We start from the raw sequence: 115343 nt of genomic DNA on the forward strand, positions 1-115343 counted from the left end.
ACAGCCTCCATATAAACTTGCGAAACTTAAATAAGAAATTAATCATATCAATATTAATCATATTAATTAAAACAAACGTAAAAATGAAAACAAGAATTGGTTTAGCAGTTCTGGCGCTTCTGGCAGCCGGATGCAGTGAAAGTGAAAACATGGGTACACCGGAAGTACCGGTTAACGCAAAAGCAATCCGGATAGGACACAGCGTGCAGGGAACAACACGTGCGGCAGTAATAGAAGGAAGCGACGTGACAGCCACAGTACTGATGTGCGACGGAAATACAGCCGACTGGACGGGCTTCACTCCCACGTACAAAAATGACATCCAAAGCGGAACATTGAACGACCGTGCCAATGTATCCACAGCCTCCTTCAAGGCAGGAACAGATGCTACGGTGGCCTTGAACCCGACACTTTATTATGCACACGCTGACCCAGCTTCCAGCACCAAGTCTCATCTGGTAGCCGTAGCTCCCGACGGTAATCTGGCAGCCAGCGGTACAATCGTAACCATGAAAACGATAGACGGACAACAGGACGTGATGTATGCCGAAGCCGTGGATGCGGGCAGCGAAAACTCTCCGGCAAACTCCATCAACCTGGCATTCAACCACCTCACCACGCAGTTGAACTTCGCGGTGAAATACACCTCGTCCGCCGGTACCGGTGAATGGAAGGGAAAGAGCGTATCCCTGAAGAGCATTTCCATCCAGAATGCCCAACTTCCCCAAACCGTAGATGCAGCAGACGGTACTGTCTCCTGGACCGACGCGGCGGCTGCGTTAAGCGTTCCGGGCATTGCGAACCCGGCTCTGAATGAATCTGCCACCGCCGTAGGAACACCGGTAATGATTAAAGGCGGCAGCACTGTAAAGGTAGATGTAACAGTGACCGTAGGCGATGCGGACCTGCCCTTTACCAATGTAACCATTAAGAACGGTGACGGAGATTTGATTACCGAAACAGCCAAAGCGCACCTAATTACCCTGGACGTGAAGGAACCGGAAACAGCTTCGGATGCAACAAGCGTTACAGCTACGGCTACTGTAACCCCGTGGGAGCAAGGAGCCCCAGGTTCTGCCGATTTAGACTAACCCGCCTGAATTTGCATCATGATGATGAGACGGAAACTAAAGACGCTTTTGCAGGTTTACCGGTTACTGGCCTTTGCAGGGATTGCGGGGATTGCAGCGGGGTGCACGGACAGCGACAGCGACAGCGGCGAGGTGTATCCGGTGGAGGAAGCCGTACCCGTGCAGCTTTTCGCCCGGGGAGGTGCACTCGAAGGCACCGCCGCCCTGACCCGCACCGAGCCGAAAGAAGCATTTAAGGCTTCCGTTGCCTTTGCCTCCGAAAGCGGGCAGTACGCCTCGCTGACCGGAGAAAAGGAAGGAATCTGGACGGCAGATGTGGATCAATCGGGAACTATTACATGGAATACGGAGGGCGGCAAAGCCGCTCCCGTTTATCCCCTTTATGGCGATTATCTATATCTGGTAGCCTGGGCTCCGGTGACTGTGCCTGCGGACGGTGCCGCGACTTACGACCTGACCGGGCAGGAAGACCTGCTATATGTAAGCGAGTTACGAGGGTGCAAATGGGACGGAGAACGCTTTTACGGCAATACACTGTCGCAGAAAGACAAGCCGCTCACATTCAACCACTTGCTGACCCGAATACGCTTCAAGGCATGCAAGAAGAAAAGCGAAGGTTTGCCGGTGACAATCCGAAAAGTAACTGTAAACGAGGCCAAGACGCAAGCAATAATTCCATTGGCAACGGGCGAACCGTCGTTCAATACGCCTTCCAGCGGTACAGCCGGTTTGTCGCTGACGCCTGCGGAGAGTAGCAATGAAGTTGCGAGCACTACCCCCGTAGAGTTGGGCAACCTGATGTTACCGCCACTGAGTGGAAATGCAGGAACTGAATATACACTGACCGTAGAGACTTCCACAGGAGCCTATAATAATGTGAGAATTACATACGGCAACACCCAGCCTTCGGATATACTGAAGGCAGGCATGTCGCATGTTGTAACTCTGACCCTCTCCGATTATGCCCTTTCCATCACCTCCATCACAGTGGAACCGTGGGAACTGGTAGATGCAGGGGATCTGGGAATAGGAGACAGAGACTGAAAGCAATAATAGAATTAACTTATAATAAACAGATAAAAAACACACGTAATGATGAAAAGATTGAGTAACAATTTGTGGCATTTATCCCTGGCACTGCCTTGTATGATGCTGGCTATGGGATGCGAACAGGAGGCGGAAAACAATGAACCGGTGGAATTGCAGATTGCCCCTGTCGTGGCGGTAACGCGCAGCGCTATAGAAGGCGGCACACAGAACAATAACAAGATGCAGAGTGTAGCGGTATATGCTACAGGAACAGACTATACTGCCGAAAAGAGTAATAACTACGCGATATATACGCAGAGTAGCGGCACATGGACAAACAATAATACTGAGAAGATTTATCTGACCAATGAAGCTGCTACGATATATGCATATTACCCGACTGATACTAGATATGATGCTAATTTAAAGATCCCGGTTACCTTGCTGGAGGGAACGGAAGCCACAACTATTACCGCCGTCGATAATGCCGGACAAAGCAGTACAGCTATTGCCTCTGCCGATGGAGAGGTAGATTGCATGTGGGCTACCTCAGTGGGAAGCGTGACTAACAAATCGAATCAATCTAATGGAGTGACATTATCTATGAACCATGCATTGTCCATGGTCAGTTTCCGCGTCTGCAAGGGTGATACCTATAAGGGAAGTGGTGTATTGACAAAAATAGTAATGAAAGATATAAACAGTTCGGGTACTACCCTGGACAAAGGAACAAACCCGATGATGGAGATTACTACCGGTAACATCACTACCGGTGCCGCCCAGGATGCAACTTATACACGCACCATTCAAAACAGTTATACCTTGCCGACGGCTGCCAATGATGCCAAGAAGTTCAGCATTCTGGTATTACCTACCACAGCTTCTATCGGGAGTGACAAAATAGAAGCCACCTTTACGATTGACAATGCCGACTACAGTGTAAAGCTGACCGCACCTTCCGATAACGAAGGCAAATGGCTGGCTGGTAAAAACAATCTCTATACGATAAATCTAAGCGGAACGGGACTTGCCATTCAGAAAGTGGAAGTCGCTGCCTGGCAAGAAGTTGCCGGAGGAACTTTAGAGATTAAATAATCATCCTAACATTGCATTTATGATCCGTATTCTCTCCCTTCATATTCTTTTTGCTGCCTGTGCTGCTTGCCTTGTCTGCGGCTGCTCCTCCGAAGAATACTCGGACGCTCAGGAAGCCTCCGTGCCGCTGGTGGTATCGGTGAGTACCGGCGGTGCCGTCCCCGCAAGCCGCTCCATTGTCAACACGACGGGAACGGCCACGGGAGAAGCTGACCATATCGGTGTCTTCCTGACAGCAGCAGACGGTTACAGCCCTTATGCCGACGAGAAGATCTCTTCCGCCATCTTCAAGCTCAGCCGAACCGGAAGTAGCACCGACACCTGGACCGCCTCCCGTCCGGTGAACCTGCAAAGCAGGACGGCACGCCTCTATGCATGGTATCCCGTAAGCGGTAATAATGAAAACGGTCTGAAAACAGAGACCGCCGGCAGTACCCGCACCGTCCCCATCGAAGTCTCCGCCTCTCAAAGCTTCGACGGCACAAGCACTACCGATTGCTCGCAAACGGACTATATGTACGGAGCTGCAAACGGAACTGCCGGCAACGCCGACGCCATCAAAGTGAGCAGCACCGCCAACAACCCCACCATCTACCTGCAGCATGCCCTGGCCCAAGTTGTCTTCACCATCGAGTACAAGGCAAGCCGCCTGCCCGATGATCAGTACGACTTCGTGAAAAGCATCACCCTCAGTGGCGGCTCCTTCCTTGCAGGCACAGGAACGATGCAGCTGAATGACGGTATCCTGGCGAGCCTTTCTTCCGCCACCACCCTGACCTTCGCCGCTAACACCAACACCTCACAACTGCCCGGCAGCACAGGCAGCCCCGCAGCCGTAGCCTACGGACTGGTGGCTCCCAACAGCGGCCATACCGGAAATGTCACCTTGAGCATGGTACTGGGAGGAAAGGGAAATACCACCTACGACCGTACCCTCACCGCCACCACCAGCACCTGGTTTGCCCAAGCCTGGGAGAAAGGAAAGCGGTACACCTACCACTTGATGCTGGACAAGAACGACCTCACCTTCAAGAGTGTGGACATTGCAGGATGGGATGACAAAAGCCAGGGCAATACCGACATGCCGCCCCTACTGGGCAAGAAACTCGTCGTCTTTGCCGAGATTGAAGGCGAAAAGCAAGCGGCACCCGCCACACGCGTGGATCCGGGCACTCTGCCCGCCTCCAATACTTACGACCGCATCGCCTTCCTGCCCAATGACAAGATCAACGTAATATGCACCCGCAACAACACCCCGCTAGCCTCCGCCGGTTACACGCTGGACAACACCGAAAACTGGGTAGTGGAGAGCGGTAGCACAGGCCTGGGCTTCCTGCCCGCCACCACTTGCCGCGCAGAGTTTCCGGTGACCTATACGGAAATCGCGCAAAACCAATCCACGGAAGCCGCCTTCCTCAGGTCGAACCTGCTGATCACGCCCGAAGTCCCTGTATCGACCGCCGAAATACACTTTACGGACAACAACGCCTTCAAGCACAAGCATGCCCGGCTGACACTGAACTTTACAGCTAAAAGCCAGTCACTACCCGCCTTCAGCCGCATGGAAGTGAAAGGCCGGGGACTGCGCACCGCCGGAAGCGAGGAAGAGAGCATCATCCTGCTGCAACCGGAACCGACGGTATATACCTGGTGTGCCGTTATCAGCCCACGCAGCGGGGAAAGCAAGATAGACATCAGCATAACGGATGCATACAACGTAACCTACCAGGCACGGCTGACCCTTGCCACCGTAGCGGAAAACAACAACTACATCTACACGCTGACCCTGCAGAACGACGTACTGGTGCCCGTAGGCAGCGAGATAAAGCCCTGGACGGTGATAGAACGGCACACGGGCGGATTTGACAACTAAAACAAAACGTATTGCCCAATGATGATACAAGTTAAAAGAAAGGCGAAAGCCATGGCAGCTATGGCAGTCCTACCCGTACTGCTGTCCCTTACCTGCTGCGACCGCGCCGGCTCCCTGCCCGCCCTTCCGCTGGAAGTGTCGGCAAAGATTGCAGGGACGCATACCCGTGCCACCACCATCGACGCATCGAACTATGACAAGAAGGACAGGTTTAAAAACGGAGATCTGATTAAGATCCGCAAGAGTACGGCAGAGGAATCTACTGCCATCACATACATTAAGAAAGACAACGGCTGGGCGCCCAATGTGGAAAACAGCCAGCTCACAACCACAGGCAAGGAAGAGTTCTTTGCCTCCTACCCTACGGAGTTCAGCGCCATCCTGTCCGATCAGACCAGCTATGGCAGCTTCTGGAAAAGCAACCAACTGACCGCTACCGCCACTGCCACTGCCAACCGTGTGGACTTCACATTTGCCCCGGCAGCAGCCAGGATCACGATCATCGTGAGATACGAGGCAGACAATAAGGCAGTAAGCGCCACGGTTACAGGCAGCAACGTATGCACCGAAACCGGTAAGACAGGTGAGCTGAAACTGCTCTGCACCGACAATGAGCTCCGACGGCATACCTATACGGGGATTATCAACCTCATCACACCCACTGCAAGCTTCCCCTATACAATAAGTGTAACCACCACGGTGGCAGACCAAACCGAAACAAAAACCTATACGGATAAAGGAAAAGGAGATCCGCCCATTACCTTCCAGGCCGGTTACGAATACCAGTATACCTTCACCACTACCACCGAGCTGATTCTTTCGAGCGTGACGGTGAAAGAGTTTATATCGACAGGAGAGCCGACGGACATAGGATCGGCAACATAAAAACAAGAACAGAAGATGAAGATAAAACATGTATTGACAATGGTCTGCGCGGCAGCCCTGCTGGCCGCATGCGGGGAAGAATCCCTGACTGCGGAACCGCAGGACAATGCACTGAGGCTGCAATCGGTGAGCATGGCGGAAGATGGCGATGCGCGCAATACCCGTGCCAGCCTGGGAGCCACCGCAATAACGAAAATCGGCGTGTACGTAACGGATAACGGCCACACCGCATTGGCAGAAAACGCCCAATCCACCTTTGAACTGAAAAGCGGTACGTGGAGCTGCACCGCACCTCCTAAAATAACGGTTGAGAATACTGCAACACCGGACTTTGTATATGGCTTCTACCCCGCCACCGGCACCGTGACCAACAGTAGCACCGGCAATCACACCATCCCCGTACAGGTGGCAGCCGACAACTTCTCGGCAAGCCTGCAGACCGACTATCTGTATGCTTCGCCACAGCCGGTTCATGCCGGAAAGCGCTCGGTATCTTTCGAGATGCAGCACGCACTGGCAAAGGTCAGCTTCAGCATTCTGAAGTCGAAGTTTGTAACGGAAAAGCTGACCTTGAACAAGGTAGAGATAGTGAGCAGCACCAACCGCCTACAACAGGGAAACAACGGCACGATGAACATCGGTACCGGGCAGTTGGCGGGTCTTGCGGCTACGGGATCGCTGACACTGACCGGCAGCACCGAACTGAAGGAACTCCTGGAGCAGCCCAACGTGAGCAGCCTGGTGGCCCCCATGACAGGAAAGGAAACAAAACTGTCGTTCAGGCTATCTGTACGTGTAGAGGGAGAAGCGGAAGACCGCGTGTTCGAGACCGCCGCCGTACCGGGCGATGGCGTGCAGTGGCTGGCGGGCTATCATTACGTGTATAAAATGACGGTGGACAAAATGGGCGGAAGCCTGACAGGCATCAAGATCGAAGGATGGAAGAATGATGCGAACCAGAATACGGGAATCGGTATTTGATAAATGATTCTTCAGACGCGGATGCTGCGGATTGAGCGGATTTTTTTTAATTCAGCATAGTAGAAAGTTATGGATAAGATGAGATACAAGGCTTGGATTTCGGGCGGCAAGATGGTTGCCCTGATGGCAATGGCAGGACTGATAGCGGGCTGTGACCCGGGCAATACGGAACTTCCGCCTTCCCTGGAGGAGAGCGGAGAGCCGGTAAGCCTGACCTTCGACCTCTTCAGGGAGGCAATGACCCGGGCCGATGATCCCGGTGCAAGTGTGAGCACGGACGAGACGATGGGCGCGGACAAAATGTTCCGCATATATGCCTATCCTGCAGGGACTACGGACTTCAGCAAACCCACGGGAAGCGAGAACTATACAGTACAGAATGACCTGACGGCTACGGGAGACTTGCTGCTGTACCGCGGAAATTACGACATGTACTTGCTTTCGTACAACTCGTCCACGGAAACACCCGTGCTGGCTACAGCGGATAACAAAGTGCACGTGATTAACGGCAAGGACTTTATGTACACCAAACTGGAGAACATCGTGGTGCAACCCGACCAAACAGGACAGAATATGATGAAGGTGGCGCTACCACGGCCTTTTACAAGAATGAACGCGCAGGTGGTGACTACGGTAGCCGCCAGAAACGGAACACAGCCTGTGCAGCCCACCAGCCTGGTGGTGAATTATGTCAGGATAAACGGACTACGCAAGGAACTGACCTACAAGCTGAACAACACAGCGTGGGAAGCGGCCGCTTCTGCTGCGGATGACACCTATACCTTCAGCAGCTTTACACTGAACACTGCCGACCAGGATGTTTACAGCAAGCGTGTCAGCAATCCTGCAGGCATACTGCTACCGGTGGACGGTACTCAGAAACTGACCTTTGATGTGAACCTCACGGTAGGCTATAAAAACGGGACGGAAGATGAAACCATGACAGATACCTACAAGGCTTCTATCGAGAAATCGTTACTACCGGGTATGACCTATCAGTTCGACTTCAGCCTTACTTTCTACGGAGCCATCATACCGACCGACCTTACTCTGGCCATCAAAGAATGGACCACCACGGACCTCAAAGGAGAAGGGCTGGGAAAAGACTAACAAAAAGACGGATTGATTATGAGAAAAATACGGATTGATATGAGTTATATAAGTAAACTACACGGGATATGGGTTGCTTGCCTTCTATTTCCGTTGCTGCTCGCCTCCTGTGAAGCTTCTGAGAAGGAAGCGGAAGCGGCAACAGAGGGAGATTTTATCTTTCGTTTGTCACTGCCGCCGGCCTTATCGGTGAGCACACGGGCAGGAGATATTGGCGGGATCAGTATCAATGACGTGTGGGTGATACAATTTGATATGGACGATAAGATGATAGCTGCCAAAAATTTCGGAGCATCGTCTATCAAGCAGGCTACCAATGAGAACGGGAGTGAAAACAAAGCATTGCTGCAGGTTGAGACCGATGGTTTCACCAATATTAACAGTACGTTCCGTGTAATCGGTAACTTCGGAAGCAACCATTCGGCACTGAAGACGTTCAGTCAAACCACGAATGCAGCCAAGGCGGATCTACAAAAAATCACGAATGACTTTTCCTCCTCCTATACCACAGAGACTAACCTTCTTGTATCTGGTGATATAGAGTATGAAAGAAAGTCCGATAATGACCAAAAGGCGGTTGTCATTGCCCCACTGAGCTTTGCTTATGCCTGGCTAACGGTAAAGTGGACGAGCGAGGTGGCATATCCCGCCAAGTTCGAACTCAGGTCCATCAAGGCTTACGGACTGCCCGCCACACTGGCCATCGACAGCCGCGCCGGAGCTGCTTCGGGGGTATATCCGGAAACGGCAACAGGCAGTTGTACCGTAAAGGAGACAAGTACAGGAAGCCTTTCAGAAGGCGGTAGTTATCATTTTTATATGCCCGAGAATCTTCGCGGCATAGGTTGTGGCGTGTCCTTCCAGCAAAAGAACATTGCCGACTATGGCCCCAAGAATGACGGTACAGCCCCTACGCTGGGGGCTGACGGCAAACCGGCGGATGGCGGCAGTCTGGCGAATTGCACCTACATCGACCTGGAAGGTTTGTACTACTATGCCAACAGCGCCGGAACCGATGCAGTGACTGGCGCAGTAGCCGCACGTTATCGCCTCTACCTGGGCGGTAACCTGATGAACGACTACAACATACGGCGGGGATATCACTACACCGTAACCGTGGAAATAAGCGGAATAAACAGCGCCGACGTGCGGGTGACGATTACGGATGGCGCGGTAGTGGTGTTCGACAAAGTGGATACGATTACTAAGGAAGTGGATTTCAGATAAGGTAAAATAAAAAGGAACAAGAATAGAATGGACAATATGAAATATTACAGTCGGGCATATATGGGAAAATGGCTTTTTGCCGTCTTGCTGTGGGCAAGCGCGGCATCCTGCGAAGATTATTTAGAGACTTCGGCTCCGATTATCCCTGAAAAAGGGGACGTACAGGTGGAACTATCCTTCGGCTTCGCCGATGAAGATGACGGCTATACCCTCTCGGGGAAAACCGATACACGCAGCGGGAAAGTAAGCCAGAACGGCGGTTTCTGTGCAGAGCTGGTGCCCAACGCAATGACAAGAGGAACAGGAGAAACAACACCGCCGGATCTGAAACCGGATGCGCTGTACGGCCTCTATGTGCTGCAATACGACAAGACGAGCGGAGCACTGCTGAAATCGAATGACCTGAGTTCCACGCCTCAGGGCATCGGCACAAAACTAAATTGTACATTGACTCCATCGGAAGACTGCCAGTTGGTAATCATTGCCCGCGGTAAAGGTAATACAACTCCCGCCATCTCCGGCAACCTCTCCGCCATACAAAAGCTGACAATGGCAAGCACGCTTTTTAGCGGGACAAGTGCCATCCCTACGTCCGGTGCCACTCTGGAGCAGATAAACAAAATGCCCTACGTACTCTACCTGCCACACGTCAAAGTGACAAGCGACGGCAAGCTGCAGAGCCTTGAAGGGGCGCACGATGCCCGCCTGCTACTGAAACGCCTTGCTACAAAGCTGACGGTGAACTGGAATGTGAGCCAAAAGGTTACAGATCAAGGTTATGCCTTGAAAGAGGTAAAACTCTGTCAAGTTCCTGCCGATTTCCGCCTGCTACCCACAGAGGAAAGTACGGAATGGGGCACTACCTACCCTTCTACCGTCTCGGAATTTGTAGACACTTATCGTCTGACTACTGAAGCGGAACTAAATGCCGGAACAAAAACCGTATGGATTCCCGCCAATGTGCGGGGCACTTCTGCCAAAGCAACTTCGCCTTATTACCGCACCAAAGAGAATGCCCCTACCGCTGCCTCCTACGTAGAGTTGGTGGTAGATAACGCAACCAAGCAAGAACGCCTCTACTACCGCGCCTACCTGGGCGGCGAAGCATCTACAGATTTCAACCTCCGAGAAAACACGGACTACAACTGGACATTGAATGTAACTTCCGTCGACTATCGGAATGACGGACGCATCCAGCTACTGGACCAGACTCCGGTGAAGAGTGTGAACCTCGTGGAGACATCGAATTGCTTCATGATGCAGCCGGGTACGAATATATGCTTTAATCCGTACAAGCATGAAGCAGGAGGTACAGACGGATGGAACACAGCACTGGTTTCGGGTGGAAACATCATTGCCAACAAGACAATCTCACACGTCAAAGTACTATGGCAAGCCAAAGATGCAGGTACATCGGGTGACCTGGTAATGGGGTATGTAATAGATGACGGCAATCATAAAAACTTAGTAAACACGACGGATATAGAAAATAAAGACAATGCACGGGTACACATAAAAGTGCCCGTAACCAATGGTGGAAATGCCGTGATTGCTGCATACAACAGCAGCGATGTAATTGTTTGGAGTTGGCATATCTGGATTAGTGACTACATACCTAAAGGGCTGGAAGGAGAGATTGATGCAGATACGCGTGACTTTGCCATAGAGAATGCACGAGCAAGTACGTATGAGGGAACAGTGCATACTTACGGGGGGCGGTCGTGGATTGAACCCACCGGGGCTTTCTATAACTGCGTGATAATGGATCGCAATCTGGGAGCTACTCGTGCCGGAATACAAACCAATTTAATCAATGCCGTGCGCACATTCGGATTACTCTACCAAGGGCGAAGAAAAGACCCGTTTTTCAGTACGGCAGATGGTACTAAAAGTGAAGTAAATACGATATATGACGGTACAGGAAAAACGATAGAAGGAGGCATTAGTAAGGATAAAGATACTAGTTGTAGTCTGGATAATACCATTCAAAATCCTTTAACCTTTTATACCAAATTCAATACGAGCACTTATACAGCCAGCTGGGGAGGGGATGGCGCCAAGACCATCCATGACCCGTGTCCCAAAGGATGGAGGGTACCTTCGAACACAAATATAAACGATGCATACACATCGTTTATCGCAGGATTCGGAGGGACGCCGGATGATACTTATGGTGGCGACCCATACAAAGCATCGTATGCAACGAACCTCATGTATTACAATGGAAAGGAATTTATAGAATTAAAGTATGATAATAGAACAAAAATTTCTTCAGAGATAGTCGGCTCCGGTTACATGTATTTTAGTGACGAAAAAGAAAATCCGGGAAGCTATACAAATAAATCCGCCTATTTCCCGGGAGTTTCGCTTCGTGAAGAAAATGACGGAAAATACAGAGAAAGTGCTAGCAATAATACTGTTTATTTGTGGTCTTCAACTCCGGATGGCACGAAGCAGGCTCATGCTCAAATGCAATGTCTTTCTAATTATCAGCCTAACGGCAATGGAATAGTATCTACTAAAACTAATACCCGGGTTTTCGGTTTCTCCGTACGTTGCATTCAAGACAGGATTAAGAAAGGTACAAAGCCTTAGGTTTAAGATTGGTATAACATATATGTATCTCAAAAGAGATCCACAGTTTCTCGTATAAGTAAGGTAGCCGCAAAGGAGGAATAAAGCACAAGCTAACTAAAAAGCAGGAAATTCAATCCGGATTGGCATTTTAGTATTAGAAAAAGTTCAATATATCCAATAAAAGATTTATCTTTGGACAATTTTATAGTTAATGTGCAAATTTGTCCAGCTTGAACATATGAATCTGATTAGTAGAAAGTTAGAAACAGAAATACGCCGTTTAATTGAATTTTATCCGGTGATAACGATTACCGGTCCAAGACAATCCGGTAAAACAACATTATGCCGTGAGATGTTTCCGGAGTATGCATACACTAACTTGGAAGACCCGATAACCCGGTCACAGGTCATAGCAGATCCCCGAAAGTTCTTTGACTTATATCCCAATGGATTAATCATAGACGAAGCCCATCATTATCCGGATTTATTTTCATTCATTCAGGTTACTGTTGATCAAGACCCCAAACGTCGCTTTATCATAACAGGAAGCAGTAATTTCGCACTTTTGGAAAAGGTAACTCAATCATTAGCCGGAAGAACAGCTGTTTTGACATTGCTGCCATTATCTCTACATGAGTTAGGAGACAGAATAAATAATCTTTCGACTGATACTCTGATGCTGAACGGTTGCTATCCTGCCATTTGGTCCAAGAATTTTCCAAGAGAAGATCTTTATAAAAATTATTATTCAACCTATATAGAAAGGGATTTAAGACAAATCATCAATTTGAAAGATATCAGTCTATTTCAGATATTTATACGTTTATGTGCCGGAAGAATAGGTACCGAATTCAATGCTTCCGCTTTGTCCGGAGAAGTGGGCGTAACAGTCAACTCTATAAAAAGCTGGCTTAGTGTATTACAAGCCTCGTACATAGCTTATTCCCTTCCCCCCTATTTTGAAAATATCGGGAAGCGTCTTGTAAAATCTCCAAAACTGTATTTCTACGACACGGGACTTGTTTGCTATCTGCTTGGAATTGAAAATGAGCAACAACTGGCTGTTCATCCTCTTCGGGGAGCAATATTTGAAAATATGGTTGTAAACGAAGCTATTAAAAACAGACTGAATAAAGCCAAAGACCCAAACTTGTATTTCTATAGAGACAAATCGCAAAAAGAAGTTGACCTACTACACTTGAAGGGAAACCAAATACAAGCTTATGAAATAAAATCAAGCCAATCTTACCAAAAAGAATACTACAAAGGAATAGACTACTTAAAAGGAATTCTTAATGACCGATTGGTAAAATCAGCCTTAATTTACGATGGAAAGGACGAAATGGATTCTGATGAAAATGGAGCATATAACTTTCGACATTTTTATCTAAAGGAATGAGCTAACTAAAAAGCAGGAAATTCAATCCGGATTGGCTTTTTATTTTTATCCTTGTAATGGAAGAAACATTGTGATTATAAAAACGACAGAAGAGTATTAAAAAGATATAATTAAATCACAGTCCCTAAAATTATTTTCCGTTTCCGCCTTGTGCATCAAGCATGCATGAGGCAAGACGGAGTGTGTTTCAACATTCCGAAACAAAATCAACAAACTTAAATACATATTATTTATATGAAGCAGATATTAAAATGGTATTTGTTCGGGCTCTTTTTGGGCCTGATCACTTTTTCTGTGAGTCTGACGGGATGTGAAAAGCCAATAGACGACATAGTGGTGCCACCCACGGACGAAGAAGGGTTAGTGCCGGTTTCATTGACTCTCGGATTCACAGAAGAAACAGGAAGCTATACTCCCGCTCCGGGCTCCCGCTCCGGGCTCCCGCTCCGGGCTCCCGCTCCGGGCTCCCGCTCCGGGCTCCCGCTCCGGGCTCCCGCTCCGGGCTCCCGCTCCGGGCTCGCCTCGAAGGAGGCAATGCCTCCTTCGAGGCGAAACTCGCACCTCACGCCAATACACGTATTTCCTCACCCGTGCCGGATGGCTTATACAATCTGGAAATAGTGCAGTATGACTCGAACGGAAACTATGTGACAAAGCAAACCATAGGCAGTGTAAGCACAGGCGCACCAATAACAGTAAACCTACAAGCTAAGAACGACTGCCAACTGCTGCTACTGGCCCGGGGAAACGGAAATGCAGTATCGAGCATCGCAACCAATAAATCCTTGCAGGAAATACGGAATACACTTGCCACATCAACAGTAATAGACGCGATAGATCCTACATCGGGTAGTCTGAATGCCATGCCCTACATACTTCATCTGGAGCACGTGAATGTAGTGAAAGATGATGCCGCCAACAAATATGTAATTCAAAGCCCGGAAGGTGCCTACGACGTCCGCCTACGCCTAAAACGACTGGCGGCTAAACTGACGGTGAACTGGACATTCGACGAATCAATGAAAAACAACGGCTATACGCTGAAAGAAATAAGACTATGCCAAGTCCCCAAAGATTACCGTCTACTCCCCACCACAGAAAAAAATGAATGGGGAACCACCTACCCGACCACCATCGCAGAATTCATTGACCCTTACCGACTGACGTCTGCTGAAGAGTTGAATAAAGGGCAGAAAACAATCTGGATACCTGCCAATGTGCGTGGTACTTCTGCAAAAGCTACCTCCGACCGCTATCGTACAAAAGAGAATGCACCCATCGCAGCCTCGTACGTAGAGTTGGTAGTGGATAACGCAGTGAAGCAAGAACGCCTTTACTATCGTGCCTATCTGGGCGGCGATCAACCTACGGATTTCAACCTTTACGAAAACACGGATTACAACTGGACATTCAACATCAAATCGGCCAACTATCGGGAGGACGGACGCATCCAGCTACTGGACCAGACCCCGGTGAAGAGTGTGAACCTCGTGGAGACATCGAATTGCTTCATGATGCAGCCGGGCACGAATATATGCTTTAATCCGTACAAGCACAGTGCGGGGACAAACGGATGGAATACGTATCTGACAGATGGAACGACTTTGACGACAGATAAAAAGATTGCTACAGTCGAGGTGTTATGGCAGACCAAAGATACGGGAACTTCCGGTGATTTGGTAATGGGGTATGTGATAGACGATGACCATCATGAAAACTTGGTGAATACCTCTGATATAAGTGATATTAATAAAGCGCTGGTACATGTGAAAGTGCCTGTAACGAATGGCGGTAATGCAGTAATTGCAGCCCGTAATGCTTCGGGAATTATTGTTTGGAGTTGGCATATCTGGATTAGTGACTATGTGCCTAAAGGATTGGATGCAGCAAGTGTGGTAAATGCTTCTTCGCGTGCAACGGCAATATCGAGTGCCCAAAATGCTACTCAAAATGGGGCGGTACAGGTATACCAGGGCATATCGTGGACAGATCCCGCCGGAGCTTTCTACAAATGTGTCATTATGGACCGTAACCTGGGAGCTACGAGAGCCGGCATACAAGATAATCAGACCGATGGACAGCGTACCCTCGGCTTGCTGTATCAAGGCGGACGCAAAGACCCGTTTTTTGCAGCAGCAGACGGAACGACGAAGAATACGAAGACAATTTACGATGGTGCAGGAGAGCCGTTAGACATAGATAAAAAGACGCTGACTACGGTGGCAGCACTAATACAAAACCCGAAAGCATTTGCTGTGGGTGGCAATTATTCGTATCCAGAATCTTCTTATAATTGGAATGGAGACGGGCCTAAAACAATCTATGACCCATGTCCGAAGGGATGGAGGGTACCTTCCAATGGTATTACACCGTCGGGGCTTTTAAATTATAATCCCTCAATAAAGACGGATGACGGCACATTCAAATATTGCATGTGGACAGGATTCGGAATGAACGACGGTGCTACCGGTGCCAGTGAATCGGCCAAACCGACATTTGATAATATTATGTATTATGACGGTACCACTCAGAATATACTTTCTATCAATGCCTCCACAGTACGTGAGTCGGACTATGTAGGGTCAGGTTTTATCTATTATGGAACATCAACCGGACCGACTGGAGATAAGTCGATATATTTTCCTGCAGTTTCGCTTCGGGAGATGAGTAGTAACAGCTCTACTGCCGGCACTTATCGTGCAAAGAAGAATAATACAGTCTATCTGTGGAGCTCTACAAGAGCCTCGAAAGAAACAAGTGCCATGTTGATTTATCAGATTCAGGATAATCAAATATCAGTAACGCATCCCATTGACTGGAAATTCGGTTTCTCCGTGAGATGCGTACAGGATAATATTCAGAAGAAACCTTAATGTTTTTTCTTTTTAATAGTTCAATAATAGGTTCAGATGAAAATGGAACATATAATTTCCGACATCTTTATCTATAGGAATAAACCAACTAAAAAGCAGGAAATTCAAGCCGGATTAGCGTTTTATTTTTATCTTTGCAAGAGATGTAGATATCCTTTTCGAAAGATTTGCTACATTTGCACTAATCACTTTAGATATATGATTAAAGTATGGAAAGAACTTACATCAATGAATTTCATAAGCAATGGATAGAGAGCACTCTGCAATCAATAGCCTCTTGGCAGAAGCAGCCAATCTCATTAGAAGAGAAAAAGAAGCAACAAGAGATGTTGAACCGACAGAAGGCTATAAGAGAGGGCAAATTGAAAAGTTAAAAGAATTCGCCACTCTTAATGGCTTATGGATTGACTTTAATACTCTCCCTTTATCATACCTCAATAAAGGAGGAGAAAATGAAGTTTTCACCGGTGATGAAGACATAGTAATCAAACTAAATAATTTTGAATATGCAGGTGATGACTTAACTAACTTCTTCATCAGAATGGAAGCGCATAATCATTTCTTCAGCAATGTAACATATTCCTTAATTGGTTTTGCCTATAATAGTTTGTATGAATTTTGTGCCGTATTAGTTCAGCCTTATGTCAGAGCGAAAAGAGAAGCTACAGAGGAAGAAATTGCTGATTATATGGAAGCATTAGGGTTTGAGATGGATTATTGTGATGAATTTCATAATGAAAAATATGAAATATTTGATGCTGTACCTAACAATGTATTATATGGTATAGACAATAGACTGTATTTCATTGATACCCAAATCAGACAGAGGCTCATTGAATGAGCCAACTAAAAAACAGGAAATTCAATCCGGATTGGCATTTTATTTTTATCCTTGTAATGAAAGAAGCATTGTGATTATAAAAACGACAGAAGAGTATTAGAAAGATATAATTAAATCACAGTCCTTAAAATTATTCCCCGTATTGCCTTGTGCATCAAGCATGCATGAGGCAAGACGGAGTATGTTTCAACATTCCGAAACGAAATCAACAAACTTAAATACATATTATTTATATGAAGCAGATATTAAAATGGTATTTGTTCGGGCTCTTATTGAGCCTGATCACTTTTTCCGTTGGTCTGACGGGATGTGAAAAGCCAATAGACGACGTAGTGGTGCCACCTACAAGCGAAGACGAACTGGTGACGGTATCGCTCAATCTGGGATTCGCGGAAGAATCAAGCGGGGAGTTATACCGAAACGGCTCGCCGAAACGGCTCGCCGAAACGGCTCGCCGAAACGGCTCGCCGAAACGGCTCGCGTTGAAGGCAGCCAAGCTGCCTTCAACGCGAGCTTAACCTCCGGAGTCATGACCCGTGCCTCGACGGATGTTCCTGATAAACTTTACAATCTGGAAATCAGGCAGTACGAGCTGGATGGTAGCTATATACCGTCGACCGGAGGAGAACTTGGAACGAAAGAAGTGGGCGAGCATCTGGAGGTTACCCTGGCAACAAGAGACGATTGCCAGCTGGTGATAGTAGCCCGCGGAAGCGGCCCGGCTGTGAGCACACTGGGAAGCAAGTCGTTGAGCGAGGTACAAGACATGACTGTAAGTTCGTCCGCCATCAATGCGATTGATCCTGCCGCAACGAACGGCATGAACGCCATGCCTTATGTGCTTCATCTGGAACATGTAAAAGTGGCACTTGTCAATGACAAACCGGTGATTCAAAGCATAGACGGTAGTTACGATGCCCGCCTGATGCTGAAACGGCTGGCAACGAGACTGACTGTAAACTGGAACTACACGGTATCGGGCTATAAGCTGAAACAACTGCTATTGCAAAGCGTACCCATGAACTATGCCATCGTAAACAAGCCGGAAAGCGATGGCACCTACCCCTCCATCGTATCACAGTTCACAATACTGGAAGCAAAAATAACCGATGACAATGCGGCAGAAGGTTCGTATTCATGGTGGGTACCGGCCAATGTACGCGGCGAAAATGCAGCAGCGACTTCGGATCTGCAACGAATCAAAGCCAATGCACCTACGGGCAGCAGCTTCCTGAACTTTGTAGCCACCAGTGATGCAGACATCAAAAAGAAACTGGACTATCGTGTCTACATCGGCTCGGGGGCTTCGACCGATTTTAATATGTATCTCAATAAAGATTACGTCTATACCGTAAACTTCAGTCATACGGGAATTCCCGTCAATGACAAGCGCGTAACGTACATAGACCCTATCCCGGCTTCGGAGAATAACGACAACAAAGTGCCGACCGCCAACTGCTTTATGGTAGCTCCGGGTGGTGCATTCTGTTTCGACCCGTTTGCTTATCAACAAAATGGTGCAGAGATAACGAATACTGAAATGACGGGATGGTATAACACCACCGGTACAGGAATTAAATCTGTAAAGCTTCTCTGGCAGACCAGAGAGAACGGAGATGTGGGCGACCCAGTGATGGGCATTGCCAACTCCACAGGCGACCAGACCAATATTGTAGACATCAAGCGGACGGACGGCAGTAGTATCATAACTGTGCCGGCCAACAACAAAGGACAATGCCTGATATACTGCCGCGTAGCCGCCAACACCTCGGGCGGCAGCGGAGCCATTGCCGCTTACGACGGAGAGGACGGCACGGGAAATATCGTATGGAGCTGGCATGTGTGGGTGACGGATTATCATCCCTCAGCAACCGGAAGTGAAGCAGTATATGAGCCTGTCAATCAGCGAAAACTACGTTTTACAAAAAATAACCCCAATGTTCTTCCAATGATGGATCGCAACCTGGGCGCCATGGCAGGATACATTGACGAAGCCCCTAAAGATTTTGTAGAGAAGTCTAAAACGCACGGTTTCCATTATCAATGGGGGCGTAAAGACCCGTATCCCAGCAGCTACACAATCAAGCAAATACCAAACAATAAAATAGACAATAAAGATGCGGATACTCCTCCCGATGGAATGCAGAACAGATACAAAGCAGACGGAATAACGTATGTGAAGAATGAAGGCAAAAAAGGAACGGTAAGTCCACAAGCATCTTGCCAACAGCCATTAGCGTTTTATGCTGCTAATGGAGAGGGGCCGGCATGGAGTAATAGTGATTCGGATAAATGGGGAGGCACCAATAAAACGGTCTGGGATCCATGCCCGGCAGGATGGAGAATTGCATCTAAGGATGAAATGAAAGCCATCGTCGCGGAAGGAACAGGATTGGCTGATCCGACTTATGGAAACAGAAACATCAAAAACTTTGCAACCAGAGAGGAAGATGGTGGATTTCTGGTTTACTTTGAAACAACCAATACCCATACTTCTTACTTCCGCTTTACCGGATACGGACGGTATTTCAATACCTTTGATTATATCGGTATTTTGTGTACGCTATGGACCAGAAATAAAGGTAACAGTAATCAGGGAATAGCCTACCGGTTACCAAAGGATAATGGTGACACAAGTGCGGGTATATTCACAGACAAATCAATGTATGGAAGCGATGCTCATCCCGTTCGGTGCATTCAAGAAAAGCAGTAAATACATTCTAATACGTCAACCCCACTATCCACAACGGCAGTTTTTTGCCCGTAGCATATTCTATATTATCGGCAAGAATGAAAGAGTCCGGCAAATCGGCAATCTGTTTGAAGGTTTTGTCGGCACCTCCTACTTCAAACGTATATTTATGGTCGACAACGAAATCACCTTGCGTTTTGCCATATTCTACCTCGTGATTTACAGCAAGCTGGCTGACGACAAAAGTTTCTCTTGCCGTACCTATCTGTACGGATGTAGAAGCGATGGCATAAAGCAAGTTCGGATTCTGAAGATAAATCTTATCAGGCTTCTGCATCTTTTTAACAGAAACAATATCTGAATATAGCAATTTAAGCAGTTCAGCACGGTCCAAATTCTGAAGATAGGCAATTACTGAGTTCCGGGTAAGCCCTATCGTTCCTGCCAACTTGGTAATATCAACTTCATAGGGAACGGATGAAGCAAGAATGCCCAACAAAGCCTTCAGTTTTCTCACATAAGCAGGATCAACCCCACACAGTAGAGGCATTTCCTGCTCCAGAATAAGGTTTACCACATTCTCAATACTTATATAATAATCTTCCCGATTGCCGGTGAAAAACGGATAGTAGCCATCGTGCAGGTACTCGTTGAACATCTGCACCGGTCGGCACAGTTCATTCATCTCCTGGCAAATGTGACCGGCATTCTCCAAAATTTCCGGCAAAAGATATGTAGGGATATTGATATTCTTATAAAACATCAAGAATTCACGGAATGACAGACCATACATATTATAGGGTAAACATCTTCTGGAAAGATCTGCATCCGCATTCAGTATATTGAGCAACGATGAACCGCTGAAAACAATCCGCATAGACGGATATAAATCGTATACCTCTTTGAGTTCTTTACTCCAGGTGGGGTACTTATGTACTTCGTCCAGAAACAAGTGTTTACCACCTTGGAGATAGAATTTCTCAACCAACTCGAGCAGCGTATGATTACTAAAATAAATACTGTCGAGTGTGCAATAGAGCACATCGCGACTTCCGGACGGATAATTCAGTTTGATATATTGCAGCATCAAAGTGGTTTTTCCTACACCGCGGGATCCTCTGACAGCAATCAAACGATTGTCCCAATGAATCTTGTTCATCAGTTCCCTTACTATTTCAGTACTTGTTTGCGCCAACAGTCTCTCTTGTTTTAAAAATAAACTATCCATATTGCTTGAAATTGGTTACATGATATGGCAAATATACAAATTTGTTTAGAGAGGTAAGCAAAAATAAGAGGAATTTGTTTAGAGCAGAAAGCAAAAACAAGCAAAATCTGTTTAGAGCAGAAAGCAAATCAAAGAAAAGTCCTAAAAAGAGCGAAGCGAAGAACCTGTTCCCCCTTGATGTAAAGAACAGAGCTTCTTCGCTACGCCCGGAATGACGGAATAGTTTATCCCTATTATTTCTTCTCTTTCAGCAAATCACGGATCTCCGTCAGCAAAACCTCTTCTTTCGTCGGAGCAGGAGGAGCAGGAGGAGCTGCAGGGGCTTCTTCTTTCTTCTTTTCAGTCAGCTTGGTAAGCAGCCTTATAAATAGGAAAATGGAGAAAGCGATAATGAGAAAATCGAACGTTACTTGCAGAAAATTACCATAGTTCAAGGTAACGGCAGCAATCTCTTTTCCATCCACTACTTCGGCAGGTTTCAGTACCCACTTCAAGTCAGTAAAATTCACACCACCCACCAATAAACCGATAGGAGGCATTATCACATCCGATACAACGGAAGACACAATCTTACCGAACGCACCACCGATAATCACACCGACAGCCATGTCTATCACATTGCCTTTCATGGCGAATGCTTTAAAATCTTGTAAAAATGAACTTTTTCCCATCTTTTAATTTATTTAATTATGAAATTAAGTGCGAATATAAAAACAATTTCGTACTTTTGCACCGCATTTAAGAAATAAATGCAGTTTTGAGACGAGAGATATTTGAACAAATATTAATAGAACCCTTAAAAGTTTAAACAAAATGATTAAAGTAGGTATTAATGGATTCGGACGTATCGGACGTTTCGTATTCCGTGCTGCAATGAAGAGAAACGATATTCAGATCGTAGGTATCAACGACCTTTGCCCGGTAGATTACTTGGCTTACATGCTGAAGTATGACACTATGCACGGACAGTTCGATGGTTCTATCGAAGCTGATGTTGAAAACAGCAAGCTGATTGTTAACGGTCAGGCTATCCGTATCACTGCAGAAAGAAACCCGGCTGACTTGAAATGGGATGCTGTAGGTGCTGAATACGTAGTTGAATCTACAGGTTTGTTCCTGAGCAAAGACAAAGCTCAAGCTCACATCGAAGCTGGTGCAAAATACGTTGTAATGTCTGCTCCTTCTAAGGATGACACTCCGATGTTCGTTTGCGGTGTTAACGAAAAGACTTACGTTAAAGGTACTCAATTCGTATCTAACGCTTCTTGTACTACTAACTGCTTGGCTCCTATCGCTAAAGTTTTGAACGACAAATGGGGTATCACAGACGGTTTGATGACTACTGTTCACTCTACTACTGCTACTCAGAAAACTGTTGACGGTCCTTCTATGAAAGACTGGAGAGGTGGTCGTGCTGCTTCTGGCAACATCATCCCGTCTTCAACAGGTGCTGCTAAGGCTGTAGGTAAAGTAATCCCTGCATTGAACGGCAAATTGACAGGTATGTCTATGCGTGTTCCGACTTTGGACGTATCTGTAGTTGACTTGACAGTTAACTTGGCTAAGCCCGCTACTTACGCTGAAATCTGCGCTGCCATGAAGGAAGCTTCTGAAGGCGAATTGAAAGGTGTTCTGGGTTACACTGAAGATGCAGTTGTTTCTTCTGACTTCTTGGGTGACACTCGCACTTCTATCTTCGACGCTAAAGCTGGTATCGCTTTGACTGATACTTTCGTTAAGGTTGTATCTTGGTATGATAACGAAATCGGTTATTCTAACAAGGTTCTTGACCTGATCGCTCATATGGCATCAGTTAACTGCTAATATACAGTTAGAAAATAATAAAAAATAGGCGGCTTCTATAGAAGTCGCCTATTTTTTTTGCAATTTTGCAGTTAGTTCGTTTTTTATCAGACTACTTAGGATGATAGAGGGGACTACTAATGTAATATTGCTTTGTCTTATGAATGATATATTGGCTCAAAACCCATTTCTTGAAAAATATTCCGCACCGCACGGCACGACCCCGTTCGACAAGATAAAAACCGGAGACTATGAACCTGCCATCCGTGAAGGCATACGCCTCCAGAATGCGGAAATAGATGCTATCATCGATAATCCGGAAGCCCCTACTTTCGATAATACCGTATTGGCTTATGAAAAGTCCGGTGAGTTGCTTCAGCGCGTCAACACCGTATTCGGTAACTTGCTGAGTGCAGAGACCAATGACGACCTGCAAGAGCTTGCCAAAGAAATAATGCCGCTGATGAGCGAACACGAGAACAACATCAGTCTGAACGAGAAGTTGTTTGCACGCATTAAAACCGTTTATGAGCAGCAGGACAAAGAAGAACTGAATGCAGAACAGGCCAAACTGCTGGAAGAAATATACAACGGATTCGTGCGCAACGGCGCGAACCTGGAAGGAGAGGCCAAAGAGAAATACCGTGCCTTATGCAAGGAACTCAGCCTGCTGACGCTGCAATTCAGCGAAAACAACCTGAAGGAGACAAACGAATATAAGCTGATTCTTACAGAAGAAGCACAACTGTCCGGCCTGCCGGAAAGTGCCATAGAGGCCGCTGCCGAAACGGCAAAAGAAAAAGAGACGGAAGGCTGGGTATTCACTTTGCAAGCTCCCAGTTACAGCCCGTTCATGACGTATGCCGACAACCGCGACCTGCGCCGCGAGCTTTACATGGCTTATAACACCAAATGCACACACGATAATGCCAGCAATAACCTGGAGATCGTGAAGAGAATAGCCAATGTCCACATGGAGATTGCACAGCTTTTGGGCTATGATAACTTTGCAGAATACAACCTGAAAGAACGTATGGCACAAAACAGCGATGCTGTTTATAAGCTGCTGAATCAACTGCTGGATGCTTATACACCGGCTGCCAGACAAGAGTATGCCGAAGTACAGGAACTGGCCCGTCAGGAACAAGGAGAAGACTTCGTGCTGATGCCTTGGGATTGGGCCTACTATTCGCACAAGCTGAAAGACCGGAAATTCAATATCGACGACGAAATGCTCCGTCCCTACTTCGAACTGAGCAAGGTGAAGGAGGGAGTTTTCGGCTTGGCAACCAGATTATACGGCATCACGTTCAAGAAGAATCCGGATATTCCGGTTTATCACAAGGATGTGGATGCTTACGAAGTATTCGACAAAGACGGTAAATTCCTTGCCGTATTCTATACTGACTTCCATCCCAGAGCCGGCAAGCGTTCGGGCGCCTGGATGACAAGCTACAAAGGACAATGGATCGATGAAAAGACCGGAGAAAACAGCCGTCCGCACGTATCCATCGTCATGAACTTCACCAAACCGACGCAGGACAAACCTGCCTTGCTGACTTTCGGTGAGGTGGAAACCTTCCTGCACGAATTCGGACACAGCCTGCATGGCATGTTTGCCAACACAACCTACGAAGGTCTGAGCGGTACCAACGTTTACTGGGACTTTGTGGAGCTGCCTTCCCAATTCATGGAGAACTTTGCCATAGAGAAGGAATTCCTGCATACCTTTGCCCGCCATTATCAGACCAACGAGTTGATACCGGACGAACTGGTGCAGCGCATTGTAGACTCATCGAACTTCAATGCTGCATACGCCTGCCTCCGGCAAGTCAGCTTCGGCCTGCTCGACATGGCCTGGTACACACGCAACACGGCATTCGAAGGCGATGTGAAAGCCTACGAAAAGAAAGCATGGGAAAAAGCACAAATACTTCCTTCGGTAGAAGAAGCCTGCATGAGTACCCAATTCTCGCATATCTTTGCCGGAGGATATTCTGCCGGATATTACAGCTATAAATGGGCAGAGGTGCTGGATGCTGACGCTTTCTCGCTATTCAAAGAGAAAGGCATCTTCAATCCGGAAGTAGCGGCATCCTTCCGTGAGAACATCCTATCCAAAGGAGGTACAGAACACCCGATGACGCTTTACAAACGTTTCCGTGGACAAGAACCGACAATCGACGCATTATTAATAAGAAATGGAATAAAGAAATGAAGAGAATAATAAGAAATATCAGCTATCTGCTGTTTGTGTTTGCATTGCTGCCCGTATTGAGCGGATGTGATAACGAAGACGACGTTATAGAGATTTTTACAGGGAAGACGTGGAAACTCAGCAGGCTTACGACGGAAGGCAGCAGTGCCCCATTCTACTCAGGCCTATGGAGCAGCGATGAAGCTATGAATGCAAGCTTAAAAGCTTTTGATGTAGCTGCCAACTTCACATTGGTTTTTCAAGGCAGTGAGTTGGACGGACAACTGCTGGGAACAAAATTCAATGCACAAGGTATTAAGGAAAGCCTTGAAGGCACATGGAATATAGATGGAAAATCATTAACTTTTTCCGAAATGAAAACGGACGGCTCAGAAAACGACCCTCTGGGCAAAGCGTTCATCAACGGACTACAGAACGTCTATAAGTACGAAGGAGATACAAACTCATTAACCCTCTACTTCAAAGACGGGCAATCAACAAAAGTAATGGGTTTCAAGCCCCAATGATAAAACATAAGATATCATGGATGATTCTATGAAAGACAAACAAGAAGCACTGGACAAGCGTTATATACGCATGGCAAGCATCTGGGCTGAAAACTCATACTGCAAACGCCGCCAGGTAGGTGCGCTGATTGTAAAAGACAAGATGATTATCTCCGACGGTTACAACGGTACTCCCTCCGGTTTCGAGAACGTATGCGAAGACGAAGACAACGTTACCAAACCCTACGTGCTGCATGCCGAAGCAAATGCCATCACCAAGATAGCCCGCTCCAACAACAGCAGCGACGGCGCCACGATGTACGTCACCGCCTCTCCCTGCATAGAATGTGCCAAACTGATAATCCAGGCAGGCATCAAGCGGGTGGTCTACTCCGAGAAATACCGGTTGGAAGACGGCATCGAACTGTTGAGACGTGCAAACATCGAAGTAGTATATATCGGTGATTAGTGATTGCGCAGCCAAATTGTAAATTGTAAATTGTAAATATCCATTATGAGTACAAAAAGCACCTCCCGCTTCATGCCGCTTATTATAGCCATCAGCGTAGTAGCAGGAATTTTGATTGGAACTTTTTATGCCAGACATTTTGCCGGTAACCGGCTGGGCATCATCAACGGCTCGTCCAACAAGCTGAATGCTTTGTTGCGCGTCATTGATGACCAGTACGTAGACACCGTCAACATGACCGATTTGGTAGAGAAAGCCATGCCGCAGATACTTGCGGAGCTCGACCCCCACTCCACCTACATCCCGGCACAAAAGCTGGAAGAAGTTAACTCCGAACTCGAAGGCAGCTTCAGCGGTATCGGTATTCAGTTCACTATTCAGGACGACACGATACACGTCAACAGCGTAATCCCGGGCGGTCCTTCCGAGAAAGTCGGCCTGATGGCGGGAGACCGTATCGTGATGGTCAACGACAGCTTGTTTGCAGGTATCGGACTGACGAACGAGAAGGCTATGCGCAACCTGAAAGGTCCGAAAGGCAGTCAGGTGAAGCTCGGCATCAAACGTTCCACAGAAAAAGAATTGCTCGACTTCACCATCACACGCGGCGATATTCCGCAGAATACCATTGATGCCGCCTATATGATCAATGATGAATTCGGCTATATACAGATCAGTAAGTTCGGCCGCACCACGCATGTAGAGTTGCTGAATGCCATTGCCCAACTGAGCCATCAGAAGTGTCAGGGACTGATCATCGACCTGCGCGACAACACCGGAGGATATATGGAAGCCGCCACCCGCATGGTGAACGAGTTCCTGCCCGAAGGAAAACTGATTGTCTACACCCACGGACGCAAATATCCCCGCATGGAAGAATATGCCAACGGTACGGGTAGTTGCCAAAAGATGCCGCTGATCGTACTGGTGAACGAAGGTTCGGCCTCTGCCAGCGAAATCTTTGCAGGTGCCATCCAGGATAACGACCGCGGAACTATCGTAGGCCGCCGTTCCTTCGGTAAGGGACTGGTACAACAGCCCATCGACTTCAGCGACGGTTCGGCCATCCGCCTGACCATTGCCCGCTACTATACCCCATCGGGCCGCTGCATCCAGCGTCCGTACGAGAATGGTAAAGACAGCAAGTATGAAATGGACTGGATTACCCGCTACGAACACGGCGAATTCTTCTCACGCGACAGCATCAAGATGGACGAAAACTTGCGCTACTCCACCAGTCTGGGAAGACCCGTTTATGGCGGCGGCGGCATTATGCCCGACGTATTCGTGCCACAAGACACCACCGGCGTATCATCCTATCTGATAGAGGTAAGCAACAAGGGACTGATTCTGCAATTCAGCTTCCACTACACCGACCGCAACCGCGCGAAGTTAAGTGAATTTGATAACGAAGAAGATCTGTTGAAATACCTCCGCCAACAGGGAATCGTAGAGCAGTTCATCCGCTTTGCCGACTCCAAAGGGGTGAAGAGACGCAACCTGCTCATCCATAAGTCCTACCAGTTGTTGGAAAGAAACCTTTACGGCAACATTATCTATAACATACTGGGCAGAGAACAGTACATTCGCTACATCAACCAGAGCGATGCTACCGTGAAGAAAGCATTGGAGCTTTTGGAGAACGGCGAGGCATTTCCTAAAGCTCCGGAGGAAGCCCCTTTAATGGAAGAGAAAAAAGATGATGGAAAGAAAAAAAGAACTGCGCAGGCAGGTGGCTTTGTTGAAGACCCAACACAAATCTTCCGCATCGCGTCAGTCTGCTGAAATACTTGCCGCCCTCGAAGCACATCCTGCTTTCAGGGCGGCAAAAACCATACTGCTATACCACTCGCTGAAAGATGAAGTGGATACGCACGAATTCATCCGGAAGTGGAGCCGCGAAAAGCGTATCTTGCTTCCGGTAGTTGTAGGTGACGACCTGGAATTGCGGATATACACCGGACCGGAAGACCTAGCCATCGGCGCCTACGGCATCGAAGAACCCACCGGGGCACTCTTTACCGACTATGCCGCTATCGACTTCATAGCCGTTCCCGGCGTGGCATTCGACCACAACGGCAACCGGCTGGGACGTGGCAAAGGCTATTACGACCGCCTATTGCCCCGCATTCCTTCAGCCTACAAAGCAGGGATCTGCTTCCCCTATCAAATCGTTGAAGAAGTTCCGGCGGAAGCATTCGACATCCGCATGGACGGACTTATCTGCGTAAGCTAACACACTTACCTATGAGAGCCGACGCACTTATCTGTGAGAGCCGACGCACTTACTTGTGTAAGCCGATGCACTTATCTGCCTGTTGGCAAAATAAGTATTTGAAAAAAGACTTATCGGAAGATGATATTAGTAATGACCTGTGCCCCCACATGCCTATTCAAGTTGCGTACCAGCAACTCGCGTCCCATCATTAACTCCTGGCGAAGGGCAGCCGAGGTCAGGTGTACATAGAGAATCTGGTTCTTGATGTAGAGTTCACGGGTATAAGATGCAATGGTAGGACCCAACACTTCCGGCCAGGCACTGATAAGGCGACGCTCGTTCAGCGGCGATTCCAAGCTCTCTTGCCTGAGGAAGTTACGGATCAATGCCCCTATCTGTTCGGCGTTATTACGTTTCATGCTTCTTCCTCCTTCATTTCGGCAACGACGCCCTGTTCTACACGGAACATCTTATAATCGCTCCCCACTTTGTGCAGGATGCGATCCAGATGCTCGCGATTCGTATCGGTAATAAAAATCTGACCGAAGTTATCGCCTGCCACCAACTTGATAATCTGCTCCACACGCGAAGCATCCAGCTTGTCGAAGATATCATCGAGCAGCAACAAAGGAACGGCTGTCCCGGTGCGCTTCAAGAAGTCGAACTGCGCCAGCTTCAAGGCCACAAGGTAAGTCTTATTCTGCCCTTGCGAGCCTTCACGCTTAATGGGAAAATCTCCCAGAAGCATGTTCAGCTCGTCCTTATGCACACCGCGCAGGGAGTAGCCCATAATCTGATCGCGTACGCGGCTCTCTTTCAAGACTTCCAGGAGGGAAGCATTGCGCGCATGAGAATCGTAAGTCAGCCCCACCCGCTCCTTGTCTTGAGAGATAAACGAATAGAAAGACTGGAAAATGGGAATGAACTCCTGAATAAATGCCTCCCGTTTGCGGAACACAACTTCACCGGCTTGTGCCATCATCTCCTCCCACACCAGGAAGAGTTCCTCCTCCACCGGTTGCTCGCTCTTCAGCAATGTATTGCGTTGCACAAGGGCTTTGTTATAGCGTATCAGGGCTTCCAGGTATTCTTTGTCGTATTGGGAAATGACTACGTCCATAAAACGTCGCCGCTCATCGCTGCCTCCCGCTATCAGTTCCGAATCGGCAGGAGATACCATCACCAAAGGCAGGAAACCGATATGGTCCGACAAACGCGTATATTCCTTCTTGTTCCGCTTGAACTGCTTCTTCTGACGGCGCTTCATGCCACAATAGATTTCTTCCGGTGTGCCGTCGGGCGCCTCGTAGAAACCTTGAATGACAAAGAAGTCAGCCTCATGGCGAATATTCTGAGAATCAATAGGATTACCGGCACTCTTGCAGAAAGACAAGAAATAGACAGCATCCAGCAGGTTTGTCTTCCCCATGCCGTTCTGCCCGAAAAAGCAGTTCAACTTAGGTGAAAAAGAGAGCTCAACCTGCTCCAGATTCTTATAATTGAGTATGGATATACGTTTCAGTATCATATCATAACGATGGGTTCGGGTACAAAGATAATGCAAACCGAAGGCAGTACAAAATAAGCTTGCTTATTTTTAATGCTGAGGTGAAGCTTAGCTTATCGAAAAGTAGGAAGAATTTCGGGGTTTTGAGAAGCAAAACAAAAAAAGATGCTTCTAAATTTCGTTGATAGACATAAAAAAGTTACTTTTGCGGGTCGAAATAGCTATGTAAGAATAATAACAAAAAGATTATATAAAAATGGCAGAACAAAAAAAGACGAATGAGGCCTTAAATGTGGAAGACGCACTGACACAATCGGAGGCATTCTTCATTAAGAACAAAAAAGCAATCATCGGTGCCGTAGTAGCAGTAATTATCATCGTAGCCGGTGTAGTAATGTACAAGAACCTCTATTCCGACCCGCGCGAAGAGAAAGCACAGGCCGCCCTCTTCAAAGGACAAGAGTATTTCGAGGCGGATGCATACGCACAAGCAGTGAACGGTGACAGCATCGGTTTCGTAGGATTTGCAAAAATCGCCAATGAATATAGCGGCACAAAAGCCGGTAACCTGGCAAAGGCTTACATGGGTATCTGCTATGCACACCTCGGCAAATACGACGAAGCTATAAAGGCATTGGATAGCTTCAACGCAGACGACCAGATGGTAGCTCCCGCCATAAAAGGCGCTATGGGTAACTGCTACGCACAGCTCGGCCAGTTGGACAAAGCCGCTTCCATGCTGTTGAAAGCAGCTGGTGAAGCCGATAACAATACACTCAGCCCCATCTACCTGTTGCAAGCCGGAGAAATCCTGGTTAAGCAAGGCAAGTACGACGATGCCATCAAAGCCTACACTACCATTAAGGATAAATACTTCCGTTCATACCAGGCTATGGACATCGACAAATACATCGAACAGGCCAAATTGCTGAAGAAGTAATATACCTTATTATATAAGACATTTCGAGGCACGGATTACGCGGAAAACACGGAAAACAGAATACCGTGAAGTTCGTATAATCCGTGCCTCTTTTTTCTCCCGCTAATAATTAAAAACCAATCAATATGGCAACAGCTTATCACAATCTTTCGGACTACGATTTCAACTCCGTTCCGAATGCAGAAAAGATGAAATTCGGCATTGTTGTGTCCGAGTGGAACTACAACATTACCGGTGCTCTTCTGAAAGGAGCAATAGAAACCCTGAAGAAACACGGGGCAAAAGACGAAAACATCCTGGTAAAAACCGTACCCGGCAGTTTTGAACTGACCTTCGGTGCCAACCAGCTTATCGAATACAGCGAAATTGATGCAGTAATTGCAATAGGTTGCGTAGTAAGAGGTGATACTCCGCATTTCGACTATGTTTGTATGGGAGCTACCCAAGGAATTAGCCAATTAAACGCAAGTGGCGATGTACCAGTAATTTACGGATTAATTACTACCAACACAATGGAACAAGCCGAGGACCGTGCCGGTGGAAAGCTGGGTAACAAAGGCGACGAATGTGCAATTACTGCAATAAAAATGATAGATTTTGCTTGGAGTTTACAAAAATAGTCGTATCTTTGCACTCGCAATTGAGAAACAAAGGTAATTCACTAAGTTTCATCAAAAGCAAAAGGGCAAATACCAGAGTGGCCAAATGGGGCAGACTGTAAATCTGCTGGCTTACGCCTTCGGTGGTTCGAATCCATCTTTGCCCACAAAAATTGCGGAAGTAGCTCAGTTGATAGAGCATTAGCCTTCCAAGCTGAGGGTCGCGGGTTTGAGTCCCGTCTTCCGCTCTCAAGAGAAATCAGATAGTTATCGAAAGATGTCTATCTGATTTTTTGCTTTAAAGAATTAAATCATTATATTTGCTATCAGAGTCAGGAGGTTGGGACAATGAAACTGATTGAGAACAATATCCAGAAAATTATTGCCTTATGCAAAAAGCACAAGGTTAATAAGCTATTTGTCTTTGGTTCGATTCTTACCAATCGCTTCAATGATAATAGCGATGTGGATATGGTTGTTGATTTTGGCAAAGTAGATTTAATGAATTATGCAGATAACTACTTTGACCTCAAATCCGCCTTACAAGACTTATTCGGAAGAGATGTAGATCTATTGGAAGAAAAAGGCATCCGAAATCCTATATTGAAAAAGAACATTGATAATACCAAGCAATTAGTTTATGGATGAATATATTGAAAAACATCTGATAGATGTACTAAATGCTATCAATGAGGTGGAGAGTTTCTTTGCAGACAAACCCAAATTATTTCAAGAATTTCAAAATGATATGCTACGACAACGGGCAGTCGAACGCAATATTGAAATCATGGGAGAAGCAATCAACAGGATACTTAAGGCTAATCCTGATTTTCAACTGCCCAATGCCAAAGCAATCATCAATACTCGAAACAGAGTAATTCACGGATATGACAGTGTAACTACAGAATTCTTGTGGAGTTTAATCATTAAGCATATTCCCGCTCTTAAAGATGATGTAGAGAATATACTAACAAATAAGTAATTACTCCAAATAAAGTATCTCCACTTCCGTAACATTCTCATGAAGCCATTCATCCAGCTTGGCTTCCACCTTATCCAAAATCTGAGGAGTGATGAACTTCTTTACCTTCTTATAAGCATAAACGGCGGCAGCGCCTTTTCCTACCAAGAAAATCTGACCCAAAACATCTTCTATACTCGTGGGGAACACGATAGCAACGAGAGCGAGCATGATATTGGCACGTTCGCTCTCGGGAGTGGTATCGGCAGTCATGACATAATAAACGGTAAGTACCGGACGACCGGCAACGCGGCCAGCCTTCTTTATGTACTCTTCTACTTTTATACGAATCTCATCCAGTGTAAAATTTAGTTTCATAGTTTCTCGTTTTTATTTATTAGACGCAAAAAGATACGCTTTGGTTGCAGAAAGAAGAAAGAATTATCGAATAAAATATGCAAAATTAGATATATCTTTGCAGCCGATTTATTTTTCACAACCACATAAAGAAAGAATGAAAACAATTGTAAATGTCCCCTCTCGGCAGAACACAATGCGCGAACTGAGAGATTATCTGATGATTGCCTTAGGCATGATTATGTATGGTGTAGGCTGGACCGTGTTCCTTTTGCCTAATGATATCACTACGGGAGGCGTGCCGGGTATTGCCTCTATTGTCTATTTTGCTACCGGATTTCCTGTACAGTACACGTACTTCGCCATCAACTTCCTTTTGTTGCTGCTTGCCATACGCATCTTGGGTTGGAAGTTCAGTATCAAGACCATCTTTGCCGTATTTACGCTCACCTTCTTTCTTTCACTTATCCAGAAGCTGACGGAAGGTCTTGTACTGCTGCATGACCAGCCATTCATGGCCTGCGTCATCGGAGCATCGTTTTGCGGAAGCGGCATCGGTATTGCATTCACCTCTAACGGTAGTACCGGAGGTACGGATATCATTGCCGCCATCATCAACAAGTACCGGGATATTACACTGGGACGGGTAATGCTGATATGCGACCTTATCATCATTTCATCCAGCTATTTTGTCCTGCAAGATTGGGAAAAAGTGGTGTACGGCTATGTCACCCTCTACATTTGCAGTTTTGTGCTCGACCAGGTAGTGAACAGTGCCCGCCAATCGGTGCAGTTCTTCATCATCAGCGAAAAGTACGTAGAAATAGGAAAGCATATCAATGAGTACCCGCACCGTGGCGTAACGGTTATCAATGCCTCCGGCTTCTATAGCGGAAGGGAACAGAAGATGCTGTTTGTACTTGCCAAGAAGCGTGAATCGACCATTATCTTCCGGCTGATAAAAGACATAGACCCCAACGCATTCGTATCACAGAGTGCAGTCATTGGAGTCTATGGAGAAGGGTTCGACAGAATTAAGGTAAAATAGTGAATCTTCCTTGATTCCAGCTATAAATGATAGGACGGCGGATAAACGGTTTAAGTTTCTCCGCCGCTTCTTTTTCCATATAGTCGGGAGTGGCGAGGGTGAATGTCAACGCAGCATCCTTTGCCGAAAGATCGACTTTCATCAGCAGCATGTCTGCTTGGCGACGGGCTGCCTGGTAGTCATAAACGTCCACTGTATCGGGAGCCTCAGCTATAAAATCACTCATGACGGGCAATTTCGGCAGATAAGACGAAAGCGGGAGTTCCTTCCAGTCCGCAGTATAGAACTTGATGTGACTGTCGCAGGCTGGAGCACAAACTGTAGAAACAGTGCAAATTACTTTCGTACTGTCATTCACAGGCAGGAGTTTCATTTGCCAGGTACTTTGGGGAGTCATATTCACACGGATATAGTCCGGAGAAAGTTCCGTCATTTCCGATTTGCCGCCGAAGCTATTGGTTACTTCGGCCTTCATCTTACTGTCCAGAAAGTCTATAAAATCCGCACGGTTTACGGAAGTAAGCAACGGACACAAGGAGTCCGGCATATTTTTAAAGAATGTTTTAGCTTCCTGAGCCTGCACAACGCCTGCACAAAGAAAAGCCGAACATAAGAGAATAGTCAGTTTCTTCATCATATCACTTTTTTCATAACATATCACATAATATCCCAAGAAAGTAGGCGTCCGTTTCATCAAAGCTATTCAGTTCTTTGCTGTCAATATCAAGAACGCCCCATACAGCGCCGCCTCCGGTCTTTAGCGGAACCACGATTTCGGAACGGGACAACGAACTGCAAGCTATATGTCCGGGAAATGCATCGACATCCGGCACAATCTGCGTTTCTGCTTTCTCCCATGCCGTGCCGCATACCCCACGGCCTTTCTTGATGCGCGTACAAGCCAGCGGTCCCTGGAAAGGGCCAAGTACCAGCTCATCTTTCTTCACGATATAAAAACCCACCCAAAAGAAGTTGAAAGTCTCCTTCAGTGCAGCCGACACATTGGCCAGATTGGCTATCATGTCGCTTTCGTCTGCAACCAGACTCTTCAACTGCGGAAGCAAAGCGCGATACTTTTCGTATTTGCCGCCATCATCTATATATAAATCTTCTGCCATATATTCTTGCTTATTTACTTCCCAAATATAGGAAGAACATTCCAATCAACACCAAAATGAGGTCGATAGCCTTACTTTTTAAATTCTTTTCACGGAAGAAGAGGGCACCGAAAAGGAAAGAGACCACTACGCTACTGCGGCGTACCATCGAAACGATGGAAATCATGGAGTCCTCATAACTCAAGGCATAGAAATAGACAAAATCGGCAGCACAAAGAAATATGGAGATGCAGATAATTGTCCAGTCCCAACGGAACGGAGTACTTTCCTTGCGCTTAGGATACCACAGCAGCAAGATAATGGGACACATGATAAAGACTTGATAGACGTTATACCAGGACTGCACCAACATCGGATTGAGCTGTTTCATCAGATATTTGTCGTACAAGCCACTAACGGCACCGGTCATAGCGGCAAGCACGATGAAAAGGATCCATTTGTTGTGCTTGAAGTCGATGCCTTCTTTCTTGCCGGAACGGCTCAACATAAAGAAAGACAATATGGCGAGTAACACCCCTATCCATTGGTAGAGGTTCAATCGCTCTCCGAAGACCAGCATGGCACCGACAAGCACCATCACGGGACGGGTAGCATTGATAGGACCCACAATCGTAAGCGGCAGGTGCTTCATGCCGAAATAGCCGAATATCCAGGAAGAAAGTACAATAAACGATTTGATAATGATGTACTTATGTACCTCCCACCCCACTACGGGAACATTGAACATCGTATCGCCCAGCACCGAAGGTGAAAAAGCCGATATCAGAATGAAAGGGAGAAATATAAGGCTCGAAAACAACGTGTTCAAGAAAAGAACCGGAAGCACGGCATTGTCGCGGAGCGACTGCTTCTTAAAGGCATCATAGAATCCCAGCAAGGCTGCGGAGAGAAAAGCGAGTAATAACCACATCTTTTTATTTACAATTTAGCAATTTACAATGTACAATTTAGCTATGCGGATGCTCTTTCAGCTATCTGCCAAGAAGAGTTCTTCCGGATAAGCCACATCCACCAGAAACAGGGCATTCCCCGGAACGGAGGTTCCGGCACGGCAGCGGTCTTTCTGCTTGATGACCCGCCGGAAACCTTCAACGGTAAGTTTGCCACGGCCCACTTCGAGCAAGGTGCCGACGATGGCACGCACCATATTGCGCAGAAAGCGGTCTGCCCGGATGGTAAAGACCCAAGTCTGTTCATCCAGCTGCGTCCATTCGGCATGCAGAATCTTGCAATTATTGGTCTTGACGTCGGTATGCAGTTTGCTGAAGCTGGTGAAATCGGTGTAATCGAACAAAGTCCGTGCAGCTTCATTCATCCGCTGAAAGTCCGGAGTCTGGAAAAGGCGACAACGATATTGGCGGTCGAAAGGAATCTTGGCAGTAGTGACGTAGTACTTATACATACGCGCTATGGCGTCGAAACGGGCATGCGCATCAGGCTTCACAGCACGCAGACGGTAGACAGAGATGTCAGGCGGAAGAAGCCGGTTCAGCTTGTCGGTCATGAAAGCGGGATCCAAAGGAACTTCGCTATCGAAATGAGCTACCATAAGAGAGGCATGCACACCGGCGTCGGTACGCCCAGCTCCCACCACCTCTACTTCCCGACGCAGCAAAGTGGCAAGAGCCTTCATCAAACACTCCTGCACGCTTGCCCCATTGGGCTGGATTTGCCAGCCATGGTAGGCTGTACCGTCATAAGCCAAGTAAATAAAATATCGTTGCACGTTCTTTTTGCTTTCTTTTTCGGGTGCAAAGATAGCACAAACCTACAAAAAGACACGAAAAAAGCGGTAATCTCTTCCCGGAGTTTCGGGAGATTGGGTTATCTTTGCCGGAGTTTTTGAAAAATAAACAAGAATCCAGACAGATATTATACTCAATGAAGCATCCAATAAAAATCGCTCCTATCCTACTACTTGCCGCACTGGCTACCACTCTAACCTTTGCCGGTTGCAAAAAGAAAGACATGTCGCTCAAGCTGAACGAACCCCGCAACATCCGGGGAGTAATCAGCTATAAACGTTCGTTTGGAGACTTGAACGAGAAACATCTGAACGTAGCACAATCCATCGGCATCCGTCCCCTTTCCTCACGGGCAGAGGCAGAGAAAATGAAAGAAAAGCTGCACCACATCACAACGAACGAGTTTTATACCGTCGACTCGCTGACGCACTCTATCCCCTACCTCATCCCCGATGCAGCCAACCTGCTGGACACTATCGGCCATAACTTCCTCGACTCACTGGCCTCCAAAGGTCTGAACCCCAACAAAGTAATCGTGACTTCCGTGCTCCGCACCAAGGACGATGTGAAGCGTCTGCGCCGCAGCAACGGCAATGCGTCCCTAAACTCAGCGCACTTCTACGGAACCACATTCGACGTCAGTTGGAAGCGCTTCCAGAAAGTAGAGGATGAAGACGGGCGCCCCTTGCAGGACGTCAGTGCAGACACCCTGAAACTGGTGCTCTCAGAAGTATTGAGAGATTTGAAACAAGCAGACCGATGCTATATAAAGTATGAGTTAAAGCAAGGCTGCTTCCATATAACGACAAGGAAATGACAGAAGAACAAAAGATAGGAAATCTGTTCTTTTGTTCTTCTGTCTGAAAAAAGTAGTTTATGTCCTATACCTCTTCTTCCAGCATCCTCCACGCCAGCGGCAGGCAAGTAACAATATCTCCTGCCGTCATCCCGATGGTACCGTGCTTCTTGCAGGCAATATCCCCTGCCAGACCATGCACATAAGCACCCAGGCAAGCAGCCGCTTCGGGCTCGTATCCTTGTGCCAGCAAAGCAAGCAGTATGCCCGTCAACACATCGCCACTGCCTCCCGTCGCCATGCCGGGGTTGCCCGTAATGTTGAAATAACATTTGCCCGACGGAGTGATGACAGCGGAGTAAGCGCCCTTCAATATAATATGCACCTCAGCAGTCTTTGCCAGCTCACGCGCTTTCGTCAAGCGTTCGTAAGAGTTCTGGCACTTGCCTACCAGGCGTTCCAGTTCCTTGGGATGTGGAGTGAGAATGCTCCCTTTGGGCAGACGTCCGAGGTAGCTGCGTTTCTCTCCCAAGAGATTCAGCGCATCAGCATCTAGCACCATAGGAACAGAGCAAGCATCTATCTGCTCAAATAAGGCAACTTCCGTTTCCTCTGCCTGTCCCAGTCCGGGGCCCACGCCCACCGCCTGATAATCGTCAGCATCGGAAGAAGAAGCAAAACACGTATCGCTGACATCCAACTCTGTCATTGCCTCGGGCACAGCAGTCTGCACAATGAAGTTATTGCAGAACGGCACATGCACCGTCAGCAGTCCCACCCCCGAACGCAGGCAGGCACGTGCGGCAAGCACCGATGCCCCCGCCATCCCCTGCGAACCGGCTATCAGCAAAGCACGGCCGAAGTTCCCTTTATGGGCAAACCTGCCGCGAGTCTTCAGCAGATACGGCATATCTTCATTTTCCAGCAAATAGTAGTCGGTTTCCATCTCCTCGATGGCATCTTCACTCAGCCCGATATCCAGGAGTTGCCACTCGCCGACAAAGGGTTCGTTTTCGGCAAAAAGGAATGCCAGCTTCGGCAGTTGCAGGCTCAGCGTGAGGTCGGCACGGATAATGCCTGACTGTACATTATAGGTATTGTCTTCCCCCATCAGCCCCGACGGGATGTCGATGGCTACCACCGTAGCAGAGGAAGCATTGATGTATTTCACCACTGCGGCAAAGCCACCGGTCAGCGGTTTGTTCAGTCCGCTGCCAAACAAACCGTCGATAACAACATGATCCGCCGTCAATGTGGGCGGCACAAACTGCGAGGTTATTTCATGGAAAACGACACCGGACACACCGTTCAGTTTCTCTTTGTTTGCCTCGCAATCCGGCGAGAGCGAACCTTTGGTATTGAAAAGATATACTTCCGGTTTATAACCCTTCTGCGCCAAGAGGCGGGACACTGCCAGTGCATCGCCTCCGTTATTCCCCGGTCCGGCAAAAACCGTAAACGGGGTATCGGCACTCCAACGTTCTGAAATTGCTTTAGCCAATGCTTCGGCAGCACGCTCCATCAGGTCGATAGATGCAATCGGTTCATTCTCTATCGTATATGCATCCAGTTGCTTGATGCTTGTTGTGGGAAATATCTTCATAGGGTCAATCTTCTTTTTTTGCCAAGCAAAGGTAAAGGGAATAGTTAGAAAAAACAAACGAAAGAATGACGAAAAAAAGAAGGATGTAAGCACAGAATAATTAATTTTGCAGACTGAATTTAAAAACTTAATAATACCTGTTGGCGGAATTGATTCACAATTGTCAGGCTATGAATTGGTTGATGAGATTCCGGTTGACAAGGCGACAAAGGGCTGCGCGCCAAATGGGAATTTAGCAGCGCAGAGGATGAAATGATGCCCGGAAGCCTCCACGGGAGCTCTCGCGAAGCCTACCTCGACGATGGATACCTCCACGGGAGCTCTCGCGAAGCCTTCCTTGACGACGGACACCTCCACGGGAGCTCTTGCGGAGCCTTCCTTGACGACGGAAGCCTCCACGGGAGCTCTATTACCAACGGATGTTAACGTGAAGGCGCCACGAGAGTTCTATTACTAACAGCCGTTAACGTGACGGCGCCACGAGAGCTCTATTACTAACAGCTGTTAATAATTTAACCCCTAAATCATCATCCGTCGCGCAGTCCGTTGTCAGTCTAACCCTTGTCAGCCCCATTTTGCTTCCTTTCTCTCTTCAAAAGGGATTGATTTCGCCAGCAGATTAAACAAATTACTATGAGTACACCCAAGCACCCCAAAGGTCTTTACCTTATCTTCGCTACCAGTACGGCAGAGCGTTTCAGTTACTATGGCATGCGCGCCATTTTCATCTTGTTTTTAACCCAGGCATTGCTGTTCGACAAAGAGCATGCCGCCTCCATCTACGGCAGCTATACCGGACTGGTTTACCTGACGCCGCTCATCGGCGGATATATCGCGGATAAATACTGGGGCATCCGTCGTTCCGTGTTTTGGGGTGCGATGATGATGGCAGTGGGACAATTCCTGATGTTCTCCAGCGCCTCCATGCTCGAAGCCAAGGAACTCTCGCACTGGCTGATGTATGGTGGGCTCACCTTTCTTATATTAGGCAACGGATGTTTCAAGCCGACCGTAGCCTCCCTCGTAGGACAACTCTACAAGCCGGGAGACCGACGACTGGATTCGGCCTACACCATTTTCTATATGGGTGTCAACGTCGGCTCCTTCCTCGCCCCGCTGGTTTGCGGATATTTCGGCGAGACGGGCGATCCGAACGACTTCAAATGGGGTTTTCTGATTGCAGGTATCGTCACGGTGTTCACGGTCATCTTGTTCGAGACGCAAAAGAACAAATACCTGATCGGCCCCGATGGAGAACAACTCGGCATTATCCCCGATTCCCGGAAAGGACAACCGCAAGCCGCCAAGACCATCAGCCAAATGGATGCGGACAAGAGCAATAAACTCCGCAATTACATTATCCTCGGAATATTGACCGTTGCACTCGCCTCTTTCTTCTATTGGTGTTTCGGCGATGATTGGATCAGTATCGGCATCTTCACCGCCTGCATCGTGTTCCCCGTCAGCATCTTACTGGAAGGTTCGCTCACCAAGATCGAACGCGACCGTATCTTCGTCATTTATATCATCGCCTTCTTCGTCATCTTCTTCTGGGCGGCTTACGAACAAGCCGGTGCCTCACTGACGCTCTTTGCCTCGGAGCAGACCGACCGCGTAATCTTCGGCTGGGAAATGCCGGCATCGTGGATACAGTCTTTCAACCCGTTCTTCGTGGTGATATTGGCCGCCATCATGCCGGGAGTATGGGGATTCCTCAACCAACGGGGACTGGAACCGGCTTCTCCCACCAAACAAGCCATCGGACTGCTGTTGCTCTCCCTGGGCTATCTGGTCATCTGCTTCGGAGTGAAAGATGTGCAGCCCGGCGTCAAAGTGAGCCTCATCTGGCTAACCGGACTTTACTTTATCCATACAATGGGCGAAATCGTGCTCTCCCCCATCGGCTTGTCGATGGTAAACAAGCTGACGCCTATCCGTTTCGCGTCGCTGATGATGGGTATATGGTATCTCTCGACCGCCACCGCCAACAAGTTTGCAGGCACGCTGACCGGTCTTTATCCCGAAGCCGGAAAGGTGAAAACGCTGCTTGGTTACCGCATTGAAACGATGTTCGATTTCTTTATGGTGTTCGTCATCATGTCGGCCACGGCATCGCTTATCCTCTTCCTGCTTTCAAAGAAATTGCAGAAGATGATGCACGGAGTGGAATAAAAATCGTATTTTTGCGCCAACTTTCTAAAACATCCCATCTATGGATATCATACAAATAAAAGACAAAATGTTCTCCGTTTCCATCAGAGAACAGGACATACTGAAAGAAGTAACCCGCGTGGCGAACGAAATTAACCGCGACCTGGACGGAAAGAATCCTCTGTTCCTCAGCGTACTGAATGGTTCGTTCATGTTCACCGCCGACTTGATGAAACGTATCACCATTCCTTGTGAGATTTCGTTCGTCAAACTGGCGTCTTATCAAGGAGTGTCTTCTACCGGAACGATTAAAGAAGTTATCGGCATCAACGAAGACCTTGCAGACCGCACAGTAGTCATTGTAGAAGATATTGTAGATACGGGACTCACCATGCAGCGCCTACTGGAAACACTCGGCACACGCGGCCCGAAAGAAATCCATATCGCTTCGCTGCTGGTGAAGCCGGATAAACTGAAGGTGGACCTCAACATCGAATACGTCGCCATGAATATCCCCAACGACTTCATCGTGGGTTACGGACTGGATTATGACGGCTTCGGACGCAACTACCCCGATATCTATACCGTGGTGGAATAATAAGAAGCTGCGGATAGAAAAAGAGTGAATCCAATTCAATAATAACTTTTAAATATAGGAACTAAACAAATGTTGAACATTGTAATTTTCGGTGCTCCCGGCTCAGGCAAGGGAACACAAAGCGAGAAGATTGTAGAGAAGTATGGCATCAACCACATCTCCACCGGAGACGTGCTGCGTGCTGAAATGAAGAACGGCACCGAGCTGGGTAAAACAGCCAAAGGCTATATCGACCAGGGTCAGTTGATCCCCGATGAACTGATGATTGACATTCTGGCAAGTGTATTCGACAGCTTTGAAGATAGCAAAGGTGTCATTTTCGACGGTTTCCCCAGAACAATTGCCCAGGCCGAAGCATTAAAGAAGATGCTTGCCGAACGCGGACAGGAAGTAAGCGTCATGCTCGATCTCGAAGTACCCGAAGAAGAATTGATGACCCGCCTCATCCGTCGCGGAAAAGAATCGGGCCGTGCCGACGATAACGAAGAGACTATCAAGAAGCGTCTCGTTGTTTACCACTCACAGACGGCTCCGCTGATCGACTGGTACAAGCAAGACGGAAAATATCAACACATCAAAGGCTTCGGCGAACTGGAACAGATCTTTGCCGATGTTTGCGAGGCGATTGATGCCGTGAAATAATTAAACCCATTAGCACATTAACCATATATGGCTGAATCGAATTTTGTTGACTACGTAAAAATATATTGCCGCTCCGGAAAGGGTGGCCGAGGCTCTACGCACATGAGGCGTGAGAAATACATCCCCAATGGCGGCCCCGACGGAGGTGACGGAGGACGAGGAGGTCATGTGATTCTTCGCGGTAACCGCAACTACTGGACGCTGCTGCACTTGAAGTACGACCGCCACATCCTGGCCGGACATGGTGCATCGGGCTCAAAAGGCCGCAGTTTCGGCAAGGATGGAGAAGATAAAACGATTGAAGTGCCCTGCGGTACCGTAGTATATAACGCTGAAACCGGCGAATACATCTGCGATGTCACCGAGCACGGACAAGAAGTTGTTCTGCTGAAAGGCGGACGCGGTGGCTTAGGTAACTGGCACTTCAAGACTGCCACCCGCCAGGCTCCCCGCTTTGCACAACCGGGCGAACCGATGCAGGAAATGACGGTCATCATGGAACTGAAGTTGCTGGCAGACGTCGGCTTGGTAGGTTTCCCCAATGCGGGTAAATCGACCCTGCTCGCCTCTGTCTCTGCCGCCAAACCGAAGATTGCCAACTATCCTTTCACCACGCTGGAACCCAATCTGGGTATTGTATCCTATCGTGACGGAAAATCGTTCGTCATGGCAGATATCCCCGGAATCATCGAAGGTGCCAGCGCGGGCAAAGGTCTCGGTCTGCGCTTCCTGCGCCACATTGAACGCAACTCTTTACTGTTGTTCATGGTGCCTGCCGACAGTGACGATATTCGTAAAGAATATGAGATATTGCTGAACGAGCTCCGTACCTTCAACCCTGAAATGCTGGATAAACAACGGGTACTCGCCATCACCAAGTGCGATATGCTCGATCAGGAACTGATGGACGAGATAGAGCCGACATTGCCCGAAGGCATTCCACACGTATTTATCTCTGCTATCTCCGGCATGGGCGTCTCCGTGCTGAAAGACATCCTTTGGGAAGAGTTGAACAAGGAAAGCAATAAGATAGAAGGCAAGGTAGAAAGCATTGCCCACCGTGCCAAAGACATGAGCCACTTGCAGGAAGAACTGAAGGAGGAAGGCGAAGATGAAGACCTCAGCTACGAATATGTCAACGATGACGAGGACATAGAAGATCTTGAGGACTTTGAATACGAAGAAGAAGATTGGGAGGAAGACGGAAAATGATTTCTCTCACCCAAGATAGGAGAATGTTGGGATATGAGGCGCTTGCCCCGTATCCCGACATTTCTTGTTTTGTAACCACCCGCCACGGAGGTTGCAGCCGGGGAAATTATGGTACCTTCAACTGCACGTCTTATACGGGAGACGATGAGGAATGTGTCCGCCGGAATCAGGAAATTTTGTGTGCATCCCTGCCGCAACGGCCTAAAGAGCTGATTATTCCCTTTCAGACACATGGCACGAAGGTGGAGGTGATTGACAGGAAATACCTCACCGCATCTTCCGAAGCACGCCTCGACATGTTGCAAGGAGTAGATGCCCTTATAACCCGTGAACCGGGTTGCTGCATCTGCATCTCCACAGCAGATTGTATTCCTGTCTTGCTCTATGACCGCGCACACAAAGTGATAGCTGCCGTCCACGCAGGTTGGCGAGGAACCGTCAATTACATTCTCGGGCATACGCTCGACAAAATGCGGGCACTCTATAACACCGACGGCAAAGACATCATTGCCTGCATTGGCCCCGGCATCTCCCTGCCTGCCTTTGAAGTAGGAGACGAGGTTTATGAAGCGTTCCGTATGAATGGCTTTGCCATGGATTACATCTCAGAATGGAAACCGGAAACACATAAATACCACATCGACCTGTGGGCTGCCAACCGGATGCAACTGTTAGACTTCGGTGTACCTTCTGCCCAAGTGGAAACAGCCGGAATATGCACTTATCAACAACACGAAGAATTCTTCTCGGCGCGGCGTCTGGGCATCAAGTCCGGACGGATATTGTCGGGAATAATGATTATGAATTAAATTATGTACAACATCACCGTATCAGAAGAAATAAGACTTGCCTGCCCCATCTTTAGAGGAGCAGCCGTTTATGCAGAAGTCACCAACACTGCTTTCTGCAAGGGATTATGGGAAGAGATCGACGCATTCACCCAAGAACTGACCAGCACTACCCAACCGGACGACATCAAACTGCAGCCCGCCATTGCCGCCACCCGTGAAGCCTACAAACGTTGTGGCAAAGATCCCAGCCGTTACCGTCCGTCTGCCGAAGCCTTGCGCCGCCGGTTGATGCGCGGACTGGCATTATATCAAATCGACACGCTGGTCGATCTTATCAACCTCGTCTCCCTGCGTACCGGCTACTCCATTGGTGGCTTTGATGCCGACAAGATACAAGGTACCCACCTCGAACTCGGCATCGGACGTGCCGATGAGCCGTTTGAAGGTATCGGTCGCGGTGTATTGAACATCGAAGGACTTCCCGTCTACCGTGACCTCATAGGAGGCATCGGCACCCCGACCAGTGATAACGAACGCACTAAAATGGATATTGAAACCCGCCACATCCTCGCCATCATCAACGGTTACAGCGGCTCGGACGGACTGGAAGAAGCCGCTGAAATGACACAAGACCTTTTAAGGAAATACGCCGCCTCAAACGGCGGAAGCATACACTATTTCTTATAGCCTATGAAGTTCACCTCTATCATATCTATACTATTAATCACTTTCTCCACAGTGACGCAAGCCAAGAATCCGCCTTTCACCTCCATGGAGATTAACCACATCCGCGTAGCTACTCCGGGACTGTTCGACAACACCAATCAGATAGAGATATACCTCGACACCTTGCCCGACGCAGCATACGCCTTTCCCTTGCCCGGAGCCAAAGTCATTTCTCCCTATGGAGGTGCGCGCAGGCACCATAGCGGCATAGACATCAAGACCCGTGCCAAAGATACGATCCGCTGCGCTTTCGATGGTGTGGTACGGATGGCCAAACCATACAGTGCATACGGCAATGTCATCGTAGTGCGCCACTCCTTCGGACTGGAAACCATATACAGCCATAACTTCAAAAACCTCGTGCAGAGCGGTGACACCGTAAAAGCAGGACAGCCCATAGCCCTGACCGGACGTACCGGACGCGCCACCACCGAACACCTGCATTTCGAGACCCGCATCAACGGGCAGCATTTCGACCCTACCCTCATCTTCGACATGAAAGAAAGGACACTGAACAAAAGGAATATCAGTTGTACCCGAAAGGGCAACGGGATTATTGTAAAACAGTTACCGATGATCTACAGACCCCGCCTACAAAAAAAATACCCATTAGAACCGTATAAGTATCCAAACCTTTCACTACATTTGCAGAACGTTTCATTACCGACACGAATTGAACTTTAAAGCATATCAATGATAGAAAAACTGATTGTTCTCGAGGATATCGATCCGGTTATCTTTTACGGCGTAAACAACGCCAACATGCAACTGATAAAAGCCTTGTATCCCAAGCTTCGCATTGTTGCCCGCGGCAATGTCATCAAGGTACTGGGAGACGAAGAGGAAATGTGTGCATTCGAAGAAAACATCACCAAACTGGAAAAGTATTGCGCCGAATATAACTCCCTGAAAGAAGAAGTCATCATAGACATCATCAAAGGCAATGCCCCGCAAGCCGAGAAGTCGGGCAATGTCATCGTCTTCAGCGTCACCGGAAAACCAATCATTCCGCGTAGCGAAAACCAACTCAAGCTGGTGGAAGCTTTTGCCAAGAACGACATGGTATTCGCCATCGGCCCGGCCGGTTCCGGTAAGACCTATACTGCCATAGCACTGGCTGTACGGGCGCTGAAAAACAAAGAAATCAAGAAAATCATCCTCAGCCGTCCTGCCGTAGAAGCCGGAGAAAAACTCGGTTTCCTGCCCGGCGACATGAAGGACAAGATAGACCCGTACCTGCAACCGCTCTACGACGCCCTGCAGGACATGATACCTGCCGCCAAGCTGAAAGAATACATGGAACTGAACATCATCCAGATTGCCCCCCTCGCCTTTATGCGCGGACGCACACTGAATGATGCCGTCGTTATCTTGGACGAAGCGCAGAACACTACCACCCAGCAAATCAAAATGTTCCTCACCCGTATGGGCATGAACACCAAGATGATTGTAACAGGAGATATGACGCAGATTGACTTGCCGCAATCACAGACTTCCGGTCTGGTGCAAGCACTCCGCATCCTGAAAGGTGTAAAAGGTATCAGCTTTATCGAACTGAACAAGAAGGACATTGTAAGGCATAAACTCGTTACCCAAATTGTGGAGGCTTACGAAAAATTCGACAAAGAAGCCAAGGCGGAACGGGAAAGACGGAAAGCGGAACAAAAGGAATAAAAAGAATATAAACTCAATATATTACAAAGATGAAAGCATTAACAAAGACTGATTTTAATTTCCCCGGACAACAGAGCGTGTACCACGGAAAAGTACGTGATGTTTATAACATCAATGGTGAAAAGCTGGTCATGGTAGCTACCGACCGCATCTCTGCCTTCGACGTAGTATTGCCGAAAGGCATCCCCTTCAAAGGTCAGATGCTGAACCAGATTGCAGCCAAGTTCCTGGATGCCACCACCGACATCTGCCCCAACTGGAAGCAAGCTACACCCGACCCGATGGTTACGGTAGGTGTAATGTGCGAAGGTTTCCCCATCGAGATGATTGTACGCGGTTACCTCTGCGGTAGCGCATGGCGTGCCTACAAGAGCGGTGTCCGCGAAATCTGCGGCATCAAGCTGCCCGAAGGAATGAAAGAAAACCAGAAGTTCCCCGAACCCATCATCACCCCGACTACCAAAGCAGAAATCGGCGAGCACGATGCAGATATCTCTAAAGAAGAAATCCTTGCCAAAGGTCTGGCTACTCCCGAAGAATATGCCATCCTTGAGAAGTACACCATGGCTCTGTTCCTGCGTGGTACCGAAATCGCTGCAGAACGCGGACTGATTCTTGTTGATACGAAATATGAATTCGGCAAGCACAACGGCACCATCTACCTGATGGACGAAATCCACACGCCGGACTCCAGCCGTTACTTCTACTCCGAAGGCTACGAAGACCGTTTTGCCAAAGGCGAGCCCCAGAAGCAACTTTCCAAAGAATTCGTACGCGAATGGTTGATGGATAACGGTTTCCAAGGCAAAGAAGGACAGCAAGTACCGGAAATGACCGATGAAATCGTGGCTTCTATCAGCGACCGCTACATCGAATTATACGAACACATCACCGGTGAGAAGTTCGTAAAAGAAGATACCAGCAACATCGCCGAACGTATCGAAAAGAACGTAATGGAGTATCTGAAATAATATGGACTACCCACAAGAACACATCAAGCCCTACGGCAACGACGGCAAGAAGAGCGAACAGGTAGAAGAAATGTTCGACAACATTGCCCCCGCCTACGACAAGCTGAACCATACCCTCTCCATGGGTATAGACCGCAGTTGGCGCAGGAAGGCAATCAACATTCTCCGCCCGTTCCGCCCCCGCCGCATCATGGATGTGGCTACCGGCACAGGCGACTTTGCCATCCTTGCGTGCCACGAACTCCAGCCCGACACCTTGATAGGTACCGACATTTCGGAAGGCATGATGGATGTGGGTCGTGAAAAAGTAAAACAGGCGCACCTCTCGGACAAGATTTCCTTTGCCCGGGAGGATTGCACCTCCCTCTCGTTTGCCGATGGTAGTTTCGATGCCGTGACCGTAGCGTTCGGCATCCGCAACTTCGAAGGACTGGACAAAGGACTGTCCGAGATGTGCCGCGTGTTGACACCCGGCGGACATCTCGTCATTCTGGAACTTTCCACCCCGGACCGTTTCCCGATGAAGCAGTTATTCACCATTTATTCGAAAATAGTCATCCCCCTGCTCGGCAAATTCATTTCGAAAGACAACAGCGCTTACACCTACCTGCCACAAAGCATCCGTGCTTTTCCGCAAGGCGAGGTGATGCAGGAAGTCATCCGACGGGCGGGCTTCAGCGAAGTACACTTCAAGCGGCTCACTTTTGGAATATGCACATTATATACAGCCAGGAAATAAGCATTAATCACCCCTTTAACACACCCTAATCATGCAGAAATACGGTTTAATAGGTTACCCGCTGAAACATTCGTTCTCTATCGGATTTTTCAATGAGAAGTTCAAAGCAGAGAATATTGATGCAGAATACGTGAACTTCGAAATACCACGCATCGAAGACTTTATGGAAGTGATAGAGGAGAATCCCAACCTCTGCGGGCTCAACGTGACCATCCCTTATAAGGAACAAGTTATTCCCTATCTGGACGAACTGGACAAGGACACTGCCAAGATAGGCGCCGTCAACGTCATCAAGATCATCCGCCTCCCCAAAGGAAAGGTAAAACTGGTAGGCTATAACTCCGACATCATCGGATTCACCCAATCCATAGAACCACTGTTGCAACCGCAACACACGAAAGCCCTGATTCTGGGTACGGGCGGCGCATCGAAAGCTGTATATCGCAGCCTGGAAAACCTGGGCATCCAAAGTACTTTCGTATCGCGCACCAAGAAAGATGCCAAATTCCTCACCTACGAAGAACTGACACCGGAAATCATGCAGGAGTACACTGTCATTGTCAACTGCACCCCTGTGGGTATGTATCCCAAAGTGGACTTCTGTCCCAACATCCCTTACGAACTGTTAACACCCAACCATTTGCTCTACGATTTGTTATATAATCCAAATGAAACTCTCTTCATGAAGAAAGGCCAGGCGCAAGGAGCCGTCACCAAGAACGGACTGGAGATGCTGCTGCTGCAAGCCTTTGCTGCATGGGAAATCTGGAATAGATAATATGAGAAAATGGCTCAAATACAGTCTGGCAGGACTGTTCATACTTATTATCATCGCCGTCATCGGCGGTAGTTTCTACATGCTCGGCTATTCGCTGAGACCGGAACATAACAAAGGGAAAGACATCCCCGGTTCCTACGAATACATGCTCAGCGAATATCCGTCGATAAAGCCGTGGCTGGACAGCCTGCAAACGGTGGGCGCCTTGCGCGATACCTTTATCATCAATTCCGAAGGGCGGCAACTGCATGCCATCTTTGCCGCCGCTCCTGAGCCTACCGACAAGACGGCCGTCATTGTGCACGGCTATACGGACAATGCCATCCGCATGCTGATGATAGGCTACCTCTATAATAAAGAATTAAAGTATAACATCCTACTGCCCGACCTGCAAGACCAGGGACTGAGCGACGGCCCCGCCATTCAGATGGGCTGGAAAGACCGCCTCGACGTATTGCGCTGGATGGATATCGCCGACGATATTTACGGCGGAAACACCCGGATGGTGGTACACGGCATTTCCATGGGAGCCGCCACCACCATGATGGTATCGGGCGAGGAGCAGAAACCGTTCGTTAAGTGCTTCGTAGAAGACTGCGGCTATACAAGTGTATGGGATGAATTTGCGCACGAACTGAAAGGACAGTTCGGGCTGCCTCCTTTCCCGCTACTATATACTGCCAGCTGGCTATGCAACGCAAAGTACGGCTGGAATTTCAAGGAAGCATCCTCGCTGAACCAGGTAAAGAAATGCAAATTGCCGATGCTCTTCATCCACGGAGATGCCGACACGTATGTACCCACGTGGATGGTCTACCCGCTGTATGAAGCAAAGTCCGAGCCAAAGGAGTTGTGGCTTGTTCCCGGTGCCACGCATGCTATGTCTTATAAGGACTATCCGCAGGAATACACGCAACGGGTAAAGAATTTTGTAGGAAAATACATCCGTTGATGTGATTTTCCTTATCTTCGCAACTACAAATACATTAGTATGAAACGATTTATCTCCATAACATTCTTCTTATGCCTGCTCTTTTCCATGCAGGCACAAGAGGTATACACCACCAAGAACATCCCTAAAGTACATCTTCAAAACAAGATGAGGTACGTATGCAATCCTGCCGGCATCCTCTCTACAGCTGCGTGCGACAGTATAGACCGTATGCTCTACGCGCTGGAACAGCAGACCGGCATAGAAACCGTTGTAGCTGTTGTGCCTTCCATCGGCGAGGAAGATTGCTTTGACTTCTCCCACCAACTGCTCAACGAGTGGGGAGTGGGAAAAAAGGGAAAGAACAACGGACTTGTAATACTGCTGGTGACCGACCAACGCTGCATTCAGTTCTATACAGGCTATGGTCTGGAAGGAGACTTGCCCGACGCTATCTGCAAGCGCATCCAAACCCGGTATATGATTCCTTACCTGAAAGACGGGAATTGGGACGCCGGCATGGTGGCAGGTGTACGCGCCGTCTGCACGCGCCTGGACGGCAGTATGGAGAATGACACCGAAGAGGAAGAAGATATTTCCGTAGGAGGTATCTTGCTGGCAGTTTTCGGATTCATCGGTGTAGCCCTGCTGATAGGCATCATGACCCAACGCGCCGCAACCAAATGCCCCAACTGCGGACAACATAAGTTGCAGCGCAGCGGTAGCACCCTTGTTTCACGTCGCAACGGAGTGAAGACGGAAGATGTGACTTATACTTGCCGTAACTGTGGCCACAAAGTAGTGCGCCGCCAGCAATCGTACGATGAGAATTACCGGGGTGGCGGCGGAGGTGGTCCGGTTATCTTTGGAGGCGGAGGTCTATTTGGCGGAAGCGGAGGAGGCGGAGGCTTTAGCGGTGGCAGCTTCGGAGGAGGTATGGGAGGCGGCGGAGGTGCTGGTTCCCGGTTCTAAATAACATATTGTATCACTATAATAAAGAAAAGAGTATGAAGAAATCAACCATTATCATCATTGTTGTTGTAGCCCTCCTCGCCATTTGGGGCGTTAGCGGTTACAACGGACTCGTAACCATGGACGAGAACGTCAGCGGACAATGGTCGAACGTCGAAACCCAATATCAACGCCGTGCCGACCTGATTCCGAATCTTGTAAATACAGTCAAAGGATATGCTTCTCACGAAAAGGAGACTTTGGAAGGTGTAGTGCAGGCACGCAGCCAGGCAACCCAAATCAAAGTAGATGCCAACGACCTGACACCCGAAAAGCTGGCTGAATACCAGAAAGCCCAAGGTGCCGTAACCTCTGCCCTGGGCAAGCTGCTTGCCATCACGGAGAACTACCCCGACCTGAAAGCCAACCAGAACTTCCTTGAACTGCAAGCCCAACTGGAAGGTACGGAAAACCGCATCAACGTGGCACGTACCAACTTCAACAACGCGGCGAAGGACTTCAATACCGCCATCCGCCGCTTCCCGAAGAACATCCTTGCCGGCCTTTTCGGATTTGACAAGCGTGCTTATTTCGAAGCTGCTGAGGGAACAGAGACTGCACCGCAGGTACAGTTCTAAACTGGTAGAATTTAAATATATTCATTCTATCATTCAAAAGCAGACTATCTGTCAGGGAGGAGATCGCCTATCGCACTCTTACTGCAAATCCGCTATCGCCTCCCTCAACTCTTTCACTCCCCGCCATGCTTTAAGGAAGAGACGAACACCGAGCAACAAACCTACAACAAGCCCTGCCCATGCCCCATACAGCAGATAGCGGTCGCCCATCCCGGCAATATCCCATATCAGACTTACCAGTAAAGGTATGGCACAAACCCCACAAGCAGCAATTCCTATCTTGAACGAAATGCGGAAGCGACTCTCTGCCAAACATACTTCGCGTACCGTCTGTTCCACGCAGTCCACCTTCCTCAACAGCAACAACCAAGTGAGCTGCCTGATCAGTATCGCCACAATAAACACTCCCAATAAACTCCACGTCAGAGTACTGAAACCAAACTCTGAGTTACGAACTACCTGATAAAAGAACCAAGGCAAAAAGAGGACGAAAAACGTCTGTCGCAGCAACAAACGCTTGCGCATCTGCTCCACTTTACTGTTCACGGCCTTATGCTGCAATTGACGGTTCTCCATCTCCAATCGTCCGAGTCGTTCTTCCATCTCATTCCAATTCTTCTTCAAATCTTCCAGTTCCATAATCTATCTCCTTAGCTATTCGCTTGTTTAGTCAATTTTTCTTTAATTCGTTTTAATCTTGAAGCAACGGTATTGCGAGGCATGCCTACAATTTCCGCAATCTCCTCGTAAGACTTCTCATCGAGCCATAACAGAATGACGGCGCGTTCAAACTTATTCAACCCGGCAATGAGGCGATACATTTCCTTCAGGCGCTTCGTCGTCTCGTCATTCTCCGCTTCGAGGCCGTAAAGGCTATCGAGCGAAGTATGCTCGCCGCGACGTTGCTGCTGGCGATAGAAAGAAATGCAAGTGTTCAGTCCCACACGGTAGATCCATGAGGAAGGCTTGCCTTTTCCTTCATATCCGTCGAAGCCTCGCCAAAGGTTTATCACCACCTCTTGATAAAGGTCCTTGAAGTTATCCCCATCCGTGGCATACATATAGCAGATTTTGTATATCACCCGCTTGTACTCCATGATAAGGGAAGTAAACCGCTTTTCTTTTTCATTCTGTTCCATTCGTGCACGTTCTTTATAACATAAGACGCCCGTTTTGATGATTAGTTGCAGGGGGAGAGGAAAAAAGTAACCTCTATTTTCTTATACAAAGCTAAGGCTATAAGCGAAATAATCACTACTTTTGCGCAAAACTTATTAACTCATGAGTAATCAACGATACATGATGCGCGGCGTCAGCGCATCGAAAGAAGATGTGCACAACGCCATCAAGAACATCGACAAAGGTATTTTTCCGCAGGCTTTCTGCAAAATCATCCCTGACATCCTGGGCGGTGACCCGGAGTATTGCAACATTATGCATGCCGACGGTGCAGGCACCAAGTCGAGCCTGGCCTATATGTACTGGAAAGAAACCGGCGACCTCGGCGTATGGAAAGGTATTGCGCAGGATGCACTGATTATGAACATCGACGACCTGCTTTGTGTAGGTGCCGTAGACAATATTCTGGTTTCTTCCACCATCGGGCGTAACAAACTGCTCATCCCCGGCGAAGTAATCTCCGCCATCATCAACGGTACGGACGAGTTGCTTGCCGAGCTTCGTGAAATGGGCGTAGGTGTATATGCCACCGGCGGCGAAACGGCTGATGTGGGCGACCTTGTACGTACCATCATCGTGGACTCTACAGTGACATGCCGCATGAAGCGCTCGGACGTAATCGACAACGCCAATATCCGCCCCGGAGATGTCATTGTAGGCTTGGCTTCTTACGGACAGGCTACTTATGAGAAAGAGTACAACGGCGGCATGGGCAGCAACGGTCTGACTTCGGCCCGTCACGATGTATTCTCCAAATATCTGGCAGAGAAGTATCCCGAAAGTTATGACAAGGCAGTGCCCGAAGAACTGGTGTACAGCGGCAAACTGAAACTGACGGATGCCGTAGAAGGCAGTCCGCTGGATGCTGGGAAGCTGGTGCTCTCTCCTACCCGCACGTATGCGCCGGTAGTAAAGAAACTGCTCGATGCACTCCGCCCCGAAATACATGGTATGGTACACTGCTCGGGCGGCGCACAGACCAAGGTGCTGCATTTTGTTGGTGATAATTGCCGTGTGGTGAAAGATAATCTGTTCCCCGTTCCGCCCTTGTTCCGCACCATCAAGGAACAAAGCGACACGGACTGGAGCGAAATGTACAAGGTATTCAACATGGGACATCGTCTCGAAGTTTACCTCTCGCCCGAACATGCCGAAGAGGTGATTGCCATCTCAAAGAGTTTCGGCATCGATGCACAGATTGTAGGACGGATTGAGGAAAGCAGCAAGAAGGAACTGATTATCAAGAGTGAGTTCGGAGAATTCAACTATTAATATATGGCAGAAAACAACACCATACTCGAAAAACTGGATGGGCTCGTAGCCCGCTTCGAAGAGGTATCGACCCTGATTACCGACCCGGCAGTAATTGCCGACCAGAAGCGTTACGTCAAACTCACCAAAGAATATAAAGAACTGGGCGACTTGATGAATGCCCGCAAGGAGTATATGCAAGTACTGAGCGGCATCGAAGAAGCCAAAGAAATCATCGCCAACGAAACCGACCCGGAGATGCGCGACATGGCACGCGAAGAACTCGACGCCTGCCAAACCCGCCAGCCGGAACTGGAAGAACAGATAAAGCTTCTGCTCGTCCCCGCCGACCCGCAGGACAGCCGCAACGCCATCCTCGAGATTCGTGGCGGTACGGGTGGTGACGAAGCTGCCATCTTTGCAGGCGACCTCTTCCGCATGTACACCAAGTACTGCGAAACGAAAGGCTGGAAGTTGGAAGTATCCAGCGCCAACGAAGGCAGTGCCGGCGGATTCAAGGAAATTGTGTGCAGCATCACCGGCGACGGTGTATACGGTACGATGAAATACGAATCGGGCGTGCACCGCGTGCAACGCGTACCCGCCACCGAAACACAAGGACGCGTACACACCTCCGCCGCCAGCGTGGCAGTGCTGCCCGAAGCCGAAGAGTTTGACGTAATCATCAACGAAGGCGAGATAAAATGGGACACTTTCCGAAGCGGCGGTGCCGGCGGCCAGAACGTAAATAAGGTAGAATCCGGTGTGCGCCTGCGCTACAACTGGAAGAACCCCAACACTGGCGTAGTCGAAGAAATCCTGATAGAATGTACCGAAACACGCGACCAGCCCAAGAACAAGGAGCGCGCCCTCGCCCGTCTGCGTACCTTTATCTACGACAAAGAGCATCAGAAGTACATCGACGACATCGCCTCCAAACGTAAAACGATGGTCAGCACCGGCGACCGCTCCGCCAAGATCCGTACCTACAACTACCCGCAAGGACGTATTACCGACCACCGCATCAACTATACCATTTACAACCTTGCCGCCTTTATGGACGGTGATATCCAAGATTGCATCGACCACCTGATTGTGGCTGAAAATGCAGAAAGACTAAAAGAAAGCGAACTTTAAGAACAACATAAAAATGAACAAGCAAGAATTATTTGAAAACATAAAGCGCAAGCAGTCATTTCTTTGCGTAGGTCTTGACACCGACATCAAGAAGATTCCCGAACATCTGCTGAAAGAAGAAGATCCCATCTTCGCGTTCAACAAAGCCATCATTGATGCAACCGCCGATCTCTGCATCGCCTACAAGCCCAACCTCGCCTTCTACGAAAGCATGGGCGTGAAAGGCTGGATCTCCTTCGAGAAAACCGTGAACTACATCAAGCAGAACTACCCCGACCAATTCATCATCGCCGATGCCAAGCGCGGTGATATCGGGAACACCTCTGCCATGTATGCCCGCACCTTCTTCGAAGAACTGGATATCGATTCCGTAACCGTAGCCCCCTACATGGGCGAAGACAGCGTAACCCCTTTCCTTACTTATAAGAACAAATGGGTCATCCTCCTCGCCCTGACCAGCAACAAAGGCTCGCACGACTTCCAACTGATGATGGATGATGACGGCGAACGCCTCTTCGAACGAGTGCTGCGCAAATCTCAGAAATGGGCGGGCGACGAACAGATGATGTACGTGGTAGGCGCCACGCAAGGCCGCGCTTTCGAGGACATCCGCAAGCTGGTTCCCGAACACTTCCTGCTGGTTCCCGGCGTAGGTGCACAAGGCGGTTCGCTCGAAGAAGTCTGCAAGTACGGTATGAACAAGACCTGCGGACTGATTGTGAACTCCAGCCGTGGCATTATCTACGTAGATAAGACCGAAAAATTTGCCGCTGCCAGCCGCAAAGCCGCCCAAGAAGTGCAGGAACAGATGGCAGAGCAACTGAAAGCAATTCTCTAAGAAAGCTGTCCTGAACTTATTTCCCCAAAGCATAAATCCGGGCGAGAACAGACAAACATTTGACGTTTGTCCGTTCTCGCTTATTTCATATCAATACCACAGAACGATGATATATCTGCAAGACATCCCCAAATCTTTCGCCTACTGCTTCGCCCAGGACATCTGCCCCAAAGCGAATACATGCCTGCGGGCCATTGCGGCGCAAATCCTTACTGAAAGTCCGGAAGAGTCAGCCGCCATAATAGAAACCGTAAATCCCGTCTATGTGCAACGGCTTCCCCATCCGGACAGTTGCCGGTTCTATCGCGACAACAAGCCCCTGCGTTACGCCAAAGGCATGACACAACTTTTTGAAGATCTGCCTCTGCGACAAGCCCGCCTCGTCCGTCTGCGAGTGATGCACTGCTTCTCATGCGAGAGTTATTTCTACCAAAGCCGCAAAGGCACCCGCCTCATCTCTCCCGAAGAACAGGAGAAAATCCGCAACGTATTCCGTTCCGCAGGTGTTGTCAGCGAACCGAAGTTCGATGAATTTCAGTACTGCTTGAGGTGGAATGAATGACGGAATATAACACTATCATTCAACCCATTACAGCTTTATTATATTTTATCTATTATACAGTAATGCTTTAGTTGTAATAAAGCAACACTTTAACAGTGATAAAGCGGTGCTTTATCACTGTTAAAGTATCACTGTATTACTGATAAAGTGAAACTGCATTAGCGGTGAGGTGACGCTCCAATAGTGGTAAACTCTGAAGCATTCAATTGTCCATTCGGTAATCTTCACTCGAAAGAGATAAATATTCGGATTAAATTTTGAGGTTCAATATTTGATTCGGATATTTGTATGTCGCGATGAATGGCAACAGTAAGTTCCACCTATTACAAAACATATATCATGAGCCAAAACAAGATTATCATATATCAAACCCAGGATGGGAAAACGACTATCGATGTGAAGTTGGAGCAGGACACGGTGTGGCTTACGCAAGCACAAATGGCTGATTTGTTTCAAAAAGATCAGTCTGTAATTGCCCGCCATATTGCAAACGTTTTTAAAGAGGGAGAACTCGATAAAAATAGTAATATGCAAATTTTGCATAATACTCTCTCCAAATATAAACCTACTACTATTTATAGCTTAGACGTTATTATATCCGTAGGCTACAGAGTAAAAAGCCAAAGAGGTACACAATTTCGTATCTGGGCTAATTCAGTCCTTAAAGATTACCTCATCCGTGGCATTGCCGTCAACGACAACCGTCTGAAGCAACTGGGTGAAGTTATCAAGGTTCTGAAGCGTACTACCAGCCAACTCGACGCCCAACAAATGCTTGCCGTAGTGAAGCAATACACTATGGCTCTTGATTTGCTGGATGACTATGACCATCAGTGTATTAGTAAACCCGATGGTAGTAAAGCAACATATGTTCTGACCTACGAGGAGTGCCGCGACGTGATAAACAGTATGAACTTCAACGCAGACAGTGATCTCTTCGGAAATGAAAAAGATGAATCGTTTCATAGCAGCATCGGTGCCATCTATCAAACCTTTGGCAGTGAAGATGTTTATCCGTCCGTTGAGGAGAAAGCAGCCAATCTGCTCTATTTCATAACCAAAAACCATTCATTCAGCGACGGCAACAAACGCATTGCCGCCACCCTATTTCTATACTTCCTGCAAAAGAACGGAATCCTTTATCGTGAAAATGGCGAGAAGCGCATCAGCGACAGTACTCTCGTAGCCATTACCATCATGATAGCCGAATCTAAAACAGAGGAAAAGGAGATTATGACAAGGCTGGTAATGAACTTCCTCGTATAATGAAAGCCATTGAGATGAAAAATACTTATTACAATATACAAAATTAAATACCGCTATTCTCCCATTATAGTTGCCACAATGCTTCTGGCACCTCCGTAGTCGCGAAACTCACAAAGATAAATACCCTGCCATGTCCCAAGATTCAGACGACCATTCGTAACAGGTATGGTGACAGAGGGTCCGACGATGCTGCATTTGGCATGAGCCGGCATATCGTCGTCACCTTCCAGCGTATGCAGGTAGTACGGTTCACGCTCCTTGACCAAGTGGTTGAAGATACTTTCCATATCCGCACGCACATCCGGGTCGGCATTCTCATTGAGGGTGAGGGCTGCCGAGGTGTGCTTGATGAAAAGATGCAACATTCCCACCTTAGGCAGTTCAGGCAGATGGCGCAGGACTTCATTCGTTATGAGATGAAAGCCGCGCCGACGTTCCTGTAGTTTAAATTCAGTTTGTTTCCACATATTCTATAATCACTTCATAAGGTTGCCAAGCAAGAAAGAACGAGCATCTTCAAGTTCCGGAAGTTCCTTTTTACGGGACAAGCCAATATCGCACTTGTTACAGAAATCTTTCAGGAACGATTCCGTTTTCTCATTTACCACCTCAATCGCGCAAGGCTTACAGCCGCTGTTACGCAACTTATCAACCAATTCGGCAAACATCTCCTTGTACCTTTCCTCTCCTCCACTCATATTGATAATGGGGAATAAATCCATATTGTCTATATCCAAGCAAATCAACGCCGCCGAAGCATAAACTTCCTCGCTATCCTTTTTAGCACAAGGTATCGGCAAATAAACAAGGTCTACCTGAAGTGTTCCGGACTTACGTAGTTTCTTTACCACACTCGCAAGAATGTCATTGCCGAACTCCGGCGCATCCCATTCGTCCGGCAAGAAAGCAGGAAGCTCTGTAGTTTCCCAATCGTAAGTGCCTCTCTCGTTGGGAATAAGGTAAGGAACTTGTCTTCCACCCTGCATAGTAGGATAATCGCCCCTTTCGTTAAAGCCAAGCTTCTCCGGAGTATAAGCCACCAGCATCCAAGCCACACCTATAGCTGCATACAGTGCCTCTGTAATGTCGCGTGCATCTTCCTCGCAAGTAATGCCAAAGGACAGTTTGAAAGGCGTATGCCTGGTGAAGTCGGGCCATCCCTTGGGACGGCGTATTGTCATTCCATGAGTCTCAGCATAATTGCGAATACGTTTCTTTACCTCAGAACCCATATCGGCCGCCGGCATAAAGTCACAATTAATGCAGTCTAAAGTAGAAGCCAAATCCAACATTTCCGCATGAGACATCTCCCTATCGTTCAAAATGAGAGTCTTCAAATAAGAGCTGAACCCTTTTCGTCCCCGATAGAAGCCCAAGGCTAAATGTTCGCCACCGTTTCCCATCACACAGCAATAGCCAGTTTCCCCGTCGGATAGGCGGAAGGCAAATATATCGCTGTCGGTCAAAATGCTCCACACTTCAGTTTCACGGTATAGCAACGCAGCAGCAAGCATGTCATCTGTTAATATCATCTTTCTGTTTTTTTGAGTTAAGACTGGCAAAGTTACAATTTATTTCATATTCTCCCAAAAACCAACTACCTTTGCGGACAAATACTTAACCATGTCCTACGAACGTAAAATTATCAACGACCCGGTCTTCGGGTTCATCAACATACCGAAGGGGCTGCTGTACGATATCGTGCGGCATCCCCTTTTGCAACGTCTGAACCGTATCAAGCAACTCGGCTTGTCGTCCGTGGTTTATCCCGGCGCACAGCACACGCGTTTCCAGCATTCACTGGGTGCTTTCTACCTGATGAGCGAAACCATCCAGCACCTCACAGCCAAGGGAAACTTCATCTTCGACAGTGAAGCCGAAGCCGTGGAAGCAGCCATACTGATGCACGACATCGGTCACGGGCCTTTCTCACACGTGCTCGAAGACACCATTGTGCGCGGTGTTTCGCACGAGGACATCTCCCTGATGCTAATGGAACGCATCAACAAGGAGATGAACGGCCAGCTGACGCTCGCCATCCAGATGTTCAAGGACGAATACCCCAAACGCTTCCTGCACCAATTGGTTAGCGGTCAACTGGATATGGACCGCCTCGACTACCTGCGCCGCGACAGCTTCTATACCGGAGTGACGGAAGGCAACATCGGCTCCGCCCGCATCATCAAGATGCTCGATGTGAAAGACGACCACCTCGTGGTAGAGTCCAAAGGCATCTACTCCATCGAGAACTTCCTCACCGCCCGCCGCCTGATGTATTGGCAGGTCTATCTGCACAAAACCTCCGTAGCCTACGAGAAGATGCTCATCAGTGCCTTACTGCGTGCCAAAGAACTGGCAAGCCAAGGCGTAGGGTTGTTTGCATCGCCTGCACTGAAGTTTTTCCTTTACAACGACATCAACCGGAAGACATTCTACAACAACCCCGAATGTCTGGAGAACTACATCCAGCTGGATGACAACGATATTTGGACAGCTCTGAAGGTCTGGAGCACTCATCCCGACAAGGTGCTGGCTACCCTGAGCCTTGGAATGATTAACCGGAATATCTTCAAAGTAGAGATTTCTACCGAACCTTTTAGTGAAGAACGAAAAAAAGAATTAACTTTGCAGCTCAGTAAGCAACTGGACATCCCCCTCTCCGAAGCGAGATATTTCATCTCTACCCCCAGCATCGAGAAGAATATGTACGACGAGGCAGACGACAGTATTGACATCCTCTACAACGACGGCAGCACAAAGAACATTGCCGAAGCATCGGATATGCTCAATATCTCTCTTCTGTCTAAAAAAGTAAAAAAGTACTACTTGTGTTACCAACGTTTGCATAAGTAAGTATAAAATATTCACCCGAGGACAAGGATATATAAAAAAAAAGTCCGTTATTTGTGTTTTGAAACCATCTAACAAGAAGAAGACATGGAGTTCTCTGCTAAACAAATTGCAACATTTATCCAAGGAGAGATTGTTGGAGACGAAAATGCTACCGTTCATACCTTCGCGAAAATCGAAGAAGGAATACCGGGGGCTATCTCCTTTCTATCCAATCCTAAATATACCTCTTATATATACGAAACCCAGTCAAGCATCGTTTTGGTAAACAAAGACTTTGTTCCTGAACAGGAAGTAAAAGCTACACTGATAAAAGTGGACAACGCCTACGAAAGTCTTGCTAAATTGCTAAATCTTTATGAGCAAAGCAAGCCCAAACGCGTAGGAATTGACTCATTAGCATTCGTTGCCGAAACTGCTAAAATCGGAAAGGATGTTTACATCGCGCCATTTGCCTGCATCGGCGACCATGCCGAAGTGGGAGACAACACGGTTATTCACCCGCATGTCACCATCGGCGGCGGCGCCAAAATAGGCAGTGACTGCATCATTTATGCCAATGCCACCGTTTACCACGATTGCCGTGTAGGCAACCATTGCATCCTGCATTCGGGCTGCGTGATCGGTGCAGACGGCTTCGGCTTTGCTCCCACACCTCAAGGCTATGAGAAAATCCCTCAGATAGGCATTACCATATTGGAAGACAATGTGGAAATCGGCGCAAACACCTGTGTAGACCGCGCCACCATGGGCGCCACCATCGTGCGTAGCGGTGTAAAGCTGGACAATCTGGTTCAGATAGCTCACAACGACGAAGTAGGTGCCAATACTGTCATGGCAGCCCAATCCGGTATAGCCGGCTCCACCAAGGTAGGCGAATGGTGCATGATAGGCGGACAAGTAGGTCTGGCAGGACATGCCCACATCGGCAACAAAGTAGGCATCGCAGCCCAAAGCGGTGTACCCGGCAATGTGAAAGAAGGCAGCCAGATCATGGGTTCGCCCGCCTTCGATGCCAAACAATATTTTAAAGCATCTGTTGTGTATAAGAAGTTGCCCGACATGTATGCAGAGCTCAACATGCTCCGCAAAGAACTGAATGAATTAAAACAACAATTAAATAAGTAACCAATGTTGAAACAAAAGACTCTGAAAGATAGCTTTTCGCTCAGTGGGAAAGGCCTGCACACAGGACTTGACCTAACCGTTACTTTTAATCCGGCTCCTGACAATCACGGATATAAGATTCAACGCATCGACCTGGAAGGACAACCTCTCATCGATGCCGTTGCCGATAATGTTATCGAAACTACCCGTGGTACCGTACTCTCCAAAAACGGAGCAAAAGTAAGTACGGTAGAGCATGGCATGGCAGCACTCTATGCACTGGGCATAGACAACTGCCTGATACAAGTGAACGGACCGGAGTTTCCGATCCTGGACGGAAGCGCCCAATATTACGTCAACGAAATAGAACGCGTGGGCACTGTGGAGCAGAATGCCGTCAAGGATTTCTATATCATCAAGTCCAAAATCGAGTTCCGCGACGATGCAACCGGTTCTTCCATCATTGTATTGCCCGACGAGAATTTCAGCCTGAACGTATTGGTATCTTACGATTCCTCCATCATTCCCAACCAGTTTGCTACGCTGGAGGACATGAAGAAGTTCAAGGACGAAATAGCTGCCAGCCGTACCTTCGTGTTTGTACGCGAAATTGAACCGCTGCTGCAGGCAGGTCTTATCAAAGGCGGCGACCTGGACAATGCCATCGTTATCTACGAACGCGAAATGTCGCAAGAGAACTATGACAAGTTGGCCGACGTGATGGGGGTCCCGCACATGGATGCCAAGCAGTTGGGCTACATTAATCACCAGCCGCTGGTATGGCCCAACGAGTGCGCCCGTCATAAATTGCTGGATGTTATCGGTGACCTGGCTCTGATAGGTAAGCCCATCAAAGGCCGTATCATCGCCACCCGTCCGGGACATACCATCAATAACAAGTTCGCCCGTCAGATGCGTAAGGAAATCCGCCTGCACGAAATCCAGGCTCCTACCTACGACTGCAACCGCGAACCTATCATGGACGTCAACCGCATCCGCGAACTGCTGCCCCACCGTTACCCGATGCAGCTGGTGGACAAAGTTATCGAAATAGGTGCCAACTACATTGTAGGTATCAAGAACGTTACTTCCAACGAACCCTTCTTCCAGGGACACTTCCCTCAGGAACCCGTAATGCCCGGCGTATTACAGATAGAGGCAATGGCACAGACGGGAGGCTTACTGGTACTGAACTCCGTGGACGAACCGGAACGTTACTCCACTTATTTCCTGAAAATAGACGGTGTGAAATTCCGCCAGAAAGTAGTGCCGGGAGATACACTGATTTTCCGTGTAGAGCTGCTTGCTCCTATCCGCCGTGGTATTTCTACCATGAAAGGCTATGTGTTTGTAGGCGAAAAAGTAGTGTGCGAAGCAGAATTTATGGCGCAAATAGTTAAGAACAAATAAATACCAAGCATGATAAGTCCCTTAGCGTATATTCATCCCGAAGCAAAAATCGGGGAAAACGTAGAGATTGCTCCTTTTGTTTTCATTGACAAGAATGTGGTAATCGGCGATAACAATAAGATTATGGCAAATGCCAACATTCTGTATGGTGCACGCATCGGCAACGGAAACACTATTTTTCCGGGAGCTGTTATTGGTGCCATCCCTCAGGATTTAAAGTTCAGAGGCGAAGAAACCACTGCTGAAATCGGTAATAATAATATTATCCGTGAGAACGTTACGATCAACCGTGGTACAGCCGCCAAAGGCAGAACGATTGTGGGCAATAACAACCTCTTTATGGAAAGCGTACATGTGGCACACGATGCGTTGATTGGCAATGAATGTATCATTGGCAACTCCACCAAGATGGCTGGCGAAATTGTTATTGACGATTACTCCATAGTCAGTGCCAACGTATTGATGCATCAATTCTGCCGCGTAGGCGGATATGGCATGTTGCAGGGCGGTTGCCGCTTCAGCAAGGACATTCCACCGTATATCATTGCCGGACGCGAGCCGATCTGCTACGCCGGTATCAATATCGTAGGACTGCGCCGCCGTGGTTTCTCCAACGAAACCATCGAGCAAATCCATAATGCATACCGCATCATCTACCAAAGCGGGCTGAACAATACGGACGCTTTGAAGAAGATTGAGGAGGAAATGGAAATGACACCAGAGATCAGCTATATTGTAAACTTTATACGTGAATCGGCTCGAGGCATTATCCCCGCAGGGAAATAAAAAGATTTCTGATTTCAGATTTACGATTTATTGCCAATTGACAAAACCTGAAATCAGAAGCCATAAATCATAAATCATAAATTATAAATCATAAATCATAAATCATCATGATCTACAGATTTACAATCATCTCAGATGAGGTGGACGACTTTGTCAGAGAAATACAAATAGACCCGGAAGCTACTTTTTTCGACTTCCATGAGGCAATCTTAAAATCGGCAGGCTACACTGACGACCAGATGACTTCTTTCTTCATCTGCGACGACGACTGGGAGAAAGAAAAGGAAATAACCCTGGAAGAGATGGACGACAATCCGGAAATGGACAGTTGGGTAATGAAAGACACCCAGCTCAGTGAACTGATAGAAGACGAAAAGCAGAAGCTGCTTTATGTATTCGACTATATGACGGAGCGTTGCTTCTTTATCGAACTTTCCGAAATCATCACCGGTAAGGAAATGAAGGGTGCCAAGTGCACTAAGAAAGCAGGCGATGCTCCCAAGCAAATTATGGACTTTGAAGAGATGGCAGCAGCCGGCGGTTCCCTCGACTTGGACGAGAACTTCTACGGCGACCAGGACTTCGACATGGAGGACTTCGACAAAGAAGGCTTCGTAGGTCTGGACGATGCCGGTGGCGCTCCTTTCGAAGAAGAGAAATTCTAAGATAAAAGAGGCAATCTGCCGTGTGATAATAATTAGGCACGGATTACACGGATTTCACGGATTATTAAAACCTTCCGCGTAATCTGTGTAATCCGTGCCTAAAAAATAAATAATAATCCTTCCCTCCTTTCCTATATGCAGACTTTAATTGTACTTATCGGCCCCACCGGAGTAGGCAAAACAGAATTAAGCCTCCGACTGGCAGAGCAATTCCACACTTGTATTGTCTCGGCCGATTCGAGGCAACTCTATGCGGACTTAAAGATAGGTACAGCCGCCCCCACCCCCGAACAACTGCAACGGGTGGAACACCACTTTGTAGGCACCCTGAAACTGACTGACTATTATAGTGCCGCCCAATACGAAGCGGAAGTCCTGCATCTCCTCGACTCCCTATTTGCCGAACACGACACTGTGTTGCTGACCGGTGGTTCAATGATGTATGTAGATGCTATCTGCAAAGGAATAGACGACATACCTACCGTAGATACCGAAACCCGCCAGTTGATGTTGCACAAATATGAGACAGAGGGGCTAGAAAGACTCTGCGCAGAACTCAAACTGCTGGATCCTGAATATTACAAGATTGTAGATTTAAAGAATCCCAAGCGTGTAGTCCACGCATTGGAAATCTGTTACATGACAGGCAAAACCTATACTTCCTTCCGTACGCAGCAAAAGAAGGAACGCCCGTTCCGAATCATCAAGATAGGCCTCACCCGTGACCGCGAAGAACTTTACGACCGCATCAACCGCCGCGTAGACCAAATGATAGAGGACGGATTGATAGAAGAAGCCCGCCGCGTCTATCCGCATCGGGCGCTCAATTCTCTGAACACAGTAGGCTACAAGGAGATATTCAAGTATCTCGACGGAGAATGGACACTCCCTTTTGCCATTGATAAAATCAAACAGAACTCCCGCATTTACTCCCGCAAGCAGATGACCTGGTTCAAACGGGATGAGGAAATCCGCTGGTTCCACCCGGAACAAGAAACGGAGATACTTGCGTACCTCCGTTCAATGATGTAATTGCTTTATTTATAGCTCGAACAGATCGGCATATTTCGTTTCGATAAAGGTATCGAGTTCACCGTAAAGCGCCTGCATCTCTTTCAGATCGACAGCCCCTTTCTTGCGCCATTCTTTGATAACAGGCTGCGCGCGTTTGAATACTTCCTCTTCCACCGGAGCAAGCAGTTGCATATAGCCATTCTTCTCCGTATTATAGAGCTTTTCCCAATTCATATAGCGGCTGCTCCCCATCCCTTGTGTATAAGAGAAAACATCCCCCGCCAGTATCACTGACCAATTGCCCAAAGGAGAAACCTTCTTTACCTCATCGCGAGCCATGAGCTTCGGTAGATTTTTATCAGCTCCTTTCAGCCATACGGGCATTGCCACGCCGGTAGGAGGATAGCCGAGTATGGTCCACATCGTAGTCAGTTCCGGATTCTCGCCGGGTTTTACACCTTGCACCACGACAGAACTTGCCGTACTGCTACGTGCAATGAAATCCTGATCCACAAACCAGCCATTTGTTTTGGGACGATTAAATTCGCCTGTCTTTAAGTCAATCCCCATCAATGGGTTGGCAAAAGAGCGGGAAAGTTCTGTAAATATCCATTGGGGAGTAATCTGTCCGGTGGCCGATGCAGGCAACAGCACCTTGTCTTCTTGCATGAAGCGCACATAGCCTGCGCCTTCGTTTACTTTACCGGAGAAAGAGAAATTGGTACGGGCTATGTAGCCACAAGGAGCATCTTTAGGATTGTTAGCATCATACATTGTGTACTTGTAGTAATCTACTTCAAACATAGCTGCACCGCCTTTGGCATCAATCACACCGAAGTTCGCTTCAATCAAACTCGGCTTGGCAATCGTATCGAGGAAATGGCAGAAATCCTCCACCGTGGCACAGACTTCCAGTGCACGACGCATCATGCGACCATTTGCCTCGCCCCGCTCTTCGCCGGGTTTTATTTCCACCAGATTATAAGATTGCGTGTTCATTACGGAGAAACCGACCGAGTTTGTACCAATCCACACATCAGTAGGATTATCCTCCACACTATTGACAATAGCTATGAACGGATAACGCTCACCGGAGAAATACTTCACACTGTTTTGAGGAAAGTCCGTATCACGGTTTTTCCACAGCAAAGGACGGCCATCAGGAGTTATTTTACCGGAGATAACGGCAGAAGTGCAGGCAGAAACCGGTTCACAGTTCCAAATACTACCTGTAAGAAGCAAGGCAAAGAGTATTCGTTTCATAGATGCATCGTTTATCGTTAGTATTCACAAAGATAGTGCAAACGACTTGAAGAAACCACTACTCTACCGATAATTCTTTCAATTTATCTTGCAGATACCTCAACTTAGCATTACTCGTTCCATCTTCTATCCATCGGATAATTCCTTTTTTATCGACTAATATAGTAACGGGCATTCCACTGACCTTAAAGGTCTTAAAGAAAAACAATTCATCGGCAATCTGCGTAAAGCGGAAAGGACGGTTCTCTACAATCTTCTTGATTTGCTCTGCCGTATTGAAAGTCGTAGCCCAATAAGTCACATTCGGGAAAAGTTCCATCCATTTGTTCAGTTCCGGCATCTCATTGATGCAAGGACCGCAACCTATATACCAGAAGTTCAGCACTAACGGCTGTCCGTCAATATCAGCATTTGTCCAAACTTTACCTTCGGTATCTGTAACTTTAAAATCCGGAAAAGGTTTTCCCAGCCACTCTTCCCGCTTCATCGTAGGTACCACACCAACCGGCATTTTCTTCCCCAGTTCTCCGCGCGAACTCATCAACAGTGCTTCCGCACCGGGAACTTCTTCGACAGGCGTAGCATACTTCTTCACTTCTTCCGGTAATTCAAAGCCTTTGCGCAGGCGCAGTTCTATGGCTTTATGACCCGCTTCATCCTGATGGTCGATAAGAGTAGAAGCATTTTCCCAACTTACTCCGGGAGGCATTCCGTCAAAGAAGAGTCCATTAACCAGGTAGTACTTCTTTTCAGTTGTTTGGGCGGAGCATAACCCCGCCCCCACAACAATTAAAATGAAAAACAGAAAGAGAGAATTTCGTATCATAATATTCTTGATTATTCGCTTTTCAAAGTAACAACCAGTTTTGACTTGGCCTTTACTTTGGCAGTTTCCATATCGATATAGGAAATCAGCAATACGGCATTTTTATCAGGAACAGACAAAACGAATCTTCCATCAACATCGGATATAGTTCCCATGTTCGTACCTTCTATCAAAACAGAAGCACCTACAACAGGTTCGCCTTGCTTGTCCTGCACCCGACCTTCTACCTTCATATTGCCTTGGGCAGAAGTCTTTTCAACACCTTTACCTTTTTTAGTAGTAATGTAGATTGCACCTTTTCCGCTTGCATCCTTATCAATACGGACATTGTCTATCTTGTCAGCCGGTATTACTTCATCTATCGGTCTGCCCGAGATAACTTCAGCACCATCTATATAGATAGTCACATCCGACATATCAAGTTTCTTGCCACCATCATAGACTCCACCTATTCCGGAAATTCCGGTCGTATTTTTATCTATCTTCACTGTAGGCAGATTTCCTTTCTTCAAAGTAATCAAAAGTACCCCATTCTTTCCTTTTTCTCCATACAAATCTGTAGCACTTTTGTCCTTCAGTACCGTAATGCCCTCGATACGCGACGGATCCAATGCCCCCATTATAGACGGAGACGCTTCCAATCCATCTACAACATACAATGGAAGATTACCGGCATCAACGTCTATTGAAACGACGTTACCATTCAACTTGGAGTTCACAAAAGTTCCTCCTTCCAACTTGAACACTACCGGTATTGTATACTTCACGGCTACCGCCTTTCCTCCCTGCATTCCCGGCTGCCACTTCGGCATAGACTTCACCAGGCGGAGAGCCTCAGCATCCATGTCCTTATCCACCGAACGAAGCACGGACGGATTCTTTATACTCCCATCCTTATCGACCACAAAGCGCACTGTAACCCGTCCTTGTGTTCCTGCTTTCTTAGCCGATTCGGGATATTGCATATTTTTCTGCAAATAATCCATCATAGCAGTAACTCCGCCGCCGGGGAATTCAGGCATCTTCTCCACCACTTCAAAGACGGCGCCACCATTGGATTGTTCATCAACCGGTACAGGCACATACTGCACTCCGGCAGGTTTTGTCGTGTCGCCCGGCAAGGCTTTTACAGCCGGCATCTCCAATGCTTTCTCCACACTTTCCGTCGCTTTTGTTTCTACAATTGCCGACAAATCATTAACTTTGACGACCGAAATCTCTTCAACTTTTTCGGAGATTTCGGGACGGGCAAAAGCAGTCACTGCAATAGCTGCTACCGGAAGTACATACAAGTACTTCAAACGCGCCCACGGACTTGATTTTTCTTTTAACATCATAGTGATACGTTTTTTAAGTTTACTGTGATTAAAGCTGTTGGCCATAGAGTAGAGCCTTGTGCCGACAGCTTTTTTAATTAATAATAATTGGTATTGTTTCGCATCTACGCCTTCCTTTATCACGGTTTCGTCAGCTTCAAACTCATGAATGTTCTGCAACTCCTGCTTCAATAGCCAGGAAGCCGGATTGAACCATTGGAAGAAAATACAAATATCAGCCACCAGCAAGTCCCAGGAATGCCGGTTATGGATATGAGCAAGCTCGTGGATAAGAATTTCACGTCCGTTCTCTTCCAGATCCTTCCGGGAAATAACGATATATTTCATCCAGCTGAACGGGGCAATATCACGGTTGTGTACAATCAAAGTCACACGTTTCCCTTTATCCGGCAAGTAAGTGGCAATTCGCTCCCTCCGTCCCGATTTCAGCAGCATCAACAGCCTCGTCAGCGAATACACATTACGTAAAGCAAAGAAGAAGATTCCTGCCAGATAAACCAGCAATGCAACTTTTATCCAGACAGACGTCGAGTCCTGCACCTGAACTTCGGGCCCTACTGAACTCATGGCGTCGGCCATCATCAACAGCTGTTCCAGCGTCAGCATCGTCTGAGTCACCTCCGAATGTTGCTTCACGCTGACCTCAATCAATGGCAACAAGCAAGATAGCAGCAAGATGCCCAACAGTGCAAACCGGTTGAAACGATGAAAAGTTTCACGAGCCATCAGCAAGCGGTAAAACAGATAGAATACCGCCAGGCAAATGGATGATTTAAGTATGTAGACGAAAAATAAACCCATAAATTCATTTACAATTTAGTCATTTATAATGTACAGTTCCCGCATAGAAGAACAAGTTATCTTCACTTGGTCAGCTCTTGCCGCAACGCCTCCACCCCGGGAAATCCGGTTGTCTTATAGGAGATTTCCCCCTCACGGTTTATCACGAAATAGGTCGGAATGCCCGGATATTCGTACAGATTTGCCAACGCTGTGCTTTGCTCATTGCTGATCCGGCAGTGTATGCCGTGTATATCAGGTATCGTTACTTTCCATTTTCCTTCGGGAGACGTTTCGTCGGCAATATACAGGTAAACCACCTCTTTCAATTCCTCCTTCAAAGGTTTCAGGTTCTTCATGGCCCGCATGCAAGGACCGCACCAGGTGTTCCACATGTCAACCAGTACCATCTTGCCACGATAAGGACGGGTGATGACCTGCAACAAACTATCTGCCGCTACCTCCTTTTCCACCTCAACAACCGTATATCCGGTCTTGTCCTTAGCAGCTTCCAATCCGGCCTTCAGTTCGGCTTCAATCCGCTCGTTTCTCATCAGGAACAGTTGTTTAAGGTCACGAGAAGAAATGCTGTCTACCGTCATACGCTCTTCTGCTGTCAAAGGCATATATTTACTCAAATTACGGGAAGCACGTCTGGCAAGAAGCATATCCGGCCAAAGCGGATCCTGCACAAACTTATCCCGAAGTTCTCCGGTAGCAATCCTCACAAAGTCCGTATAATAGTCGTAATACTTCTGTTCGGGAGCATGCAAAATGTCCAATTGCAGTATTTCTTTAAAGTACGAGGTACTGTCCACCGTCATATCTGCCCTTTTCACTCCCTTCTTGCCCGACAGCATCGGTGCATAACTAAGATTGCTCTTATAATTATAAATAAGACTGAATAGATTCATATCCATATTCGACCGGATATATGTGCGGCAAGCCTGGCTCATATCCTTACTCTTCAAAAGGCTCTTCTGCATCTCTTCATAGTGCTTGAAGAGATATTTCTTATACGCCTGAGGAGTCATCCCACAAATATCGGAATAGAAATCATCCGCTCCCGACAGGCTTTTCATTTCACCAAACCGCTGCAACTCGGCATTCAGTCCGGCATAATCTCCTTCAAACCAGACACGGTTCTCCACTGCCCCGTCCTTTTTCCGGCTTAAAAGACGGCTTTGCGAATAGAATATTTCAGGCAGATTGATTGTAATATCCAGTTCTCCACCCGGAACGAGAAACAATTCTATCTTCGAGCGAGATATCCACAATGCGGCACCGCTTGGCAACAGCACCTCTGTTTCATAGCGGAAAGTGCCATCCTCTGCTATCTCCAAGTCCTTGCCGGCAAAATACATAAAGAACCAAGGCGAATCATAGTAGCGCAGCGTCACTCCATACTCTGGTTTATACCCCAGTATCCGCCCCTTTACGACAACCTTTCCTACATTCAGTTCCGGTGCGGGCAAAGGCAAAACTTCATCCGGCTCTCTGTTCAGCAGCCTTTCAGGAATATCCACCTGAGGTTTCTGTCCGTTAAGCTGTACACCATAGATTATCCATCCTTCATCACTACCCGGTATCTCCAGAAAATCAAAACTCTCGGTATCCATCGGAAGTGGTTTGAACTTCAAGGTGGCAGTCATTTCACCGGAAGCAGGAATATTCGTCCATTCTCCCCCGGAAAAACCGGTATTCCCCCAATATTCATAATGCTTTCCGGATGCCTGCAATACAGCTGCCGAATCAATCCTGACCTTATCACCCTGCATACCGTATATCTTTACTTCCAGCCAGGTCGTATCTTTTCCAAGCGTCACCTGTTCCACTTCAATGCTACGTGTATTGCATGCCATGAAATAGGGGGTCTTCACAGTTTTCTTTGCCTGCAATCCGCAGCAAATACTCACCAGGAGCAAACAAGCTAATCCGATGTTTTTCATAAGCAAGAGTTATTAAGTTCTCAATAATCTCAGTTTTTTCCCTTCTCCACGTCCCGTATCAGCTGTTTCAGTTCCTCCAATGAGATATCCTCCTCTTTCACCAGAGACGACACCGCACTGAGATAGGAGTTATTGAAGTATTTGCTGATTACATTTTTCAGAGTCCGCTTACGGAAATCTTCTTCGCTCACTACAGCATAATACTGATAAGTATTGCCATAAGTATTGTGGCTCAGAAATCCTTTATCTTCCAGTCCTCTCACAATGGTAGACAAAGTATTGAAATGCGGCTTAGGCTCTTCATAGAACGCCAGCATCTCCTTTACAAACAATGGTCCTTTTTCCCAAAAAAAGCCCATGAGTTCTTCTTCTTTCGCAGTCAATCCTTTCATGATGTTTCTTTGTTTTTTGCAAATAACTAAATAAATTAGTTCTAAAACTAATTTATCTCGTTAAATAAAACTAAAGCCTTTAGTTCAATGGAGAGTCGGCATTGTTTAATAGCAATTTCCTGCCACTATTCGTCGCAAAATACCTACTAATAGTGATTGCAGTTCTCGCGTAAAAGCCGTTACTTTGTATCCCAATTAGAGAATTAAAACAATAACATACAATGAATGAGCAACATAAGTACCGCGCCACAGACAAGATGAGCGACCTCATCTGCGACAATTACTCCTTATTAATGGTGATGAGCCGCTTCGGGTTATCGCTGGGATTCGGAGACAAGAATGTGAAAGATGTCTGCGAAGCACAAGGTGTTGATTGCCCTACATTCCTCGCAGTAGCCAATTTTATCAGTGAGGAACAATATTCTTATAGCGGAAACGAGAAAGACTTCTCCATTGCCGCCCTCATGGATTATCTGAAACGAGCCCATACTTATTTCCTGGACTTCAACCTGCCCGGTATCCGCCGTAAACTTATCGAAGCAATCGACTGTTCCGGAACAAACAACGACGTAGCCTACCTCATCCTGAAGTTCTTCGATGAATATGCCAAAGAGGTACGTCGGCACATGGAGTACGAAAACGAAGCAGTGTTCACCTACGTAGAGCAACTGCTTCAAGGTAAACTTTCCGATGATTACAACATTACCACCTTTGCCAGCAAGCATAACCAGATAGACACCAAACTGAAAGAACTAAAAAACATCATCATCAAATATTACCCGGAAAAAGGCAACAACAACCTACTGAACGCCGCCTTATTCGATATATTTAATTGCGAACAAGACCTTGCCACGCACTGCCAGGTAGAAGATTACATGTTTGTTCCCGCCGTAGCGCAAATAGAAAGGAAACTGAAAGATGAACAATAATACTTCTTTGAAGATTGTCGTCGCAGAGACTTCTGTCATCATCCGGAGTGGTCTTACAGCAGTACTGAAACGCATTCCTAATTTGAATGCGCACCCCATTGAAGTATCATCCATGGAGTCACTGCGAAACTTCCTGCATATACATCCCACAGACATCGTCATCATCAACCCCACTTTCGGCGGATGGTTCGACCTGCCTGCTTTCAAGTCGGAACATGGAAAGAACAACACTAAATACATTGCCGTAGTATGCTCCGTCATCGACAACAATGTATTGAAAGAATACGACGAAAACTTCGCCATCTGCGATGACATAGAGGTTATATCGTCCAAAATCAATCGTCTCCTGCACACCGAAGAGGAAGAAGAGAAAGACAACGAACAGGAAACCCTCAGTCAACGTGAAAAGGAGATCATCACCTGCGTGGTGAAAGGTATGACAAACAAGGCTATTGCCGACAAGCTATTCCTCTCCATCCACACCGTCATCACACACCGGCGAAATATCGCCCGCAAATTGCAGATACATTCTCCGGCAGGACTCACGATTTATGCAATCGTGAATAAACTGGTGGAGCTGAGTGATATAAAGGGAACACTATAAACCTTGACTTACCAAAAATTAAATGAACTGAAAAGGCGATGAAGAGTAAACTCCTCACCGCCTTTTTCAACTATCTACAGTACTTATTATACGCATGTTCCAACTTCTCATCATACCGATTTTGCTCATAGCCAGGTCCATTATAACGCCTGGCAAAACCAGCCCAATCTTTTCGTTGAAGATACACCTCCATATGATTACTCTGAATAAATTGGGCAAAACACTCCAATTGTGCTTTTTCACTCTTACACATATTTTCAACAAAATCTGTAACACTCTTACAGCCACACTGCTTATAGTTAAAACCCATTATTTGAAACATACCCCAACTAGCAGAACATTCGGCAGCATCTACATCTATTTCTTTAGCTTTTTCCAACCGGTCATATTCCTTGATGCCGCCTAAATACCATTTCCTTTCCCATTTAGGATAAAGAACATTTTCATTTCCCGCTACAAACTTCTCCGGATCTATTCCCTTTCTTTTAAGTTGATTCCAGAATATATGTCCTTCAAAAAGGATCGCAGGTTTTCCAGGTGCAAAAAATCCACCACGTCCACCGGTTTCTACCTCTTGTACAGCTTTTAATGTAGCTACTTCTACGTTTAGCATATCTGCTATCCGTTGATAATCTTCTTCTAAAATATTATTCATCATTCATCATTTAATTATATGTTCATACTTGCAAATATTTTTCAAAAATAGAAACAACTTCCCATAAAAGCAAAATACCTTTCCAGACGACCGAATAAGTTTTTAAACGACACATTTTTCCCCTTAAACAACATTTGGCAAATCCAAAACAATCAAAAAAAGCGATGAAGAGTAAACTCCTCACTGCCTTTTTCAGAAATTATGGCATTAATTACAAATCAGCGATCATTGATTACTAATGACTACGGAATTTGTCCGCTTATCCCAAAGGATTTTCTCCTTGATCCCCGTCAGAACCTCCGCCGGAATTACCACCATCATCGGTATCATCCTTGCCATCCGTAACCGTACCGGTCCATTTCTCGAACTCCACACCTTGAATCAGGGCACGTGTAGTACCGATAGCCGCCGGGCGGGTATATTCAGGAGTAAACTGGCAACGCAAAGCAGTCACCTGATTGGGATTCACATCTTCAGCCTTCGCTACCCCCTTCCCGCGTGTACGCACTTTCATCGTAAATGTACCCAAACCATCCAGCCGCACCGTACGGCTATTCAGCAACTGACTGCGCATCACCGTCATCAGGTTTCTGATCACATTGTGTACATCACCCGGCGTCAACGAAGACTTCTCGGCAATTACCTCAGCCAACTGTTGAGCATCCACAGCTCTTCCTACTTTCTTCAAACTTAAATGCCACAACTTGGCACCCTCTTTCGTCGCCAAAGACGACTGTCTTGCATAATAGAATAAAGGCATATTTTCTTTCTCCTTTTACATTTAAATTCAACATCGTTTTAATTCTCATTGTGTTGATCAACGATGCAAAGGTGGATATATATACGTCCATAAACAAAGAAAACAGCCCTACTGGAGCTGTTTTCTGAAATAAGTTTATAAAGTATTGATTTCTAAAACAAATCAGCTAATTCTTACAGCATACCTTTATTTGCTCCACAATATATCTCACATCCTGCTCCGTCACATACGGACCACTTGGCAAGCAAAGCCCTCTCCTGAACAGCCCCTCACTCACACCATTCACATAAGCAGGATTAGCAGCATAAACCGGCTGTAGATGCATAGGCTTCCACAAGGGACGACTTTCTATACCAGCCTTGTCCAAACAAACACGCATAGCCTCCACATTACAGTTAGGCTCACAAGCAGTATGAACACTCTTCGCCTCATGCGTCACACCCGCCGCGCCACCAACGGCTCCCTTCACTGTTTCACCATAAGCATCCTCCTCGCCCTTTACATGCAAATTCTCATCCAGAAGCACTGTGTTCAGCCAGTAATTACTGTTATAGAGGGTAGAAGGATTCTCATGCAATGTAACTCCCTCCACATCTGCAAGCAAGTCGCGATACAGACCGCATACATACTTGTGATGCTCTATATGTTCGTTCGCCACCGTCATCTGACCGCGACCAATGCCGGCGCAAATGTTACTCATCCTATAGTTATAGCCTATCTGCTCATGCTGATAGTAAGGATAAGACTCACGCGCCTGAGTGGCATAGAACATAATCTCACGCTTCGCCTCCTCGTCAGCACAAATCAAGGCACCGCCGCCACTGGTAGTTATCATCTTATTGCCGTTGAAACTCAGGACACCGTACTTACCGAACGTCCCACACATACGTCCGTTATACTTACTGCCAAAGCCTTCGGCAGCATCTTCTATTACCGGAATGTCATACTTGGTAGCTATCGCCATTATCTCACTAATCTTAGCAGGCATGCCATACAGATAAACCGGAACAATCGCTTTGGGCTTCCGACCTGTCTTGAGAATACGGTCCTCGATAGCTTTCTCCAAAAGAATCGGATCCATGTTCCACGTATCAGCCTCGGAGTCCACAAATACCGGAGTAGCCCCGAGATAAGTCACCGGATGGGAAGAGGCACAGAAGGTAAAGCTTTGTACTATCACTTCGTCACCCTGCCCCACTCCACAAGCTAACAAAGCCAGATGTACCGCTGCCGTACCGGCACTCAAAGCCACTACCTTCTTGTCCTGACCGATGAAGCGTTCCAAATCCTGCTCAAAGGCATTCACATTCGGACCGAGCGGAACTACCCAGTTCGTATCAAAAGCTTCCTGTATGAAGCCCATCTCTTTGCCGCTCATGTGAGCGAGGCAAAGATATACTCTCTTATCCATAAGATATATGTGATTTACAAAAATACAAATTCCTCTACCAAGCGACTACTTCCGCCAAACATAATGAGGAATAAATAACCATCTAATCAGACTCCAAAATCTACAATGAAAAGACACTTGAACAAGTTAAGAAAAGTGAAGAACTGTACCGCCCCAGGAATAACCCACACCAAAACCAGCTATCAGAACTTTCATATCCCCGCCAATTCTTTTTTCAGTCATCGCTTCACACAAAGCTATAGGTATTGTATTGGAAACTGTATTTCCGTACTCCGACAGACAATAATAAAAGCGTTCCGGTACAATCTTTATTTTCTTGCGTAGAAAATCCAGCATATACTTATTCGCCTGATGAAAAACAAACAAATCTACTTTTTCCTTCTGGATTCCATTACAAAGCAGTGTATCTTCTACCAAAGGAGGAACATTATCTAATGTAAACGTAAAGATTTCACTCCCGTTCATATAAAGAAAGTCCGAAGAATGAGGATTACCATTTTCATCAAATGACAAGTCGTTACACTTTTCAGCGCAACGCATCCCTCCCGACCTTATGATCAAGTTCTCCGCTCCGCTTCCATCCGTTCCCAAACTGAAATTTCCAATGCTCGCAAATCCTGACATACTAATTACAGTCGCCGAAGCGGCATCACCAAAAATCGTGCGGTTCCCCTTATCTCTGGGATGAAGATGCTTATTGTAAGTTTCCCCTGTCAACAATAACACTTTCCCTGCAATTCTCCCACAAATTAGCCCTTTAGCCAAAGAAAGGCCATAGACATAGCCTGAACATCCCAAATTAAAATCGAGCGCACCAATATTCTTCCGCAATCTTAGATGTTCTTGTATAATACACGCTGAAGAAGGCAATAGATAATCTGGACTTTGCGTACAAAACAATAGATAATCTATCTCATTCCTATCGACTTTTCCTTGAGCAAACAGACGTTCGGCCGCTTCTATAGCCAAATCCACAGCTGTTTCATCTGCTACCGCTACATGACGTTTATTTACTCCAACCTTGGAGGCTATCTTTTCAACACTCCATTCCGGAAATTCACGGATAATATCCTCATTCGTAACTATCCTCTCTGGCAAACAATAGCTAATCGCTTCGATATAAGCATTCATATATTACAATGTTAAAATTCCTTCGCCCCCTCCTGTCAAATCAATGGCATTCCCAGTCATCCAGCAAGAAGCATCAGAAAGAAGATAAATCGTCAAATAAGCCACATCTTCTGGTTTGCCATAACGTTTCAAAGGATATTTCATTTGAAGTTCATGATAATCAGCTCCCATTGCCAAGGCATCCTTTTCTACCAAATCCGTCCATACCATGGCAGGACAGATCGAGTTGACCCGTATTTTTTGAGGAGCAACCTCAAGTGCGAGAACCTTCGCATACCCCAGAATCGCTCCTTTAGATGCTGCATAGATGCTATTTCCAACAGACGGTGCAAAAGGAGCACGGGAAGCTATAAAGACAATGGAGGCTTCCCTATTTACTTTTTTCTTCTTCAATAAATAGCGCTGTAATAATACAGGCCCATAGAAATTAGGTTTAAAAGAGAAGTTTATATCATGAACCTTCACAGCCTTGCAAATCACTCTATTACCAACACCGGCATTATGAACAATTCCATCCAATACCGGTAACTCATCCACAAGCTTCACGATATCAGACTCATTCAATAAATCCGCAGGCAACACCATGTGATTTCCACGCCCCATCAAATCCAAGGTTACGTTCAGCCGCTCCATATTACGGCCAGTCAAGACAACACTTGCCCCCATACGGGAACACTCCACGGCAATAGAACGTCCTATTCCAGAAGACGCCCCTGTCACTAATACCGTTTTCCCATTCAAAGAAAAAGGATTATACATCACTACTATAATTCAACAACTCCAATACAAATTATGATATCTACCTGATGAAAAAATCATAAAAGATTAGCTTCTACGTTTAACTAGATTGAACAAATCCTCTATGGTTTCCGATGAACGAATATCATCTCCTTTAATACGGATAGCATATTCTTCATCCACCATGGCTATGACAGACAGAGCCATCAAGGAAGACCACTCATCTAATTCCTTAAATTTTGTATCAGAATGAAAATCTGAAACTTCGGTATCTTCAAACTGTTCCGCAAAATGTTCAACAAATTCTTTTAATTCCATAATCATATCTACTTTTAATATTTCACAATTGATGCAGGATTGCCCACATATGTATTTCCATCTTTTGTTTTTCTAAGAATTGTACTATTGGCTCCTACCACGGTATCATTACCAATCTTTATCTGTTGTAACACCACAGAAGATACTCCAAAGAAATTACGGCTTCCGATATTTACTTCACCAGAGATTCGAACTGCAGGCATGAAAGAGTTGAAATTATTGATGGTAGCATCATGACCAACCGTTATAAACCCATTGAACGTATTAAAATTACCGACTTTCACATTACAAGAAAATAGGCATCCTGAACAAACTAGATTCCCTTGTCCAAAAGAGATATTATACTTGTCCAAAAAAAGAGTATCAGGAGAAAATAAAGTTGGAAAATCAATCAACGGATTCGTAACTTTACTCACCACCTTCTCTACCACTTTCGGAGAACCGATAGCTATCACAATGGAAAGAGGAGAGGAAAAAGAATTCAAATGTTCAATTCCCCCCAATACTTTACCATATTCAGTGGCATAGCCCGGTTCCTTACCATCATCAAAAAAACCTATCAAGTTCCATTCCGGTGCCACCGCATTAATTCTACTCAACAGACAAGCGACTTCACGTCCAAACCCTCCAGCTCCATAAATTGCAATATCTTTCATTCTATCATTCAATTATTTCCTGTAAAAGCCTCCATAGTAGCCGAAGTTTCCGAACTGATGCCCTCACGCACAAAGACTTTCTTTATTGTCATAAAAACGATTTTCAAATCAAGCAGAAAAGAACAATGGTCCACATACCATACATCCAGCTCAAACTTCCGCGTCCAACTGATAGCATTGCGCCCGTTCACCTGCGCCCAGCCCGTAATACCTGGACGTACTTCATGGCGGCGAGCCTGCACCTCATTGTATAATGGCAAGTATTGGGGCAGCAACGGTCTTGGTCCTATCAAGGCCATATCCCCTTTCAATACATTTATCAGTTGTGGAAGTTCATCTATCGAAGTAGAACGTACAAGACACCCGACTTTAGTCAAACGTGCAGCATCGGGCAACAAATTACCGTCTGCATCCCGTTCATCCGTCATCGTCTTGAACTTTATCACTCGGAAAAATTTTCCATTCTTTCCAGGTCGCTCCTGAGTAAAGAATGCTCCTGCTCCCTTATTGGCTAAATGCAACCATATAGTAATAAGCAATAAAATAGGCCAAATAATAACCAATACAATAAAAACAAGAATGAAATCAGCCACTCTTTTCAAGCCATGTCTATACATACTTTCAAAAATGCTTCATTACCGCCTTATAACTCTTATCCACCGTATAGTTTTCACACAAGAACCTATAACCCTTTTCCCCCATCTCCTTTATTTGCCTTTCATCTTCTACCATAAACTCCACCATTTCCATAAAAGTATCAATATTTCCATTCTCTGTCCACAGACCGAAACCATTATCTTCAGCTATCTGTCCAACATCAGTATTTACATCCGTAGCCATCAATACCGGCATTTTGTATTCCAGATATGAAAGCAGGCGCGATGGGAAATTGGGTATGGTAAACCGTCTGTCTAGGAAGATCAAGCCTACATCACACAGACTTACCAATTCATCATATTTTGCCTTTGGCAATGCAGCAAGAAGACAAGCATTTTGAGGCAGGTGTGTATCAAACCATATCTTCATCTTGCCATATTCTGTACCTCCACCCACTATTATAAAATATGAGTCATTCCGCTTTTCATTCTCCTCAATCACTTTCAATAGGAAATCTATTCCTTGGGGTTTTCCCAAATTACCACCATAGATAAAGATTCTCTTGGATGCAGGAATATTCAGTTCTTTCAGGAGCTCACTCTGTTCCTTGTCCCTCTTCGACCTCTCTTGCAATTCCACACTATTCGGACAGATTTCCACCTTTGCTGCATCAACAGCAGGATTATGTTTCAACACATACTCACAGTTGGCCGGTGACATACAACCGATAAAATCTGATAATTCATAAAGCCTTTCTTCCTTACTCCTAAACATCCTATAGAGAACGCTCTGCTTGGAAAACATTTCCAAATCCACAGCATTCTGTGGAAAAATATCCTTCAACATCAGATAGGTTTTCGCATTCCAGCGTTTTTTTAAAGTCTGGATTACCTTATTGAAGGTGATGGGAGGAGTGGAATAAAGAATAAGGTCGAACTTCACACCCTGCCAGTATTTATTAATGGCATGCAGATACTGGCTTTCCAATAATAAGGTACCAATCCCCTTCTCCACAATATTTGTTTTCTGAATATTAAGTGTCTTTACTTTCAATATTCTCGCCCCACCGCTTTCCATGATTCCGGTAGGCAAATGAAACCTCCGTTCGTAAGGGGATACTATATACATGGCATGCCCGTTCCTCATAAACTCACGCATCAAGTCCGTATAGATGCCACGCACCTTCAAATCATTGATACGTGATATGGTTAAAAACAGTATGTTCATCCAAACAATCAGAATTTTCTCCAAACCATTTTATTCACCACCCCGGTATAGCTCTGTATTATCCTCACAACTTTAGCCGAGACGTTCTCATCCGTATAATTGGGCACCGGCAAACCATTGTCGCCATTCCTGTTCATCTTCACAGCAGTATCGACAGCCTGAAGCAATGACTTACCGTCAATACCAGCCAGAACAAAGCCCCCCTTGTCAAGAGCTTCAGGACGTTCCGTACTGGTACGGATGCATACCGCTGGAAAAGGATGCCCTACCGAAGTAAAGAAACTACTCTCTTCAGGCAATGTACCGCTGTCACTTACAACGGCATAAGCGTTCATTTGCAAACAGTTGTAATCGTGAAAGCCCAAAGGTTCATGACGGATAACCCGTCTATCCAGTTCAAAGCCGCTTGACTCCAAACGTTTCCAGCTACGGGGATGGCAACTGTAGAGTATAGGCATGTCATATCTCTCTGCCATCGTATTGATTGCATTGAAAAGCGATAGGAAGTTCTTCTCTGTGTCAATGTTCTCTTCACGGTGAGCAGAAAGCAGGATATATTTACCCTTCTGAAGATTCAAACGGCTATGGATATCACTGGCCTCAATCTCCGCCAAGTTCTCATGCAACACTTCAGCCATAGGTGAGCCGGTGACGTAGGTACGTTCCTTGGCCACACCCGAAGCGTTCAGGTATCGGCGGGCATGTTCCGAATAGCAAAGATTCACATCAGAAATTATATCCACTATCCTGCGGTTGGTTTCTTCCGGCAGGCATTCATCGAAACAGCGGTTACCCGCCTCCATGTGGAAAATAGGAATATGAAGCCGTTTGGCACCTATCACGCTCAGACAAGAATTGGTATCACCAAGCACCAACACTGCATCAGGATTTGTCTCCGCCATCAATTTATAGCTGGCATTGATAATATTTCCCATCGTGGCACCGAGATCATCACCTACGGCGTTCATATAAACATCAGGATCTTTCAGCTTCAAGTCACGAAAGAAAATCCCGTTCAGGTTATAATCATAATTCTGGCCTGTATGGGCAAGTATACAGTCAAAATACTTGCGACATTTATTAATCACGGCAGCCAGGCGAATAATCTCCGGACGGGTACCCACGATTATCAAAAGTTTCAATTTGCCGTTCTCCTGAAACTTTATATCAGAATAATCCAATCGAATCTCCATTTTCTATTTTTCTTCTTTTGTTCTTATGTCTTCAAACCTCTTCAAAATATGTATCCGGCCTATCCGGGTCAAAACACTCGTTACACCACATGAACGTCACCAGATCTTCCGTTTCAGAGAGATTGATGATATTATGCGTATATCCGGGAATCATTTCCACGACCTCCATCCTTTCGCCACTCACCTCAAAATTGATGATCTCTTCCGTGCCTATCTTCCGGAGCTGTATCAGACCATGGCCGCTTACCACTACAAACTTCTCATTCTTCGTATGATGCCAATGTTGGCCCTTTGTGACGCCCGGCTTGGAAACATTCACCGAGAACTGCCCACAGCCAACCGTACGGATAATTTCAGTAAAACTACCGCGCCCGTCCACATTCATCTTCAGGGGATAGGCAAACTTTTCCTGGGGCAGATAGGACAGATAGGTGGAATAAAGTTTCTTGGTAAAGGCATTACTCAAATCTGGTACGGACAAAGTAACGGGCATCTCCTTGAAAGACTGTATCAGTTCTACAATGCTGCCCAAAGTAACGGTATGCACTATCGGCACTTCACAGTAGTCCCCATTACGATGCTCATTTCCACTGAGGGCACCTATCAGCTCATCCACCACGTCATCAATGTATACAAGATTCATCATTACAGAAGGATCATTCACCGTAATGGGCAGATCATGGGCTATGTTATTGCAGAAAGTGGCTACCGCACTGTTATAGTTCGGACGGCACCATTTGCCGAAAACATTCGGAAAGCGGTACACCAATACCCTTGCACCCGTTTCCCTTGAGTACTCAAACAGTAACTGTTCACCCGCACGTTTCGACTCGCCGTAAGAATTGTCAAGCGCAGCCTGGGTAGACGAGGAAATCATCACCGGGCAGGTATTGCCGTACCTCCTCAACGTACCAAGCAGCAGGGAAGCAAAACCGAAGTTGCCTTCCATGAACTCCGACTGTTCCTTCGGTCTGTTCACACCCGCCAAGTTGAATACAAAATCAGCCTGGCGGCAATACTCCTCCAGTTCCGCAAGGGTACTGTCCGTATCATACTCAAATACTGTTAGTCCCTCACCTTGTACACGGTAATTCCGGGCCTTACCCGACCGGATATTATGTAGTTGGGACACAAGATTACGTCCGACAAACCCCTTGGCGCCGGTCACTAGAATATTCATTGAAGTTGATGTTTGGTGGTTATTCACTCTTGATTTCCGCAGACTTAGCCTTTTCCTCCAGTCCAAGGTCTTCACGGATAAAACGAAGTTTCAGAAGAAGCTTTTTCATACCTTCTACATCCAGACGGGCAGTGTTATGACTGTGGTAGTCTTCTATTTTAGCGACATCCTCATTACCCTCCGTAAAGAACTTATCATAATTCAGATCGCGGGTATCACAAGGGATACGGTAATATTCACCCATATCAATGGCTTTAGCCATTTCTTCACGAGTCACCAGTGTCTCGTACAGTTTCTCACCATGGCGGGTACCGATAGTCTTTACTTCCGTCTCACCATATTCTTGGTTTATCTGTGCGTAAGTTTCTTTTAGAGCTTGAGCCAATACATCCAGCGTGGCGGCAGGAGCTTTCTGCACGAACAAGTCCCCGTTATGACCGTGCTCAAATGCATAAATTACCAAATCTACGGCATCATCCAAGGTCATCATGAAACGGGTCATATTGGGATCCGTTATCGTAACGGGCTTGCCATTCTTTATCTGCTCTACCCACAAAGGAATTACAGAGCCACGGCTTGCCATCACATTACCGTAACGAGTACAACAAATAGTTGTACCAGCTCCATCCCCCAAAGCACGCCCTTTGGCGATAGCGACCTTTTCCATCATAGCTTTACTGATTCCCATGGCATTAATAGGATATGCAGCCTTATCCGTAGAAAGAACAACTACATTTTTCACTCCATGAGCAATAGCCGACTCTAATACATTATCCGTACCAATGACATTCGTTTGTACCGCTTGAAGTGGAAAGAATTCACAACTGGGGACTTGTTTCAAAGCAGCAGCAGAAAAAACATAATCCACTCCCATCATTGCACCATCCACAGACTGGCGGTCGCGGACATTACCAATATAAAACTTCACTTTCGGATTTTGCAGATGATGACGCATGTCATCCTGCTTCTTCTCATCACGGCTGAATATGCGGATTTCCTTGATGTCACTGTCAAGGAATCTACGAAGTACAGCATTACCGAACGATCCCGTTCCACCTGTTATCAGCAAGACTTTGTCTTTAAATATAGACATAAGATTCAATTTTAGTTCAATTTTAAAATGTTACAACTGTTTTATCTGTATAAAAATCTTTTTAAATCAAACACTTTAGCATAATATCTGGCGCCCGCTTGGGTCAAATGCCTGCAATCCTGGCTAATATACATCCCATTGTCTGTAAAAGCGGGTAGTGTCCCCCTATCATCCATTAGCGGCGCTATGAAATCCACGTAGTTTTCACCCCAATAGTTCAACTCCTCTTCATAATCCTTGCTGTAATTTTCAGACATACGGACCCTTGTTTGATGATAATCAGCTTTGAAGCGTTTACTATAAACATTTCCGTTAGTTTCGCCATACTCTTTTGTACCGATACCCCAGATTTTGGATTTCGCACATTTCCTTATCTCTCTCAGCAACGAACCACTAGCTCCTCTCATCCATGCAGCTCGCACAAACACGACATCCGCTTCTTCCACTCTCTTCCGCTGTTCTTCGGTCAATTCTAATCGATGCGGAAACATATATCGCAAATCAATGGAATCTTTATAAACAGACTCCATTAGCACATTGACGAAGTCACGTCCATAGCTGTCGCCCATCACCATTACCTTCAGTTTCCCATTATGTTCAAAGTCTTTTTCCAATTTATAGATACGGTCGCAATACTCGGCGTGCATGCCCCTATGGATATCTGTTGCTGAAACATTCAGTTCCGGGATATCCCGAAGCACACCCGCTTTTATGTATAACATCATACCACCCGCTGTAGTCAATACACAAGCCGCAGCAGTAACACCAAGCAGGCTGAATGTGCTATGTTTCGCCCAATTGCCAAGCGGCTTTTCAAGCCAAGTATACGAAAGAAAACTTATAAAAGCGATGAGAACAAACAGTATAGCATAGTCCACCCATCCCAACTGCGCGTGAAAAGAATACTTATAAAAAGCAAAAAGTACTTGATGCCAAACATAAATGCTGAAACTTGCTTCACCCAAGTAGGCCAGGACTTTTAAGCCCGGCAATGCATAATTCACTGATACAGAAACATAGCACACTCCACCGGATAGTAAGCTGACAATCAAAATTTTCTCAGCATTATTCATATAGTCATTCAGTAGAATGACAAAAAGTATACAAAGAATAAAAACCGTCTTACACACAGTAGATAGCGAAAAAAACGCATCTTTAGACTGCGCACAGAGACGGAAAGCCACCAGTCCACCTATACCCATTTCGAAAATACGAAAAGGTAGATAGTAGAACTTCTGTGCAGTAGAGAAAAAAGGAGAAAAATAAAGCGCAAGCGATACGATTACGAGAACCGCAAGCAGCAATTCCACGTTACTTAAAAAGTTGCGTTTGCAGTATTTCCGCACCCCCATAAAGAGCAGTGGATATACAACATACCATTGCACTACAATGCCCAAATACCAGAAGTGCATCAATGGCTTGTGTGCGTTCACCACATCCCAATAGTTACCTGTAGTGATACAAGCTAGCACATTGTTCAAGAAAAAGTTTGATGCCACTACCGACTGCCCCAGATTCTCCAAGTCATCAGGCAACATAGTAAAACATCCAGCAGCCAGCGACACCCCTCCGACCAAGACCACCAGTGGCCAAAGCCGTACCAACCTTTTGGCAACAAAAGAAAAATATCCAAAGCTCCCCTTCTCATAGGCCGAGATAACTCCCTTCGTGATAAAATATCCATTAATCACTAAAAAAATATCCACACCCAAATACCCATTAGGCATCAATCCAAGGTGAAAAAGCACCACGGTCAAGATAGCAATACCCTTTAAGGCATCCAACTCAATATTTCTATTCATCGCGTTATTATTGTAATTGACATTCAAACAGATTCCGTTTCCACTGATGCTAGAAGCACTTTACAGCGATGTCGTAAGAATCAGACAAGCAATGATAGTACTCTTTAAAATTCTAAATGATATTATTATTGAAGAGTATTATAATTTAATGTAAACCTTTTCACCATTCAATTTAACTATATATGCAGGATTGCCTATAACAGTTGAATTATCAGGAACGTCCTTCAAAACAACCGCATTCGCACCAATCTTCACATTGCTCCCAATTGAAATGTGTCCCAAAATACATGCTCCACATCCTATAAATACATTATTCCCAATAACAGGGAGCTTTTCTCCTAAACGTCCTGAACGTCTTCCTATCGTAACAGAATGCATTGCCGTAAAATTTTCACCTATAGAACTAGCATTCAAAAAAGTATTATAAGGATGTTCCAATTCGACTCCCCCCATTAGTATCTTTTCACATGGTATATATAAGGGAAATGATCCGCATATTAGTTTTAAAGGATAACTAACAAATCCTAACCTATGATATAATATACTCTTTAAATAAGGGCGATAATATAAGGCACTCCAAAAACCCATATGCGAACGCTCTAAGTCTTTCTTAAACAAAAAAGAATATTCATCCCTCAGTACATAAACTTTTATGCAAAGTAAAAGCCATAACGGGAAAATCCTAATTCCATTGAGCGCAACAGCTATTGGAGCTATAATATTTTTCATATAATTATTAATTAACTAGTTTTTTATCAAGATTAAGAACCGATAAATAAGCTGAAGTAAATAATAAAATCAGTAGATATTTTTGATCTATAATTGCAATATTCATAGTAAATCCAGTGAACATGGGGATTAAAGGAATTAATCTACTCCAACTAATATTTCTTTTTCTCCAAAATAATATATACATGAAATAAATATATACTGGAAGACCATACATAAATATAATATACATATGCCCTATTTCATATACAAAACCTTCAATGCCACAACCAACTAATAAGAATATTGGATTTAAATATTTCAGGGAGTTAAAAAAATCCCTGCCCCTACCACCACTTGAATCAGATCTATCATCATAATAATCTACTCTTGATGTAAAATCATTTATTATATCCGAATTAAAAAAATCAGAAATGATTGGAAAAAAATAGATTATCAGAAGAGCTATAACTATTATTGAAAAAATAGTACTATAGAACTTTGTTTTTTTTATAATAAAACTTTTTTTCTTAAATAGAAACAAGAGGAATAATGAAACCGCCATTGAAGATACTCCTCCTATACTCTGTGTACACAAAAGCACAAAAACACCTAAAATAAACGCAAGTATTTTAAAAAAAAATTTGCCATGCTCTTTTGATAAAAAAGTTAATAGTAAAGTACCTACAGCATATGCAACATTATTGGGATCAGACCATAAAAAATTAAACCTATAATATATATATGAGTAATCATTTGCCAGTATACGTCTAGTATGATTATCAACAGGATTTATAACAATTTTGATATTTGCATAAGCTTCCCTATTAAAAAAATAAAATAAAGCATATATTGCTATATATATGATAGAATAGAAGTATACTTTATTGATTGAAACTTTGTATGTTTCAAAATAATATTTAAAGAAAAAGAAATACCAAAAAGATGTAATGAATTGAAGTAAACGTTTAGAAGTTGTAAAAAAATCAGTTTCATAAGATGCCTCTACAGGATATACTATCGAAATCACTGTGCTAATGGACATTAGAACAGTCACTAAAGGAAAATACTTATATTCCCTAAATACTTTCACTCGATATCCTCTCTTTAAAAACCAGTATATAATAAATGGCAATGATAAGCTTACCGAAAAAAATGGGAAAAGAGGTAGAAAGAAAATATCAACTATAAAAATATAAAAGCAAAATTTATCTAATTTATAATCGGCAGTCATAATGCGATTAATGAGTGATTGCTATCAGAACACATATACGTAAAAGCGGGATCTTTACACCTGTCTATTAATGTGTTGTATTAAATTTCACGAAACTAAAATACAATATTTTAAGCCATTTCTTTTTGTTTTAAGATTGTATAATCACTCTAGCAATCAAGTATTTTCACAACATGGAATCCTTCAGCATACTCCACCTTATTCTGTGCACCCCAAACGTGATTCATTTCTAATTTTGTTTGGAACAATCTGTCAAACCTATTATGTTCTTTTCCATAAGCCTCCAATGCTGATATTTTTTGCAGATAATAATCGGAAATATCTACGAAATATACCGGGTTATAAACTTGCTCACAGATATAATTATTACTTTGATACGCTAAAATATTATTACAATGCCTTGCTGCTGTGAGACATAAGCGAGATGCTTCTATATGATCTTGGTTCATATCATATCTGAAGTGCATGAAAACGGTATCAATATTTTTTTTAAATATTATTGATTCAATTCGTTGCATAACTTCTTTTGAATACTTCAGTTCATTACACTTCTCAGTTTGGAAATCTGTGATTTCATGAATTCCTAAAACTTCGCACGCTTTGGCACTACTGATTCTACTTGACTGATTATCAACCTTAATGCCCATCTGACGAAAATTAGTTTCATTATCTGTTAATGTTAATTTATAAACAGTCTTACCTTCAGCAGCTAGTTTAGCAGCCGTACCGCCAGCACCCAGTTCGGTATCATCATAATGAGCACCGATTATCAAAACATTTCTCAAATTCATACTAATTAGTATTTAATATATTAAACATTTCCTTCCTAAAACGCATATCGCATTGCTCCAATATCTCCAAAGGTTCTTTTATTGATTTATCCTCTCTAAAAGAGATTATTGCTTTAGCAATATCTTCAGGTCTATTACCATTATAAAACATAATTGCTTCAGCAATATCAGATGTCATAACAGATTCTGCTTCAGAGCATAGTACAGGCAAGCCTGCAACCAAGTAGGTAATTACTTTGGACGGAAATTGCGTATTTATAAAATCTTGGCTGGCATCAACAGGACAAATACCTAAATCTAAATGTTTTAAATAATTAGTATACGCATATCCTCTCCTTACCCCATCGTATGAAACTTTACATTCAATATTCTTATCGGCTATATAATCTTCAACCGTTTTAGTAACCACTTCAACCTCCTCATCTCCACCAAATCCTAAAATATGAATATGATAAGTTGAATCTAAATATTTAGCTGCTTCCAAAATATTCAAGCAACCTTTTTTCGGGTCTAAAATTCCTGTATATCCTATATGGTAAATTCCTTTTTCAAAATAAGATTTTTCTTCAGCCGCTTGATCAGAATAGTATTCATTAGAATTATCTTTATATGCTCCATGCACAACCAAGAAAGGTTTACTATTTGTATTAACAATTGGATTTAAAAGTTTAGTTGGATATATATAAGCAGACGCATTCTGTAATTTATTCTTTTCTTTTTGTGCCATCCTAGGCCTTCCCCAAATATCGCCATATATTTCCTCTACTTCCTCTATAATATATGCTTTCTTAACCTTTCTCAAAATGGGAAGCATCCACAAATTGCCTACTGAATGATAAATAATTATTCTTTCATTCCTCTTGACATTCCGAATTAAATATATCAATATTGAGAGATTCATAACCAACATATTGATTACTTTCAATAGAATTCTCCCTCTCCATGTTGTTGGGAATCTTCTTATCGTATTAACTCCAAACGCCGCACTATTCCCTTTATAGCATTTTTTGTTGAGCGTCTGACTCGTTGAAACAATTTCAACTGCATAACCTAAATCATTTAAAACAGATATAATATAATTTATCTTATTTGCAGAAGCTAAAACATTAAGTCTGTTTTGATGCTTATTCGATTCTAAATCATATGACACTATATATTTAATTCTCTCCATCTTACTTTAAACCTATAGACTTAAACATATTATTGTATTTCAATCTCAAATCGTCAACATTGAACTTAGTCTTGGAATAAGCAATGCAATTACTTCTAATCTTGGCATACTCTTCACTGTTCAATTCGAGAATTTTCAGAATGTGTTCTTTAAATGCGGAACAATTATCAAGAGAAATACAATTACCTGCCCCATATTCACTTATATCCAACCATGGAACCTGATCGCTTGTTAGAACATAGCAACCAACAGATAATGCTTCAGCAATAACATGACCATAATTTTCGCTAAAGGTAGGAAAAAGGAAAATATGATATTCGGCAAAAATGGAATGAATTTCTTTATGAGAAGCTACCCCCTTATACGTGACTTTAATATTTGCAGGTAGCTTATTAATTACATCCCCGCAATTTTTCCAATAGGCTTCATCTTCTATCGCACCGTAAATATCAAAAACAACATTACTCTTGATTTCAGAAAAAATATTTAATGCATACAAAAGGTTTTTCTTAGGAACAATTCTTGAGACAAAGATTACTCTAATCTCTCCTGGAATCTTCTTTAAACTCGAAAGAGGATACTTTGGTATGGAAGGTATATTTGAGATATCGAATATTTTATCAGAACTAGATGTCAGCCATTTTAATATTTCTCCAGTTTCTTCCTCGCAGGTTGACTGAAAATAAGCATTTTTCAATAATCCCATTTTCTTCAGAAACGTTAAATATAGAACTTTTTTGTATTTCTTCTTAAATGCACCACTACATAACTCACCTCTAGGAGCCAGAAGAACCTTTATCCCGTATTTCTTACTAAGTTGCAAACATGGCATGACGCATTTTTGAAACAAACCTTGAAGATATATTAAATCAGGCGAAAGTTTTTTTATAACATTTTCAAAAACCGATTTGTTATAATCTGCATCTCTAAGGTATAGAACTTTACAATTACCTTGGTTGTTCCATCCATCTGTTATATCTTGATACTTTTCTTTATCACCTAAATCATGATTAGTCGTAACAATATAAATCTGCTTATCGTTACCACTAATTAAAGAACAAAAATTATGAATACTAACAGGAGGTCCTCCATATTTTCTCCCAGGGAAAAAACCTGCCATAAAAATTAAAATCCTCATATTTGTAAACTCTTATTTTACCTCCCGTTTAAGAACCTAAAAGGAGTAGCCACACATGTGAGTAATATTAAATAGAGAATAGCTTCATACAACCTTTAATAAGGTTCTTTAAATCTCCTAAAACAATCTGAATAATCCTAGGAGTGTACGGCTCTAAATATAAACAAATTATAAGTCTTAGCTGAGCTTTATAAGCTAACATCCGCACTTTCCAAGAAACCTTATCATATTTGACAGGAGTATACCCTGATTTTTTTAAGTAATCACAATAGTAATGCTTCTTATAAGTATAGATATTATACCACGGCTTCAAATTCAAGCTAGCATAATGAAGCAACATGGGATTATGCAAGTATTCATCCACATCAAATGATTGGAAGTGAACATTTCCGGCAAGTAATAGACTATATGGAAGTCTATTCCATTTAGGAGGCAACAAGAACCACTTTTTCTTAAACACATAGTTCAAGACATCTTGATCATGCAAATGAACTTCTTTTCTATAGCGTTTTGCATACTCCAAAAGTTGTGTTTCACTATCATGTTCTCTCCAATATTTAAGATTTATCATCATAACACCAGAACAGAAAGTTCGTTCATCCGCCTCCATGCTTAACTGGAGTCTATGTTGCGATGTATAAGGGAAATCATCAATAGCAGCCGCCAAAGCATAGTCATCCAACTCTATTTGAAATACTTCAGAAATATCCTTCAAAATGATGACATCACAATCTAAATAAAGAATCTTATCAATAGTCTGAGGTAATAGACTACCTAACAAAAGCCTATAATAAGCAGCCTTTGATAAAGGCCGTTGTTTTCTAAACTGAACACCTTCCAATGGAGATTCATCAACAATATAATAATGACATTCATTCCCATACTTTTGGGTTATGCCCGAAATAAAGTTTCGGTTTTGGTCAGAAAGTGATTTCAGCACTACATGCAATGCGATAGTATGTTCCTTATTGTTCTCGTACAAAGAACAAAGCATTGCCATGCAATGCTGGATATAGTTATCATCGGTATTAATTACTACATCAAACTTCATTTCTTATCATTATTTTCTTTGTAAGCCGTCAATGATCAATCACTTACCTCATAATCATTTACGAGGGAAATACTGGGAAGGACTGGATTAACACCCCAAAAATGCATATTGAATAAATTATCTTTTGATTCGGCATCATTATCTTCTCCTTTTGTTGTTTTGCGTACTGCATTACTATTTTTCACAATAATTTTATATAACATTTTCTATCTCCCTATACATCTATACTCAACTCCGGCTTCCTTCATCTCCTCCACATCATAGATATTCCGTCCGTCAATCACCAATGCCTTCTTCATACTCTTCACAATCACGCCCCACGAAGGCAAACGGAACTGCTTCCACTCGGTAATCATCAACAAGGCATCAGCATTGAGCACGGCATCATACATGTCCGTGGCATAAGTTACCACATTACCAATGCGACGCTTACATTCGGCCATGGCCACGGGATCATACACTTTCACTATACATCCTGCATCCAAAAGTAGTCTAATGGTGACCAAAGCAGTAGCCTCGCGCATATCATCGGTCTCTGGCTTGAAGGCGAGTCCCCACAGAGCGATGGTTTTGCCCTTCAAATCGTTATTATAGTAAGCACTAAGCTTATGAAACAGTACACTCTTCTGGTGCTCATTCACCTCCTCAACCGATTTCAACACTTTCATCTGGTAGCCATTCTTCTCGGCAGTCTTAATGAGTGCCCTTACATCCTTAGGAAAACAACTGCCACCATATCCACAACCTGGATAGAGGAACTTCGAGCCGATGCGGCTGTCCGATCCGATGCCCTTGCGCACCATGCTCACATCGGCGCCCACTAGTTCGCAAAGGTTGGCAATGTCATTCATAAAACTAATGCGAGTGGCCAGCATGGAGTTGGCAGCGTACTTAATCATCTCAGCACTGGGAATATCGGTAAAAATGACACGAAAGTTATTCAGCAGGAATGGACGATAAAGCTTTGTCATCATCTCCTGAGCCTTCTCGCTCTCCACCCCTACCACCACACGGTCAGGACTCATGAAGTCCTTGATGGCAGCCCCCTCTTTCAGGAACTCAGGGTTGGAAGCTACATCAAAGGGCACTTCCTCCCCACGCTTCTGCAGTTCTTTCTCGATAACAGCTTTCACTTTTTCAGCGGTACCCACCGGAACCGTGGACTTCGTCACCAGCACCGTATACCTCTTTATGTTTTGCCCAAACTGACGAGCCACAGCAAGCACATATTGCAAATCTGCAGATCCATCCTCATCAGGTGGGGTGCCCACAGCACTGAATACAATATCCACATCATCAAGCACCGAGGTCAAATCTGTAGTAAAATTCAACCGACCTTCGTGACAATTACGTAGTACCATCTCATCCAGTCCAGGTTCATAGATAGGTACTTTCCCCGCTTTAAGCGCATTAATCTTTTCTTCGTTCACATCCACACAAGTCACGTGGACACCCATTTCGGCAAAACAAGTTCCTGACACCAAGCCTACATAACCGGTGCCGACAATTGCTATATTCATAACTATTTATTTCACTTTTGAATGTTTGACATAATTCATCCATTTTTTTGATTCATATCCCAAATACTCCATTATAGACTCAATTCAATTTAGGCGACAATAAGTACACATGAACCAATAGAAGAATTGAAAACAAATAAGAGTCTTTTAATGAATTCCTTATCCTCACCTAAATGCAAATAGTAATTGATTAAAAGTAATAGAGTCGTATATACAAACATTTGTCCTATCAAACCAAACAATTCTTTGCATAACACTCAATCCCCAATACCCACTAATCAATGTAAACAGTGCAACACCTATATGAAGCGGCAACCAAACAGCAGTATAAAATAAGACATTAGAGATTGTTGCAATATATTTCATAATATGGTATCACTGAGCAAAATACATACCAGTTCAAACGAACTACCACGTTGTGCTACAACTATTTAGATTTACAAACAAATGCTTTTACTTTATTTAATATCATCGTACGCTCTTTACCAGAAAGCCCAAAAGCAAAAACCGTTGAAATAAAAAAAACTATCGAAACAAGCGATGTGACTATTACTGTAAAAAAACTATCAGGGAAAAAACTGCGAATATAATAGCAAAGAATCCACGTTAATCCTCCAATGGCTATACAGCGAGAATATACAGAAAAAACATAATATGATATACTACAAGAAGGTATATATCTTTTTAATAAAAAAACACGAAAAAATATAGCAATCGTACTTGTTAATATTCCTGGATACAATGCATAATAAGGTGGATATCCATATAACAAACAAACATAAGCTATGGGTAATTCCAACAGCATAATAACACACACACCTATTTGAAACCACTTAATTTTTCCCGTTGCTTGCAAAGCAGTGGTTACAGTACCTGTAATTGTATAAAAAACAGATACAATCATCGATATTTTTAGAAATATGGATGTGTATTCCGGCACATTTTCTAACCACAAACCAAGTATACAATCCGCATTTATCAAAAACGGAATAGAAACCAAGGCTAAGAGATAAAAGGTATATCGTGCACCGGAGTATACCAAATTCAAACAATTTTCTATATTTCCACCCGCATACTGTTTGGTTATTTGTGGAGATAAAGCCATTGAAAAATTTGCTGAGAAAGTAGAAATCAATCCGCTTACTTGCATGGAAATTCCCCTTGCAGCATTAATGGAAGTACCATAAAATAGGTTAAGAATAATATTAGAACCTTGATCTTTAAATGAAAATCCCAAATTACCAAAAATGCTCCAGCCGGCAAAAGAAAGCATTCTTCTAAGTAACCCCCTATCCATCATAAAGCGATAGCTACATTCTTCAAAATGTCTTTTACAATAGAGACTATAAAGAATGCGAACTATAATGCTTACAGCGAAAACGCCAAAAGCATAAAATATCAATTTATCATAGGAAAATACTAATAATAAGAATACTACCGCTAATTTCAAACATGCTTCAACAATACCTATATAAGCAAAAGCTTTCATGTGTTCGTGAGCAACTATACACGAATTATAGGGAACACTCAGCACAGTTACCATAAAGGTTAATACAGAAAACTGATAAACCCAATTGGCAGCCATCATTCTATCCGCATCAATCACCAATTGTGTATTAACAAACCATAATCCGATAGTCTCGGCCAATATAAAGATGACAACTGCTATAATTACATGAATATTTACTGAAGTACAAAATACAATATTCAGTCTTTTCTTGTCTCCTCGCCCTAATTCATATGAAATAAACCTTTGTGAAGCAGCAACCATAGCAGAATTTAGGAAAGCAAACATGGAAACCATTCCCCCAACCACATTATACACGCCATAGTCAGATATTCCTAATGTCTTCAATATCACTCTACTGGCATATAAGCCAATAAGTATCATTAAAAACATGCGGACATAGAGCAATAAAGTATTTTTAGCGATACGATGTTTATCTAAATCTTGTTCTGTTGCCACTTCTATTAAATCGTCTTTTGCTCTTTATCCATTACCAAACAGCAAATGTATTAGTTGTAAATATACTCATACGAACATAAAACTCTCAGAGAAAATAATATAACAATTCTTACGATTTTTATTCCATCACCTCAAACGGATACGGATTCTCTTCAATATTTTTCAATTCTTCAATGATTTCAGCCTGCTCCGAAGTCAAAGTATTCCTGTTCCAACCTTCGATAATCGCATAAGCCTCATGAAGTAAAGCCTCCTCATAAATTTCTCCATAACAATAAGCCAATAAACGGACTTTAAGCAAAGAAATGGGAAGTTGCTCCAAGACACTACAAATACGATCCAACACAACTTGTTTCTTTTGTTCCTTATCTCCATTATCGTAAATAGTGGCATTATAGCCCATCAAAAGAGCAAGACACAGATTGGCTTCTTCTTCGATATCAAAACCTTTAGAAAGAAAAAGAGAATCAGATTTTAGAAGTACCTCTTTATTCAACTTACCAAAATCATCTGAATAGATAGGAGCACCGTCCATGCCAAGATACATAAGCTCATGAGCCAAATATTGAAGCTCAAGAGCATGAGAAAGTAAAGAATTCATCTTTATTGAGTTTTTATTATTTATAAGCAAGGAGAAGAGATCCTTCGACAAGCTCAGGATGACAACGTATCACTAATTTATAATCAATCTTTTATTATCTTCAAATAAGATTTGGGAACCTTGACACTGGCAGTCAAAAGGTCTTTAATACGAATAACGACGTATGTTTTATTGGCTTCTATGGCAACTTCGCCTTCAATACCGCTGAGTTCTCCTTTTATAACCTTTACTTTATGGCCAACAGTAAGAACTTCACTATCAAAGCTGACACCATCAGGATTCAAATCCATCACGAACATAAAATCCTCCATCTGTTTATCAGGAACCACCAGCATAGAATGCGTGGAAAGATCCTTCATATAGAAAAGGGAGACATTATAAATGTTAGAAATATCGCAGGCTGTCTGTTTGGTGGAATGAACAAATATTAGATTTCGGATGACCGGAACTTCGCTGCGTTTACGACGATACTTCAACTGCGAAACGACAAAACGTGTGGGAAGATAATAGTCAAGATCCAGATGTTCTTCCGATTTAAGTCGGTCTAGAGACTTCCGGACTGTAAATTCCTGCTTGTCACGGGTGCGGGCAGCAAACCAATATTTCTGTTGTTCAGTCACTTAGGAATTTCTTTTCGAATAGATCAGCTCAGTTCCGGGTGCGCTTCGCGGTTTGAACGAGACATTTTCTCACTCAAACCGTATTGTACACTTTTGCAACGATAATAATCTATTAAAGAAGCTATTAGACCCATAAAAGTGTCCAATAAACGTTCGTTTTTTGGACGTCAAGATTTAGAAAAACAGAAGCAGCAAGGTTTAATAAAAGAGAATGGAAATTTAAAATATAAAAAATAGCATCCATCTGTCTGTATTTCAGTATATTGAATAGAAAGAAACAATATAATTACAAATATTTTTATTAAACATTTTGCAGATTTAAAAAACTGCTTTATCTTTGCGTCCATTAAACGAACGTTTAAAAGTCACCTTCCTATTATCCTTAACAACTTCTGTATATCAACATATTACCCGCCATTTTCAGATTAAAAATCAAATTCTGCACCCACATCACTTTCAGGAAATAAAAAAGGAATATACCTTTGCATTTATTTTACATTTTAGCATAATTTTAATTATTAATCAAAAAAGAAGTACAAATGAATGCAAAAAAAGCATTAGAAAGTAAAGGAAAAAAACGAAAGTCACTTCGTTTGAAGACAGCGTAAAGAGCAATGTATCAACTGTTAACGGGAATGCAGGAAGACCAATCAGTGGAATGGTTATAGGAATACGACCGGAATGCAGAAAAAAGGTCATCAAGACAATCATCATAGGACATTATAAGAATTTCTTTATAGAAGAAAATCCGACAAGTATAAAAGCTTTGGCACATTGGGCTTATACGAGTATGGTCTTTATAGGGCATAATGGTAAACCACTATCAGAAAATACGTTAACGCAAGAATTCGGAGAAGTATGGAGAGAGATGAAGAAAGATAATGTTATCTAACAAGTGATGGACAAGAGAAAAATATTGGACAATATTTAAAAATGAACAACATATAGAGATTTGACTTTATCTTTGCCGCCACTTTAGCAAAGATCAAGCCACAGCTGAAAAGATGCCGCTTCCTCAAGAAGACGGCATCTTTCTTTTTAGACTTGAACATCTGCTGAATAACCAACAAATTTACTAATTAAATAAAACAGAATGAAGAAAATGAAAAAGCCCGCTTCACTTCACGAAGCACTCAGAAATCTATGGAAAATACGGACCATGCTTGAAAAGGGGTACACGGAAACGTGTGCCTCTTGGATGGCAGAGAGAATCGAAAGTCTTATCGATCACATGCAGTATGGCTACGCGCTCATAGCCTATTACAAACAAGACGGAACATTCAAGCTGGTGAAAGCAACCCTTCGGTTCTACGAAACAAGCTTCCAAAGAGAGTATGACATCACCAAAGTGACAAGTACCATCGTCTACTGGGACGTGGAACTGCAAGCATGGAGAAGTTTCCAAATGGAAAACTTCCTGGAGTGGAGACCGATTAATTGAGAGTGAAAAATGAAAAGTGAAAAAAGAAAAATTAGAAGAAATGGCTATGAATTATGTGGGAATCATGTATTTCCCGTTAAACGTGAATTTCTTTGACGATGCACCCATAGAGTTGATTGAAGCAAAATGCGGACTGGCAGCCATAGCTGCCGTCATGAAACTATTATGCAAGCTACACAAGGAAAAAGGATATTACCTGAATTGGGACAAAGAGCAGTGCATGCTCTTTGCCCACAAAGCAGGAATCGGAGAAGAATGTATGGAAGAAATTATCAAAATACTGGTAGAGAAAAATTTCTTCGACCGTACCTGCTACGAAACAAAGCATGTGTTGACTTCCCTCAGTATCCAGAAGATATGGCTCGAAGCCACCAAGCGAAGAAAAAAAGATCCAACGCCCCTGCTCTACCTGCTGGATGAACTGAAAACAGAAGAAGAGAACGGAAATGGAGGCGATGATAAAAATAAGAATGGTACGCAAAAGCAAGCAATTTGTATGCAGAATGCCGACAATTTACCTGAAAAAGCAGACAATTCCGAACAAAGTAAAGTAAATGAAAGTAAAGCAGATATAGGAGGAGGGAGTCCTGCAGAGAACTTGATCCTGACACCGCCGGGGTATGCCTACAACAGGCAGACGCACAACTATGACGGCTTGCTCTTTACCTTGCAGCAAATGCGCATCACAGATTCCGGTGAAATCAATGCCATCCTGCGTCTGTCCGACTATGGAAGACTGAAAGGATACGTCTGGCAAGTGATCCATGCTACGCGTTGGGGCGAAGTGGCCGCCAAAGGGAAATACCTGATTGCAGCACTCGTAAAAGAACGGAAAAGAAAGAGTGCCGAAGGAAATTAATTTCGTGTCTGCAAAGTATTAACGTCGTGTCTGCACGATATTAATTTATTGTAATACAACATATTAACAACGTGCACAACACGAAATTAATTGCCCGTCGGCATGATCTTATTAACAAAATCCCCGCTTCGCGATATCTCATCGAGAGGCGGGGATCCTTTTATCTTCATAAAAGTGGTTACGTAATTATGACTAACTAATTCATTCAAATCTGATGTTGCAAAGATACGGCATCGACAGGTACAGTACAATCGCTCAAATTAGGTATAATGGGAAAAGTCAGTCATCATTAGTAGGTAGAGCCACTGAATAATCATGAGTTGGCATAGCTATGCATCCCTCCAAGCAAGAAATTCACTCCGAAATAAGTGATCAGCACACTGAAGAAAGCTATGATGGAGAACACATGGAAGAACACAGGACGGCGAAACCACGGCAGAGAAGCCGGATGCAGCGCCAATGCATAAACCAACATCGTGATAAGTGCCCAAACCTCCTTAGGATCCCATCCCCAATAACGCCCCCATGAAACATTGGCCCACACCGCACCGATAAAGATACCGATTGCCAACAGGAACACGGCAGGATAAAGAATGATACGACTGATGACTTGCAAGCGTTCCAGTTCCACACTACAGTCCTTGCGGGAATAGTATAGAATAATGGCTGTAACACCGTTCAACATAATAAATGCCAGCAACGAATAAGCTATCATAATGACTACCACATGGAAACTAAGCAGCGGAGATGCCAGTACCGGCATCAACTGCGTAATCTGCGGATTGGCTTCACCCAACATGGAGACAAGCAGTGCAAGCCCGCAAAGCAGGAAACCAAAAGCAACAACTATGGGGATTCTGCGATAGAAGAAGAAAGTAAGCAAAGCCACACATGCTGCCATCAGTTGCATGGTTTCATGGCCGTTGGACATGGGAAGATGTCCACTGACAAAACCTCTCAATGTTATCATGAAACAAAGATAGGCAAAAAGTGCTCCCAATAAGGAAAGAAGTACGACTGTCAGCATAGCAGGAATCCGTTTTCTACCAATCATACGATGGCAATAGAAGGCAAATGCCAAAATGCCCAACGTGATGGAAACCATTGCCAAAGGGCGGCTATTATTCAGGCTATTATACCATTTTTCTGCTTTAAAACGGGCGTCGGAAGGCAGGAAACTACCAGCTTCACGCACCTGATATTTACGTATCTTACTAAGCAATGCATCGACTTGCCGAAAATCTCCCCTCGCCACCTGCTCTGCCACATAATTCATGCTACCACGCACAAAGCTCGACAATTCCTGAGGCATCTCATACGGCAAACGGTCGGCCAGAGAATACCAGGTGATATCCTTACTATCCGTGCTGTCTTCGGCAGAAACATACGGATATAGCTTCCAAACACTTCCGGCAGCTACCATACTGACCAGGCTGAACTTTTCATTCGCTTCCTCAAATCCACGCTTATCCACTACTTCCGTTCCGTCCTGCATCCCCTCATCCAGCTTGTAGCCCTCTATATCGGCAAAATCCACCAAACGGGCATATTCTCCCTTAATACCTAAAAGATGCTGCATCTCCTTACTTTTGATACGGATACATGGTTCCTCCTTCCAATTATCATAGTAGAAGAACCACCCCGTCAGCACCTGTTCCGCAGTAAGCCCCCTGTACGAAGGCTTGCCATACAGCTTGACCGTAAAGTCTTTGGCCAATGTTTGTAAAGGACATATACGGTCGTTGTAATAAACATAAAGATTGCCAAAGTTCTCCGCCGTCTTCTTGGGCAGAACTCCGGGAAGCTCCCCGGCCTGAACACGCGCAGTAGCGAGAAAGAGTAATGCCACACAAACAGCCGCCGACTTCAGCAACGGACTACGCAACAATTTACGGAATTGACTATGCTTTCCAAAAAAGAATAGGAACATAGAAAGCAGAAGCAGCCCATACCCGGTGTAAGTTATCCCAATACCCCATGGGTCATAAGCCACCGAAAGCGTTACTCCCCTACCATCCGAATCATACCTGGACTGATAAAAGCGATAGTCGTGATGACTATATATATGGTTCATGGACACTTCCCCTTCGGCAGTCTCAACCCCATCCTCAATACGGATGCTACTGACAAAATCCATCGGAGCCGAAGTGCCTGGATAATATACCACATTGAAGTCCTTCAGATAAAGGCTGAATGGAAATTGTTTCATTACATCACCAGCTGCAATGAACATCTTCACCGGCTTGCCCGCATCCTGACGTAAATGCACACTCCCCTGCAAACCGAAAATATGGGTAACCAATGCACCCGACAGAATGACGACAAAAGAAAAGTGCAAAAGGAATGTCAACGGTTGTTTCTGCACCCTGCGGCACCAAAGATAAAGAATAGAAGACACAGCCAGCACTCCCCAACAAATCACAAAAAGAGGCGAACCATATATATACCGGGCAGCAAAATCCATTCCGTACTGCTTCTCCAATAAAGTAGCCACTATCATAAAGAGGACAAGTAAACCAGTCAGACTGAAAGAAAGAGTTCTCAACAGTTTCATACAGATGATTATATATATTGATGCAATGTCATCCCGGACGTAATTAATAAAGAAACCTTCATTACACCCGAGATGACAAAATTAGACTAAAAAGAGAATATATAAAAGCCTTTCCTTAGATAGAATCCAGGAATTTAACGACAGCGTCTCTATCTGCTTTAGACAACTCGCGAAACTTGACGACTGTCCGGTAAGCATCGCTCTCTTCACTTGTACCATGCCACATGATAGCCTCCAATGTAGTGCGTGCACGGCAGTCATGCAGGCGGTCAATATATTCTGCTCCCGTACAACGCTGGTGCAAGCCGCGTCCCCATAACGGAGTAGTACGGCACCAGCCAGTACGGATGTCATTCACCATGTGAAGCCTGTGCTGTATCATATCGGTGTACGGCCAAATCTTCTGATGCGGATAGCGGGGCAACAAATCGGCCTTGTCACCAACAAAGAAGCGCGCCGGGTCGCGGATTTCATCATCACCTGTAGTCCACGAAGGCTTATGACAATAGGTACAACCCAGTTCGGAGAAAAGCTCTTTACCACGCAACACTTCTTCATCGTCCACATTACGGGCAGCAGGAACAGCCAAACCACGATGCCATACCATCAAGTCAATATAATTCTGATCGGATACTTCGACAGGAAGATTCTTTGAAGTCAAGTAATTATAAATGTTGCTCTCCACATTGTCGGTGAACCATTCGGGATGTTCCTCAGGAGTAGAGATAGTGGCTATATAGGCGGGGAAAGCAGCCTGTACATCGGGGTCTTTGGAAGAATAAGTAGCATAAGTACCCGCACCATCGAGATAGTGGAAAGTGCGGTCGCTACGAGTAGCGTTCGTTATGTTCCAGAAAGCATTGGCACCGGCAGCATCCTGCAACGGGCCGCGACTTAAAGCATAGGTATAGCGCAACGGATACAACGTGCCGTCTCCGCCTTGTGCTGTATTGGAATATTGTTTCACCCAGTCGCCATTGGCAAAGATAGACGGATTCAAGGTCATATAACCGTCCTTTTCTTTCTGGATATATTCCGCTTTCAGGTCTTCGTCACTGATGGCATCCAGCAATCCTGTTCCATAGATGCCGATAGTAGATTCCAAACGTACGGCATAGTCGCCTATATCATAACCTTTGTTGGCTATATAAATGGCGCTCTTCGGAATCTCCACTTCCGGGTATCTCAGTTGATAGGTTTCACCGTCGGGGAACTTATTGCCAAAGCCGTCGGTATAGTCATGCCAGGAAAGCATAATCTGTGATTCATCCAACGGAGCTTTGAAAGGTTCTATCGCCTTGCTTTGCGGCATACCCGCCAGCCAAGGCACATAGCCATCGGTAGCCGGATTGTAAACCACCAGCAGATAGCCGTTGCCTATCTGTGTAGTATTGAAGGAACCTGCTGCCTGACTCTTGCCATGTCCGTACCCGGGATGACAGTGTATGCACGAATTACGGACATAGACAGGGCCCAGACCGTGGCGCGTGCCCGATACATTTGAGTTAAAAGGCTTTTCGAAAAACTGCTCTCCACGGTTGAACGAAGCCGTCATCATGGCATCGGCATCTACCACAGGGGTGGATTGTTCAAAAGCCGTCTGCGTAGTAACAAATGCAGTACCAAGCTCACCGCCGGTATAGTACCAGTCGGGCAGTTCGGTGGTAGTACCGCCACCGGAGTTATCATCGACTTTATCATCTTCGCAGGCCGTCAGGAAGAAACTTGCCGACAACAGGGCTGCAACATAAAAACTGTATTTCTTCAGATACATAATATTGAATATTAGCGTTGGTTTTGAATCAGCGCAGTCACTTCACTGAATATATCGTTCAATTTATTGCAGGCATTGATAGCGGCCAGATTGATTTGAGCATATTCTCCATTGCGGTTGCAAGTATAGGCAAACGGTTCCTTCATCTGATTGATGGCATTGTAGGCGTCAGTAATGGCAACCTTGACACGATTATCCAAAGAAGCATCCAGCGAAGCAACGTAGCTGCTAAGAGAATAAGTAACAGGCTTGATAAGAGTCTCGCCGCTATTGTAGTCCTGAGAAATCTGTATTCCACGATAGGCATTCTCTATCGAAATGATATTGCCTTTGAAGTCGCTAATAGAGTTTAGGCTATAAGGTGATTCTATATAATCAGGGTCATACTCTGTCTCGTCACTAAGTCCCTGTCCGGTAGGATTACCGATTTTGATATTACCTACCTCATTGGCAATGTTCTGGATACCATCGACGATCATGGTTTGCGCACCATCCAGATAGTTCAAAAAGTCACTGGCACCGCCTTCAACGGGATTCATCATCTCATCAGCATAGTTAAGGCCGTTAGCCAAGTCGTTGAGGGCTCTTCCGTAGTATTGGTTGTTCTGGACAATCTCTGTATGCTGGCGCACTTGGTTCAAGACATCGCGTTTGACTTGGGAAATATTGTTTTCACCTCTCCAGGCAGCTTCAAGAATAACACACTGGTTGCGCAAGTCACCTGCTACACCGGTAATATAGCTCAGTTGCTGAGCGGTATAATTCGCACTGTGAGCTACGGAAGTTTGCGACAGCCCCGTACCTTCGAGTGCAAAAAGCATATACTCAAGTGCATGGAAACCGAGCAAACCATAGTCCAGTGAAGAAACATAAACACCGTCAGCATCCATCTTAGCCATTTCTGTCGCATTAGCTAACAGAGCTTCAAGAGCAGCCCTATCAAGCGGCCATGAATCAATATGCGGGTCGACATCGTAATCCCCGGCGGGTCCAAAAAGCCAAGCTTCGGCACGTTCCCAGTATTGGCGGGCTTCTTTCCAAGCATTGCTGGCAGTCTCTACCTGAGCGGTAGTTACGTTGCCCACACCAGCATTAGACATGGCCAGACAAGCTGTATGCAACTCAATGGCCGCATCGGCCAAGCCAATATAAGTCGGAATAACCGTATTTTCCGTATAATCACTGACAACCTCTTTGAGAGCGGCTTCGCGAGGGGAAAGTTCACCATCATCCGATGTATCATCATCGTCACTACAAGCTGTCATTCCCATAGACAGCATCACACCCATTGCTGCATAAAGCGGCAGTTTAAGATACTTTTTCATATTCTACTTTATTAAATTAAATGTTATTACTTCATTTCGTATTACTACATATTGAAGAAGCCGGAATAGGCAATGCCCAACGAGATTGAAGGCTCGTTATTGTAGGGAGTCTTCATCAGGCCGATAGAATATTCGCCTTTCAGCACAATCTCTTTCATCGGGAAGTAATTCAAGCCGGCAGATATCCGATGACGACCGCAATACTGGTAATCAACGATAGACTTCTCGGTGTCGTACATGGAGTCGTAATAATCGTAGCGACCGAAGACATAGAGTTTCTCGCCCTTCTGTGCTAACTTATCGAACTGAGAGAAGATGTTATAGCCAACTTCAACGCCTGCTGCAATGGCATCAGAACCAATCGACTGTTTGGGCGACGGCGAAGCTTTTGGAAAACTCTTGTTATAATCGGAGATTTCTTTGGAGTCACTGAGATGACCGTAATCAAAATTACCGCGAGCTATCCAATTCCATCTATCCAGGTGGAAGTCGAAAGTACCGATGGTAACCGTACCCTTTATATCATCATACGAAGAATTGGGAGTACGCAGCGTGTTGCGGAATGAGTTACCCACATATCCGCTTAGAGAAAGGCGCAGCCCTTTAACTGAATAATTATCAAGACGGAAAGCCCCTGCCATGGAATTGGCAATCTTAAATTCGTAAGGCGAAGCAGAACCATCGTGTATCCATCCCTTACGGCCAAACCGCTCAGAGTCGAGACCGGAAATGAGCAGCGCTTCGTAACGCCAGTCACCGGCACGTCCCCAAACACTTATACCTGTTTCATGCCACGTACAGGGCATGATGGTATTCTCGCCTTCGGGACGATAAACGCCAAAGAATTCCGTAGGCATGTGGTGTTGGTTGGTTGCACCGATAGGCACGATGATATGTCCCATCTTGACATTGAACTGCGGGCAAAACGACTTCTGAATCCAGAATTGTTCGAGGGCCACCTCGCCTCCACGTTCAATCTCACTCTCATACTCGCCCCCTTCTTCCTCTTCTATCTCAATAGCACTCTCGGTACCGCCATGTTCAAATTCTATTTCAGTACCCATTGTCCATCCTTTGCCGAAATCGTAGCCCAGGTAGATTACTACGTGCGGCAAGTCAAAGCGACCATGCCTTTCGTCTTTACGAAGCGCAGCCGCTTCGGCACTGTTGTATCGCAAGTAGTTATCGCTAAAGAAATTGCGTGAATACACCGCTTCGCCATAACCTCCCACTGTTAATCTGGACTTCGGTTGAGGAGCCTTTTCTTCTGCTTTTTCTGTGTTGTCGATCTCTTTATCATTGCCCACTGCGTTATCTGCCAAAGCATTCACAGTACAAGCTGCAAGACATAAAGAGAACAGTAATACCTTTTGTTTCATTTGCCTTATTTTTTATAATTTTAATCGAGGCAAAGGTAGAGGTTGTTAAAAAGGCTGGCAATACCTAAAAGATAGTATAAAACGGGGATTCCTAATCATAAGTAGGTATTTAAAGAAAAACCTCTACAATATCGGGATTATTGCAGAGGTTATATAGAAAAGAGAATAAGCAGATGAAAGATCTTACTTGTACTTGAATGCCAGAATGTAATAACCGACAAATGCCAATGCAAGCAAGACAAACGAGGCGCTGAAAAACACAAAAGCCGATTTATAATACTCAAGGAAAGCTCCTGACAGGAACATCAGATTCAGTATGACGTTCATCACGCGGGTAAGGCGCACAGCAAGCAAGTACTGAATACCGATATTACGTTCATTCACCCGCACCGGAAAATTAATGAGACGGACAGGTACATAGGAACAAGCACCCATAACAATGAGAGTGAAAAGTGAAGCACCTCCCATTATCCAGACATTAGGCAACAACCCTTCCCCTATCCGGGTATAGAGCCAGAAGATACAGCCACACGTAGTAAGAAAGATCAGGATGGCGGCACCTTCCAGAAAGCGGTCAAGTAGAGCCGGCCGGAAATGAACATTAGGGCAGTTTCTGCCGGAAAAGGGACCAAGGTTTATCATAGCATCTAAATTTTACATTAAAGCACCATGCAATTTTAAGATTCTTCTTCTTTCCCTTCTACCGAAGGAGTATTCTTGGGTTTCTTCATCCGCCCACTCTTCCGCAATGCTTCAGCGATAATCCACTGAAGTTGTCCATTGGTACTGCGGAACTCGTCGGCTGCCCATTTCTCGATGGCATCCATCGTCGCAGCATCCACACGCAGGACAAAGCTTTTGGTTGAAGTTTCTTTTTTAGCCAATTTTTTAGTGATTAATGATTAGTTATTTAATTATATTTCACGGAGTGACCAACTTCCCTCTCACAAAAAGAACGATGTCATCCATAACATACGCAGGAGCAGATGAAGCATGGTTGTACTCAAACGGAGTCGCCTTGCCGCTGCCTTCCTGTAACAAATGATTCAATTTAGGGTAAGATTTAAAAGAAGCATTCTTACAACGCAACAGACCGGAACGCCATAGACCGAAATCTTCCATAGTTACCTGATAATCCCGCTCCCCTTGAAGAACAAGGATAGGCAATTTTAGTTTAGCCGCCACCTCTACGGGTTTATAGTTCTTCTCAAACAGCGCATAAGATTTCACAAATCCCAGCGGCAACGGAATGCTGTCATTGAAAGTATCTGTACCCAGTTTCTTCATATTGGCATACTGCTTTTTTATCTCCTCGACCTGCGATGCCGCTGCTGCGGAAGTACCAGGCAGTGATGTCAGATAAGTAAGTTGCTCCACCATAATATCCGCAAGCGGACGTGCCGGACCGGCAAGGATAACGATTCCCGCCAGCCCTTCTGAACGTTCTGCTATACGGGGAGCCAGAAGTCCGCCTTGGCTATGGCCCAACACGTAGATGCTGTCGGGTGCTATCTCCGGAATCGTTTTAGCCAATGCTACGGCAGAGAGCGCATCGTCCACCGTTTCTACATCAAAATCCAATTCACGCCCGGCAGGTACACAAGCCTCACCATAAACTTTGGTACGCTTTTCATAACGAATCACGGCCACACCACGTTCTGCCAGTCCGTATGCAAGGTCACGGAAAGGTTTGTTCGGCCCGATTGTCTCATCACGATCCTGAGCACCGGAACCATGCACTAAAATAACACACGGCACCTTATGCCCTCCGGCAGAGACAGCGGCCTTGGGCAAAGTCAACGTACCCGGCAACTTGAAACTGCCGGTTTCTATCATGACATCCCGTTCCTCCATCTTCTCCTTATTATATGCCGCCGGTGGCACCGTTGAAGTTTCCGGCACAGGTTTCATCCAAAGCCCTTCAAGCATACCTTCCGGACCAAAAGAGAACTGTAGGCGAAGCTGATAACGCTCAAATTTCAAGTCACGGTATTTAAGTATAATCCCCGACAACGAATCTTGTTGCCATTTACCTGCCGACTGTAATTTCCCGAATTGCCTCTCCACCTGAGGAAGCAAATCCTGACACATCACCCGACTTACTTTCTTCTGCGCATCCGGACTGAGTGAATGGAATATACTGTCACCTTGATTGGCTATAAAGAAATGATAAATCTGTTCTTCGCGAGTGCATACTGGGTCGTTCTGTGCAAAAACAGCACAAATGTTTCCCAATAAAAGGCCAATCACTAAAGCCCACCGCCATATAAACCCCATCTGTTTCATCTTCTCCTTTATCAATGGTTCAACGTCCCCGTATTGACTACCGGCTGTGCAGCCTCGTCAGCACAAAGCACTACCAACAGATTGCTGACCATTGCTGCTTTTTTATCTTCATCCAGCTCAACAATCTCCTCCTCAGAAAGTTTATGGAGCGCCATTTTTACCATGGAAACCGCACCTTCCACAATCTTCTCGCGGGCAGTGATAATGGCAGATGCCTGCTGGCGGCGCAGCATCACAGCAGCAATTTCGGGTGCATAGGCCAGATAGTTAATGCGGGCTTCTACCACTTCCATACCTGCCATAGCCAGGCGTTCGTTCAGTTTCTGTTCCAACTGTTCGTTGATTTCCTCACCACCGGAACGAAGCGTCAATTCCTCCGTATTGGCCTCATTATCGTCATAAGCATACTGTCCGGCCACTTGGCGGAGGGCAGCATCACTCTGTATCTTCACGAAGTTTTCGAACGCATTCATACGATTAGCCACTGCATTGCCGATGCTGATCTGATTCGAACCGCCCGCAGTCGGCGCAGTAGAAGCCATCGTCTGCGCATCTATCTCGAACATGGCTTTATAGGTATCTTTCAACTTCCATACCAGCACCAGACCGATCAGAATAGGATTGCCGATCTTATCATTCACTTTGATCGGTTCCACATCAAGGTTGCGTGCACGAAGCGAGAGTTTCTTTTTGTCCAGGAACGGATTTACCCAGAAGAACCCGGTCTCCTTGAATGTTCCCTTATATTTTCCAAAGAATACCATGGCACGTGCCTCGTTCGGTTCCAGCTGCATATAGCCGGCAAACATGATTAACCACACGATACTCAGACACACCGAGACGACATAAGTAGCCACGATACCGATGATAAATCCAAAGACTATCACTGCCGTAAGCACTACCAGGTGAAGGAACAAGGCTAAGAAGCCATTCATCTTGAAACCCTTGAAGTTAATTTCTTTTGTTTCCATGTTCAATAGATTTAATTGATATCATTTTGATATCACAAATATATTGTTTTATTTCGGAATAAAACAATAGAAAGAAAGAGAAAAGTTATTTATTTAATGAATATTAAGAATGCTTTTTTCTTATCTTTGCACTATTAAATATCAATGCTATGAAAGTTATACAAAGCACTGTTTTTTATTTCGTATTTGTCCTGTTGTTTATCTCGGCAATAGTTAAGGCGCAACCCGTGTGCCAGATACAACATTTTTCCATATATAACGGTCTGCCGCAGAGAACCGTGGTCAACATTGTGCAGGATGCCAAAGGTTTCATCTGGTTCTCTACCTGGAACGGACTGAGCAAATACGACGGCTATACCTTCAAAAACTACAAAGCCTACCCCGGAGACGGATGCACCTTGACCAGCAACCGGCTGTACTCCATCACGCCCAATCAGAACTGCGACATCTGGTGCCAAACCTACGACAGCAGGGTATATCTATTCGATAGCCAGCAAGAAAAGTTTATCGATATACTGCACCCTATCGAAAAAAAGGACCAGACTACCTATGTAGTAAACCAAATCCATACCCTACCCAAAGGCATCACTTGGATTGTATGCAACTACAGAGCATTCCGTGTGGACGATCAGGCATTCAGAAACGGAGATGCAGCAAGTATTACAGCCTACAGCCAGGAAGACGGCAATCTGCCCGGCTCCCAAATATCCAATGTACTGCAAGATGCAGACGGGGACGAATGGATATTCACGGACAAAGGGATACAGATTATCGGCAAAAAAATAATGCCTGGCAACGTGCAGTTCAAGAATGCTTGCGAAAGCAACGGAAATATGTACCTGATATCTGCCAACAACCGCCTTGCCATCTACAACCTTACAACCGAGCAACTTCAGTTCGAGAAAATACCCTACGAATACAGTCAACTGTACAACATACAAGTTATAGGAAAAGATACCCTGGCCCTGGCCACTGAAAACGGAGTCATCTTTTATAATACGCAGAACCGAAAATTTGACCGGGTAGATATCCGCACGGCTGCGTTGCCTTCTCTCACCACAACATTCCTGTTCCGTGACAGCCATCAGGAACTATGGATTTATTCCGACCAGCCGGGCGTCACCCGATACAATCCCCTTACCGGTGAGAAGCAGTATTATCAAACCCCGCCGCAAGACATGCCCAAAGCCGAACGCAAAAGCAGGGACGTCATCTTCGAAGACAGTCAGGGAACACTGTGGGTAGTTCCCCACCTGGGATGCCTGAGTTACTACGACCGGAAAAGTAAGCAACTGAAGCCTTACTATACCGACTACAACAACCCGGAGTCCAAATTCACGCCGGTCATTCTGAACTGCTTCCTTGACAAGCAGAATAACTTCTGGTTCACCAACAGTTACGAAATGAGCAAGATATCCTTCTTCCCGAACGCCTGCCAGGTGCGGCTTCTGGATTATGGTTTCGACTCACGGGCATTCCTGACGGACAGCCGGAATAATCTCTGGATGGCAACCAAGAAAGGCATCATACGGATATTCAATGAAGACGGAAGTCTGAAAGGCTACCTGGACCCGGCAGGCAATATCAGCACCCAAACCGTAGCGTTCTCCAAAAACATTTACTGCTTCATGGAAGACAACGAGGGAGACATCTGGATGGGAAGCAAATGGGACGGTGTATTCAGACTGAAAAGAGACGGCAACAACCGCTTCAAGATACAAAAGTTCGCCCACGAAGAAGGAAATCCGTACAGTCTGAGCAACAACAGCATCTACGCCATTTACCAGGATAGCCGGAAGCGCATTTGGATAGCCACCTACGGAGGTGGCCTAAACCTCCTGCAAGAAACTCCGGAAGGAGAAATCCGCTTCTTGCACAGCGGTAACCAGCTGACAGGTTATCCCCCCGGCAAATACTCCAAAGTACGAACCATCAAGGAAGTGAACCAAGCCATTCTGGTAGGAACCACCGAAGGACTGCTGACCTTCTCTTCCGATTTTGAATATCCCGAAAGCATCAAGTTCTATCAGAATGTACGCATGCCCGATGTCGCATCCAGCCTTTGCAGCAACGATGTGACCTACATTTATACAGACAGCCGGCAGCAGAGCTACGTCCTGACCTTCACCGGCGGCATCAACCAGATACAGTCCGATGACTTGCTGACCGACCATATCCAGTTCAAGACCTATACCGAAAGAGAAGGTTTGTCTTCGGACCTGATGCTCTCCATGATAGAAGACAAACAGAAAAAACTATGGGTAATATCGGAAAACGCACTCTCCAAGTTCGATCCCGAAACCGGTACCTTCGACAATTACGACGAGAAATACCTGCAAAAAGAAATTTATTTCAGCGAAGCAGCCCCGGTTGTGTGGCACGACCACCTGATTATAGGTACGGAAAGCGGTATTATGGACATGGACCCCACCCTGTTCAACAAAAGCAACGATACCCCTCCCATCGCATTCACCGGACTGAGAATACAAGGTATTCCGCAAAAGACAGCCATCGACGACTTGGAAGAGCTACAGCTACAACCTTCCGAGCGGAACGTAACTTTCCAGTTTGCCGCCCTGGACTACGTCGATCCGGGTAGCATAAAATATGCCTACCGGCTGAAAGGGCTCGAAGAACAATGGAACGAAGTGGACAACAGCCGCACTGCCAGTTACATAAACCTCCCTCCCGGAGAATACGAACTGCAGGTGCGCTCCACCAACAGCGACGGTGTGTGGACCGACTACGTACGGAACCTTCCGGTACACGTCCTTCCCACTTTCTGGGAAACCTACTGGGCATGGGTACTCTATGTTCTTTTATTCATCCTGTTTACCGCAACCATTGTGTACATCATCATATACATCTATAAGTTGCACCATCAGATCAGCCTGGAACATCAACTGTCCAACATCAAGCTGAGATTCTTCACCGACATCTCGCACGAGCTGCGCACTCCGCTCACTCTCATCACCAGCCCCGTGAGCGAGGTATTGGAGCACGAGCCACTCTCACCCAATGCACGCAAGCATCTGACCCTGGTGCACAAGAACACGGAGCGCATGCTGCGCCTGGTAAACCAGATTCTTGACTTCCGCAAAATAGAGAATAAGAAGATGAAAGTACTGCTGGAAAATACGGACATCATCGCCCTGCTGCAACGTGTCATGGACAACTTCCGCCTCATGGCCGAAGAAAAGCACATCGATTATCGTCTGCAGACCGGTCAGGAGAAGCTTTATTGCTGGGTAGACCAGGATAAATTCGAGAAAATTGTCTTCAACCTGCTGTCCAATGCCTTTAAATATACGCCTGCCAACAAGCCGATTACGGTCTACGCCGAGGTGGAGAACAGCAACCTCGTGATAACCGTAAAAGACGAAGGCATCGGCATCGACCCTAAAAAGCAGCAGACACTGTTCCAGCGTTTCGAAACACTGGTACGGTATAACATCCTGCAACCTTCGTCCGGCATCGGACTGTCTCTGGTCAAGGAACTGATTGAATTGCATCAAGGCAGCATCCGGGTGAACAGCCAACCGGGAGTGGGCAGCGAATTCACCGTCACGCTGCCGTTGAATGCCAAAGCATACGAAGGCGTGGAGAATACGGAATTCATATTGAACGACGCTCCTGAAACACCCGGCAAACCGGACGAAGAAGCGGATGCAGACGAAGGGGATGCCGCCACAGCCGAAGGCGATGCAGAAGAGAAAGAGCGGGTTTCTGTCCTGGTAGTGGAAGACAATCCGGAATTGAGAAGTTTCCTGCGCGATATTCTGTCCGGCACTTACCACGTAATCGAAGCCGCCAATGGACAAGAAGGGTTGGAACTGGCTTTGCAGCACGTACCCGATTTCATCATCAGCGACATCATGATGCCCGTCATAGATGGTCTGGACATGGTGAAAGCCATCAAAGAGAACCGTGACATCTGCCACATCCCCATCGTTCTGCTCTCTGCCAAGTCTTCGCTGGACGACCGCATCTCCGGTTTGGAGCAAGGTATCGATGACTACATTACGAAGCCGTTCAGCTCCACTTACCTGAAGACGCGCATCAAGTCGCTGCTACAGCAGCGCAGGCAGTTGCAGGAACTTTATCGGGAGCAGTGGTCGGGAAAGCAGCAAAGCAGTCCGGCATCCGTCGTAGAGGTTACTCCCTCGCAGCCGCAGATAACCTCTTTCGACGAGCAGTTCATGCAGAATGTAATGGAAGTGATGGAGAAGCAAATGGATAACTCCGAACTCACCGTCGATGAATTTGCGCAAGAACTGGGCATGGGACGAACCGTATTCTACCAGAAGTTGAAAGCTATTATCGGCCTTTCTCCCGTCGATTTCATCCGCGAAATGCGCATCAAGCGCGCCAAGCAGTTGATAGACAGCGGAGAGTACAATATCTCTACCGTAGCTTATATGGCAGGCTTCAACGACCCGAAATATTTCAGCAAGTGCTTCAAGAAGCAGTTCGGCATGTCGCCCTCTGAATATAACAAGGAGAAAAGGCAAAACAATAATATTATTGAACTTCCGTAAAGCTCTTATACCCTCTCCTAACTCTAGGAAAGGAGGGCCTCAAAATGATGATAGAAATGAATGAAATGATAAACATGAGTATCTCAAACTCTCCCGCCTGAAAGGGGGAGTACCCCGTAGGGGGGAGGGGGTCTTACATAAGCAGAGAGTAACTTTGCAATACATAAGTCCCTTCGGATGTAAGACCCCTCCGCCCTACGGGCACCTCCCCTTTCAGGCGGAGGAGTTTGAGATACTCTTGCTCATATCCTATCAGAAGCGAATGAAATGTCAGCCAGTAGTAGCTCTAAATACCAGGTTTTGCGACTTATAATATCGTAAAGGAGTGCAATAGCAAATCCTCCGTCTGCGAACTACTCCCTACCATGACGTCATAAGTGCCTGCACAAACCCTCATGGTATTGGATGAAGCATCCCACCATTCCAGTTCTTTGTCCTGCAAGCTGAATTCAACGTCGACCGTCTTTCCGGCAGGAATACTCACGCGCTTAAAGGCGCGCAGCGTCTTGCTGGGTCCGTCGGCATCGTTATGCCTTCTCAGGTAGACCTGAACCACCTCTTCCCCATCCCGCTTACCGGTATTGGTCACCGGAACGGACAGCTTCAGAGTCTCTCCGGCTTTAATCTTATCCGTAGCCAGCGCCATCTGTCCATACTCAAAAGTCGTATAACTCAATCCGTAACCAAACGGGAAAAGAGGCTCTTGCGTCATGTAGCGGTACGTTCTGCCCGTCAGATTATAATCTTCAAAATCAGGAAGCTGCGACACATTGCGATAAAACGTCACCGGCAAACGCCCTGCCGGATTATAATCACCAAACAGCACCTCAGCAACCGCCGTTCCTCCCGCCTGGCCGGGATACCATGCCTGCAAGATGGCTTCGCATTCCCTGGTTTCCGGTTCCAGACCGACAGGCGAGCCTGAACAGTTGACCAGAAT

At 45.6% G+C, this 115343-nt stretch carries 108 protein-coding genes and 2 tRNA genes (1 of these 110 running past the window's edge); 59 read left to right on the top strand and 51 right to left on the bottom strand.

Features of this window, described 5'->3' with window-relative positions; translation table 11 throughout:
- Positions 1-83 precede the first annotated feature (83 nt).
- The 14 genes from AAE250_RS09015 (at position 84) to AAE250_RS09080 (ending at position 19694) form a co-directional block, all read left to right on the top strand.
- Entirely contained in the window at positions 84-1091 is a 1008-nt protein-coding gene (locus tag AAE250_RS09015) for a fimbrillin family protein (protein WP_342288871.1), read from the top strand.
- Positions 1092-1109: 18 nt separating this feature from the next.
- Positions 1110-2135, top strand: coding sequence for a fimbrillin family protein (locus AAE250_RS09020; protein ID WP_342288872.1), 1026 nt, complete (start codon positions 1110-1112; stop codon positions 2133-2135).
- A gap of 48 nt (positions 2136-2183) precedes the next feature.
- Entirely contained in the window at positions 2184-3215 is a 1032-nt protein-coding gene (locus AAE250_RS09025) for a fimbrillin family protein (protein ID WP_294601608.1), read from the top strand.
- A 19-nt stretch (positions 3216-3234) separates the two neighbouring features.
- Positions 3235-5088: a fimbrillin family protein gene (locus tag AAE250_RS09030; RefSeq protein WP_294601610.1), complete on the top strand. Its 1854-nt coding sequence runs from the start codon at positions 3235-3237 to the stop codon at positions 5086-5088.
- An 18-nt stretch (positions 5089-5106) separates the two neighbouring features.
- Positions 5107-5973 carry a hypothetical protein gene (locus AAE250_RS09035; protein WP_294601612.1) on the top strand — a complete coding sequence of 289 codons (867 nt, stop codon included), beginning with the start codon at positions 5107-5109 and terminating at the stop codon, positions 5971-5973.
- Between the two features lie 15 nt (positions 5974-5988).
- Positions 5989-6954 carry a fimbrillin family protein gene (locus tag AAE250_RS09040; protein ID WP_294601614.1) on the top strand — a complete coding sequence of 322 codons (966 nt, stop codon included), beginning with the start codon at positions 5989-5991 and terminating at the stop codon, positions 6952-6954.
- Positions 6955-7023: 69 nt separating this feature from the next.
- Complete coding sequence (locus AAE250_RS09045; RefSeq protein WP_294601616.1) at positions 7024-8064, top strand: hypothetical protein; 1041 nt, start codon at positions 7024-7026, stop codon at positions 8062-8064.
- A 39-nt stretch (positions 8065-8103) separates the two neighbouring features.
- On the top strand, positions 8104-9291 hold the full coding sequence (locus AAE250_RS09050) for a DUF4906 domain-containing protein (protein ID WP_294601618.1): 1188 nt from the start codon (positions 8104-8106) through the stop codon (positions 9289-9291).
- A gap of 36 nt (positions 9292-9327) precedes the next feature.
- A complete protein-coding gene (locus AAE250_RS09055) occupies positions 9328-11886 on the top strand; it encodes a DUF4906 domain-containing protein (RefSeq protein ID WP_294601620.1) in 2559 nt (852 codons plus the stop codon).
- A gap of 220 nt (positions 11887-12106) precedes the next feature.
- Entirely contained in the window at positions 12107-13267 is a 1161-nt protein-coding gene (locus AAE250_RS09060; protein WP_294601621.1) for an ATP-binding protein, read from the top strand.
- Between the two features lie 647 nt (positions 13268-13914).
- Positions 13915-16140, top strand: a complete 2226-nt coding sequence (locus tag AAE250_RS09065; protein ID WP_342288873.1) for a DUF4906 domain-containing protein — start codon at positions 13915-13917, stop codon at positions 16138-16140.
- A 244-nt stretch (positions 16141-16384) separates the two neighbouring features.
- Positions 16385-16981, top strand: a complete 597-nt coding sequence (locus AAE250_RS09070; protein ID WP_342288874.1) for a putative polyvalent protein kinase domain-containing protein — start codon at positions 16385-16387, stop codon at positions 16979-16981.
- A 233-nt stretch (positions 16982-17214) separates the two neighbouring features.
- Complete coding sequence (locus AAE250_RS09075) at positions 17215-17499, top strand: hypothetical protein (protein WP_342288875.1); 285 nt, start codon at positions 17215-17217, stop codon at positions 17497-17499.
- An 11-nt stretch (positions 17500-17510) separates the two neighbouring features.
- Positions 17511-19694 (top strand): DUF4906 domain-containing protein, encoded by a 2184-nt coding sequence (locus AAE250_RS09080; protein WP_294601393.1) that lies wholly within the window; start codon positions 17511-17513, stop codon positions 19692-19694.
- Between the two features lie 7 nt (positions 19695-19701).
- Here the strand turns inward: AAE250_RS09080 and AAE250_RS09085 are convergent, their stop codons facing one another.
- Positions 19702-20901 carry an ATP-binding protein gene (locus AAE250_RS09085; RefSeq protein WP_294601390.1) on the bottom strand — a complete coding sequence of 400 codons (1200 nt, stop codon included), beginning with the start codon at positions 20899-20901 and terminating at the stop codon, positions 19702-19704.
- 233 nt (positions 20902-21134) lie between these two features.
- Entirely contained in the window at positions 21135-21572 is a 438-nt protein-coding gene (gene mscL / locus AAE250_RS09090) for a large-conductance mechanosensitive channel protein MscL (RefSeq protein WP_294601389.1), read from the bottom strand.
- Between the two features lie 142 nt (positions 21573-21714).
- Here mscL and gap point away from each other — a divergent pair, with 142 nt between their 5' ends.
- The 6 genes from gap (at position 21715) to AAE250_RS09120 (ending at position 28112) form a co-directional block, all read left to right on the top strand.
- The gene (gene gap / locus AAE250_RS09095) at positions 21715-22725 is read left to right on the top strand and encodes a type I glyceraldehyde-3-phosphate dehydrogenase (RefSeq protein WP_342288876.1); all 1011 of its coding nucleotides are present in this window, start codon (positions 21715-21717) and stop codon (positions 22723-22725) included.
- 139 nt (positions 22726-22864) lie between these two features.
- Complete coding sequence (locus tag AAE250_RS09100) at positions 22865-24922, top strand: M3 family metallopeptidase (protein ID WP_294601387.1); 2058 nt, start codon at positions 22865-22867, stop codon at positions 24920-24922.
- Positions 24919-25428, top strand: coding sequence for a DUF4847 family protein (locus AAE250_RS09105; protein ID WP_294601386.1), 510 nt, complete (start codon positions 24919-24921; stop codon positions 25426-25428). The genes AAE250_RS09100 and AAE250_RS09105 overlap by 4 nt, the downstream gene beginning before the upstream one ends.
- Positions 25429-25444: 16 nt before the next feature.
- A complete protein-coding gene (locus tag AAE250_RS09110; protein ID WP_294601385.1) occupies positions 25445-25876 on the top strand; it encodes a dCMP deaminase family protein in 432 nt (143 codons plus the stop codon).
- A 45-nt stretch (positions 25877-25921) separates the two neighbouring features.
- Positions 25922-27661 carry a S41 family peptidase gene (locus AAE250_RS09115; RefSeq protein WP_294601384.1) on the top strand — a complete coding sequence of 580 codons (1740 nt, stop codon included), beginning with the start codon at positions 25922-25924 and terminating at the stop codon, positions 27659-27661.
- Positions 27579-28112 (top strand): 5-formyltetrahydrofolate cyclo-ligase, encoded by a 534-nt coding sequence (locus AAE250_RS09120; protein WP_294601392.1) that lies wholly within the window; start codon positions 27579-27581, stop codon positions 28110-28112. Before AAE250_RS09115 ends, AAE250_RS09120 begins: the two co-directional genes overlap by 83 nt.
- Before the next feature lie 110 nt (positions 28113-28222).
- Here AAE250_RS09120 and AAE250_RS09125 read toward each other — a convergent pair whose 3' ends face one another.
- Complete coding sequence (locus AAE250_RS09125) at positions 28223-28513, bottom strand: DUF721 domain-containing protein (RefSeq protein ID WP_294601383.1); 291 nt, start codon at positions 28511-28513, stop codon at positions 28223-28225.
- Positions 28510-29622: a DNA replication/repair protein RecF gene (recF, locus tag AAE250_RS09130; protein WP_294601382.1), complete on the bottom strand. Its 1113-nt coding sequence runs from the start codon at positions 29620-29622 to the stop codon at positions 28510-28512. The genes AAE250_RS09125 and recF overlap by 4 nt, the downstream gene beginning before the upstream one ends.
- A gap of 235 nt (positions 29623-29857) precedes the next feature.
- On the opposite strand from recF, the gene AAE250_RS09135 reads away from it, so the two are divergent.
- The 6 genes from AAE250_RS09135 (at position 29858) to AAE250_RS09160 (ending at position 32122) form a co-directional block, all read left to right on the top strand.
- Complete coding sequence (locus tag AAE250_RS09135) at positions 29858-30541, top strand: tetratricopeptide repeat protein (protein ID WP_294601381.1); 684 nt, start codon at positions 29858-29860, stop codon at positions 30539-30541.
- A gap of 125 nt (positions 30542-30666) precedes the next feature.
- Positions 30667-31161 carry a 6,7-dimethyl-8-ribityllumazine synthase gene (ribH, locus tag AAE250_RS09140; RefSeq protein WP_294601380.1) on the top strand — a complete coding sequence of 165 codons (495 nt, stop codon included), beginning with the start codon at positions 30667-30669 and terminating at the stop codon, positions 31159-31161.
- 63 nt (positions 31162-31224) lie between these two features.
- Positions 31225-31307: transfer RNA gene (locus tag AAE250_RS09145), tRNA-Tyr, on the top strand.
- 8 nt (positions 31308-31315) lie between these two features.
- Positions 31316-31388, top strand: a tRNA-Gly gene (locus AAE250_RS09150).
- Positions 31389-31488: 100 nt separating this feature from the next.
- Positions 31489-31788: a nucleotidyltransferase family protein gene (locus tag AAE250_RS09155; RefSeq protein WP_294601379.1), complete on the top strand. Its 300-nt coding sequence runs from the start codon at positions 31489-31491 to the stop codon at positions 31786-31788.
- On the top strand, positions 31781-32122 hold the full coding sequence (locus AAE250_RS09160; RefSeq protein ID WP_294601378.1) for a HepT-like ribonuclease domain-containing protein: 342 nt from the start codon (positions 31781-31783) through the stop codon (positions 32120-32122). Before AAE250_RS09155 ends, AAE250_RS09160 begins: the two co-directional genes overlap by 8 nt.
- Here the strand turns inward: AAE250_RS09160 and AAE250_RS09165 are convergent, their stop codons facing one another.
- The gene (locus AAE250_RS09165) at positions 32123-32479 is read right to left on the bottom strand and encodes a hypothetical protein (RefSeq protein ID WP_294601377.1); all 357 of its coding nucleotides are present in this window, start codon (positions 32477-32479) and stop codon (positions 32123-32125) included.
- A 136-nt stretch (positions 32480-32615) separates the two neighbouring features.
- Between AAE250_RS09165 and AAE250_RS09170 the strand changes: the two genes are divergently transcribed.
- Entirely contained in the window at positions 32616-33506 is an 891-nt protein-coding gene (locus tag AAE250_RS09170; RefSeq protein ID WP_294601376.1) for a YitT family protein, read from the top strand.
- Here AAE250_RS09170 and AAE250_RS09175 read toward each other — a convergent pair.
- From AAE250_RS09175 to truA, 4 genes are read right to left on the bottom strand one after another with little or no spacing between them, the layout of a single operon-like run.
- Complete coding sequence (locus AAE250_RS09175) at positions 33493-34143, bottom strand: DUF3256 family protein (protein WP_294601375.1); 651 nt, start codon at positions 34141-34143, stop codon at positions 33493-33495. The genes AAE250_RS09170 and AAE250_RS09175 overlap by 14 nt on opposite strands.
- A gap of 10 nt (positions 34144-34153) precedes the next feature.
- The gene (locus tag AAE250_RS09180) at positions 34154-34624 is read right to left on the bottom strand and encodes a GAF domain-containing protein (protein WP_294601374.1); all 471 of its coding nucleotides are present in this window, start codon (positions 34622-34624) and stop codon (positions 34154-34156) included.
- Between the two features lie 10 nt (positions 34625-34634).
- Positions 34635-35534, bottom strand: coding sequence for a DMT family transporter (locus tag AAE250_RS09185; protein WP_294601373.1), 900 nt, complete (start codon positions 35532-35534; stop codon positions 34635-34637).
- A gap of 57 nt (positions 35535-35591) precedes the next feature.
- Positions 35592-36350 carry a tRNA pseudouridine(38-40) synthase TruA gene (gene truA / locus AAE250_RS09190; RefSeq protein WP_294601372.1) on the bottom strand — a complete coding sequence of 253 codons (759 nt, stop codon included), beginning with the start codon at positions 36348-36350 and terminating at the stop codon, positions 35592-35594.
- A 155-nt stretch (positions 36351-36505) separates the two neighbouring features.
- On the opposite strand from truA, the gene AAE250_RS09195 reads away from it, so the two are divergent.
- The gene (locus AAE250_RS09195; RefSeq protein WP_294601371.1) at positions 36506-37186 is read left to right on the top strand and encodes a DUF5715 family protein; all 681 of its coding nucleotides are present in this window, start codon (positions 36506-36508) and stop codon (positions 37184-37186) included.
- A 64-nt stretch (positions 37187-37250) separates the two neighbouring features.
- On the opposite strand, the gene AAE250_RS09200 is transcribed toward AAE250_RS09195, so the two are convergent.
- Positions 37251-38768 (bottom strand): NAD(P)H-hydrate dehydratase, encoded by a 1518-nt coding sequence (locus AAE250_RS09200; protein ID WP_294601370.1) that lies wholly within the window; start codon positions 38766-38768, stop codon positions 37251-37253.
- A 633-nt stretch (positions 38769-39401) separates the two neighbouring features.
- Between AAE250_RS09200 and AAE250_RS09205 the strand changes: the two genes are divergently transcribed.
- From AAE250_RS09205 to AAE250_RS09270, 14 genes are all read left to right on the top strand, one after another.
- A complete protein-coding gene (locus AAE250_RS09205) occupies positions 39402-40940 on the top strand; it encodes a peptide MFS transporter (protein WP_294601369.1) in 1539 nt (512 codons plus the stop codon).
- A gap of 40 nt (positions 40941-40980) precedes the next feature.
- Positions 40981-41517, top strand: coding sequence for a hypoxanthine phosphoribosyltransferase (gene hpt / locus AAE250_RS09210; RefSeq protein WP_294601368.1), 537 nt, complete (start codon positions 40981-40983; stop codon positions 41515-41517).
- Positions 41518-41586: 69 nt separating this feature from the next.
- Positions 41587-42159, top strand: a complete 573-nt coding sequence (locus tag AAE250_RS09215) for an adenylate kinase (protein ID WP_294601367.1) — start codon at positions 41587-41589, stop codon at positions 42157-42159.
- A 27-nt stretch (positions 42160-42186) separates the two neighbouring features.
- Positions 42187-43371 carry a GTPase ObgE gene (gene obgE / locus AAE250_RS09220; RefSeq protein WP_294601366.1) on the top strand — a complete coding sequence of 395 codons (1185 nt, stop codon included), beginning with the start codon at positions 42187-42189 and terminating at the stop codon, positions 43369-43371.
- Positions 43368-44180: a peptidoglycan editing factor PgeF gene (gene pgeF, locus AAE250_RS09225; RefSeq protein WP_294601365.1), complete on the top strand. Its 813-nt coding sequence runs from the start codon at positions 43368-43370 to the stop codon at positions 44178-44180. Before obgE ends, pgeF begins: the two co-directional genes overlap by 4 nt.
- A 3-nt stretch (positions 44181-44183) precedes the next feature.
- Positions 44184-44849, top strand: a complete 666-nt coding sequence (locus tag AAE250_RS09230; RefSeq protein ID WP_294601364.1) for a B3/B4 domain-containing protein — start codon at positions 44184-44186, stop codon at positions 44847-44849.
- 3 nt (positions 44850-44852) lie between these two features.
- Positions 44853-45572, top strand: coding sequence for a M23 family metallopeptidase (locus tag AAE250_RS09235; RefSeq protein WP_294601363.1), 720 nt, complete (start codon positions 44853-44855; stop codon positions 45570-45572).
- 9 nt (positions 45573-45581) lie between these two features.
- On the top strand, positions 45582-46562 hold the full coding sequence (locus tag AAE250_RS09240) for a PhoH family protein (protein ID WP_294601362.1): 981 nt from the start codon (positions 45582-45584) through the stop codon (positions 46560-46562).
- A gap of 29 nt (positions 46563-46591) precedes the next feature.
- Entirely contained in the window at positions 46592-47533 is a 942-nt protein-coding gene (locus AAE250_RS09245; protein ID WP_294601361.1) for a phosphoribosylaminoimidazolesuccinocarboxamide synthase, read from the top strand.
- A 1-nt stretch (position 47534) separates the two neighbouring features.
- Entirely contained in the window at positions 47535-48272 is a 738-nt protein-coding gene (gene ubiE, locus AAE250_RS09250) for a bifunctional demethylmenaquinone methyltransferase/2-methoxy-6-polyprenyl-1,4-benzoquinol methylase UbiE (protein WP_294601360.1), read from the top strand.
- 31 nt (positions 48273-48303) lie between these two features.
- Positions 48304-49050, top strand: coding sequence for a shikimate dehydrogenase family protein (locus AAE250_RS09255; RefSeq protein WP_294601359.1), 747 nt, complete (start codon positions 48304-48306; stop codon positions 49048-49050).
- Position 49051: 1 nt separating this feature from the next.
- Positions 49052-50002 (top strand): alpha/beta hydrolase, encoded by a 951-nt coding sequence (locus AAE250_RS09260; RefSeq protein ID WP_294601358.1) that lies wholly within the window; start codon positions 49052-49054, stop codon positions 50000-50002.
- Between the two features lie 39 nt (positions 50003-50041).
- Positions 50042-50953, top strand: coding sequence for a TPM domain-containing protein (locus AAE250_RS09265; RefSeq protein WP_294601357.1), 912 nt, complete (start codon positions 50042-50044; stop codon positions 50951-50953).
- Positions 50954-50988: 35 nt separating this feature from the next.
- Positions 50989-51570 carry a LemA family protein gene (locus tag AAE250_RS09270; protein WP_294601356.1) on the top strand — a complete coding sequence of 194 codons (582 nt, stop codon included), beginning with the start codon at positions 50989-50991 and terminating at the stop codon, positions 51568-51570.
- 78 nt (positions 51571-51648) lie between these two features.
- Here the strand turns inward: AAE250_RS09270 and AAE250_RS09275 are convergent, their stop codons facing one another.
- Positions 51649-52209 (bottom strand): hypothetical protein, encoded by a 561-nt coding sequence (locus AAE250_RS09275; protein ID WP_294601355.1) that lies wholly within the window; start codon positions 52207-52209, stop codon positions 51649-51651.
- An 11-nt stretch (positions 52210-52220) separates the two neighbouring features.
- Positions 52221-52709 carry an RNA polymerase sigma factor gene (locus tag AAE250_RS09280; RefSeq protein ID WP_294601354.1) on the bottom strand — a complete coding sequence of 163 codons (489 nt, stop codon included), beginning with the start codon at positions 52707-52709 and terminating at the stop codon, positions 52221-52223.
- Between the two features lie 142 nt (positions 52710-52851).
- Between AAE250_RS09280 and AAE250_RS09285 the strand changes: the two genes are divergently transcribed.
- From AAE250_RS09285 to rhuM, 5 genes are all read left to right on the top strand, one after another.
- Complete coding sequence (locus AAE250_RS09285; RefSeq protein ID WP_294601353.1) at positions 52852-54021, top strand: AIR synthase-related protein; 1170 nt, start codon at positions 52852-52854, stop codon at positions 54019-54021.
- Between the two features lie 3 nt (positions 54022-54024).
- The gene (gene prfA / locus AAE250_RS09290) at positions 54025-55137 is read left to right on the top strand and encodes a peptide chain release factor 1 (protein WP_294601352.1); all 1113 of its coding nucleotides are present in this window, start codon (positions 54025-54027) and stop codon (positions 55135-55137) included.
- 13 nt (positions 55138-55150) lie between these two features.
- A complete protein-coding gene (pyrF, locus tag AAE250_RS09295; protein ID WP_294601351.1) occupies positions 55151-55975 on the top strand; it encodes an orotidine-5'-phosphate decarboxylase in 825 nt (274 codons plus the stop codon).
- A 106-nt stretch (positions 55976-56081) separates the two neighbouring features.
- Entirely contained in the window at positions 56082-56537 is a 456-nt protein-coding gene (locus AAE250_RS09300; protein ID WP_294601350.1) for a DUF6078 family protein, read from the top strand.
- Positions 56538-56837: 300 nt separating this feature from the next.
- Positions 56838-57803 (top strand): RhuM family protein, encoded by a 966-nt coding sequence (gene rhuM, locus AAE250_RS09305; protein WP_446715746.1) that lies wholly within the window; start codon positions 56838-56840, stop codon positions 57801-57803.
- Between the two features lie 53 nt (positions 57804-57856).
- Here the strand turns inward: rhuM and AAE250_RS09310 are convergent, their stop codons facing one another.
- Complete coding sequence (locus AAE250_RS09310; protein WP_294601349.1) at positions 57857-58270, bottom strand: secondary thiamine-phosphate synthase enzyme YjbQ; 414 nt, start codon at positions 58268-58270, stop codon at positions 57857-57859.
- A 9-nt stretch (positions 58271-58279) separates the two neighbouring features.
- Positions 58280-59335 (bottom strand): DUF7309 domain-containing protein, encoded by a 1056-nt coding sequence (locus AAE250_RS09315; protein ID WP_294601348.1) that lies wholly within the window; start codon positions 59333-59335, stop codon positions 58280-58282.
- Positions 59336-59426: 91 nt separating this feature from the next.
- Here AAE250_RS09315 and AAE250_RS09320 point away from each other — a divergent pair, with 91 nt between their 5' ends.
- The 6 genes from AAE250_RS09320 (at position 59427) to miaA (ending at position 65653) form a co-directional block, all read left to right on the top strand.
- Positions 59427-60656 (top strand): HD domain-containing protein, encoded by a 1230-nt coding sequence (locus AAE250_RS09320; protein ID WP_294601347.1) that lies wholly within the window; start codon positions 59427-59429, stop codon positions 60654-60656.
- Positions 60657-60740: 84 nt separating this feature from the next.
- Positions 60741-61781, top strand: coding sequence for a UDP-3-O-(3-hydroxymyristoyl)glucosamine N-acyltransferase (gene lpxD, locus AAE250_RS09325; RefSeq protein ID WP_294601346.1), 1041 nt, complete (start codon positions 60741-60743; stop codon positions 61779-61781).
- 3 nt (positions 61782-61784) lie between these two features.
- Positions 61785-63170: a bifunctional UDP-3-O-[3-hydroxymyristoyl] N-acetylglucosamine deacetylase/3-hydroxyacyl-ACP dehydratase gene (locus AAE250_RS09330; protein WP_294601345.1), complete on the top strand. Its 1386-nt coding sequence runs from the start codon at positions 61785-61787 to the stop codon at positions 63168-63170.
- A 9-nt stretch (positions 63171-63179) separates the two neighbouring features.
- Positions 63180-63956 carry an acyl-ACP--UDP-N-acetylglucosamine O-acyltransferase gene (lpxA, locus tag AAE250_RS09335; protein ID WP_294601344.1) on the top strand — a complete coding sequence of 259 codons (777 nt, stop codon included), beginning with the start codon at positions 63180-63182 and terminating at the stop codon, positions 63954-63956.
- A 107-nt stretch (positions 63957-64063) separates the two neighbouring features.
- Entirely contained in the window at positions 64064-64621 is a 558-nt protein-coding gene (locus tag AAE250_RS09340) for an IS1096 element passenger TnpR family protein (protein ID WP_294601343.1), read from the top strand.
- 135 nt (positions 64622-64756) lie between these two features.
- Complete coding sequence (miaA, locus tag AAE250_RS09345; RefSeq protein ID WP_294601342.1) at positions 64757-65653, top strand: tRNA (adenosine(37)-N6)-dimethylallyltransferase MiaA; 897 nt, start codon at positions 64757-64759, stop codon at positions 65651-65653.
- Positions 65654-65662: 9 nt separating this feature from the next.
- Here the strand turns inward: miaA and AAE250_RS09350 are convergent, their stop codons facing one another.
- The 5 genes from AAE250_RS09350 to AAE250_RS09370 all read right to left on the bottom strand — a co-directional run bounded on the left by AAE250_RS09350 (position 65663) and on the right by AAE250_RS09370 (position 72182).
- Positions 65663-66898, bottom strand: coding sequence for a carcinine hydrolase/isopenicillin-N N-acyltransferase family protein (locus AAE250_RS09350; protein ID WP_294601341.1), 1236 nt, complete (start codon positions 66896-66898; stop codon positions 65663-65665).
- Positions 66899-66956: 58 nt separating this feature from the next.
- On the bottom strand, positions 66957-67724 hold the full coding sequence (locus AAE250_RS09355; RefSeq protein WP_294601340.1) for a redoxin domain-containing protein: 768 nt from the start codon (positions 67722-67724) through the stop codon (positions 66957-66959).
- An 11-nt stretch (positions 67725-67735) separates the two neighbouring features.
- Entirely contained in the window at positions 67736-69862 is a 2127-nt protein-coding gene (locus AAE250_RS09360) for a TonB family protein (protein ID WP_294601339.1), read from the bottom strand.
- Between the two features lie 62 nt (positions 69863-69924).
- A complete protein-coding gene (locus AAE250_RS09365; RefSeq protein WP_294601338.1) occupies positions 69925-71790 on the bottom strand; it encodes a TlpA family protein disulfide reductase in 1866 nt (621 codons plus the stop codon).
- Positions 71791-71819: 29 nt separating this feature from the next.
- The gene (locus AAE250_RS09370) at positions 71820-72182 is read right to left on the bottom strand and encodes a BlaI/MecI/CopY family transcriptional regulator (RefSeq protein ID WP_294601337.1); all 363 of its coding nucleotides are present in this window, start codon (positions 72180-72182) and stop codon (positions 71820-71822) included.
- A gap of 221 nt (positions 72183-72403) precedes the next feature.
- Between AAE250_RS09370 and AAE250_RS09375 the strand changes: the two genes are divergently transcribed.
- A complete protein-coding gene (locus AAE250_RS09375) occupies positions 72404-73111 on the top strand; it encodes a hemerythrin domain-containing protein (RefSeq protein ID WP_294601336.1) in 708 nt (235 codons plus the stop codon).
- Positions 73101-73715: a response regulator transcription factor gene (locus tag AAE250_RS09380; protein ID WP_294601335.1), complete on the top strand. Its 615-nt coding sequence runs from the start codon at positions 73101-73103 to the stop codon at positions 73713-73715. The genes AAE250_RS09375 and AAE250_RS09380 overlap by 11 nt, the downstream gene beginning before the upstream one ends.
- A gap of 70 nt (positions 73716-73785) precedes the next feature.
- Here AAE250_RS09380 and AAE250_RS09385 read toward each other — a convergent pair whose 3' ends face one another.
- The 23 genes from AAE250_RS09385 to AAE250_RS09495 all read right to left on the bottom strand — a co-directional run bounded on the left by AAE250_RS09385 (position 73786) and on the right by AAE250_RS09495 (position 97276).
- Entirely contained in the window at positions 73786-74370 is a 585-nt protein-coding gene (locus tag AAE250_RS09385; protein ID WP_342288887.1) for an N-acetylmuramidase family protein, read from the bottom strand.
- Between the two features lie 259 nt (positions 74371-74629).
- Complete coding sequence (locus tag AAE250_RS09390) at positions 74630-75130, bottom strand: HU family DNA-binding protein (RefSeq protein ID WP_294601333.1); 501 nt, start codon at positions 75128-75130, stop codon at positions 74630-74632.
- Positions 75131-75296: 166 nt separating this feature from the next.
- The gene (locus tag AAE250_RS09395; RefSeq protein WP_294601332.1) at positions 75297-76541 is read right to left on the bottom strand and encodes a DegT/DnrJ/EryC1/StrS family aminotransferase; all 1245 of its coding nucleotides are present in this window, start codon (positions 76539-76541) and stop codon (positions 75297-75299) included.
- Between the two features lie 126 nt (positions 76542-76667).
- Positions 76668-77672 carry a 3-oxoacyl-ACP synthase III family protein gene (locus AAE250_RS09400; RefSeq protein WP_294601331.1) on the bottom strand — a complete coding sequence of 335 codons (1005 nt, stop codon included), beginning with the start codon at positions 77670-77672 and terminating at the stop codon, positions 76668-76670.
- Between the two features lie 3 nt (positions 77673-77675).
- Entirely contained in the window at positions 77676-78431 is a 756-nt protein-coding gene (locus AAE250_RS09405; RefSeq protein WP_294601330.1) for an SDR family NAD(P)-dependent oxidoreductase, read from the bottom strand.
- A 66-nt stretch (positions 78432-78497) separates the two neighbouring features.
- Complete coding sequence (locus AAE250_RS09410; protein ID WP_294601329.1) at positions 78498-78728, bottom strand: acyl carrier protein; 231 nt, start codon at positions 78726-78728, stop codon at positions 78498-78500.
- A 14-nt stretch (positions 78729-78742) separates the two neighbouring features.
- Entirely contained in the window at positions 78743-79384 is a 642-nt protein-coding gene (locus tag AAE250_RS09415; RefSeq protein WP_294601328.1) for a PglD-related sugar-binding protein, read from the bottom strand.
- A gap of 8 nt (positions 79385-79392) precedes the next feature.
- Positions 79393-80001 (bottom strand): sugar transferase, encoded by a 609-nt coding sequence (locus AAE250_RS09420; RefSeq protein WP_294601327.1) that lies wholly within the window; start codon positions 79999-80001, stop codon positions 79393-79395.
- 4 nt (positions 80002-80005) lie between these two features.
- Positions 80006-81208, bottom strand: a complete 1203-nt coding sequence (locus tag AAE250_RS09425) for a glycosyltransferase family 4 protein (protein WP_342288888.1) — start codon at positions 81206-81208, stop codon at positions 80006-80008.
- Between the two features lie 8 nt (positions 81209-81216).
- Positions 81217-82401, bottom strand: coding sequence for a non-hydrolyzing UDP-N-acetylglucosamine 2-epimerase (gene wecB / locus AAE250_RS09430; RefSeq protein ID WP_294601325.1), 1185 nt, complete (start codon positions 82399-82401; stop codon positions 81217-81219).
- A gap of 31 nt (positions 82402-82432) precedes the next feature.
- Positions 82433-83581, bottom strand: a complete 1149-nt coding sequence (locus AAE250_RS09435; protein ID WP_294601324.1) for a capsular polysaccharide biosynthesis protein CapF — start codon at positions 83579-83581, stop codon at positions 82433-82435.
- Between the two features lie 19 nt (positions 83582-83600).
- Positions 83601-84674 (bottom strand): polysaccharide biosynthesis protein, encoded by a 1074-nt coding sequence (locus tag AAE250_RS09440; RefSeq protein WP_294601323.1) that lies wholly within the window; start codon positions 84672-84674, stop codon positions 83601-83603.
- 41 nt (positions 84675-84715) lie between these two features.
- Positions 84716-86476, bottom strand: a complete 1761-nt coding sequence (locus AAE250_RS09445; RefSeq protein ID WP_294601322.1) for an acyltransferase family protein — start codon at positions 86474-86476, stop codon at positions 84716-84718.
- Positions 86477-86614: 138 nt separating this feature from the next.
- Positions 86615-87205, bottom strand: a complete 591-nt coding sequence (locus tag AAE250_RS09450) for a serine acetyltransferase (protein WP_294601321.1) — start codon at positions 87203-87205, stop codon at positions 86615-86617.
- 7 nt (positions 87206-87212) lie between these two features.
- Complete coding sequence (locus AAE250_RS09455; protein ID WP_294601320.1) at positions 87213-88418, bottom strand: hypothetical protein; 1206 nt, start codon at positions 88416-88418, stop codon at positions 87213-87215.
- Between the two features lie 149 nt (positions 88419-88567).
- A complete protein-coding gene (locus AAE250_RS09460) occupies positions 88568-89209 on the bottom strand; it encodes a PIG-L deacetylase family protein (RefSeq protein WP_294601319.1) in 642 nt (213 codons plus the stop codon).
- Between the two features lies 1 nt (position 89210).
- Positions 89211-90380, bottom strand: coding sequence for a glycosyltransferase (locus AAE250_RS09465; RefSeq protein WP_294601318.1), 1170 nt, complete (start codon positions 90378-90380; stop codon positions 89211-89213).
- Between the two features lies 1 nt (position 90381).
- Positions 90382-91518 carry a glycosyltransferase gene (locus tag AAE250_RS09470; RefSeq protein ID WP_294601317.1) on the bottom strand — a complete coding sequence of 379 codons (1137 nt, stop codon included), beginning with the start codon at positions 91516-91518 and terminating at the stop codon, positions 90382-90384.
- Positions 91519-91585: 67 nt separating this feature from the next.
- Positions 91586-92569 (bottom strand): glycosyltransferase family 8 protein, encoded by a 984-nt coding sequence (locus AAE250_RS09475; protein ID WP_294601316.1) that lies wholly within the window; start codon positions 92567-92569, stop codon positions 91586-91588.
- 206 nt (positions 92570-92775) lie between these two features.
- A complete protein-coding gene (locus tag AAE250_RS09480) occupies positions 92776-94089 on the bottom strand; it encodes a UDP-glucose dehydrogenase family protein (protein ID WP_294601315.1) in 1314 nt (437 codons plus the stop codon).
- Positions 94090-94516: 427 nt separating this feature from the next.
- Complete coding sequence (locus AAE250_RS09485; protein WP_294601314.1) at positions 94517-96055, bottom strand: lipopolysaccharide biosynthesis protein; 1539 nt, start codon at positions 96053-96055, stop codon at positions 94517-94519.
- Positions 96056-96173: 118 nt separating this feature from the next.
- Complete coding sequence (locus tag AAE250_RS09490) at positions 96174-96656, bottom strand: UpxZ family transcription anti-terminator antagonist (RefSeq protein ID WP_294601313.1); 483 nt, start codon at positions 96654-96656, stop codon at positions 96174-96176.
- Between the two features lie 83 nt (positions 96657-96739).
- Positions 96740-97276, bottom strand: coding sequence for a UpxY family transcription antiterminator (locus tag AAE250_RS09495; protein ID WP_294601312.1), 537 nt, complete (start codon positions 97274-97276; stop codon positions 96740-96742).
- A 658-nt stretch (positions 97277-97934) separates the two neighbouring features.
- Between AAE250_RS09495 and AAE250_RS09500 the strand changes: the two genes are divergently transcribed.
- The 3 genes from AAE250_RS09500 to AAE250_RS09510 all read left to right on the top strand — a co-directional run bounded on the left by AAE250_RS09500 (position 97935) and on the right by AAE250_RS09510 (position 99576).
- Positions 97935-98168, top strand: coding sequence for a hypothetical protein (locus AAE250_RS09500; protein ID WP_294597794.1), 234 nt, complete (start codon positions 97935-97937; stop codon positions 98166-98168).
- Between the two features lie 201 nt (positions 98169-98369).
- Positions 98370-98717 carry an SH3 beta-barrel fold-containing protein gene (locus AAE250_RS09505; protein WP_342288880.1) on the top strand — a complete coding sequence of 116 codons (348 nt, stop codon included), beginning with the start codon at positions 98370-98372 and terminating at the stop codon, positions 98715-98717.
- A gap of 40 nt (positions 98718-98757) precedes the next feature.
- A complete protein-coding gene (locus AAE250_RS09510) occupies positions 98758-99576 on the top strand; it encodes a DUF4373 domain-containing protein (protein ID WP_294597799.1) in 819 nt (272 codons plus the stop codon).
- Positions 99577-99889: 313 nt separating this feature from the next.
- Here the strand turns inward: AAE250_RS09510 and ccsA are convergent, their stop codons facing one another.
- The 8 genes from ccsA to AAE250_RS09550 form a co-directional block, all read right to left on the bottom strand.
- Entirely contained in the window at positions 99890-102130 is a 2241-nt protein-coding gene (gene ccsA, locus AAE250_RS09515) for a cytochrome c biogenesis protein CcsA (protein WP_294597802.1), read from the bottom strand.
- 115 nt (positions 102131-102245) lie between these two features.
- Complete coding sequence (locus AAE250_RS09520) at positions 102246-103904, bottom strand: di-heme oxidoredictase family protein (protein ID WP_294597804.1); 1659 nt, start codon at positions 103902-103904, stop codon at positions 102246-102248.
- A gap of 11 nt (positions 103905-103915) precedes the next feature.
- Positions 103916-105229 carry an imelysin family protein gene (locus tag AAE250_RS09525; protein ID WP_294597808.1) on the bottom strand — a complete coding sequence of 438 codons (1314 nt, stop codon included), beginning with the start codon at positions 105227-105229 and terminating at the stop codon, positions 103916-103918.
- A 44-nt stretch (positions 105230-105273) separates the two neighbouring features.
- A complete protein-coding gene (locus AAE250_RS09530; protein ID WP_294597810.1) occupies positions 105274-106608 on the bottom strand; it encodes a hypothetical protein in 1335 nt (444 codons plus the stop codon).
- A gap of 183 nt (positions 106609-106791) precedes the next feature.
- Positions 106792-107250 carry a hypothetical protein gene (locus AAE250_RS09535; protein ID WP_294597815.1) on the bottom strand — a complete coding sequence of 153 codons (459 nt, stop codon included), beginning with the start codon at positions 107248-107250 and terminating at the stop codon, positions 106792-106794.
- A gap of 35 nt (positions 107251-107285) precedes the next feature.
- A complete protein-coding gene (locus AAE250_RS09540; protein ID WP_294597818.1) occupies positions 107286-107492 on the bottom strand; it encodes a DNA-binding protein in 207 nt (68 codons plus the stop codon).
- Between the two features lie 37 nt (positions 107493-107529).
- Positions 107530-108894, bottom strand: coding sequence for an alpha/beta hydrolase (locus AAE250_RS09545; RefSeq protein WP_294597821.1), 1365 nt, complete (start codon positions 108892-108894; stop codon positions 107530-107532).
- 11 nt (positions 108895-108905) lie between these two features.
- Positions 108906-109865: an SPFH domain-containing protein gene (locus AAE250_RS09550; RefSeq protein ID WP_294597824.1), complete on the bottom strand. Its 960-nt coding sequence runs from the start codon at positions 109863-109865 to the stop codon at positions 108906-108908.
- A 149-nt stretch (positions 109866-110014) separates the two neighbouring features.
- Here AAE250_RS09550 and AAE250_RS09555 point away from each other — a divergent pair, with 149 nt between their 5' ends.
- Positions 110015-114403, top strand: a complete 4389-nt coding sequence (locus AAE250_RS09555) for a hybrid sensor histidine kinase/response regulator transcription factor (protein ID WP_294597827.1) — start codon at positions 110015-110017, stop codon at positions 114401-114403.
- Between the two features lie 307 nt (positions 114404-114710).
- On the opposite strand, the gene xyl3A is transcribed toward AAE250_RS09555, so the two are convergent.
- A protein-coding gene (xyl3A, locus tag AAE250_RS09560; RefSeq protein ID WP_294597830.1) for a xylan 1,4-beta-xylosidase crosses the window boundary here: on the bottom strand, positions 114711-115343 show its final stretch. The gene runs 1956 nt beyond the window's last position; only the last 633 of its 2589 coding nucleotides appear in the window; the start codon falls outside the window, past its right edge; the stop codon is at positions 114711-114713.

The organism is Bacteroides sp. GD17, from assembly GCF_038448625.1.
Classification (GTDB): Bacteria; Bacteroidota; Bacteroidia; order Bacteroidales; family Bacteroidaceae; genus Bacteroides.

Excerpts from the sequence above, each read along its gene's own strand:
- AAE250_RS09015 (WP_342288871.1), top strand. The coding sequence starts at position 84 with ATGAAAACAAGAATTGGTTTAGCAGTTCTGGCGCTTCTGGCAGCCGGA.
- AAE250_RS09020 (WP_342288872.1), top strand. The coding sequence starts at position 1,110 with ATGATGATGAGACGGAAACTAAAGACGCTTTTGCAGGTTTACCGGTTA.
- AAE250_RS09025 (WP_294601608.1), top strand. The coding sequence starts at position 2,184 with ATGATGAAAAGATTGAGTAACAATTTGTGGCATTTATCCCTGGCACTG.
- AAE250_RS09030 (WP_294601610.1), top strand. The coding sequence starts at position 3,235 with ATGATCCGTATTCTCTCCCTTCATATTCTTTTTGCTGCCTGTGCTGCT.
- AAE250_RS09035 (WP_294601612.1), top strand. The coding sequence starts at position 5,107 with ATGATGATACAAGTTAAAAGAAAGGCGAAAGCCATGGCAGCTATGGCA.
- AAE250_RS09040 (WP_294601614.1), top strand. The coding sequence starts at position 5,989 with ATGAAGATAAAACATGTATTGACAATGGTCTGCGCGGCAGCCCTGCTG.
- AAE250_RS09045 (WP_294601616.1), top strand. The coding sequence starts at position 7,024 with ATGGATAAGATGAGATACAAGGCTTGGATTTCGGGCGGCAAGATGGTT.
- AAE250_RS09050 (WP_294601618.1), top strand. The coding sequence starts at position 8,104 with ATGAGTTATATAAGTAAACTACACGGGATATGGGTTGCTTGCCTTCTA.
- AAE250_RS09055 (WP_294601620.1), top strand. The coding sequence starts at position 9,328 with ATGAAATATTACAGTCGGGCATATATGGGAAAATGGCTTTTTGCCGTC.
- AAE250_RS09060 (WP_294601621.1), top strand. The coding sequence starts at position 12,107 with ATGAATCTGATTAGTAGAAAGTTAGAAACAGAAATACGCCGTTTAATT.
- AAE250_RS09070 (WP_342288874.1), top strand. The coding sequence starts at position 16,385 with ATGGATAGAGAGCACTCTGCAATCAATAGCCTCTTGGCAGAAGCAGCC.
- AAE250_RS09075 (WP_342288875.1), top strand. The coding sequence starts at position 17,215 with ATGAAGCAGATATTAAAATGGTATTTGTTCGGGCTCTTATTGAGCCTG.
- AAE250_RS09080 (WP_294601393.1), top strand. The coding sequence starts at position 17,511 with ATGACCCGTGCCTCGACGGATGTTCCTGATAAACTTTACAATCTGGAA.
- AAE250_RS09085 (WP_294601390.1), bottom strand. The coding sequence starts at position 20,901 with ATGGATAGTTTATTTTTAAAACAAGAGAGACTGTTGGCGCAAACAAGT.
- mscL (WP_294601389.1), bottom strand. The coding sequence starts at position 21,572 with ATGGGAAAAAGTTCATTTTTACAAGATTTTAAAGCATTCGCCATGAAA.
- gap (WP_342288876.1), top strand. The coding sequence starts at position 21,715 with ATGATTAAAGTAGGTATTAATGGATTCGGACGTATCGGACGTTTCGTA.
- AAE250_RS09100 (WP_294601387.1), top strand. The coding sequence starts at position 22,865 with ATGAATGATATATTGGCTCAAAACCCATTTCTTGAAAAATATTCCGCA.
- AAE250_RS09105 (WP_294601386.1), top strand. The coding sequence starts at position 24,919 with ATGAAGAGAATAATAAGAAATATCAGCTATCTGCTGTTTGTGTTTGCA.
- AAE250_RS09110 (WP_294601385.1), top strand. The coding sequence starts at position 25,445 with ATGGATGATTCTATGAAAGACAAACAAGAAGCACTGGACAAGCGTTAT.
- AAE250_RS09115 (WP_294601384.1), top strand. The coding sequence starts at position 25,922 with ATGAGTACAAAAAGCACCTCCCGCTTCATGCCGCTTATTATAGCCATC.
- AAE250_RS09120 (WP_294601392.1), top strand. The coding sequence starts at position 27,579 with ATGGAAAGAAAAAAAGAACTGCGCAGGCAGGTGGCTTTGTTGAAGACC.
- AAE250_RS09125 (WP_294601383.1), bottom strand. The coding sequence starts at position 28,513 with ATGAAACGTAATAACGCCGAACAGATAGGGGCATTGATCCGTAACTTC.
- recF (WP_294601382.1), bottom strand. The coding sequence starts at position 29,622 with ATGATACTGAAACGTATATCCATACTCAATTATAAGAATCTGGAGCAG.
- AAE250_RS09135 (WP_294601381.1), top strand. The coding sequence starts at position 29,858 with ATGGCAGAACAAAAAAAGACGAATGAGGCCTTAAATGTGGAAGACGCA.
- ribH (WP_294601380.1), top strand. The coding sequence starts at position 30,667 with ATGGCAACAGCTTATCACAATCTTTCGGACTACGATTTCAACTCCGTT.
- AAE250_RS09155 (WP_294601379.1), top strand. The coding sequence starts at position 31,489 with ATGAAACTGATTGAGAACAATATCCAGAAAATTATTGCCTTATGCAAA.
- AAE250_RS09160 (WP_294601378.1), top strand. The coding sequence starts at position 31,781 with ATGGATGAATATATTGAAAAACATCTGATAGATGTACTAAATGCTATC.
- AAE250_RS09165 (WP_294601377.1), bottom strand. The coding sequence starts at position 32,479 with ATGAAACTAAATTTTACACTGGATGAGATTCGTATAAAAGTAGAAGAG.
- AAE250_RS09170 (WP_294601376.1), top strand. The coding sequence starts at position 32,616 with ATGAAAACAATTGTAAATGTCCCCTCTCGGCAGAACACAATGCGCGAA.
- AAE250_RS09175 (WP_294601375.1), bottom strand. The coding sequence starts at position 34,143 with ATGATGAAGAAACTGACTATTCTCTTATGTTCGGCTTTTCTTTGTGCA.
- AAE250_RS09180 (WP_294601374.1), bottom strand. The coding sequence starts at position 34,624 with ATGGCAGAAGATTTATATATAGATGATGGCGGCAAATACGAAAAGTAT.
- AAE250_RS09185 (WP_294601373.1), bottom strand. The coding sequence starts at position 35,534 with ATGTGGTTATTACTCGCTTTTCTCTCCGCAGCCTTGCTGGGATTCTAT.
- AAE250_RS09195 (WP_294601371.1), top strand. The coding sequence starts at position 36,506 with ATGAAGCATCCAATAAAAATCGCTCCTATCCTACTACTTGCCGCACTG.
- AAE250_RS09200 (WP_294601370.1), bottom strand. The coding sequence starts at position 38,768 with ATGAAGATATTTCCCACAACAAGCATCAAGCAACTGGATGCATATACG.
- AAE250_RS09205 (WP_294601369.1), top strand. The coding sequence starts at position 39,402 with ATGAGTACACCCAAGCACCCCAAAGGTCTTTACCTTATCTTCGCTACC.
- hpt (WP_294601368.1), top strand. The coding sequence starts at position 40,981 with ATGGATATCATACAAATAAAAGACAAAATGTTCTCCGTTTCCATCAGA.
- AAE250_RS09215 (WP_294601367.1), top strand. The coding sequence starts at position 41,587 with ATGTTGAACATTGTAATTTTCGGTGCTCCCGGCTCAGGCAAGGGAACA.
- obgE (WP_294601366.1), top strand. The coding sequence starts at position 42,187 with ATGGCTGAATCGAATTTTGTTGACTACGTAAAAATATATTGCCGCTCC.
- pgeF (WP_294601365.1), top strand. The coding sequence starts at position 43,368 with ATGATTTCTCTCACCCAAGATAGGAGAATGTTGGGATATGAGGCGCTT.
- AAE250_RS09230 (WP_294601364.1), top strand. The coding sequence starts at position 44,184 with ATGTACAACATCACCGTATCAGAAGAAATAAGACTTGCCTGCCCCATC.
- AAE250_RS09235 (WP_294601363.1), top strand. The coding sequence starts at position 44,853 with ATGAAGTTCACCTCTATCATATCTATACTATTAATCACTTTCTCCACA.
- AAE250_RS09240 (WP_294601362.1), top strand. The coding sequence starts at position 45,582 with ATGATAGAAAAACTGATTGTTCTCGAGGATATCGATCCGGTTATCTTT.
- AAE250_RS09245 (WP_294601361.1), top strand. The coding sequence starts at position 46,592 with ATGAAAGCATTAACAAAGACTGATTTTAATTTCCCCGGACAACAGAGC.
- ubiE (WP_294601360.1), top strand. The coding sequence starts at position 47,535 with ATGGACTACCCACAAGAACACATCAAGCCCTACGGCAACGACGGCAAG.
- AAE250_RS09255 (WP_294601359.1), top strand. The coding sequence starts at position 48,304 with ATGCAGAAATACGGTTTAATAGGTTACCCGCTGAAACATTCGTTCTCT.
- AAE250_RS09260 (WP_294601358.1), top strand. The coding sequence starts at position 49,052 with ATGAGAAAATGGCTCAAATACAGTCTGGCAGGACTGTTCATACTTATT.
- AAE250_RS09265 (WP_294601357.1), top strand. The coding sequence starts at position 50,042 with ATGAAACGATTTATCTCCATAACATTCTTCTTATGCCTGCTCTTTTCC.
- AAE250_RS09270 (WP_294601356.1), top strand. The coding sequence starts at position 50,989 with ATGAAGAAATCAACCATTATCATCATTGTTGTTGTAGCCCTCCTCGCC.
- AAE250_RS09275 (WP_294601355.1), bottom strand. The coding sequence starts at position 52,209 with ATGGAACTGGAAGATTTGAAGAAGAATTGGAATGAGATGGAAGAACGA.
- AAE250_RS09280 (WP_294601354.1), bottom strand. The coding sequence starts at position 52,709 with ATGGAACAGAATGAAAAAGAAAAGCGGTTTACTTCCCTTATCATGGAG.
- AAE250_RS09285 (WP_294601353.1), top strand. The coding sequence starts at position 52,852 with ATGAGTAATCAACGATACATGATGCGCGGCGTCAGCGCATCGAAAGAA.
- prfA (WP_294601352.1), top strand. The coding sequence starts at position 54,025 with ATGGCAGAAAACAACACCATACTCGAAAAACTGGATGGGCTCGTAGCC.
- pyrF (WP_294601351.1), top strand. The coding sequence starts at position 55,151 with ATGAACAAGCAAGAATTATTTGAAAACATAAAGCGCAAGCAGTCATTT.
- AAE250_RS09300 (WP_294601350.1), top strand. The coding sequence starts at position 56,082 with ATGATATATCTGCAAGACATCCCCAAATCTTTCGCCTACTGCTTCGCC.
- rhuM (WP_446715746.1), top strand. The coding sequence starts at position 56,838 with ATGGCAACAGTAAGTTCCACCTATTACAAAACATATATCATGAGCCAA.
- AAE250_RS09310 (WP_294601349.1), bottom strand. The coding sequence starts at position 58,270 with ATGTGGAAACAAACTGAATTTAAACTACAGGAACGTCGGCGCGGCTTT.
- AAE250_RS09315 (WP_294601348.1), bottom strand. The coding sequence starts at position 59,335 with ATGATATTAACAGATGACATGCTTGCTGCTGCGTTGCTATACCGTGAA.
- AAE250_RS09320 (WP_294601347.1), top strand. The coding sequence starts at position 59,427 with ATGTCCTACGAACGTAAAATTATCAACGACCCGGTCTTCGGGTTCATC.
- lpxD (WP_294601346.1), top strand. The coding sequence starts at position 60,741 with ATGGAGTTCTCTGCTAAACAAATTGCAACATTTATCCAAGGAGAGATT.
- AAE250_RS09330 (WP_294601345.1), top strand. The coding sequence starts at position 61,785 with ATGTTGAAACAAAAGACTCTGAAAGATAGCTTTTCGCTCAGTGGGAAA.
- lpxA (WP_294601344.1), top strand. The coding sequence starts at position 63,180 with ATGATAAGTCCCTTAGCGTATATTCATCCCGAAGCAAAAATCGGGGAA.
- AAE250_RS09340 (WP_294601343.1), top strand. The coding sequence starts at position 64,064 with ATGATCTACAGATTTACAATCATCTCAGATGAGGTGGACGACTTTGTC.
- miaA (WP_294601342.1), top strand. The coding sequence starts at position 64,757 with ATGCAGACTTTAATTGTACTTATCGGCCCCACCGGAGTAGGCAAAACA.
- AAE250_RS09350 (WP_294601341.1), bottom strand. The coding sequence starts at position 66,898 with ATGAAACGAATACTCTTTGCCTTGCTTCTTACAGGTAGTATTTGGAAC.
- AAE250_RS09355 (WP_294601340.1), bottom strand. The coding sequence starts at position 67,724 with ATGATACGAAATTCTCTCTTTCTGTTTTTCATTTTAATTGTTGTGGGG.
- AAE250_RS09360 (WP_294601339.1), bottom strand. The coding sequence starts at position 69,862 with ATGGGTTTATTTTTCGTCTACATACTTAAATCATCCATTTGCCTGGCG.
- AAE250_RS09365 (WP_294601338.1), bottom strand. The coding sequence starts at position 71,790 with ATGAAAAACATCGGATTAGCTTGTTTGCTCCTGGTGAGTATTTGCTGC.
- AAE250_RS09370 (WP_294601337.1), bottom strand. The coding sequence starts at position 72,182 with ATGAAAGGATTGACTGCGAAAGAAGAAGAACTCATGGGCTTTTTTTGG.
- AAE250_RS09375 (WP_294601336.1), top strand. The coding sequence starts at position 72,404 with ATGAATGAGCAACATAAGTACCGCGCCACAGACAAGATGAGCGACCTC.
- AAE250_RS09380 (WP_294601335.1), top strand. The coding sequence starts at position 73,101 with ATGAACAATAATACTTCTTTGAAGATTGTCGTCGCAGAGACTTCTGTC.
- AAE250_RS09385 (WP_342288887.1), bottom strand. The coding sequence starts at position 74,370 with ATGAATAATATTTTAGAAGAAGATTATCAACGGATAGCAGATATGCTA.
- AAE250_RS09390 (WP_294601333.1), bottom strand. The coding sequence starts at position 75,130 with ATGCCTTTATTCTATTATGCAAGACAGTCGTCTTTGGCGACGAAAGAG.
- AAE250_RS09395 (WP_294601332.1), bottom strand. The coding sequence starts at position 76,541 with ATGGATAAGAGAGTATATCTTTGCCTCGCTCACATGAGCGGCAAAGAG.
- AAE250_RS09400 (WP_294601331.1), bottom strand. The coding sequence starts at position 77,672 with ATGAATGCTTATATCGAAGCGATTAGCTATTGTTTGCCAGAGAGGATA.
- AAE250_RS09405 (WP_294601330.1), bottom strand. The coding sequence starts at position 78,431 with ATGTATAATCCTTTTTCTTTGAATGGGAAAACGGTATTAGTGACAGGG.
- AAE250_RS09410 (WP_294601329.1), bottom strand. The coding sequence starts at position 78,728 with ATGGAATTAAAAGAATTTGTTGAACATTTTGCGGAACAGTTTGAAGAT.
- AAE250_RS09415 (WP_294601328.1), bottom strand. The coding sequence starts at position 79,384 with ATGAAAGATATTGCAATTTATGGAGCTGGAGGGTTTGGACGTGAAGTC.
- AAE250_RS09420 (WP_294601327.1), bottom strand. The coding sequence starts at position 80,001 with ATGTATAGACATGGCTTGAAAAGAGTGGCTGATTTCATTCTTGTTTTT.
- AAE250_RS09425 (WP_342288888.1), bottom strand. The coding sequence starts at position 81,208 with ATGAACATACTGTTTTTAACCATATCACGTATCAATGATTTGAAGGTG.
- wecB (WP_294601325.1), bottom strand. The coding sequence starts at position 82,401 with ATGGAGATTCGATTGGATTATTCTGATATAAAGTTTCAGGAGAACGGC.
- AAE250_RS09435 (WP_294601324.1), bottom strand. The coding sequence starts at position 83,581 with ATGAATATTCTAGTGACCGGCGCCAAGGGGTTTGTCGGACGTAATCTT.
- AAE250_RS09440 (WP_294601323.1), bottom strand. The coding sequence starts at position 84,674 with ATGTCTATATTTAAAGACAAAGTCTTGCTGATAACAGGTGGAACGGGA.
- AAE250_RS09445 (WP_294601322.1), bottom strand. The coding sequence starts at position 86,476 with ATGAATAGAAATATTGAGTTGGATGCCTTAAAGGGTATTGCTATCTTG.
- AAE250_RS09450 (WP_294601321.1), bottom strand. The coding sequence starts at position 87,205 with ATGAAAAATATTATAGCTCCAATAGCTGTTGCGCTCAATGGAATTAGG.
- AAE250_RS09455 (WP_294601320.1), bottom strand. The coding sequence starts at position 88,418 with ATGACTGCCGATTATAAATTAGATAAATTTTGCTTTTATATTTTTATA.
- AAE250_RS09460 (WP_294601319.1), bottom strand. The coding sequence starts at position 89,209 with ATGAATTTGAGAAATGTTTTGATAATCGGTGCTCATTATGATGATACC.
- AAE250_RS09465 (WP_294601318.1), bottom strand. The coding sequence starts at position 90,380 with ATGGAGAGAATTAAATATATAGTGTCATATGATTTAGAATCGAATAAG.
- AAE250_RS09470 (WP_294601317.1), bottom strand. The coding sequence starts at position 91,518 with ATGAGGATTTTAATTTTTATGGCAGGTTTTTTCCCTGGGAGAAAATAT.
- AAE250_RS09475 (WP_294601316.1), bottom strand. The coding sequence starts at position 92,569 with ATGAAGTTTGATGTAGTAATTAATACCGATGATAACTATATCCAGCAT.
- AAE250_RS09480 (WP_294601315.1), bottom strand. The coding sequence starts at position 94,089 with ATGAATATAGCAATTGTCGGCACCGGTTATGTAGGCTTGGTGTCAGGA.
- AAE250_RS09490 (WP_294601313.1), bottom strand. The coding sequence starts at position 96,656 with ATGAATTCTTTACTTTCTCATGCTCTTGAGCTTCAATATTTGGCTCAT.
- AAE250_RS09500 (WP_294597794.1), top strand. The coding sequence starts at position 97,935 with ATGGTTATAGGAATACGACCGGAATGCAGAAAAAAGGTCATCAAGACA.
- AAE250_RS09505 (WP_342288880.1), top strand. The coding sequence starts at position 98,370 with ATGAAGAAAATGAAAAAGCCCGCTTCACTTCACGAAGCACTCAGAAAT.
- AAE250_RS09510 (WP_294597799.1), top strand. The coding sequence starts at position 98,758 with ATGGCTATGAATTATGTGGGAATCATGTATTTCCCGTTAAACGTGAAT.
- ccsA (WP_294597802.1), bottom strand. The coding sequence starts at position 102,130 with ATGAAACTGTTGAGAACTCTTTCTTTCAGTCTGACTGGTTTACTTGTC.
- AAE250_RS09520 (WP_294597804.1), bottom strand. The coding sequence starts at position 103,904 with ATGTATCTGAAGAAATACAGTTTTTATGTTGCAGCCCTGTTGTCGGCA.
- AAE250_RS09525 (WP_294597808.1), bottom strand. The coding sequence starts at position 105,229 with ATGAAAAAGTATCTTAAACTGCCGCTTTATGCAGCAATGGGTGTGATG.
- AAE250_RS09530 (WP_294597810.1), bottom strand. The coding sequence starts at position 106,608 with ATGAAACAAAAGGTATTACTGTTCTCTTTATGTCTTGCAGCTTGTACT.
- AAE250_RS09535 (WP_294597815.1), bottom strand. The coding sequence starts at position 107,250 with ATGATAAACCTTGGTCCCTTTTCCGGCAGAAACTGCCCTAATGTTCAT.
- AAE250_RS09545 (WP_294597821.1), bottom strand. The coding sequence starts at position 108,894 with ATGAAACAGATGGGGTTTATATGGCGGTGGGCTTTAGTGATTGGCCTT.
- AAE250_RS09550 (WP_294597824.1), bottom strand. The coding sequence starts at position 109,865 with ATGGAAACAAAAGAAATTAACTTCAAGGGTTTCAAGATGAATGGCTTC.
- AAE250_RS09555 (WP_294597827.1), top strand. The coding sequence starts at position 110,015 with ATGAAAGTTATACAAAGCACTGTTTTTTATTTCGTATTTGTCCTGTTG.